The organism is Pseudoalteromonas sp. CNC9-20, assembly GCF_022347875.1.
Classification (GTDB): domain Bacteria; phylum Pseudomonadota; class Gammaproteobacteria; order Enterobacterales; family Alteromonadaceae; genus Pseudoalteromonas; species Pseudoalteromonas ruthenica.
In genome coordinates this window covers 1-115,343 of record NZ_JAKRFS010000006.1, presented here as the reverse complement: position 1 = coordinate 115,343, position 115,343 = coordinate 1, and the positions used below count along the sequence as shown (strand labels likewise).

Here is a 115,343-nt window from a genome sequence, read left to right as displayed (position 1 = left end):
GTTGAGCTTGAATTCCGAGAAGATGCTTTACGTGCGATTGCTCACAAAGCGATGGAACGTAAAACCGGTGCTCGTGGCTTACGCTCGATTGTTGAAGGCGTATTGTTGGAAACCATGTATGAGCTACCTTCGATGGAAGGAGTATGTAAGGTGGTAATAGACGAGACAGTGATTAAGGGTGAGTCAGACCCTATCTTGATTTACGAAAACAGCAGCCAAGACAAGGCCGCGTCAGAGTAAAAAACAAGCAGTTTAATTAAAAAAGGAGCACTAAGCTCCTTTTTTTATAAATTTGTTTGAACTTTCCCCCCTTTATCCCCATATACTTGGGTAATCTTTAAATTTTAAGAAGTCCGAAGAGAGTTAGCATGACGCTTGAAAGAACGGATCGCGTAGACATTCCAGTATTGGCGCTAAGGGATGTGGTGGTGTATCCCCACATGGTGATCCCTTTGTTCGTCGGTCGGGAAAAGTCGATTCGCTGCCTTGAAGCAGCGATGGATAAAGACAAACAAATTTTCTTAGTGGCACAAAAAGACGCTTCTGTCGATGACCCACAAACGGATGAAATATATACCGTAGGGACAGTCGCGAGTGTGCTGCAGCTACTCAAGCTACCCGATGGCACCGTCAAGGTGCTGGTTGAGGGCACGCAACGCGCCGCTATTACCCATTATACGCAAGAAGACGAGTACTTCGCAGCCGAAGTTGAGTATATTCCTTCGACTGATATTGATGAGCGAGAGCAGGATATTTTCATCCGCAGTGCGATAAGCCAATTTGAAGGTTACGTTAAGCTCAACAAAAAAATTCCACCAGAAGTACTTACCTCGGTGTCGGGGATTGATGAGCCCGCACGCTTAGCCGATACCATGGCTGCGCATATGCCTATCAAGGTGCCCGAAAAACAGAAAGTGCTGGAAATCAGTGACGTCACCGAGCGCCTCGAATACCTTATGGCAATGATGGAGGGCGAAATAGATCTCCTGCAAGTAGAGAAAAAAATTCGTGCCCGCGTTAAAAAGCAAATGGAAAAGTCACAGCGCGAGTACTATCTCAACGAGCAAATGAAAGCCATTCAAAAAGAGTTAGGTGAATTGGATGATGTGCCTGACGAGTTTGAAGGTTTACAAAAGAAGATAACAGAGTCGGGGATGCCACCCGAAGCCGAAGAAAAGGCGATGGCGGAGCTGAAAAAACTGAAAATGATGTCGCCGATGTCGGCCGAAGCAACGGTGGTGCGCTCTTATATAGATACCATGGTTAATGTGCCGTGGAAGAAAAAATCAAAAGTGAAAAAAGACCTAGCAGGGGCACAAAAGATTCTTGATGCCGACCACTATGGTCTCGAAAAAGTAAAAGACCGCATCATTGAATATTTGGCGGTGCAGCACCGTACCAATAAGCTTAAAGGCCCCATTTTATGCCTTGTAGGTCCACCAGGCGTGGGCAAAACGTCACTAGGGCAAAGCATTGCTCGAGCGACGGGTCGCAAGTACGTGCGTATGGCACTGGGCGGCGTACGTGATGAAGCCGAAATTCGCGGTCACCGCCGCACTTACATCGGCTCTATGCCAGGTAAGTTAATCCAAAATATGACCAAAGTAGGGGTTCGTAACCCGCTGTTTTTATTAGATGAAATCGACAAGATGTCATCGGATATGCGTGGCGATCCTGCATCTGCTTTACTGGAGGTGCTGGACCCAGAGCAAAACAGCACCTTTGCTGATCACTATCTAGAAGTTGACTATGATCTATCCGATGTGATGTTTGTTGCCACTTCTAACAGCTTCAACATACCAGGCCCATTGTTGGACCGTATGGAAGTGATCCGTTTATCCGGCTACACCGAAGACGAGAAACTCAATATCTCCAAGCAGCACTTAATTCCTAAGCAAATTAAGCGCAATGGCTTGAAAGAAAAAGAAGTGACCATCGAAGACAGCGCCATTATTGGCATTATCCGTTATTACACCCGTGAAGCCGGGGTTCGTAACTTAGAACGCGAGATTTCCAAGTTATGTCGTAAAGCGGTGAAAAATATTTTGCTCGATAAAGGTCTTAAACACATTACCATCAATGATGAAAACCTAGAAGAATACCTAGGTGTGCAACGTTACGATTACGGTAAAGTGGAAGGTGATGACCGCATCGGTCAGGTCACTGGTCTGGCGTGGACCGAAGTGGGCGGAGACCTACTGACTATTGAATCGTCTGCGGTACCAGGTAAAGGTAAGTTAAGCTACACCGGTTCATTGGGCGACGTCATGAAAGAGTCGATTCAAGCTGCGATGACCGTGGTACGCGATCGCACTGAAAAACTGCGTATTAACGATGACTTCCACGAAAAGCGTGATATTCATGTGCACGTGCCTGAAGGCGCCACACCAAAAGACGGCCCCAGCGCGGGCATCGCCATGGTGACTGCTTTAGTCTCAAGCTTAACGGGTAACCCTGTGCGCTCCGATGTGGCGATGACCGGTGAAATCACCTTACGCGGTGAAGTATTGCCTATCGGTGGTCTTAAAGAAAAACTGTTAGCGGCACACCGTGGCGGTATTAAAACAGTGGTCATTCCCAAAAAGAATGAGCGGGACCTAAAAGAGATACCAGAAAACGTTCGTGAAGGCCTCGAAATTCACCCTGTTCAGTGGATTGACGAGGTGTTAGATCACGCATTGGCGCAGCCTGTGGAGCGTTTTTCAACAGATCGTGCAAAAAGTGAGTAAAAATCACAAAAAATTGCCGCAAAGGGCTTTTCAAATCACACCTGTGTGATAAGTTAAGCACTAGATTTTGAGCCTAGGCCTTGTCCGGCCTAGGTTTCAAGCAGATCTAGGTGTTAGAAAAACGACCTTTGTTTTTCTAAATTACATAGCAAAGTGATGAGGCCGTTTTGTGTAAAACCGCACAAGGTTAGTCGCTCTGGATAATAACAATGTAAGGGGATGATATTGTGAATAAGTCTCAATTAATCGATCAAATCGCAGCTGATGCTGACATTTCTAAAGCGGCTGCAGGTCGTGCGTTGGATTCATTCATTGAGTCAGTATCAACTGCACTTAAAGACGGCGATTCCGTTGCCCTAGTTGGTTTCGGTACTTTTTCTGTACGTGAGCGCGCAGCGCGCACTGGCCGTAACCCGCAAACTGGTGAAGAAATTCAAATTGCTGCTGCAAACATTCCTTCGTTTAAAGCAGGTAAAGCGCTTAAAGACGCAGTTAACTAATTTGCGAAACTTGAGCAGCAATTAGCGCAACTGAGCTAGATTGCTTCAAGTGAAAAAGCGTATCTGTTAAGATACGCTTTTTTTATACCCACCGCCTCGAAATTGAGGGACAATAGAGTCTGAGTTCGTTGTTTAGCGGTTAAATAAAATAGAGATAAAATAAATGCTAGAAAAAATCAGAGAAGGCTCGCAAGGCTTAGCGGCCAAAATTATTCTAGGGCTGGTGATTTTATCTTTTGCTTTAGCAGGGATCGGTGGCTATTTAGGCCAATCAACCGAACAATCCGTGGCTGAGGTAAATGGAGTTAAGATCACTCAGCGCGAATTTGCTCGTGCCTATGAAAACGAGCGTGCCCGCTTAGAGCAGCAGTTTGGCGAATACTTCGCACAACTTGCTAACGATCCAAGCTATATGGCGCAAGTGCGTCAATCCGTCACTGACCGCTTAGTACAGCAAGAACTACAAACACAGTTAGCGGCAGAAATGGGGCTTCGCGTTAGCGATGAACAAGTTAAACAAACGATTCTAGAACTCCCAGCTTTCCAGTTTGGTGGTCAGTTCAGTAATGACCGTTACCTGCAAGTGATCCGCCAAATGGGTTATCAAGCAGATGGCTTCCGTGAGTACCTGCGTGAAGAAATGACGCGTTCACAACTTGTTTCGGCACTTGCTGGCACAGATTTCACGCTAAGTAATGAGTTAAGCCAAGCCGTGGGTCTGCAACAGCAACAACGTGCTATTGATTATTTAGTGCTCGATAACAACGCTTACAAAGCCCAAGTAGAAGTGAGCGACGAAGAGGTTCAAGAATACTACGACCTAAATCAAGCGCAGTTCCTTTCGCCAGAGCAGGTGAAAGTGTCTTATGTTGAGCTAAGTGCCGATGATTTAGAATTGGCTGAGCCTATCACAGATGAGCAAATCAACGACTACTATCAGCAAAACAAAGCTTACTATTCAGAGCCTGAAAAGCGCCGTGTTGCCCATATTTTGGTTGAATATGGCGATGATCAGGACAGTGCTGAACAAAAAGCCAATGACCTACTCACACAGCTTAACAACGGCGCTGATTTCGCCGAGCTGGCTAGTAATGAGTCAGACGATATCGTCAGCGCGGAAATGGGCGGTGACCTAGATTGGATTGAGCGTGATATGCTGGATCCTGATTTTGAAAAAGCAGCGTTTGCTTTGCAAAACGTGGGCGAACTTTCACAAGTTGTTGAGTCTGAGTTCGGTTATCACATTATTAAGCTCACCGACCTACAGCCTGGTGAAACCAAGCCTCTTGCTGAGGTGAAAGAAGACATCCGCACTGAGCTGGCTAAAGTTGAAAAAGCTGACCTATTCTATGAGCAGCAAACAGAGTTGGCAGAGCTTTCATTTGAGGTGGCTGATACATTAGAAGACGCTGCTGCTGCGGTAGGAGCGCAAGTACAAACCACACCTTGGTTAGCCCGTGGACAGCTAAGTGCCCCGTTGAATGAGGCTAACGTGCAAGCAGCCATCTTCTCGCCAGAGCTACTGGAAGATAGAGTTAACTCAGAAGTTTTGGATTTAGGTAATGAGCACGTGATTGTGGTACGTATCGCTGATCATAAACCTGCGGCAACTAAGCCTTTGGCTGAGGTGAGCGAACAAATTAAGCAAACGCTGATAGCTGAAAAGGCGACCGCCAAAGCGAAAGAGCAAGGTGAAGAGCTGTTTGCACAGTTACAAAGCGGCACCAGCCTTAACGCCATTGCTCAGCAAGCAGGTGTTGAAATGCAAAGCGAGGACGCCCTTAATCGTCGCAGCTTCAGTGTGGCACCCGCTCTGGTAGAGCAGGTATTTAAGCTGGCACACCCACAGGATGAGCCTGTCATGGATATGGTTGAGCTTAATAATGGCAACATAGCCCTGGTTGCGTTGAAGTCAGTTAACACTCCGAGTGAAACTGAAGTTAATGCCCAAGTGAAGCAAAACCTCACCATGCAAATGGCAAACAAAAACTATCAAAGCTTTATTGAAGCGCTTGAGGCTCAGGCTGAAGTGGTTCGCATGCGGCAGCAGGGGCAATCAGAATAAAGTAACATGAATGCAAAAGGCGCCTATTCGGCGCCTTTTTTGTTTCTGCGCAGCGCCTAATAATAAAACTGACGTTGGAACATGAATTACACTTAGCAATGTAGTACAGTGAAACTAACCCCAATAAGGAGTGTGAGGAAGTATGAAAGGTGTATATCGATTTTTAATTGCTATGGCGCTTATTGTTGCAGCGATAGCGTCATATAGCGCTGGGAATAGCACCGGGCTTTTCGCTTTTGTGGTGCTTGGCTTTATGTTTGAAGCGGCTTTTTGGCTGCGCCTTTTCCCAGTGAGTAAAAAGCGCAAATCACACGCCTGATAGCCATTAACAAGTCAGTAAACGCTGGCAGGTTTTGGATTGGGGATTACCGAAAATTTCACCGGTTTTCCCATACTCCACCACTTCCCCGTGATCCAGCACTAACACCTGATCACTCATGTGTTTTACCAAACTCAAATGATGGGTGATCAACACGTAACTTAGCCCTGTCTCCCGTTGTAACTCTAGCAGTAAGTTTACCGTCTGTGCACGCACTGAGGGGTCAAGGGAGGAAAGCGCCTCATCCAATACTAAGACTTTAGGGTCCAGGATCAGTGCGCGTGCCAGTGCAACGCGCTGCAATTGCCCGCCAGAGAACATATGCGGGTAGTATAAGCGGTGCTCAACAAGCAGCCCTACCTTCGCTAATGTTTGCTTTATTTTTTCCAGTCTTTGTTCGCTGCTAAGCTCGGTATTCAAGCGTAAACAGTCATCTAAAATCTCGCCGATAGTGAGCGCAGGATTAAGTGACGTGGTTGGGTCTTGGAAAATCAACCGGATGTGCCGACAGTCGCCATGGCGACTAGTCCCATCATGCACTAAATCACTTTCTAAAATGATCTGGCCGCTACTGGCCTCATCGGCGCCGGCCAACACCTTTGCGAGTGTACTTTTTCCTGCACCCGTCTCGCCAATAACCGCTAACGTTTCGCCGCGACCTATACAAAATGAGATATCTTTGAGTAAACTGACCTTCTTATGGCTCAGTAAGCCCGCCCTCACAGCCAGTTGCTTGCCCAAACCTTGTACTTTCAATAAGGGTTGCATCAGCTTTGCTCCTGTTTATGTAAAGGGAAGTGACAGGCATAACTATGACCTTGCTCTTTGTCTAACTTAGGAGTAACGACACAGGCTTTCTGTGCGTTCGGACAGCGTGGCCCAAGTCGACACCCTATAGGTAAGTGCTGCAAGGTGGGAATGGTGCCTTTGAGAGCGAACAGCGGCTCCTTATGGCCAAGTGCAACATCATAGTCGGGCAAGCTCTGTAACAGCGCTTTAGTGTAAGGGTGGCGAGGTTGAGCAAACACTTTTTTGGTTGGTCCGGCCTCCACCATTTGCCCGCAATACAGCACGTGCATACCATGCGTCCAGTCAGTCAATTCTTCGAGTTCATGAGAGATCATCAGAATCGACATATTTTTAAGCTGATTTAAACTTTTCAGTAGTCGAAATACTTGCGCTCGTGTGGTGCTCTCCAATGCTGTGGTCGGTTCGTCGGCAATTAGTAGCTTAGGGGAGCGGGCGATGGCCATCGCGATCATCACCTTTTGGCACACGCCTTCTGATAACTCATGTGGGTAACTGGTCAAGACCTTGGAGTGCTCTTTGATGCCCACCTTGTGCAACAGTGCCCTGACACGCTGGCGTTTAGCTCTGCGTCGTTGCCATAAATTACCGGTATAGTTGCGCGCCGGAATACTTTCTTCAATTTGGTCACTGATCTTCGCAGTGGGATCGAGGCAACGACTCGGCTCCTGATAAATCATCGCTAAGTCTTGGCTTACCAACTTACGTCGCTTTTCATCAGAGAGCCGCATCAAGTCAACGCCGCGCCAGTGCATGCGGTCGGCCGTAACCCGCCAGCGTTTATTTAACGCACCCACTAATGCCTTGGCAATAAGACTTTTGCCAGACCCCGACTCGCCAATTAAGGCGTGTACTTCGCCTTCTTTTAGGCTGAAGTTTACTTTATCTACCACACGAATCACCGAATCTGAGGTCGTCAATTCTATGGTCAGATTTCGAATATCGAGCAATTGCATCAGTCCGCCCGCCGCTCTTTGAGTACATTACGCAAACCGTCACCAACAAGATTGGTGGACAGTACCGCTAAAAACAAAAGGATCCCCGGTAAGGCAACGGTCCATGGTGCGAGGTAAATTAGGCCTAGGTTTTCCGCCAATATAGCTCCCCACTCAGCTGTCGGAGGTTGCGCGCCAAGCTTCAAAAAGCCTAAGGCAGCAATGTCCAAAATGGCTAATGACAGCGCCATAGTAAAAATAACCACAATACGTTCGTAAATATTGGGGAAGATGCCCCGCACTAAGATTTGCCAGCGGCTGGCTCCATCAAGGCGAAATGCGCTGATGTAATCTTTATTAAGCTCTTCGACCACCAAGTTACGCACTGAGTGGATAAACTGTGGCAACAGCGCAAAGATAATCGCCCACACGGTGTTCATCAAACCCGGTCCGAGTATAGCGATGATGATAATCGCCAGCAGTAACGAAGGGATAGATAAGGTGATGTCTAACAGGTGATTTAGGAAGCTCGCACGCAGGCCATGGCTCATACCGGCGAAGGTGCCAACCAATACGCCCACCAAGGTGGTCATCAGTGCTGCAATAATTGATAAGCCGAAGGTATAGGTCGCACCATTCATAAGGCGTGAAAGCACATCACGGCCCAAATCGTCGGTACCTAAAATAAAGCGTACATCGCCATCTTCATGCCATGAGGGAGGAATTAATAGCGCATCCGCATGTTGCTCGTTGATGCCATAAGGCGCCAGTAAAGGCGCCGTGGTAGCAAGTACCGCCAGCGCAATAAAGAGCCATAAACCAACCAAAGACACATGGTTAGATTTAAACTTGCGCCATAACCGCGACAGCGGCGACACGTTAGACTGTTCGGTAAATAATTTAAACTTTGCCATGCGCTTGATTCCGTGAAATCGGGTCGAGCAGGGTGTAGAGCAACTCAGTGATAATGGTGGCGAAAATAATGAATACCGAGATTGCCAATAAGCCACCTTGAATTGCTGGGAAGTCACGTTGGTAAATGCTGTCTATTAACCAGCGACCAATGCCAGGCCATGAAAAAATAACTTCAGTGATCATGGCTAACGTGATCAACGCACTAAATTGCAGGCCGATTTGTTTTATCACCGGCAACAACGCATTGCGAAGCGCATGGTGAAAAATAAGTTGGCGGCGGCTCAACCCCTTCGCCCGGGCCGTTTTAATATAGTTTTGGTCAAGCACGTTGAGCATTGAGTCGCGGGTAAAGCGGATTAAAACCGTGGTTGGGTAGGTCGCCAGCACCAGAGTTGGCAATGCCAGGTGATGCAGCGCATCGGCAAAGGCAAGGCCGCCATAGGGAAAGCCCGCAATCATAATATCTAGCAAAATAAAATTACTGTATGCGGGGATCTCGTAAAGCAAACTGATACGCCCAGACATAGGGAACAGCCCCAGTTGTAAGCAAAATACCATAATAAGCAGCAGTGCTAACCAAAAAATAGGCACAGAGTAACCGACTAATGTAAAACCACTAATGAGCTTATCACCCCAACGCCCGTGTGATAGGGCGGCGATGACTCCCGCCGGAACCCCCGCCAACACGGACACAAACAGCGCATAAATAGCGAGCTCAAAGGTCGCAGGAGCTAAATCTAACACATGGCCAAAAACACCATCGCCAGAAGCAAAAGATAATCCCCAGTCGCCCTGCATAATGCGTCCTAAAAACGCAAAATACTGCGTTACATAGCCATCATCCATATGGTATTGCTGCTGTAATTGCGCTGTTTGCGAAAAGCCTGCAGTTTCAATACCACTAAAGTTCGTTAACGGGTCACCGGGGAACAGGTAGCCCAATGAGAAGGTAAACACACTCAGCGTAAAAAGCATAAAAACCAGCAACGAAACCCGGCGTAAGGCGAACTCTAACATCATGGCTTTTTACTCGCGTGGGCTAAGGATATGCCGCCAAAGGGACTAAGGCTGATCCCTTTTACTTGGCTGTCACGAGCTTGCGAGCGCTTCCCATGAGCCAGCGGAAATAGGGGCAGCTGTTTCGCTATCATCTGTTGCGCCTGGTGGTAAAACTGTTGTCGCTGCGCTTGCTCTGTGGTGTCTAACGCCTGCGTCAGGAGCATATCAAATTCGGGATTACACCAATTGGCCGGGTTCTTACCGCTGTAAGTGGCAGCGCAGCTCAGTAGTGGGCTAAAGAAATTGTCTGGGTCGGGGGTGTCAGCGGCCCATCCCAACAACACACTATCATGGCGATGCTCGCCTACGCGCTGTAAAAAGGTATTCCATTCATACTCGACAATACGCACGTTAACACCAATCGCACGCAGATCGCTTTGCATCAGCTCTGCCATTTTGCGTGCATTGGGGTTATAAATACGGCTTACCGGCATGGCCCAGATGGTCATATCAAAGCCATTTTCATAGCCAGCGACACTGAGCATCTCTCGAGCCTTTTCTGGGTCGTATTGGGGCAAATTAGATTGCTGCTCATAAGCCCAACTAATGGGCGGTAACATTGAAGCCGCTTTTACGCCTTGGCCGTAATACACCGCCTGCATAATTTTGTCGACATTAATGGCATGGGCTAATGCCCGGCGTACTTGCGGGTTATTAAAAGGCACACGTTCAGTATTAAAGGCCCAATAGCCGACGTTAAGGTTATCTTGTTGTTCCAATTGAATATCGTCGCGTTGGCGCAGAACGCTTGATTGGGTCGCACTTGGGTGTGGGGTAACATCGCATTCTTTGGTTAAAAGCTTGGCAATGCGTGTTGTGCCATTAGGAGTAATATCAAATACCAACTGATCGAGGTTTACTTGGTGCTCCCAGTACTCGGGGTGTGAATAGTAGCGGATCAGTCGATCGCGTTGGTATTCACGATAAACAAACGGGCCGGTGCCCACAGGTAGCTGGTCAAACAAATCCATCTGCTCGTTGGCCATCAGGGTCATTGCATACTCTTGCGAGGTGATCACCGCGAAGTCTGTAGCCAGATTCGCTAAAAAGCTACTTTCGGGGTTAAACAACTCAAATGTAACTTGGTATGGTGAGTCTTTGCGAATGTTGCGAATAAGCTGATCAAGACCGACACTCTGAAAATATGGGTAGCTGGCTTCACCAACGAAGTGATAGGGGTTGTATACGTCGAATAAGCGACTAAAGGTGAATACCACATCATCGGCGTTAAAATTACGGCTGGGTGTAAAGTAACGGGTGGTATGGAATTTTACATCTTCGCGCAGGTTAAACGTCACTTCCGTGCCATCATCGCTAATTTCCCAACTGGTCGCCAACTCGGGGATAAATTCACCAGTGATGGGATCAATACGTAGTAAGCGGTTGTACAACTGTTTAGCGATCAGATCGATAGTTGAACCGGTGGTCGTTACTTGCGGATTAAAAGAGACAGGGTTGGCCTCAGCACAATAAACCATGCCTTCCATAGGTGCATACTGCGTGTCTTCGTCTTGGCACCCCATTAAGAGCACCATGGCAATGCCTAACAACCGTGTGTACACAGGCTAAGCCTCTTGTTTTTGCTGCGAATCAAGTAAGTTGTATTTTTTCAAATATCCTCTTAGCTGATGATACGTTAAACCAAGCAATTGTGCAGTTTTCTTTTGATTAAATTGGCTAAATTCCAGCGCTTGGCGCAACAGTTCTGTTTCGTAGTCGCTGGAGAGTTGTTTTAAATCGCACGGGAAGTCCATTCGTTGGTTGTTTTTCGCCGGCTCTGCGGGTGCCACTTGAGGCTGCTCTGAGTCACTGAGTAGTGGCTGCTCATTGACGGCCATCGCAGGTTTGCGAGTGCTCAATGCCTTAGGCCGATAGGGGCTGGCAAAGGGGTCCAAATTAATCGTATGCACAGCGAGGCTTTCATTACCATGGCGATACAAGCTGCGCTCTATCACATTTTTCAGCTCACGGACATTCCCCGGCCAGTCATAGTCAAGCAGAGCCGCCTTGGCTCGGGTAGTGAAACCACTGAATAACTCCCACCCTAGGTTACGTGCCATGTTAATAGCGAAATGCTCGGCTAGCAGCAAAATATCTTCTTGGCGCTCACGCAGCGGAGGGAGCGTAATTACGTCAAAGGCGAGACGGTCCAGCAAGTCGTGTCGAAACTCGCCGGCATCGGCAAGGCTGGGTAAGTCTTCATTGGTGGCGCAAATAAGTCGTGTATCAACTTTTATTGGCGCCCGACCCCCAACGCGTTCAAACTCGCCATATTCAATTACCCGAAGCAGTTTTTCTTGGACCGCTGCGGGGGTATTTGCGAGTTCGTCTAAAAATAACGTGCCGCCGTTGGCGCGCTCAAAACGTCCTTCATGACGTTTACTGGCGCCAGTAAAAGCGCCACTTTCATGACCGAATAGCTCACTTTCAAGCAAATTCTCATTGAGTGCAGCGCAGTTAAGACTGACATAGGTTTGATCCCAACGCCCAGATAGATAGTGTAACCGTGCAGCGATAAGCTCTTTACCGGTACCGCGCTCACCAATGACTAGCACCGGCTTATCAAGGGGGGCCAACTGGGAGACCTGATCGAGCACCTCTAAAAAGCTATCGGATTGGCCCAGTAAATCGTCTTTTTTGCGGAACTGGCTCATTTACACTAACTCTTAGTTATTTTTGCTAAAGCTTAGTGTATTTCATTATTTGAAGATAAGAAAGTGATTTGGTGAATATAAAGTAACTTAATGAATAAATTAAGTTTTTTATGTGGTTTTAAAGTTGGCAAGCAACTTGATAATACGTAGAGTAGTCAACAAAGACTTCAACATCCGAGGTAAAGATTATGGGAATTTTTTCACGTTTTGCAGATATCGTAAACTCGAATATCAATGCTATTTTAGATAAAGCAGAAGACCCAGAAAAGATGGTGCGTCTAATCATCCAAGAGATGGAAGACACACTTGTGGAGGTGCGCTCGACATCGGCGAAAACACTCGCAGAGAAAAAAGAGCTCAGCCGCCGGTTAGAAACATTGAACAAGCAAACCGAGCAGTGGCAAGAGAAGGCTGAGCTAGCCTTATCTAAAGACCGCGACGATTTAGCACGCGCTGCACTACTAGAAAAGAGCAAGTGTACCGAAGCGAAAGAGTCACTTGAGCGTGAGCTTGAACATGTAGACGAGCACATCAACAAGTTGCAACAAGAGATCAGCACCTTGCAAGAGAAGCTCAGCGACGCTAAAGCGCGCCAAAAAGCCATTGTTCTTCGTCAGCGTTCAGTGCAATCGCGTCTAGATGTGAAAAAGACACTTGATGGTGACAAGGTGCAAGATGCACTGGATAAGTTCGAGCGTTACGAGACAAAGATTGATGGCCTCGAGGCTCAGGTAGAATCCTATGAGTTAGGCCAGAAGTCGCTGTCTGATGAAATCGAGCAGCTAGAAAAGGACGAGAAAATTGACGATGAACTCTCAGCCTTGAAAGCAAAAATGGGCAAAACCGATAAAGCAGAATAATAATGTATAAGGTGAAGGGTCGTACGCGGCCCTAGCCACACGATGGCGCACCATAACAACAAGGCAGGAGAGGATTATGTTTGATTTTGATATGTTATTACCACCGATTGTCATATTTTTGATTTTTGTGGCGCCGTTGTGGCTGATATTACATTACCGCAGTAAAAAACAGGTAAGCCAAGGGTTAAGTGAACACGAGCACCGTCAACTGGTTGAGCTGGCTAATAAAGCAGAGAAAATGGCAGAGCGCATCAATACCTTAGAGACCTTGCTCGACCAGGAGTCCCCGCAGTGGAGGAGTAAGGTATGAGTGGCAAACGCGAATTATATCGCAACCCCGAACGCGGCAAGCTAGGCGGCGTATGTGCAGGGGTCAGCGACTACTTTAATTTTGAGTTGTGGTTGGTACGCATTATTTTCATCTCCGCCGTGTTGTTGGCCGGGGGACCCTTATTTATCGTTGCCTACATTGCTGCTTGGCTTATATTAGAGAAAAAGCCAGCCGCAGAGCAAACAGCGCCCAGTAGTAAGAGCGCCCATGTCGGTGAGGTGAAAGCCAAAGTGTGGCAAAAGGGTGAGCCTCCGCGTAAGGCCCTTAAAGAATTGAAGGAGTATTTAGGTGAGTTAGACAACCGTATTCAGCATATGGAGACTCATGTAACTTCGCCGACCTTCACGGTAGACAGAGAAATTAATAAGCTATAAAGCCCTCAGGCGCATTGCAACCAGCTAGTCATGATTAGCTGGTTGCCTGCGTTTGTATGCAAGGGTATTTAAACAAGGAGTTAATTTGTCGTACTCACGCCTTGATAAGCTCAAAGACAGAGCCAAAAAGACTTTAAAGCGTACCTTAGATAGCCATATCACCCTGGCGGTTACAGGATTGTCAGGCAGTGGAAAAACAGCCTTTATCACAGCTTTAGTGCACCAGCTATCAGAGCAAGCGAGCGAACAAAACATGCCTTTTTTTCGTGTTGTTCGTGAGGGGCGCCACATAGCCACACAACCGGTGCCACAAAAAGCGCTGAATATCCCGACTTTTGCGTATCGTCAAGCGATGGCGGCGTTGAATCAGCAACCGCCGGCCTGGCCAGAGTCAACGCAACGTATTAATACTTTACGCCTCGCCATGCGCTACCGTCCCAAGCAGGGGTTACGGACACAATTTGGTGATAGCGCCACACTAACCATTGATCTTATTGATTACCCAGGTGAGTGGCTAATGGATTTACCCATGTTGAACATGGATTATCCCACTTGGTGTGAACGTCAGTTAACGATGCTAAACAAGGCCGCGAGATCAGAGCATGCACAGAACTTTATGACTGCACTGCATGAGTTTGACGCCAATGCAGAGGTCGATGAAGTACGCTTAAAAGAGCTCAGTGAGTTGTACAAGCAAGCCTTAGTGAATATTAAGGCTCATGCCCACGCCGCTAACTTGCAACCGGGGCGGATGTTGATCCCCGGGGAGTTAGAGGGTGCGCCGCTTTTGTCTTTTTTCCCTTGCCATGCGCCACAGCAGGGTGGGCAGCATACTCAATATCAGCAGCTTGAGGCACGCTTTGAAGCCTATAAAGCACAAGTCGTTAAGCCTTTTTATAAAGACTACTTTTGCCATTTTGACCGTCAAGTGGTGCTTGTGGACTTATTGCGAGCGCTAAAGCTGGGTCCGGACATATTCGATGAGCAAGCCGAGGCAATCACCGAGTTGCTGTCTTTTTTTGATTACGGCAAGAGCAATGTGCTGCGCCGACTGTTCAGTCCCAACATTGATAAACTGCTGTTTATCGCCAATAAAGCAGACCAAGTTGGAGCTAATTACCATCAAGACTTGGCGCTGCTGTTGCACGATATTGTTAAAGAAAAAGCCAATAGCTTGACCTTTTCTGGAGTTGAAGTGGACACCATGGCGATGGCCGCTGTGTGTGCAACACAGGGCAAGCAAGTGGTGGAAAAAGGGCAAAGTTTGCATTGCGTCTATGGTAAACCGCTGCATGAGTCGCAGTGGCTCACCTATTTGCCACCGCAGCCACCGCGACACCGTTTGACTGCACAGCAATGGCCACAGCAGGGATTTGACTATATCGATTTTGCCCCTTGGCCGCACAGCGACGGACGCTTGCGACATATGCGTATGGATCATGCGCTGGAATTTTTATTGGGGGATAAGCTGACATGAGTGAGCCAGTTAATTTAGCCGGAGCGCGGCGTTTTGAGGGTCAATCGCAGCAGCAATCTGCATCTCAGTTGGAGCCCGCTAAAGTGGTCGCTCGTAATGACGCGCCGCAAGAGGAGGATGATTTCGACTTGGCGCAGGGAAGCGAGCTGGAATCAACACTGGATGAGGAATTGGGGCGCCAGCGTGGTAAACGCTCGCTATTGAAAAGGCTGTTTGCTTGGCTGTTGTTAACCCTCATTATCGTTGAAACCGTGCTGAGTATTGTTGCGAGCTTTCAAGCCTCTGTATGGCTTGGCGCGTTATATAGCAGTGTTATCGGGCTGGCGGTGTTGCTAATTGGCCGATTGCTATGGCGTGAGCTGGTCAATTTGAAGCGCCTCAAAGTTAATCGTCATCATCAACAACAAGCTCAACGGTTGTTGGCGAGTGAACAAATCGGCCAAGCGCTACCTTGGCTGGAGAGCGTTAACCGTATTCAAAACCATGCGGACTTTGCACAATTTAAAGGGCAAATTGCCGAGCACCTAAGTGACCGCGAAGTGATGGAGTTGTATCGCGACACCTTGCTGGTGCGCCAAGATGAACAGGCTAAGCAGATTATTAATCGCTACGCCGTTGAATCAGCGGTGCTAGTCAGTGTCAGCCCATTAGCGGTAGTGGATATGCTTGCGGTGTTATGGCGCGGACTGAAACTGGTCGATACCCTTGCGGATAATTATGGCTTGGCACTGGGCTACATGAGTCGCGTTCGGCTTTACCGCAGTTTGGTTAAGCAAATGCTCTTTGTCGGTTCGACCGAGTTGCTTGCCGATCTCGCCGCCACGGCGTTTGGCACCAAGTTGTTGAGTGTATTATCGACTCGTGCTGCCCAAGGCCTCAGCGCCGGGGTGTTGACTGCACGCATTGGCTATAAGGCGATGGAGCTGTGTCGACCATTACCGAAGCTGGAAGCCAAGCCATCTTTATTGCGAGCGACAGCAAAACGCTTAGCTGCCCGATTGACGCGTTTAGATAAGCGTGAAAACGAGCAGACGACCGAGAACGTCAACAAAGATTGACGAAAACACCGAGATGATACAGCAAGCTAGCCATCCAAGCGGCTAGCTTGCTTGTTTTATAGCCAGAACTGCCACTATGTTAGAAAGAAAAACGGTGGCATTATGAAAAATATTCAACCTTCAGACAAAACGCAATGTATCCATCCCCAGGGTGAGCGTCGCGATCCCCATCGCGCTTTAGCGGCCCCTTTATACCAAACCTCAACCTTTGTGTTTGACGACGCAGCGCAAGGTGCAGCCCGCTTTGCCGGCGAAGAGGGCGGGTATATTTATTCTCGTCTCGGCAACCCCACAGTGCGCGAGCTAGAGCAGAAGCTGGCAGCGCTTGAACAGACCGAAGATGCGGCGGCCTGCGCCACTGGTATGGGTGCGGTTTCAGCAGCAGTCATGAGCTTTCTCAGCGCAGGCGATCACCTGATAGCATCAACAACAGTCTATGGCTGCACTTATGCACTGTTTAGCCACTTACTTACTCGCTTTGGCGTCGAAGTCACTTTTGTTGATTGCAACGATATACAGGCTGTTAAGCAAGCGCTGCGCCCGAATACTAAAATGTTATTTGTAGAGACACCTGCCAATCCAAACATTGATGTTTACGACTTACAGCAGTTGTGCGATGTAGCAAAAAGTCACCAGTTGATCAGCGTTGTTGATAACACCTTTTTGACGCCAATTTTGCAAAAACCCGCGCACTTTGGTGCAGATTTGATCGTGCACAGCGCGACGAAGTACCTCAATGGTCATGGTGATGTCGTCGCAGGTCTGGTGTGTGGCAGTAATGAGCATATTCAGTGTATTAAATCGACGGTACTCAAAGATATTGGTGCCACCATGAGCCCATTTGATGCCTGGTTAATATTACGAGGTATGAAAACCTTAGCGGTGCGTATGCAGGCCCATTGTCAAAGTGCTCATCAGGTGGCGGAATTTCTAAATCAGCATCAAAGTGTTGAACGCGTTTATTTCCCAGGGCTCAAGAACGATCCAGGACATCGGCTTATGGGCTCGCAAATGCAAGATGCCGGCGGCGTGATTGCTTTTGAACTTAAAGCGTCTTTAGCACAAACAGAGCAGTTTATTAATAGCTTGCAGTTGTGCACATTGGCGGTCAGTTTAGGTGATACGGAAACCCTTATTCAGCACCCGGCTTCAATGACTCACTCCACTTATGAACCGGAACAGCGTCGTGCCGCAGGAATTAGCGATGGCTTGGTCCGCATTTCTATAGGTTTAGAAGATGTTAATGAGATTATTGCAGATCTAAGCCAAGGGTTAGCAAAGCTTTAATAAATTTAGTAATAAATATTTTACACCCTTTTGCTTTGTAGCTCACTAAAAGCAAGGGTGTAATCTTTAAGGTTTCCAAGTGTATCTTTAAGTTTACGTTTTAGGCGGTTTGCGCAGAACGTATAACAGCACCAAGTATTACAAACAGATGTACTTTTCCTTAGTATCTGGTTAACACACACAGAGTCATTTGCGTCGTGCGTTTGCAGTGCAAACAAAAGCAAATGGGACAAGGTAAGGTAGTTATGGCTAAATCAAGTAAATACGTTTCTCGAACGCCGGATGAGAATGGCGTTATTCATTGGAGCGATGAAGAAAACCAAACCTGGGCCGAGTTGGTCGAGCGCCAGTTGGCGTGCATTGACGGGCGCGCTTGCGATGAGTATATCGAAGGCCTGAAAAAAATTAACTTGCCCACCGATCGTATTCCGCAGCTTAGCGAGCTCAATGAAGTACTCGAGCGCGAAACGGGTTGGCAGGTAGCGCCTGTCCCTGCGTTGATTGATTTTGATGAGTTTTTTCGTTTATTAGCGAACAAACAATTTCCTGTCGCCACCTTTATCCGCACTCGCGAGGAATTCGATTACTTACAAGAGCCGGATATTTTCCACGAGATCTTTGGCCATTGCGCTATGCTCACTAACCCGGACTTCGCTGAATTTACCCACAAGTACGGTCAGCTAGGCTATGCAGCAGACAAAAAAGACCGTGTCTACTTAGCGCGTTTATACTGGTTTACCGTTGAGTTTGGTTTGATGCAAACTAAAGACGGTCTTCGTATTTATGGCGGTGGTATTTTATCAAGTCCGGGCGAGACCAATTACGTGTACACCGATGAGCCCGAAATCAACCCAATAAATGTGTTGGATGTGCTGCGTACCCCTTATCGCATTGATATCATGCAGCCCGTGTACTACACCATTAACTCTATCCATGATTTATTTGAAATCTCGCAAATGGATTTAATGTCGATGGTAGCCAAGGCCAAAGAGCTTGGTTTGTTTGAACCTAAGTTTCCCCCTAAAGAGAAAAAAGCAAGTTAAGGAATTAGCAATGTCTGAATTAAGCGCACAAAAATGTGAAGCGTGTCGTGCCGATGCGCCCAAAGTATCAGATGAAGAGTTGGCCGAGTTAATTAAAGATATCCCAGACTGGGTGCCTGAAGTTCGTGACGGTATCATGCAATTAGAGCGCGTTTTTAAGTTTAAAAACTTTAAACAAGCGTTAGCCTTCACCAATGCGGTAGGTGATATGGCAGAAGAAGAAGGGCATCACCCAGGTCTTTTAACCGAGTGGGGTAAAGTAACAGTGACTTGGTGGTCTCACTCAATTAAAGGCTTGCATAAGAACGACTTTATCTGCGCGGCTAAAACCGACAAAGTGTTCGCATCGCTTTAAGCAATTGAGCTTTGCTTAAAAGGTCACCACACAAGGTGGCCTTTTTTATTGGCGGCTTCATTGTTGAGCACAACTTGCTATAATGCAGCGCTTGTCAGAACAAAAAATGAAATAACTATGAGTGCTGCTGATCTTCAATACATCAAGCAATCTATTGCCACAGTGCCGGATTACCCTAAGCCAGGCATCCAATTTCGCGATGTGACCACCTTGCTGGCCGATCCAAAGGCCTTAAAACTGACCATTGATAGCATGGTGAGCAAGTATAAAGACCAAGGCTTTACCAAAATCATTGGCACAGAGTCTCGGGGCTTTATCTTTGGCGCCCCTTTGGCTTATGTCCTAGGCATTCCTTTTATTCCTGTGCGTAAGCCGGGCAAGCTGCCGCGCGAGGTCATTGCACAAAGCTACCAGTTAGAATATGGTGAAGATATTCTTGAATTGCACAAAGATGCCATCGAACCCGGCGACAAAGTACTGCTCGTTGACGACTTACTCGCTACGGGCGGCACCATAGAAGCGACCGCCAAGCTGGTGGCCAAATTAGGCGGCCACGCCAGCGACGCAGCATTTGTGGTTTCTCTGCCCGCTCTAGGTGGTGAACAGCGAGTGCGTGAACAAGGTATCGATGTGTTCAAATTAGTTGAATTTGAAGGCGATTAAACATGAGCTATCAGGTTCTTGCCCGTAAGTGGCGACCGCAAACCTTTCATCAACTCGTGGGTCAAGACCATGTCAAACAAGCATTGGTTAATGCCTTAAACGAGCAGCGTTTGCACCACGCTTACTTGTTCACCGGCACTCGCGGTGTGGGCAAGACCACTATAGCCCGTATTTTTGCCAAAAGCCTGAACTGTGAGCAGGGTATCTCGGCACAGCCATGTGGTCAGTGTAGTACTTGTCTAGATATTGAAGCCGGTAAATACATTGACCTTATTGAGATCGATGCGGCATCACGGACCAAGGTTGAAGACACCCGAGAGATTCTAGATAACGTGCAGTATGCGCCGACTCGCGGGCAGTTCAAGGTTTACCTCATTGATGAAGTGCACATGCTTTCCAAGCACAGCTTTAATGCGCTGTTAAAAACATTGGAAGAGCCACCTGAGCACGTTAAGTTTCTGCTAGCGACTACCGATCCGCAAAAATTGCCTGTAACCATTTTATCTCGTTGTTTACAGTTCAATTTAAGTGCGCTGTCGGTGCACCAGATCAGTACTCAGTTAGCGCATGTGCTCAGCCAAGAGCAACTCGATTTTGAACAGCCTGCCTTAGCGGTGTTGGCTAAGGCTGCCGATGGCAGTATGCGAGATGCACTGAGTTTAACCGATCAGGCCATTGCGCAAACCAATGGGCAGTTGCACGAGGGGCCGATTAAAGACATGCTCGGGCTGATGGATGTGCGCTATGCCCAGCAATTGCTCAGTGCGGTATTGCTCGGCGATGGCGATGAGCTGATCCAGCAAATTCGCAATTTAGCACAACACAACCCGAATTATATTGCCGTACTTGATGACCTTTTGAATCTTACACACAGTGTGCAATTGACTCAGCTAGTGCCCAGTGCAGTGCTACTAAACGACCGTGACAGTGATTATATTACTGAGGTAGCAAACACTGCTGATACGCAACATATCCACTTGATTTATCAATTGTTGTTAGCGGGTAAGCGGGACCTACAATGGGCCAGCTCTGCGCAAGTGGGCTTTGAGATGTTAATGCTACGCCTGCTCGCTTTTGAACCACAGTATGGCACTTCGACCACATCGACGGCTCAACAGACGCCGCCTCGTGGTGATAATGAAGAAAAAACGGCGAACCTGCGGGCAATGCTAGCGCGTAACAAGGCTGGGTTAGAAAATACTGCTCAGCCTCAGCCTCAGCCTCAGCCTCAGCCTCAGCCTCAGCCTCAGCCTCAGCCTCAGCCTCAGCCTCAGCCTCAGGAGCCACGCGCGGCGGCGCAGCAAAGTACTTCTGCCTCTGAACCGCAACGCGCAGAACCCGCCACGGGCACCGAACCTGCGCCAGCGCAATCCGTTGCAAATGATGGCGATAACCAGGGGACAAGCGCAGCAAATGCCCAATATGAAGCTGACTCTCAAGATGATCAGCATCATGAAGCGATGGCCGCGCAGCAGTTTGAACAAGTGATGCAGCAGGCGCATGAACAAGGTTATCAACCCCACGCAGAGAATGCACAAACAGCAATGACCAGCGAGCAGGGCTCAGAAGTAGCCGCCAATGCAGGTGCTGAGCAAGGCTCCGCCCCCGCTTCACCAGCGCAGCAGTTAGACCAATTGCAAGATGAGGCGCAGTCTGCCATTGCGCGTATCTTAAAAAACCGCAAATTGGGAACAGCGAGCAGGCCTGTGCAAGAGGATGATAATGCAAAAAAGGCCGAGGCCCGAACTAAACGGGCCACCGCCGTAAGCACTGCGAGCCAAGAAACGGCTAATGCCGTTCCACCCGAAAAAACCAAAGTGCAGCGGCAACAATCGCCAGCCCAGCGGTTAATGGATAAACACCAGCCTGATCCGCAAAAATTGGCCCCTGAGCTGGTGGAGCAACTAGAAGCGCCGGCTTCACCGCGCAAAGAGTCGCAGCAAGAGCAAGTCGCTATCGCCGCACCTGAAGGCTTTGAAAGCAGTGTAAGTGATGTCAAATTTGCGCACCAACAGGATGACTGGGCACATATTATTGAGTCTATGGGTCTCGGTGGGCGTATTAGGCAGTTTGCTTTGCATAGTCGTTATCAAAAACAAGGCACAGAGCTGACGTTGCATGTAGAGCAAAGCCAGCGTCATCTAGACAGCAGTGCGTTACGTGAGCGCTTACAACAAGGGTTAGCTGAGCACTTTAAAGAACCATTGAACGTGCAGATTGAATTTGTCGATGAATTGCAACAAACGCCGTTTTTAATTCAGCAAAGTATTGATGGCCAGCGCTATCAACAGGCGGTTGCTGCAGTGAAAGCAGATGAACACGTGCAGCAGCTGATGACGCAATTTTCAGCAATCTTGGACGAAAACTCGGTTCAAGCATTGTAATTTACGGCTGTTGGCCTTATCTTTGCCAGCAGAGCGATTTTTAACGAGAGAGAGCACTATGTTTAAAGGCGGAATGGGCAATATGATGAAGCAAGCGCAGCAAATGCAAGAGCGCATGCAAAAGGCCCAAGAAGAAATTGCCAATTTAGAAGTGACCGGTGAAGCCGGTGCGGGCTTAGTTAAAGTGACCATGTTAGGTAGCCACAATGTACGCCGCGTGGAAATCGATGAAAGCCTAATGGAAGATGACAAAGACATGATTGAAGACTTGCTTGCAGCCGCGTGCAATGACGCTGTACGTCGCGTAGCAGACGAAAGTCAAAAACGTATGTCTGAGGTAACCGGTGGGATGAACTTACCCCCAGGCATGAAAATGCCGTTCTAAGTCTGTATCTAGATTTATGTGTTTAGCCCCGCTCTAAAGCGGGGTTTTTTATTTCTTTAAGATAGCAAACACAGAGGCTCTTGAGGACTGCTACACTCAACTACAAAGGAAGAGGGAGCCGCTGTCATGAATGATATATTGGTGGTCGAAGATCAGGAATTTGATTTTCGTATTATTAAAGCCATATTGGAAGAAAAGCACCACTCACTGACTCACGCTACATCTGCTGAGCACGCGTTGGTTGAAATTCATCGCCATTTACCGGCACTTATTCTGATGGACATAGAAATGCCTGGTATGAATGGGTTAGAGCTCTGTCGGCAGCTTAAGCAGGATGAGTACAGCGCCCATGTGCCTATCATTTTTATTAGCTCACACTCTGATCGCCAACATATTGATGATGCTTTTGCCGCCGGTGGTGTCGACTACATTGTTAAGCCCTTTAATAAAACTGAAGTACAACAACGGGTCAGTACCTACCTTATGCTGATAGAGGCAACGCATCGACAACAACAGATAAGCACGCTCAAAGATATTCTTTTGATGACCTCAGGGCTGGCACATGAACTCAATACGCCACTCGGAAATTGTCTAACAGCGAGTGGGTCGCTAGAGATGCAGAGTCAAACACTGCATCAAGCACTGAATAAAAAATCCCTAACCGCCAAAGCGTTAAACTCTGGCTTGCAGAAAATCGACCATGCCAACACTTTGCTGATGCGCAATTTGCTGAAAACCAGTGAAATGGTGGGTGAGTTTCAAACTATGTTTAATGACTACAGCACCCCAGACGGTGAAGCGATTAATATTCATGATATGGCATTAATATTATTCGAGCCCTTCACTTACCAAAGTTACCCCTTCCGGCTTTCGTTTGATGTGCAAGGACAGCTGCATATGGATCACGGCAGCAATACCATACAGCGGGTCCTGTTGGAGTTGATGGCCAATAGCTGCAAACATGCTCAGTTAGAGCCGGGTGACAATTTAGAAGTTGTGCTCAAGCTAGAGCAAAGGGGTCAATATGCGCAACTTATCTATGAAGATAACGCAGCGGAATTATCAGCCGAGCAAGCGGCGCAAATATTGTCACCCTTTTACACCACAGCACGAGCTAATGGAGCATTAGGGCTTGGGGGAACCCGTATTGCCCAAGGCATTACCCTGCTGCTTAATGGCTCTATTGAAGTACAGGCGCTGCGCCCGCGTGGTGTGCGTTTTAGTATACAAGTGCCGCTACAGAGCCAATCTGGTTCACCTAATCGCTTGCAAGCAGGAGCGCGCTACTAAAAGCCCTTGAGCCTAAGTGCTGAAGCGCTTTATACTGGGGTTTTGGCGCTAAGGTCAATGTCTGCCTTGTGCTCTTGCCAACGCTTGTGGCTAGGCCACCGGTGTATTCATGACCTCTGTGGTACTTGGGATCCGTTATGCAATTATCTCCAAAATTAACGCAACTTGTTGACGCTTTACGCTGCCTACCAGGCATTGGCCCGAAATCAGCGCAGCGCATCGCTTTTCATTTATTAGAGCGAGACCGAGAAGGGGGGGCACAATTAGGGCAAGCCTTAAACCAGGCGATGCAAGACATTGGTCATTGCCAAAGTTGTCGTACCTTTACTGAGCAAGACATCTGCGAGTTATGTAGCAATATAAAGCGCCAAGATTCGGGCTTGTTATGTATTGTGGAATCACCCAGTGACGTCTTGGCGGTTGAACAAACAGGGCACTATCAAGGCTTATACTTCGTATTAATGGGTCATCTTTCGCCACTCGATGGTATTGGCCCGAATGAAATTGGCCTAGACGTGTTAGAGCAAAAACTTGCCCAAGGCAGCATCAATGAAGTGATATTAGCGACCAACCCGACAGTTGAAGGCGAAACCACGGCTCATTATATTGCCCAGTTGTGTAAACAGTACAATGTCGGTGCGTCGCGCATCGCCCATGGCGTGCCCGTTGGAGGCGAGCTTGACTTAGTCGATGGTATGACATTATCCCATGCCTTCAACGGTCGTAAACAAGTGCAATATGAAAGCTGACTTTTAGAGAAGTCTGTTTACTTACAAAAAAGCGCCGTTAGGCGTTTTTTTTATGCGTACGCTCTTGAATCCGAGATGCAATACCCCATATACAGAGCATATCTGCTTCCCAGACATGCTGGGATTGTTTGCTAACGGAGAGAGAAATGACAGCAACATCAGAAAAAGAAACGCTCGGCTTTCAAACCGAAGTAAAGCAACTGCTTAACTTAATGATCCACTCTTTGTATTCCAACAAAGAGATTTTCCTACGTGAGTTGGTTTCTAATGCGTCAGATGCGGCAGACAAGCTGCGTTTCTTGGCGTTAGAAAATGACAGTTTGTATGAAGGCGATGCCGACTTAAAAGTGCGTATTAGCGCCGATAAAGATAAAAAAACGGTCACCATCAGCGATAACGGCATAGGCATGAACCGCGATGAAGTGGTGAGTGCATTGGGCACGATTGCCAAATCGGGTACTGCTGAGTTTTTCCAAAACCTTACCGGAGATAAAGCTAAAGACTCGCAACTTATTGGTCAATTCGGTGTGGGTTTTTACTCGGCCTTTATTGTTGCCGACGAAGTGACTGTGCGCACGCGTAAGGCCGGCGAAAGCCAGGCTGTTGAATGGCAGTCAAAAGGCGAGGGTGAGTACACACTAGCGAATATTGACAAGCCGAGTCGAGGCACTGAGATTATTTTACATCTGCGCGATGATGAAACAGAGTTCCTTGATGACTTCCGTCTACGCGGTATCGTGACTAAATACTCAGACCATATTTCGATTCCGGTGGAAATGTATCGTGAGCCAGTGCCGGAATCTGAAGGCCCTGACGGTGAGAAAATTGAAGCCAAGCCCGGTGAGTGGGAAGCTATTAACAAAGCTGAAGCCTTATGGACACGTGATAAATCTGAAATCAGTGATGAAGAATATCAAGAATTCTACAAGCATGTAGGCCACGATTGGGAAGAGCCACTGACTTGGGCGCACAATAAAGTAGAAGGTAAAACTGAATACACTAGCCTGCTTTACATTCCTAAGCGTGCACCGTTTGATTTGTATAATCGCGACCGCCAAAACGGCTTAAAACTGTATGTGCAACGCGTCTTTATCATGGATGACGCAGAGCAGTTTATGCCTGGCTACTTACGCTTTGTAAAAGGTTTGCTTGATTCCAATGATTTACCATTGAACGTGTCTCGTGAAATTTTACAAGACAACAAAGTGACCCAGGCGATCCGCAAAGGCTGTACCTCGCGGGTATTAAAAATGCTTGACCGCATGGGCAAAAACAAGCCTGAGCAGTACCAGACTTTCTGGAATGAGTTTGGTGGGGTGATTAAAGAAGGCCCAGCTGAAGATATGGCTAACAAAGAAGCCATTGCCAAGCTGCTGCGCTTTGCTTCAACGCACAGCGATGAAGCAACTCAGAATGTATCACTAGAGCAATACATTGAGCGCATGGATGAAGGCCAAGACAAGATTTACTACGTTGTGGCTGATAGCTTTGAAGCGGCGAAAAACTCACCGCATTTGGAGATTTTCCGTAAAAAAGGCATCGAAGTCTTACTGCTGAGCGATCGTGTTGACGAGTGGATGATGAGCCACCTTACTGAGTTCCAGGAAAAGCAGTTCCAGTCGATTACTCGTGGCGATCTTGACTTAGGTGACTTGGACGACGAAGAAAGTAAAAAAGCGCAAGAAGAGTCTGAGAAGGAAGTAGCAGGACTTTTAGAGCGCATCAAAGAGGTGCTTAGCGATAAAGTTAAAGAAGTACGCTTTACCCATCGCTTAACTGACTCGCCAGCCTGTGTTGTTGCCGATGAGAACGACATGAGCTCGCAAATGATCAAGTTGATGGAATCAGTTGGGCAGCAAGCGCCGGAAACCAAGCCGGTGTTCGAGCTTAACCCTGAGCACCAACTTGTGAAACATTTAAATGATGAGCAAGACGAAGATAAGTTCAAGCAGTGGTCAGAAGTATTGCTTGACCAAGCACTATTGGCTGAGCGCGGCAGCTTAAAAGACCCAGCTGGCTTTGTTAGTCGACTGAATAAACTCATGCTTGATTTAAATAAGTAAACAGTTCCCAACCGAAAGGCCCGAGCAATAGCTCGGGTTTTTTTATTGATAAATTCATAAAAAACGGAAGGTTAGGGGTTTTCAAGCGAGTTAAAAGAACATAGAATAACATCGTGTTTTGGGGCTATAGCTCAGCTGGGAGAGCGCTTGCATGGCATGCAAGAGGTCGGCGGTTCGATCCCGCCTAGCTCCACCAATCACTTCTTTTCCTTACCAGTACATTGATTCCCTTTTTTTAAGTTGCGAATATCTGATCTTACAGTTTAGATGAACAGGTTTAGACTTTATCTGACTGGCAGCTATGAGCGAAAAATAGACGTTCTCTAGCTAGCCTTGGTAGTGCTATCCTAATGCCAGCAAGAATGTAGCTCCAGCTAATACGTTCCTTTCAAAGCTTGCCATCTACAAAGACTTCATAACAATCAGTTTGGTTTGCTTTAAACAACTACATTATGGAAAGAATAAATAAATTACCTACTGAGTATTTTTCTGGTAACGAAGTCACCCACCCTAATTTACTCTGTGCAACAGCTGTGGCAAGGTTCAAATTGTTGTTCCTATGGCCTGTCGAAGTGCTTAGGTGAAAACCTACCTGAACTTGCACTGTATAAGTGTTGATTGTATGGATTTTATGTGTTTATATACCCCCCATTTTTTAATGGAACATATCATGAAGGAACATATCATGAGTCAATTACGCTCATTTTGTTACTTTGCTCTGCTAATGCTATTAACAGCGTGTGGCGGCGGAAGTGATTCTGGCGACAGTAATAGCAGCGAAGGTAACAGCCCAGTACCACAAACCGCTATCTCATTTGCTGAAAATTCAATCCAAATATTGATAGACGAGATCCCACCAGTTAATAAGATATCAGGAGGCTCAGGCACGGGAGCAATAACGTTCTCATCGTCAGACTCATCAATAGTAGAAGTAGTGAACCCTCAAACCGGGCAAATAAAAGGTATTGGAGCAGGAAGTGCAACCATTACTGTATCCAAAAGTGGTGATTCTCAGTACAAGTCAGCATCTGCCAGTTATTCAGTTGAAGTTAAAAAGCGTGAGCAAGAAGCATTAATTTTTGATGCAAGTTATGTCACAAAGTTTGTGGACGATTTAAACTTTACAAACCCGCTCAATGGTGGAAGTGGTACAGGCTCAATAACCTATAGTTCGAGCAACCCAGACGTTGCGACTATTGACCTTACATCTGGAGACGTAACTTTTACAGGTAATGGCACAACAATCATAAAAGCTACCAAATCCGCAGATGAAATATATAATTCAGCAGAAGCGTCTTATTCATTGACAATAAATAGAAGAAATCAAGACGACATTGTTTTTGAGCAAGACTCACTTTACATCTATATAGATGAAACTAAAACTAATCACTATACAGGCGGGAGTGGAGAAGGAGAGGTTACCTATTCGACATCCAATGCTGAAGTTGTGCTCATTAACACCGAAACGGGTTTATTGACACCTGTGGAAGCAGGTTCTGCTACCATTAACCTGACTAAATCGGGTGACACTTTTTATGAACCTCAAACAGCTCAGTTCACAGTTAATGTAACAAAAAGAGAGCAGGAGCCTTTATCATTCCAGTCTAACTCTTTAGATTTGTTAATTGATACCCCGATACAGAGCAATCCTTTATCAGGAGGTACAGGCTCAGGTACTATAACTTATCAATCCAGTGATACGTCAGTGGTCGATGTCAATTCAAATACAGGAGAATTAACATTACTCACAGACGGGGTTGCAACTATAACCGCAACAAAAGCTTCAGATGCTGTGTACAGTGAATCAACAGCTTCCTACGATGTTGATATCAGTTATATATTAGATGAGCTCAATATTGCCATTAGCTTAACAAATGCAGAGCTAACATGGAGTAAACAAAGTCAGCAACTGGAGCTATACAGAAGTACCGACGCCAACTGTGATATAGCCAATTACACTGCATGTGATAATTCGCAGATGAATATTATATCCGCACAAGATGCACTGCCACTTCAAGATAGCTTTATAAATATTCAGCGTTCTGTAGACACGCTAGAACACCAAAGTGCCTATATTAAAATTGCCCACGAAGACTATATTTCTAATACCGTCCATGTAACACCTTCCTTACCTCCTTTTAAACTTGGGTTTGGCGCTCAAATGGTATCCTTTAAAGGTAAGTTGTGGTTGATAGGGGGTGAATACTACGAAGGCGACGATACTATTTGGCAAACTGGCATTTGGTCTTCTACAGACGGAATAAACTGGCAACTTGAGGTTGCAAATGCGCCATTCGGGGGGCGTGCATACTTTGAATTAATTGAATTTAATGAGCAGCTTTATTTAGTAGGTGGTCAAAAAGGAAGGGGAACAGGTGGAGCTGCGGTAGATCAGTCAGATGTGTGGCGCTCTGATGATGGAGTTAATTGGACATTAATCCAACCTAATCCAGGGTTTTATATAGGAAAGGTAGCATCTGCAATCGTCTTTCAAGGTAAGCTATGGCTATATGGAGACGCCTACGGTAGTGAAAATAGCACAATCTACTCGACCGAAGATGGATTCAATTGGACTGTGCAAAATAGCTCGGCAGCATACAAGCCTAGACGTAAGCCTACATTATTTGTCCACGATGACATCATGTGGATGTACGGTGGCCTGGTAATTGAAAATAACCAAGCAAAGGCGGCTAACGAAATTTGGTCATCAGAAGATGGAGTTAATTGGAGTTTGAGGAATGCAGCCCCCAATATTCCAAATGAATATGCTAATACTAGTAAAGTGTTCAATTTTAAGGGCAAACTTTGGATGATTAACGGACAAGCTTATACCGCTAATAATAGCGCCGTCTATTCATCTGATAATGGAATAGACTGGACGGTCGAAGCAAGCCCTATTATATCTAGGTTTAATACCTATTTAACAGGTGCTAAGTTCTCTGATAGGCTGTGGATATACAGTGGTCGACAAGATGAGTATATCTGGCACTCCAAAGACGGAAAAGATTGGAGAACCTATGTCGAGCTACCAGAACTAGAATGGAGCCCAAGACAAAAATAATCCTAGGGTGATGATAGCAATTTAACGTGGACACCCATTCAACTTAACCACCCCAATTTGTATGTTGGGGTGGTTTGTTTTAGTTTGACGTTGAATGGGTGTTTTTATAAATAAAAGTTTAGCTCGCTGGTACAGGCGCAAGTGTTTCGAAAGTAGAGTGTAAACGCATTGCAAGGTGCTAAGTTAGAGCGAAATTAAATAAGCTCGTCGCTTCGCTTGATTTTAGCTTATTCAATTCTGGCTGTTAGCTCAGCGTTGGTATGACCCCACATGTCAAGCAGAGTACACCGATCTCTGTCTAAACCTTTAACCATCAGTTGCCGCTCAATAAATTGAGTTAACACATCGAATGAAGCAAGTAGTGTCGTCAGTTATCATGGCGAAGCGTCGCCTTGGTGGTATCCGTGGGTTACTCTCTTTTCGGTGAGCTGCGCCTACTTTACTGAGCCTGCCGTGATTACTTCACAGCGACACATTGCCTCCAATCTATGTTCGTGGTTCAATAATTATTAATAATTACTGTTATCTCAAACGATAACCAAGTCACTATTGGCGACTCAAAACTCTCTAAGAGTTCGCTTCGCTCAAAACACTAATTTGGTTAAGCAATCTTGTGAATCTGTCATGGTTACAATTCGAGCTGATAAGTCGGCCAAAAATAAAGTTGTTTATGACACAACCCAAAAATTAAAATCATTGAACTATCAAGTGTCGTAGCAACCCTAACTAGCGCATCGATGGATAGACGCTTTTAGCTCGGCGGTCACTCATTCTTCGCTATTTTGGCCAAGCTTAATCCGGCCATTATGCCTGTGTCAGCACTCATATTCATACAACAAGGAGGTTTTATGTTCACTTTAGAAGTGTTTGTTACTTATACATTTGCATGTTTATTGCTCGTCATCTCGCCAGGCCCTGATAACTTGCTCGCGATTGGTCGAGGCTTAAGTCAGGGGAGGTTGGCGGCGGTAGTGTCAGGGCTGTCTTCTGGAGCGGGTATCTTATTTCATGTTGTCGCCGCAACTTTTGGACTAACGCTTCTAATTCAAACCTCGGAAGTAGCATTTTACGTCGTGAAACTTCTTGGTGCTGCATATTTAATTTGGTTGGGTATAAAGGTTCTTCGTTCGAGGAATCTGTTCTCATTAGAGCCCGTGAAAAGGCAGTCTTTGAAAGTTATTTTGTCAACGGGTTTTCTATCAGCAGCGCTCAATCCAAAGCCCGGCATGTTTGTTCTTGCTTTCATACCTCAGTTTGTGAATCCAAACTTTGGGTCAGTGACAATTCAAATGTTAGGCTATGGGGTCTGGTTTGCGGTATTAACAGCAGTAGGCTTCAGCTTAATGGGGGTTTTCTCGTCTCAGTTGTCCGGGTGGTTCAGAAATAAACCTAAACTTGTGTCAGGGCTCAATATTGGCGCAGGCATAACATTTGTCTCGTCAGGGTTAGCGGTGGCTTTTATGAAGCAGCGATAATCCAACTACTCACTTAGTATTTAAGAATAATTCGCAATGCTTGTCGTTTTTACTTCTCTTAGAGTGTAGGTAAGTGTTGCTCACACCCTAATGCGGCATTACCACCACTCTCTAGTGGCACAAATGCGACTGTCAGACTTGATTGAATTCTGTTAATCGAACAATCGAACCTAACTGATGAACCTTTATTCACTTCCCCCTTGGCGTTAGCAAAAGGAGTTTATGAGTACGCATAAGTACCATAAATGGGTATATTTGTTATTCAAATGTAAACTTATGTAAATGTCATAACCCATTGTATAGCATGGGCTTATTTGTAAATCTCAATACTTAATGCTTAATTATCGAACATTTGTTAATTGAAAATTTATATTTGTATGATTATTCTGCGTTCCAAAATAACTAATAACGGAACGTATCATGCGGTGGATATTTTTAGCGCTTATCAGCGTGAGTGCAGGTGCACTTCTTTGGATTTATCTTGGGCAGCAAGGCCCAAGTACTCATCATAACGCAACAATCGAAACAGCCGAGCAGCAACCTCCTGTTGCACAAATATCAATACACAAACAAGCGGTCACTGAACCGAAAAGCAGTCCCCAACCTTTGTTAAAGACACCAGCGAAGCACGATAAGCATCAGCCTACTGACTTTGGTGTTGCCTCGGTCAATAAGGTATCGAAAACCGCGCAAGCAAAGCTGCAAGAGGCGGGCGTGATCCCAACAGACTTACGCAATGAAGCCTATGTGGAATTTGACCTGAGCGCGTTGCGTGCTCTTGAAGCCGGTGACACTTTTGAACTGATGATACCGCAAACTCAAGAGAGCTTTGTTGCTGAAGTAAATAACGTCAGTGTCGCTGAAAATGGCGATAGGAGTGTGTTTGGTGCGGTAACAGGGGCAGGGGGGCGTTTTCATACCACGGTATTAACTGTTGGAAAAGACGCCGTCTATGGTCAGCTGACGGCACCCAGTGGCAATTATGTTTTTGAATCGAAAAACGAGCATGGATGGATAGCGGCAAAACGCGATCTTTATCGCCAGCACCAAGAGCAAGAGGTGCATGCAAGTAGTCACCAAGCTGACGCCAACCCGGAAAATTTCAATCCTCAATTTACAACCACCCCCACTAACTAAAAATAAGGGAACAATAATGAAAAAACTCGTAAAATCAGCGCTTATTGCAAGTGCTATGGGTGCGTCAATGGCGCAAGCAGCGACGATTGATATTGGTATTTTGTATACTGATGAAGCAGCAGCGGCTACAGGTAATATTAATACAAAGATCAATCAGTTGATTGCTTTTGCGAATCAGGTTTACAGTCAAAACGGTATTGATCTACAGCTTCGTGTTGCTGGCCAGCAAAACCTAGGTAATTACAGTATCAGCCCCTCAAGCAGTTGGTTGAACTCAGTGACCAATGCTTCGAGTATTCAAAACCTGCGTAATAGCTGGGGAGCCGATATGATGGCTGTGCTAGGTAAAGGTGCGGGCTCGAATGGTTATATTACCTGCGGTATTGCTTGGGTAGGCCAAGGCAGCAGTGCTTCTGGTAACTTATATGCGTCTACCTCAAACAACATGTATAGCATTACCGCAGTGGACTGTGGAGCAACCACCTTTGTTCATGAACTAGGACATAATCAAGGCTTGGCCCATTCACGCAAACAAGGCGATACCAGTGGCGGTGTGTATGTCGATGGCATGGGTCACGGCGTTGATAATCAATTTGCCAGCATTATGGCCTACCCACATGTATTTGGCAGTGCCACGCAATATGATTACTTTGCCAATCCAAACTGGAGTGTAAACGGTCTGCCTTACGGCATAACTGGGCAAGCGTATGCCTGGAAAACCGTGGAAGCAACGAAAAACAGTATCGCCAACTTTAAATAGTATTCCCCCTGAATGAGGAGCACCACTGTGGTGCTCTTTTTTATCACTGCCGTTAATCGCATCAGGTTGCCAATCGTTATCCAAGCGCCCATAGTATTTGGCGAATAATAACAAAATCCCTAGGCCATAAACGGAGAGCCTCATGAAGTCTATACTTTATACATTCGCAGCACTGAGTGCTTTAGCAGCGCAACCTGCTATGGCTGACGATGAACCCTTTGCCATTGCTATCCATGGTGGTGCTGGCACCATCGAAAAAGCCCGCTTCACTGCGGAGCAAGAAAAAGCCTATCGCGATAAACTCAAGCAGGCGGTTGAAGCCGGCTACCAAGTATTAGCGCAAGGAGGTGAAAGCCTAGATGCAGTCAATGCGGCGATCAACGTACTGGAAGATTCTCCTTATTTCAATGCCGGCAAGGGAGCCGTTTACACCTATGAAGGCACTCATGAGCTCGATGCCTCGATCATGGATGGACGTACGCGCCAAGCTGGTGCCGTAGCTGGAGTAAAGCACATTAAAAACCCTATTAACTTGGCACGCTTAGTAATGACGGACTCTGTTCATGTGCTGCTCAGCGGTGCTGGGGCTGAAGCATTTGCTCAGCAGCAGGGGGTGGAGAAGGTTGATAACAGTTATTTTGATACGGAGCATCGTTATGAAGCCTTGCTCAAAGCAAAACAAAAATTAGATAAAGCCAAGCCTGCTAGTCAAGACTACCAAGCTCGTCATCAAGCGTTACCAACATCCTATAAAATGGGTACAGTTGGCGCCGTAGCTTTGGATAAACACGGTAATATGGCAGCGGGTACATCAACAGGAGGCATGACGGCGAAGCGCTTTGGTCGTATTGGTGATTCACCGATCATCGGCGCGGGTACATTCGCCGACAATGAGTCTTGTGCAGTTTCAGCAACCGGCCACGGTGAGTTTTTCATCCGTTATCAAGTAGCGAGCGACATTTGCGCACGTGTGCAATATCAGCAAAAAAGCATAGCGCAGGCGGGTAAAGAAGTTATTTTTGGACCCATGTTTGACGCTGGTGGAACTGGGGGAGTCATCATTGTTGATGGCAAAGGGAACATCAGCATGCCGTTTAATACCAAAGGTATGTATCGCGCTAGCAAGTCATCAACCAGTGACACCTATGTAGCGATTTTTAAAGACGAATAAATCCTTCAAAGATATAAGCAATTTTGTAAACGCCAACTATAGTTAGCTATGTTGGCGTTTACTTATTTGGGGGTGCCTATGCAATCAATCAAAGTCGCTGATTATTACAACCATAGACCAGTAAAATTCAAAGCCACTATGCCGATTGAAACGGCTGTGGAGAGGCTATTACAAAGCGGCCAAACCGGAGGACCTGTTGTCGACGACCTCGGAACCATCATCGGTTTCGTGTCGGAGCAGGATTGCTTACAACATATGTTGACATCCACTTACCAAAATGAAGCACATACAGTTGTTGGTGATGTTATGACCAAAGAGCCACTGTGCGTGACGCCAGAGGAGAGTGTGATGACACTCGCCGAAAATATGAAAGTTGATAAGCCGAAAATGTATCCGGTATGTGATGAACAAGGTAAGTTACTCGGGATTATCACCCGCGCGCACATCCTACTGGCGTTGGATAAGCATCTGCATTGTAATTATACGTCCGGACATCGATTTGTTTAGTGTTGCTGTAGGCTCTGACTAATAGCCAAAAAGGCCCAGCCATCGGCATTCAGAGCTTAATACCCGGTACACTTGGCGCTCATAGTTTGCTAAGCTTAGCGACCATTTTTAAGTCGTTAATTAGGGGCCTGAGTGTCAGCAAGCAAGCCGTTGTATGGTAAACTCTCCGAGTGTTTGAAAAAGGATCAGTTTGTATTAAAAAGGCGCCTGCAAGGCGCTGATAAGATTTCCGACTCCGAGAAGCAACAAAGCGTACTGGCCAAAATTGAGCAGGCGATAGAGCACAGCATCAGCCAGCGCGCACAACGCCTTGAACAACTGCCAAAGCCGCAATTCCCAGCGGCCCTGCCGGTTAGCGATAAACGTGAAGACATAAAAGCGGCAATAGCGAAGCACCAAGTGGTGATAGTCGCCGGTGAGACCGGTTCGGGTAAGACGACTCAGCTGCCGAAGATTTGCTTAGAGTTAGGCCGTGGCGTTGAGGGCTTGATTGGCCACACTCAACCACGTCGATTAGCCGCTCGCAGTGTAGCAGCGCGTATTGCCGAAGAACTCTATAGCGAAATCGGCGAAACCGTCGGTTTTAAAATACGCTTTAGCGACCAGGTCAGTGAACGCAGCTACATTAAGCTGATGACCGACGGTATCTTACTTGCAGAGATACAAAACGACCGCTACTTGAATCAATACGACACTATTATTATCGATGAGGCGCACGAGCGCAGTTTAAACATCGACTTTATCCTTGGTTATTTAAAGAACCTGCTACCCAAGCGCCCGGATCTTAAAGTAATTATCACCTCAGCGACCATCGACCCAGAGCGTTTCTCTCGCCACTTCAATGACGCCCCAATCATTGAAGTCTCCGGGCGTACATATCCCGTTGAAGTACGTTATCGGCCCTTAACCGAGATACAAGGCAGTGACGACAACCAAGATGAGAATGATCAACTGCAGGGTATTTTTGATGCTGTAGATGAGCTCTACAGCGAAGGCCCTGGCGATATTTTGATTTTCATGAATGGTGAGCGCGAAATTCGGGATACCGCCGATGCCTTGAGCAAGCGCAACTTAAAGCATACCGAAGTGCTGCCTTTGTATGCGCGATTATCCAATGCCGAACAAAATCGCATATTCCACCCCGGTAATAAACGCCGTATTGTGCTCGCCACGAATGTGGCCGAAACCTCACTTACGGTGCCTGGGATCCGCTATGTCATAGACCCAGGTACGGCGCGTATTAGCCGCTATAGTTACCGCACTAAAGTCCAGCGCCTACCTATTGAGGCGGTGTCGCAAGCCAGTGCCAATCAACGTAAGGGGCGGTGTGGCCGGGTTGAAGCAGGGGTGTGTATACGTTTATACAGCGAAGAAGACTTTCTTGGTCGTCCAGAATTTACTGACCCAGAGATTCTACGTACTAACTTGGCGTCGGTCATTTTGCAAATGCTGGGTTTGGGGCTTGGTGATATTAGCCAATTCCCTTTTGTACAGCCGCCGGATAGCCGCAACATCAACGATGGTGTGCGCCTGCTTGAAGAGCTCGAAGCAGTGCAAGCGAGCAAATATAAAGGGCAGACCAAGCTCACTAAGTTGGGGCGCGACCTAGCGCGCTTACCACTGGACCCTCGGTTAGCGAAGATGGTGCTCAGCAGTGTCTCCATGGGGGCAATGCGTGAAGTAATAGTGATTGCGGCGGCGTTAGCTATCCAAGATCCCAGAGAGCGCCCGCAAGAGAAAAAAGCCAAGGCCGATGAGCTGCATGCGCGCTTCGATGATGAGCATTCTGATTTCATCGCGTTCTTGAATTTGTGGCATTATTTGGAGCAGCAACAGCAAGCGCTCACCAACAATCAATTCCGCAGGTTATGCCAAAAAGAGTTTCTGGCATATATGCGTATTCGTGAGTGGCAAGATATTGTTTATCAAGTCACGACGATTTGTAACGAAATGGGCCTAAAGGACAGTAACAACGAGCCTGAACATGAGGCGATACATCAGGCGCTGTTGAGCGGGTTACTCAGCCATATAGGCCAAAAAGACGAAAAGAATGCGTTTTATCAGGGCGCACGCAATAGTCAGTTTCATATTTTTCCAGGCTCCAACCTGTTTAAAAAGCGCCCCAAGTGGGTGATGTCTGCCGAGCTGGTGGAAACCTCCAAGTTATATGCTCGCATCAATGCCAAAATTGACGTCAGTTGGCTGGCGCCCCTAGCACAGCACTTGGTGAAACGCAGTTACAGTGAACCGCACTGGCAGAAAAAAGCCGGCGCAGTGATCGCCTTTGAACAACAAACTCTGTATGGCCTCACTATCGTGGCGCGTAAGCGCAGTCAGTACGATAAAATTGACCCGGCCCTTAGCCGAGAAATATTTATTCGCACAGCCTTGGTCGAGCAAGAGCTCGGCGCCAGTGAAGCGTTTTTGCAAGTTAACCGTGAGCTTATCGAAGAAGTTCAAGATTTAGAGAACAAGGCACGCCGACGCGATATTTTAGTGGACGAGCAAGCGCTGTTTGATTTCTATGACCAGCACATCCCTAGTGATATATGTAATCGTGTTAGCTTCTTGAAGTGGTACAAAGAACAAAAGCGTCACAAAAAACGCTTTTTGTTCATGCGCAAAGAAGACCTGATGCAGCACGGGGCCACTGAGATCACGGCGGATAACTACCCGGATGTGTGGATGCAAGGCAACCTAGTGCTGCCGTTGCAATATAACTTTGAACCCGGGCAAGACGTCGATGGGGTGGCGGTGCAAATTCCCTTGGCGCTGCTCAACCAAGTCAGCGGCGAAGGTTTTGATTGGCATATTCCGGCGCTGCGCCATGAGTTGGTGTGCGCTCTTATCAAATCATTACCGAAAACCCAACGTCGCAACTTTGTGCCGGCACCGAATTACGCGGACGCGGTGCTCAGCTCTGTAGAGCCACTGCAAGGGTCGTTGCGTGAGGCGCTGGCGCTGCGCCTATTTCGCATGACCGGGGCCAAAGTGGACGCTGAGGACTTTGATACTAGCGCCTTGGATGAGCACCTGCGCATGGCGTTTGAAGTGCGTGATGATAAGGGTAAGTTAGTGGCCCGTGGTTATGACTTAGAGGCCTTAAAAACACAACTTGCGGATAAAGTGAGTAATACCCTATCGCAGGTCGCGGATAAGGGCATTGAGCGCGAAGGCTTAGTGGAATGGCAATTTGACTCTTTACCTCAGTCCTATGTGAAAAAACAAGGCCAATACGAGGTCAAAGCCTTTGTTGCCTTGGTCGACAAAAAAGACAGCACGGCGATTGAGCTATTCGATTCACCAAGCAAAGCATCTGCAGCGCACCAGATGGGTCTGCGACGCATGGTGCTTTTGAATATTCCTTCGCCAATTAAGTATTTGCAGCAGAATTTACCGAATAAAGCCAAACTAGGTTTGTATTTTAACCCCTTTGGTAAAGTGCAATTGCTGATTGATGATTGTATCGCCGCTGGGGTTGATAAGCTTCTGGAGCAATGCGGGGAAATCCGAGACGCCGAAGCGTTTAATAAAGCCAAAGAGTTTATTCGCGGCGAACTGGGCGACACTGTGGTGGCGATCGCTTTGCAAGTGGAGCAGGTGTTGAGTTTGGCCCACGGTATCCATAAGCGTATGCGTGGCAAAGTGGACTTAACCATGATCACCGCTCACGGTGATATTAAAAGCCAATTGGAAAGCCTCGTCTTTAAAGGTTTCGTTAGCCATCATGGGGCGCATAAAATGGCCGATTTATGCCGTTATATGAAAGCCATAGATAAACGTTTGGAAAAACTACCGGTGGACCCTAACCGCGACCGCTTGTGTACCCTTGAGCTGGATAAAGTAGCGCAGGCGTACCATAAGTGTTTGGCCAAACACCCTAAAGGCGAGCCCCAGCCGCCGGCCTTGCAAGCGCTGTTTTGGATGCAGCAAGAGCTACGTGTATCGTTATTCGCGCAAACGCTGGGAACCCCTTATCCGGTTTCTGCAAAACGGGTGTTGAACGCAATTAATGACTATCTCGCCGAGAGTTAACTTGCATTCGCGCTAAGCTGAGGTAACTTTATATTATTAGAGTGGTTCAGGTGCTCGCCGACAAGGATAGGGAATAAGTTGAATAATCACGGCAAAGCTAAGCTATTAGTAGTCGATGACGAATATTTTAATTTTACACTGTATGCTCAAGCACTTGGTCAACAGTACCAATTGCAGTATGTTGATTCGGGCAAGCAGTGCCTGAACGAGGCCATCAATCAGCATCCGGACGCCATCATGCTCGATGTGTGTATGCCGGGGCTTGATGGCTTCGACACCTGTCGTATGTTAAAAAACACCCCAGAAACGCAAGATATTCCGGTGTTGATGATCTCCGGACTCGAATCCCCCCATGCCAAGCAACAAGGGTACGCCGCTGGCTGTGATGCCTACTTCGTAAAACCATTATCTTTCAATGAGTTATTGGATAGCTTGCAAACCCTTATTTAATCCGAGTATGCTGCCTATAGCAACACATGTTTCGCCCGTTTAAATGGGCTTTGTGGTGCGACCCCAACTGCGGCATGCGTAGGTAGGTATTGATAGGCCTGCGATCGGCTGCTGTAAAGCACAAAAGGAGAACAACAATGCTTTATGACGACGATAAGCGCGGCTTTATGCGTATGATGGTGAATGCTCAAGCAAAGCTTGAGGTATCACACAATGATAAATATTTGCAGTTAACGGCAACCTGCCGCGACTTGAGCGCCACTGGCATGCAGTTATTGGTTGATGAACCCATCGACCCGGGTGCCACAGTAAAAGTGGATATCAACTCACCCGATGGGTCGGTGCCGCCACTTAAAGCGCTGACCCAGGTCGTGCGTTGTACGCAAGACGACCAGGGACAGTACTGCATTGGTGTGGAAATGCTCGATATTAATTAAGATAAAGCGTTAATACACTTTGCAGATCAGCCCCTTGAGGTAAAAGCCTTCAGGGTAAGCGCCTCCGATAGGGTGATCGGCGGCCTGATTTAAGCGCTCGACAATGAGTAACTCTCTATTGGCGTCTAGGGCAGCATCGGCGACCACTTTTTGAAATAAGTTTTGCTCCATGAGTCCTGAACACGAAAACGTCAGTAAAGTGCCGCCTGGCTTAAGCAGCTGCATCGCCAACATATTGATATCCTTATAGCCTCGGCATGCGCCGTTGAGCTGCGCCTTTGAGTCGGCAAACTTGGGTGGATCCATGACGATGGTATCAAAGGTGCGTCCTTCGCTGCGGTATTCACGAAGTAACTTAAATACGTCTTGTTTGACAAACTCAGCGCGTCCCAAGTCTAAGTCATTGTGCTGCACATTGCGCTTGGCAATATCAAGGGCTTGCTGTGATACATCGACATTGATCACCTTAGAGCAGCCACCGCGCAAGGCATATAAACCAAACGTGCCGGTGTAACAAAAGCAATTTAATACTTCCTTATCTTTGGAGAAGCGCTCTAGGGCGGCGCGGCTGTCTCGTTGGTCGAGATAAAAGCCGGTTTTATGGCCTTGCAGAATATCTACCTCGCAGGTGAGGCCATTTTCTTTTATCAACACCGGGTGCTCTGGCGCCGTGCCAGACAGCACGCCGGTTGTTGGCGCTAATCCTTCTTTTTTACGCACCTCGACATCTGAGCGTTCGTAAACATGACAAGAAGGGAACAGTTCCACTAACGCGGCGACTATCTCACCTTTGTGACGCTCTGCACCGGCACTTAACAACTGACAGACTAAGTAGTTATCAAATTTATCTATTGTTACTCCAGGAAGGCCGTCAGATTCACCGGCACACAGGCGGAAACCGGTTAACTGGCCTTCGTCAATAGTTAGCTGGCGGGCATCAAGAGCCCGAGCTAAACGGCGATAGAAGAACGCCTGGTCGATAGATTCTTTCTCGTCAAAGCTCCATACCCGAGCGCGAATTTGTGACTGTGGGCTATAAGCGGCCGTAGCCAAGTATGTTCCCTGACTGTCGTAAACGGTGACCGTGTCACCTAGGCCGAGGTTGCCTTTGGTTTTCTTAATTGCTTTTGAAAAGATCCACGGGTGTTTACGTTTCAGTGATTTTTCGCGTCCTGCTTGAAGATAAATCGCACCGGCCATTAAGCCTCCTAATAATTCCTAGAGTGAGTATGTTGAAGCTGCTGTGCTCTGAGGCAGTTGAATACCCACCGCAAGGCATGTTGACACGCTAGGTCGTTGGTTTGAGAGGCGCTATTCTAGGCATCTTAAGGCGCTTTCTCAAATTAATTTTGCCAATAGCCGATGAGTGATTTATTGTCATCACATAAACTCTTAATAATGAATACTATGCAAGAAATCGAACAACAATGTCGCGATTTTATTCTCAGTTGCGGTAGCGCCGACTCAGCTCATGACATTACGCATATTGAACGCGTTGTGCAGGTGGCGAAAACTTTGTGTGAACAGGAGCATGCCAAGATTGAAGTGGTGCTGCCTGCGGCGTGGCTGCACGATTGTGTTGCGGTGGCGAAAAACCATCCGGACAGAGCGAAGGCATCGACCATGGCAGCCGACAAGGCGTTAAGCTTTTTGCACAGTATCCATTATGACAGTCGCTATTTCGATGCTATTCACCATGCTATTGTCGCCCATAGCTTTAGTGCCAATGTCACACCCACCACTTTAGAAGCGCAAATAGTACAAGATGCCGACCGTATGGATGCCCTTGGCGCAGTGGGAGTGAGTCGCTGCATGAAGGTAGGCGGGGCGATTTGTCGTGGCTTATATCACCCCCAGGATCCGTTTTGTAAGAACCGCCAAGCTGATGACAGTAAATACACCCTTGATCACTTTTTTGTGAAGTTATTGCACATAGGTCAGAGCATGAACACGGCCAGTGCTCGATATGAAGCACATAAGCGCACGCAGTACATGCACGATTTCTTACGCCAACTCGGCGAAGAGATAGGTATTGCCTATGAGTAACCCACCGTTATTGCGTGGCGTACACCATTGCCATATACAAGTGCATGATATTGAGGTTGCATTGGCGTTTTATCGTCAAGTAATGGGTTTTGATATCGTCCCCGAGCTGGCTTTTTGGTTTGAACAGCAACACGATGGACCGCTTATGCTGCAAGATCAGGCAAAGTCGATTTGCTTGGCTTTATTTGTTGGTGATAAAAAAAGCAACGGCATCGCGTTTCGTTGCGATGCGTTAGCCTTTGTGCACTGGCAACAGCACCTGCACGATTGCGATATCAAGGTCACGCGAGCCGATCATCAGGTATCTTGGTCATTGTACTTTCGTGATCCCAGCGGCAATGTCCATGAAATTACCTGTTATGAATATGAGGCCGTTGCTGAGCTGCTCTAGCTTGGATATTGTGCTTTAACAGCAAGAATATCGTCCAAACAAGCCATAAAAATATCCACCAGTTCGGGGTCAAAGTGCTTGCCTTTCTCTTCTTGAAGTAACTGCACGGCTTTGTCGATTGGCCAAGGTTCTTTGTATGGCCGCTTCGAAGTTAGTGCGTCGAATACATCGGCAATGGCACATATACGGCCCTCTATGGAGATCTCTTCGCCTTGTAAGCCATTTGGGTAGCCGTTGCCATCAAAGCGCTCATGGTGCTCAAGAGCAAGTCGATGGGCAAGTTGGATTAATGCAGAGCTTGAACCTGCCAAGATATCCGCACCAATGCTGGCATGAGTTTGCATTTGCCGGTATTCGTCTTGATCCAAGCGCCCAGGTTTAAGAAGAATATTATCGGGGATACCGATTTTGCCAATATCATGCATTGGCGCCGCGAGTAGCAACGACTCGGCATGGGCCTCATTAAAGCCATAAGCGCGCGCGATGATGTGGCAATAACGACTCATGCGAATTATGTGTTGTCCGGTTTCATTGTCTTTGTACTCGGCTGCATGACTCAGGCGTTGGATCAATTCAAGTTGCGCGGCTTTGAGTAAGTCAGCTTGCACTAAAGACAAATGATTTTTAACCCGCGCTTTGACGATTGCTGGGCTGATTGGCTTAGTAATGTAATCAACCGCGCCTTTGGCAAAGCCTTGCGTTTCATCTACTTCGTCTTGCATGGCGGTCACAAAAATAACCGGAATAGCCTGCGTACTTGGCCGTTGCTTTAACTGTTCACATACTTCAAAGCCAGACATATCCGGCATCATAACATCAAGTAAAATGAGCGCGGGTTGCTTGCTATGAGCTAATTCCAAAGCTTGAGGCCCTGATTTTGCAAATATAAGGCGATAGTCGTTTCCTAATACTTGATTTAAAACCTTAAGGTTCGTCGGCTCATCATCTACAGCTAGGAGAGTCGGCTTTTGTGTCTCAATCATGTTGCACACTCTGCAGTTGCTCAAGTAATTGCTCAATAGCGGCTTTTGCCGCCGCAAATTCGAATTCGTTAATGAGATTCGCGATATCCATTACTTGTTTATGCCATTGTTGTGGCGTTGCCGCAATAAGTTGTTCACTGTGTTCACTATCATATTCAAAGTTATCGCATAACTGCGCAACCTCCCGCAATAATTGCTTAAAGTCCTCGTCGCTATGGTGATTACTCACGACTTTGCTAGGCGCGTCAGTATGGTTTTGCAGATATTGATAGAGCTCATCAATACAGCTGAATAGGGCAAACCGATGAGGGTCTTGAACCTGCTTTTGTCGTTCAATCGACTTTAATGTATCGGCTAATTTGGGCAGGGCTAGATTACCGGCTAACCCTTTTAATGTATGCACGTCAACAAGCTGATCGGCGCTGAGCTGATCATATTTACTCAGTGTTCGCAGCTGCTCATTGCGCTGCGCATAAAAGTGCTTTAGTTCCTTAAGATAGTGCGCTTTTGAACCCCACAGCTCAGCTCCTTGGGCTTCATTGACCAGCTGTTGGCTGTCGTGGGCGGTGGCGTTAGTTTGTGCGAACACATGTGCAACCAAGTCGATATCGAGAACGCGGGCTATTTCCGTTAGTAAATCGCTCAGCACCACAGGTTTACTGGCAAAACCGTTCATTCCAGCGGCTTTAGCCGCTTCACGGTCACTGCCCATGACACTGGCCGTTAAAGCAATAACAGGCGTTGTAGCAACCTTGTTGTGCTGCTCATATTGACGCAATTGTCGGGTTGCTTGGAGACCATCACATTTGGGCATATGAATATCCATCAACACAATGTCATAGCTATTACTTGTGGCCAGTTGCACTGCTTGCTCGCCGTCATCAGCGGCCTCTACTTGATGACCGAGTTTAGTTAGGCGTAGTTGCAGTAGCTCGCGGTTTTGCGGTACATCATCAGCCACCAGTATTCGCAATTTAGGCATTTCGCTAAGTGGGGTCAATGAGCTCTGCTCATTAACGTGCTCGCCCGCCACCTGTTTTAGGGGCAGGGTAAAGTAAAATGTACTGCCTTGGCCCAAGGTGCTGGTGACGCCTATATCCCCGCCCATAAGTTGAACGAGCTGGCGGCTAATGGTAGTGCCTAGACCGGTGCCGCCAAAACGCCGCGTGGTACTGTCGTCTGCTTGCTCGAAAGGATTGAAAATAGCACTCACCCGCTCGGGGGCGATACCAATGCCAGTATCAACCACCTCAAAATAGACACCTTGATTATCGCCGCGAACATTGATAGTGACACTGCCTTGCTCGGTAAATTTTACTGCGTTGCCGATTAAGTTGACTAATACTTGGCGTAAGCGCTGCGGATCGCCGCGATAGTGCTCACCGAGGTTACTATCCATATTCAGGGCAACCGAGAGCTGCTTATGTTCAGCACTGTGATAAAAGCTGGAGACCACAGAGTCGACGAGAGCCAGCAAATTAAAGGGCACTGATTCAATACTCACTTTACCTTGCTCAAGCTTGGCCGAGTCTAAAATATCATTGAGTAAATGCAATAAAGAGCGTGCAGATTGCAATACGTTGGTGAGTTGCTGACGCTGCTGTTTATTCAATGGACTATCTAGCAGCACTTCAGAGAAGCCAATGATGGAGTTCATGGGCGTGCGTATTTCATGACTCATGTTGGCTAAAAAGGCTTGCTTTGTCTCCGCTGCAGCTTCGGCTTTCTCTTTCGCTTTTACAAGCTCTTGCTCCATTTGTTGGCGTTCACTGATATCGACCAATACGCCTGCAATGAAAAGCTCTTCTCCTTCGGTATGCTCAAATGTTCCCTTATCAATCACCCATTTACGGCTGCCATCGCGACACTGTATTTGGTATTCAAAAGAGTAGTGTTTTTTTCCTTGTGCAAGTGCGCTGTATATTTGCTCGCGCACATAGTCGCTATGCTGCGCAGAGATAAGCATGTCAAAATTAACACTGCCGTCGATAAACTGCTGGTCATCATAGCCGGTTAATTGTTTTACGATGGGGCTAATGTAGAGCATGCTCCAATGCTTATCTAAACGGCAGCGAAAAGCCACGCCGGGCATATTAGTTAACAAAGTGCGATAATGACGCTCTTGTTGGGCAAGCTGGTTTTGCATCGCCTTTTGCGCGCTCAAGTCAGTAATAAAACCTACAAACATGCGCTTTTGTCCGGGAATAGCGACTTCACCAACCCCCAGACGAATGGGGATCAGCGCGCCATTTTTATGTTCGGCGTTGACCTCACGTCCAGAACCAATAATGTTTTTAATGCCGGTACTTTGGTAGGCACTTAAGTAATTATCGTGTTGATTGGCGATCTCTTGTGGCATCAGCATTTTTACGTTTTCGCCAATCACTTCATCGCGATGATACCCGAGTATACGTTCGGCTCCGGCGTTGAAGCTCAGTACTTGGCCTTTCGCGCTAATGGTAATAATGCCATCGACGGCGGTATTGAGGACCGCTTCAAGGCGTGATTGAGTGATAAGTTGTTGCTGAAGGGCCAAGCGATAGCGCATCACACTGTGTAATAAAGCGATGAGACCACTGAGCAAGAGGCTTACAATAGCAATACTTAGAGCGAGATCGGTTACATGGCTATTATCGGTGAGCTGACTGTACACCGGGGATTGGGCCACAAATCGTGCCGCTTGCATCCCGGTATAATGCATGCCAGAGACTGCGCAGCCCATAACAATGGCGCTGAGAATACGATAACCGGTTTGCCCTAGAGTGCTGCGTCCTGTGGGTTGTAAATATAAATGAGCGGCTAGGCCGAGCCATGCGAGAATAACCGCCACTAATACAGAGACAACAAACCAAAGTGGGTCATAGCCTAGCATTGGCCCTAGGCGCATGGCGGCCATACCCGTGTAATGCATAATCCCTATGCCGGCGCCCAACAGCAGGGCACTGAGCGCAAGCTTGGCTCGAGATGGATTGTTCGTACTGAGTAAATGGAACCCTAAGGCAGTGGCTAAAAAGACAGGGATGAATGACACCACCGTCACTGTGAAATCATAGTCGACGCTGACGCATAGGCTGAATGCCAGCATTCCGATAAAGTGCATGCTCCACACGCCAGCGGCAAAAGCGGCGGCACTTGCTGGCAGTGCCATGCGATAAAATGGGGTGTGGCGTTGTTGTTGAGCAAATTCCCTTAATTGCAGCGCAAAGAAAGATGCAAAAATAGCAACAGTGACCGACAGTAACACTAAGGCCCAATCATAGCTGCCATTAACCAGCAATTCGGGAGCAGGGTCGGTGATAAAAAATTGAGAAAGCATAAAGTACTTCGATACTCCAACAACGGATGCCAAGTGGCAATCACAGCCTAGCACAGTGAAAAACCACGTGTCGCGCACAAAATTGAAAGCGCCCTGTATCTTACAATGACACTGATTGTTCTATCAGCGCAGCGTCGGCTGAGTTTAGTTATTTATGAGTGCGCTGCAAGCTTACCCAAGGGCGTAATTACGGTATCATATTAGTAGCGGTGCAAAGGATGTACTTAATGTTAGCACATTGTTTGGCAAACCCTTTTAGTTCAAGTAATTACAACAAAGGTTTAATATGAGTAGGCAATATGATGTGCACTACAGCCGTCGACGAACGCTCGCTTTGGTGGTCAAAAATCAGCAAGTGAGTGTGAAAGCGCCTTATGGGGCATGTCGTGATTTCATTGCAGACTTCGTTGAGAGCAAACAGGCGTGGATAAACAAACAATTACATAAGCAATCTGATATTGAAGCGGCAAGGTATAACCCTTGGCTACATCGTCGCATTATGTTTTTCGGTGAATTACGTGCAATAGAGGTAAGCGAGAGCTCACTTAAGCAGACAGATAACCAATCGATAAACATCGTAATCAGTAAGCGAGTGAAGCATCGCCAGCGCTATTTTAATCAACAGCTATTGGCACTGATGCACGATGAATTATCTGATCACTTATCGGCCCGCATAATGCGGTGGCAAAAGGTGATGAATATCGCCGCTAACGGCATTAGTGTTAAAGTGTACAAGCGTCGTTGGGGCAGTTGCGATTCGCGCGGTGAGTTATGTTTTAATACCTTGTTGGCAGGAGCTCCGCATTGGGTTATTGACTATGTCATTGTTCACGAGCTGGCGCACCGTGTACATATGGATCACAGCCATCAATTTTGGGCACTGGTTAATGGCTACTACGAGCATACCGACCAAGCGCGATTATGGCTTAAAGAGAATGCACATCTGTTGGATTTTGTACGATAGAAAAGTGGTGGAGGGAGCTGGATTCGAACCAGCGAAGGCAATGCCGTCAGATTTACAGTCTGATCCCTTTGGCCGCTCGGGAACCCCTCCGATAGAATGATGTGTGTTGTTAAGTGGTGGAGGGAGCTGGATTCGAACCAGCGAAGGCAATGCCGTCAGATTTACAGTCTGATCCCTTTGGCCGCTCGGGAACCCCTCCTAAACAACGGCGGCGATAATAGCAAACTCAGAGTCCAAGTAAAGAAAAAAACTAAAGAAAGCTGAAAAAAGGCCGATAACTGCTTAGAAGTAATTCAGGTTGAATAAAGTTTATGCAAGTTAAGCCCGTCATTCGTAACGAACTACAAATGGACTCGCAATTATGTCGCAGTGTCCATGAGGCCCGTCGTGGAGACTTTGCTTGGCTGTTAGCATCATTATCAGCAGATGCACTCGATTTTGCCCAGTTTCACCTTCCCAAATCGGAACTAGAATCTCACCAAGTGGATGAGCAGCAGTTGCGATTACAGTTGGGCGCTGCGCCTGCAAAACCAACGGCATTACCGGATTACCACATAGATAGAGCTCAGCATGACAGGGCATTATTGGCGCAAAGCTCAATGACAACTCTGCGCTTAAAAGAGTGTCTAACCCCCGAGCCTTTGGCAGTGCGAGACGACAAAACCTATGTTCCACTACTTATAATTGATAATTGCGATCCGAGCGTACAGGCAAAACATCATCGCCAATATGAGCCACTGAACGAGCCGCAAATGGATAGTGCAGCCTTTTACGATCAACTTGTGGATATAAATAAGTCCTCGTCTTTAGCACACGCGTAATGGCCTGCGCATAATGGCGCTTGGCCAGTCAGAGCGCGCTAATCAGGGGGCAATAGCAGGGGAGAGCCAAGGGGTTCTTGTACTAATTAAGCGAATACCTAAAGCTGCCACCGGGCGGCGGCATCACATCAAGGCATACAGCATTTTTTGAATTTATTGCCACTTAAGCATGGGCAGAGATCGTTGCGTTTAAGCTTTATATCAGCGGCTTCAAACAACCGCCCGCTGTCGTATTTCCACTGGTGGTGGCGTTGAATGAACTGTGAGCGTTCATGAATACAGTGAAGGGTGTCAGCAATGATGTAAAAAGCCTTAAATTCAACATAGGCCAAAGCATCGCCAGGCTCATAATCCATTATGTGTAAGCGCACAAAACGCGCAGCTTGGGCAAATTCAGCCACTTCCTCTCTGGGGTTTTGTTCTAGGGCTTTCTCTGAGCAGGTAAAACATAAGTAATCAATAGCTTGTTCACAAAATGCACTATAACGAGAGCGCATCAGGCTCTGGGCGTCGGGGGCATCAATAGCTCTACTTACAAACCGGCCGCAGCAATCAGCAAAAGGCTGCGGCAATCCACAATGGCACATCGCATTTTCTAATTACAAGGAATCACGCCACTATATTAGCAGACTTGTAACTGCGAGGGCACAGTTGTTTGTTCGCTGGCGTTATGCTCGGTAGTGAAACAGTAAAGCTGTGCTTTAGCTTGGTGGGTATTAAGTTGTAAGGCTTCGAGTTGTTGCTGTTTTAAAATGTCCGTCCAGGTGATCACCGCCGCAAAACGGCCATTTTGCAGCGCACAATTAAGCATGTACTCCATATCAACAACATGTTTAGCCCGAATTACCAGCAATTTATTCGTGTCGATAGAGCAAGCGTCCAATAGGTGGCGGCTAGGCACATTGTCAGGGGCGACTAATAGCGTCCAGCCATTATTTTGATTGTAGCGATGAACGATTTTAAGCATCTCAAATGTTGCAGAGATCTCATCCTCAGTTTTTACGATATTGATCACATTAGGGTTATCTTGCTGATAGCTTTTAACATGACGAACACTTGCTGTATGTAACATAATTGCCTCGCTGTGGATTTTGTGAACCATATACAGTGTTTTATACAGTATATGTATACAGTAGTTTATACAGTTATTCAGTGCAAGTTTTTTTTGTTTCTTTTTTAAACGTCTTGTTCGTTGCTTTAAACGCTTAGCGATACCGAAGAAACTAAAGCTGTATTTCAGTGCCAACATTGCTGTGTAAACATGCGGTCATTTGTCCGCATTTATGCTAGTATCCGCCGCTTCTATTTTACGTATCACTGTTTACTCCTATGTTCGAAAGACTGTTCAAAATAAAATCGCATGGAAGCTCCGTTAAGCGCGAGGTTATCGCAGGACTCACGACCTTTATCACCATGGTGTACATCGTGTTTGTCAACCCGGCAATGCTAGCAGAGGCGGGAATGGACCAAGGGGCAGCATTTGTAGCAACCTGTATTGCTGCTGCTATCGGTTGCTTCATTATGGGTTTTTGGGCGAATTATCCGTTGGCATTAGCGCCAGGCATGGGCTTAAATGCATTTTTTACCTACGGCGTAGTATTAGGCATGGGTTACACCTGGCAGGCGGCTTTAGCGGCGGTATTTATGTCGGGGTGTATCTTTTTAGCGTTGAGCCTATTTAAGGTCAGAGAGTGGATAATCAATGCCATTCCACTGGTACTTAAGCGCGCTATCGCCACAGGGATTGGCGCTTTTCTGGCGCTCATCGCACTGAAAAACGCGGGTATTGTTGTTGCCAGTCCAGCCACGCTCGTTCAGATGGGTGATATTACCAGCAGTGGGCCTTTGCTCGCTATCCTGAGCTTTTTCGTAATAGCGGCGTTGTTGTATCGTGATATCAAAAGCGGCGTATTGATCAGTATCATGTTGGTAACAGGCATTGCGTTATCTCTGGGGCTGGTTGAATATCAAGGGGTGATCTCAGCGCCACCGTCCATCGCTCCTACCTTTATGCAATTAGATTTTGCCTCGGCGTTAGAGTTATCCATGCTCAGTGTCATTTTCGCATTCTTGTTTGTGGATTTGTTCGACACCTCAGGCACCTTAGTGGCGGTAACGCAAAAAGCGGGATTGGCCGATGAGCAAGGGCGTATGCCACGTTTGGGTCGAGCACTGAGTGCCGATAGTACGGCGACAATTGCAGGCTCTATGCTTGGCACCTCTACGACCACTTCCTACATCGAGTCAGTATCCGGTGTGTCAGTGGGTGGGCGTACAGGCTTAACAGCTGTGGTGGTGGGCTGTTGCTTCCTACTGATGATGTTTTTTGCTCCTTTGGCAGCCATGGTTCCAGCTTATGCAACAGCGGGTGCGATTTTGTATGTCTCGGTGCTCATGCTGCAAAACCTTAAGCTGGTTGATTGGGATGATATGACAGATGCGATTCCAGTTGCCGTGGTGCTGTTGATGACGCCGTTAACTTTTTCCATTGCCCACGGTATTGCCCTTGGCTTTATCGCCTATACGGCGGTGAAATTAGTGTGTAATAAGGCGGCGGAGATTAGCTTGAGTGTGTGGATTCTAACAGTACTATTTTTGCTTAAGTTCATGTTTTTATCTTAGTAAGCAAGGTCATATATAACAACTAAAAAGGCACAGCTATGACGCTGTGCCTTTATTTTTTGTATGAGTCAACGAGCTTCAAAAAACCAGCCTCTATTGTCAATTGTCGCTCCTTGACGTCGCACTTCGTAGTTGTATTTCAGCACACTCAGATCATGGCTAGCCCTGCGTACCGGCGCAGCATTATGGAGAGTTTGGTTTTGGGTGTTCGCACACAGCTGGATGGTATGTATGGCTCAATGATTGAAGGTAGTGGGCAGATTTTGCGTAAGGTATTTACCCTGCATGGCCCGGTACAGGCAGCAGATAGGCGATGTTTGATATCGGCCTATCTGTTATAGCTTGATTTACGCTGTTACCACTTTTTCTTTGGCGCGAATAACACATCCAAATCGTCTTTTTCTTCCTCTTCACGTTTTTTACGGGCGGAGGCGTTAGAGGCTTTCAACTCAGAGCTGATCTCGTTGAGATAATCCTCAAGCTGATTTTTCTTATTCGTGACATAGTCGTCGCTGTAATTCAGGGCGGTAATCGTGGCATACGCCTTTTCGAAATACTGCCGTGCCGAGCCAACCATATTGGCGTTTCTTGCAGCCACGCCGCGCTTAATTTGGCTTTCAATATTTATCTTTAATTGCAGGCGCTCAAAGGTTTTGTCCTCTTGCATAAACACAGGGGTATCGATTTTGCCCTTGCTGTGTTCAGAGCGCATGATGGTACGCAGCTTCTTTATTCCCTGTATCAATGAAATAAGCTGTTTGTCATGATCGGGAAGAACAAAGTTCTCGCCCATATTGGCGCTCTCATCAACGCCACTGGTTAAGCGAGTTTTTGCATCATTAAGCCGAGATTTAAGCTCTTTCGAGGAGGGTGACAACTCAACCATGGCGGCAAGCGCATCGTGAATTCGACGATAAAGAATCATCATCACATTATTAGATAACGGGATATTGACACTGTTGACCAGCACTTCTTCCGTCTCTTCTATTATTTTTTTCTGCTTTGCGAGCTCTTGGCGGCGCTGAGCTTCTTGCTTTTCTTTATGCTGTTGCACTGCACTTACCCAAACCGCAATAACGATAAGCGCGACAATTAACATAATAATGATAGAGACTATCATACCCCGATTCTCTTACTCATTGAGTTGCCCAATTACCACCCATCTTAACCGAAAGAACCTAGGTTGGGGTAGTAATACACGTTAAATTCATGAAATAACATTAAATAAAATAAGAGTATAGGAGAACATCGCAGCCTTGAACATAAATCAACAGTACCGAGACATAATTAAATGTGCTAGCCTAGCTAATCGCAATAGCTAAAATGTATAAGAAGATGGGCTCAAGGTGTTGATTTGCCTTCCCATTCACCAGGAAGATTAGGGTTTAGGCCACTGCGTATAACGCCTGGTGCAATCGCAAGTAAAATAATAATAGAAAGTAACAACGACCATGAAACTACAGCAGCTAAAGTATATTGTTGAGGTGCTTAATCATAACCTCAATGTATCCGCCACAGCGGAGAGTCTTTATACTTCGCAGCCCGGTATCTCCAAACAAGTACGTATGTTGGAAGACGAATTAGGGGTGCAAATTTTTGGACGCAGTGGCAAGCACCTGACGCACGTAACCAGTGCCGGTAAAGACATTATCAATATTGCTCGTGAGATTCTCTCCAAAGTCGAGGGAATTAAGGCTGTAGCCAATGAGCATACCTTGCCAGACCAAGGTAAACTTAATATTGCCACCACCCACACTCAAGCGCGTTATGCTTTGCCTGAAGTCATTCAAGGCTTTATGAAAAAGTACCCGGCGGTTTCATTGCATATGCATCAAGGTACGCCGCAGCAAATCTCTGATGCAGCGGCACGTGGAGATGCTGATTTTGCTATTGCAACAGAAGCCTTACACTTATATTCCGACTTAGTGATGTTGCCTTGCTATCACTGGAATCGCAGTATTGTGGTGGCGAAAACTCACCCGCTGGCGCAAAAAGCCGATAACCTTAGTATTGCTGATGTTGCTGAGTTTCCGCTGATCACTTATGTGTTTGGCTTTACGGGTCGCTCAGAGCTAGACAAAGCGTTCAATGCTCAGGGATTAGAACCCCATATAGTCTTCACCGCCACCGATGCGGACGTTATAAAAACCTATGTACGTTTAGGTTTGGGCGTTGGGGTGGTCGCCTCGATGGCTGTTGATGAAATCACCGATAAAGATTTAGTGTGCATTGATGCTAGCCACTTATTTGAGGCAAGCACGACCAAAATCGGCTTCCGTAAAGGAACGTTTTTGCGTGGCTACATGTATGACTTCATTGAGCGTTTTGCGCCGCACTTGACCAAAGATCGGGTTGAAAAAGCCTGCTTATTACGTAATCAAGATGACGTCGATGCGATGTTTGAAAGCATTGAGTTGCCAGTGCGCTAAGTGATCAGTGTCATGATATGAAAAAGGCGCCTGTTGGCGCCTTTCTTTTGTGCGATTAACACTCAATGATGTTTACCGCCAGACCGCCTCGAGCGGTTTCTTTGTATTTGGTTTTCATATCATTGCCAGTGTCCCACATGGTTTTAATGACTTTATCCAAGGAGACCTTTTGCTCACCGCTGCCGCGCATGGCTAGGCGTGAGGCATTAATGGCTTTAATCGCACCCATGGCGTTGCGCTCTATGCAAGGCACTTGCACAAGGCCGCCCACAGGATCGCAGGTGAGACCGAGGTTATGCTCCATGCCGATTTCAGCGGCATTTTCTACATGCACTACGTTACCGCCCATGATTTCCGTTAAGGCGCCCGCAGCCATTGAACAGGCAACGCCCACTTCGCCCTGACAACCCACTTCGGCCCCGGAGATAGAAGCATTCTTTTTATACAAGATACCAATTGCTGCTGCGGTCAGCAGGTAGCGCGTGGCGATATCGCGATCCACCTCTTTGATAAAGGTATGGTAATACATGAGTACTGCCGGCAGGATACCTGCGGCGCCGTTGGTGGGGGCAGTGACTACTCGACCCCCAGCGGCGTTTTCTTCGTTCACGGCAAGAGCGAATAGGTCAACCCAATCCATGGCTCTCAGTGGGTCGTTATTGTTCTCAACGTTTAGCTTTAAGTATAAGCTGGGTGCGCGACGGCGAACTTTTAGGCCACCTGGAAGAATGCCTTCGGTGCGCATACCGCGTTCAGTACAGGCTTTCATCACCTGCCAAATATGAAATAACTCATCTTTGATATCAGCTTCGTCGCGCAAGGTCTTCTCATTGGCCATCATTAGGCTTGAGACGCTCAGGCCGGATTCCTTACACAGCTCTAGCAGTTGCTGTGCGTTATCGAACGGGTAGGGGGCAGGATTTTGCTCACGGATATCCAGCGCAGCCTGCTTTTCCTTATCAAAGTCCTCGTCGCTGACGATAAAGCCACCACCAATAGAGTAATACACTTGCGAGGCAATGCGTTCATCACCCTTAAAGGCAATAATCTCCATGGCATTAGAGTGCTTGGGCAAGGTCTTGCGGCGATGAAATACAATCGCCCCTTGCTTTGGAAACTTAGCCTGGTGGGTTTTATTGAGATAAATAACCTGCTCTTGCTCGATTTTGGCCAAAATATCGGGCACGGCGTCGGCATCGACCGTCTCTGGGTCGTATCCGGCGAGCCCTAAAATAACAGCTTTACCTGAGCCATGGCCAACACCGGTTTGACCCAAGGAACCAAACAGCTCTACTTTTACCTCGGTAACATCCTCAAGTGTGCCTTGCTCTTGCAGGGTTTGCACAAACAACCGAGATGCGCGCATTGGGCCTACGGTATGGGACGACGACGGCCCAATGCCAATGCTAAACATATCGAATGCACTGATCATAAAATCTATACTCACATTGCCTTTGAACGGGCGCCCATCATAACGTTAAACACCAGGGATGTAATCCTCTGTACACTAATTTTAGCTGATCGGACCAAGGCGCTTCGTAAAGCGTTCAATAATTCGCTCGGTTGCTCCCCACAGCAGACCATAAGGGGTTTTAAAAACGCGAAAGTGGAGGTTTTTTTGTTGCCGCTCGACCCGCAGAGACTGCCAGTTTTGGGTTGCCAATAGTTCAGCCAGAGGCACAAAAAATGCGGCTTCGACCTCATTTTGATCAATTTGCCAACGGGCACCGGCGCGTAGCTGTGCTAGATACGGCGTAATACTCATATCATTGAGGGTGCTCACCTCATCGAGACGGCCGATGATGGTGACATCTTTGCTGTCTATATTCAGCTCCTCGTGTAGCTCTCGTAGGGCGGTGTGGGCAAGCGTCTTATCTTCGCGCTCTTGCTTTCCTCCTGGAAAGCACAGTTGGCTGGGATGATGGCGCAGATGGGCGCCGCGTTTACACAGCAACACTTGTGCTCCGTGCTCAGACTCTGAGAGCAGCATAACCACGGCGCTACGGCGCTTTGGGTGGGTTGGAGCAAAGCTGGAGGGCGCGGCACTGAGATTAAACCGCGCAATAACCTGAGCGCATGAGAGCGCCGCATGGGGTGATTTTATCACGTCAATACCGGTAAGATTTTATTTACCTTATCGTAAGTCTCTTGGTACTCAGAGGCAACATCTGAGTCGGCAACAATGCCACCACCGGCCCAGCAATGTAGGGTATTGTCTTTGGCCACTAAGGTCCGAATGGTGATACTGGTGTCCATATCACCGCAGGCGCTAATGTAGCCAATTGAACCACAATAGGCACTGCGCCGATGTGGTTCGAGCTCTTCAATGATTTCCATCGCCCGGATTTTTGGGGCACCGGTAATAGAGCCACCCGGGAATGCGGCCTTCAGTTGGTCGAGCGCCGTTTTGCCCTCAGCCAATTGCGACTGCACGGTACTGACTAAATGATGGACAGCGGGGAAGCTCTCTATGGCAAAAAGTGAGGGCACATGCACCGAGCCCGGTTTCGCAACCTTGCCGAGGTCATTACGCAGTAAATCGACAATCATGACGTTCTCGGCGCGGTCTTTGGGGGAGCTTGCCAACTGTGCTGCCAAGGCTTGATCTTTTTTAGGGTCACTGCTGCGCGGCAGTGTGCCTTTAATCGGTTTGCTTTCGACCTGATTGTGGTGCACTTCGATAAAGCGCTCTGGCGAAATGGATAAAATGCAGCCTTGCGGTAAACGCATAAAAGCAGAAAAGGGGGCGCTGTTGTGGCTGCGTAAACGGCGATAGGCTTGCCATTCGCAGCCCTGATATGTGGCACTGAAGCGCTGTGCCAGGTTGATCTGATAGCAGTCGCCGCTGCGCAAATAGTCCTGTATCTTTGTAAATTTATCGGCATATTGCGCTTGGCTCATATTGGAGGCCCAGTCACTGGTTAAGGCAAATTTACCTGCGTTTGCGGCGGCGGGTGGCTGCAGGTAACGCTGTAAACGGGCTTCGACATCCACCGTTGGCTGGGCAATATAATACCATTGGCTGGCCGCTTTATCGTAAATTAAGGCATCAAGATAAAGGCCCAGTTGCATCTGCGCCAGGGCAATATCGTCCGCCGCTAAGCTGGGTAGGCGCTCTAGGGTGCGTCCTAAATCATAGCCAAAGTAGCCAAGCCAGCCGCCACTAAAAGGCAGGTCATGCGCCGGGGATTGCGTGCACAGGCTAGCTAGGCGTTGCTGCATATAGGCGAACACCTCCTGATGCAGCTCAACGCCGTCTAGGTATACCTTGTTGTGCTCGACGCTGAGCGTCGCTTCAGGCTCAATCACTAAGATATCGAAGCGGCTATTGACGTGCGCTGCACTAGCAGAATCAAGAAAAACCGCCCCTTTGAGATGGTGTAATTGGGCAAACACCTCACATGGCGAGGATGAGAGCGCCAATTTACGGCAATGTAATTGCGAATTTGTCATTATCTTCAACTCGAAGAACTAGCCCGAAACGGGCAGGGAGGTTATCATAAGTTACACTTTATCAGAAGACGCGGTCTAACCGTGCACACGTCACCGAGTCGTCGCACCGACTTATGTATTAACTGAAGGTGTGACCCAGTAGGAAGGATTAATCATGAGCACTATTCGCCAGCAAGATTTTATCGACAGCATTGCCGATGCGCTGCAGTATATTTCTTTTTATCACCCGCTAGACTTTGTTCAAGCTTTAGAAAAAGCCTATAACAAAGAGCAAAGCAAGGCGGCCAAAGACGCCATTGCGCAGATCCTTATTAATTCTCGTATGTCTGCCGAGGGCAAACGCCCACTGTGCCAAGATACCGGCATTGTTACTTGTTTTGTTAAAGTTGGTATGGATGTGCGGTGGGATCAAACCGACATGACGGTGCAGCAAATGGTGGATGAGGGAACGCGTCGTGCCTACACCAATCCAGATAACCCGTTGCGTGCATCGATTGTTGCCGACCCTGCTGGCAGTCGAAAAAATACCAAAGATAACACCCCGTCCGTGGTGCACATTGATATGGTGCCAGGCAATGAAGTAGAAGTGATGATTGCGGCCAAAGGCGGCGGCTCTGAGAACAAAACCAAGATGGTGATGTTGAACCCTTCCGATGATGTTGCCGAGTGGGTAGAAAAAACCTTACCAACAATGGGCGCTGGTTGGTGTCCACCGGGTATGTTAGGTATCGGTATTGGCGGCACTGCGGAAAAAGCAGCGGTATTGGCCAAAGAGTCGTTGATGGACCCTGTGGATATTCATGAGCTGATCGAACGAGGTGCTGAAACGACCGAAGAGAAAATGCGCTTGGAGATTTTTGAGCGTGCTAACAAACTGGGTATTGGTGCCCAGGGGCTCGGTGGTTTAACCACCGTCGTAGACGTAAAGGTGAAGACCGCGCCCACTCATGCGGCGTCAAAGCCTGTGGTGATGATCCCCAACTGCGCGGCAACTCGTCATGTGCACTTCACTCTTGATGGCTCGGGTCCCGCCGATTTGCAGCCGCCGAAATTAGAAGATTGGCCAGAAGTGACCTGGGAAGTGGGCGAAGACACCCGTCGCGTTAATCTTGATACCCTTAACAAGGATGATATCCAAGACTGGAAGATGGGTGAAACCGTGCTGCTTAGCGGTAAAATTCTGACCGGTCGTGATGCGGCCCACAAGCGTTTGCAAGGAATGATTGAAAGCGGTGAAGGCTTGCCTGAGGGTGTTGACTTTACCAATAAATTTATTTACTACGTGGGCCCTGTGGATGCGGTGGGCGATGAAGTCGTCGGCCCCGCAGGACCCACTACCTCGACCCGTATGGATAAATTCACCGACGTGATGCTAGAGAAAACCGGCCTTATTGGCATGATTGGTAAGGCTGAACGCGGTCCAGCTACAGTTGCCTCAATAAAAGACAACAAGGCGGTATACTTAATGGCTGTTGGCGGCGCCGCTTACCTGGTCGCCAAAGCGATTAAAAAGGCCCGCGTGGTGGCATTTGAGGACTTAGGTATGGAAGCTATCTACGAATTTGAAGTGGAAGATATGCCGGTCACTGTGGCCGTGGATAGCGAAGGAGCAAATGCTCACACCCAAGGTCCAGCAATTTGGAAAGCAAAAATTGAAGAATTGGATGGTGCGTTGAAGTAATGCATCGGTTCGGTTAAGAAGGGCGCCTTGGCGCTCTTTTTTATGGAGTGAAACAATGACAACAATAAATTCTATCCTCAGTGTGATGTTGCTTGGCGGCTCAGCGCTGAGCGCCCAGGCTGAGGTACTCAGCGTTGAAAAACTAACTCAGCTCAATAAAGTGCACAGTGTGGCGGTATCCAGTGATGGAAGGCAGCTCGTTTACGGTGTAAAAACGCCCGAGGGCAGCGATTTATATCTGCAGCCCTTATCAGCAATGAGCAGCAGTTATACTGGCTCGGCCAATTTAGCGAAAGCGACACGGTTAACTTATGACAGCAGCAGTGAAACAGCGGTACGCTTTTCTAGCGATGGCCAAGCTATCTACTTTTTATCATCCCGCTCGGGCTCCAATCAGCTGTGGCGGCTGCCCCTTAGCGGCGGAGAAGCGCGCCCCGTTACCGACTTACCCGTGGATATCGAGGGTTACACCTTAAGTTCTGACAACCAATCCGTGGTATTGAGCTTAGATGTCTATCCCGAGTGTGATACCTTGGCGTGCACTATCGAGCGCGATGCCAATCCACCGGCCCATAACGGCCAAGTCTATGACAGTTTAATGGTGCGGCATTGGGATCACTGGAATGACAATAAAGTGCGTCACCTGTTCAGCGCCAAACTTACCGATAAAGTGATCACCGACGTTAAAGACATCACCCCACAGTGGCAAACTGATGTTCCTGCTAAGCCTTTTTCCGGCATGGAAGAAGTAGCAATTAGCCCTGATGGCACCAAGGTGGTTTTCAGCGCTAAGGTTAAAGCCCCGGATAATGCTTGGAGCACAAACTTCGATTTATTTGAAGTGGCTATCGAAGGCGGCTCTATTCGCAACCTCACCGAAGCAAACAAAGCTTGGGATGCAGCGCCGCAGTTCTCCGCTGACGGCCGTTACCTTGCCTATAAAGCGACGACAAAACCTGGCTTTGAATCAGACAAGTTCACTTTGCAGTTGCTAGATTTGCGCACTGGTGAGAACAAAGCACTGGCACCACAGTGGGATCGCAGTGTGAGCAGCTTCCAATTCGGTGCCAATGGCCGCGCCATTTATGCCACCGCCAAAGATTTAGGTCAGACCAGCTTATTTGAAATCAGCACCGGGTTTGGCGATATCCGTAGCGTGTTCAGCGATGGCTATGTCGGTGACGTGCAGGTTGTAGGCGAGCAAATCGTGTTTTCTCGCCATGCTCTGAATTCACCGAAAGAGCTCTATCGTATTAATCGCGATGGCAGCGGCTTAATGCAGTTAAGTGATGTTAATAAAGAAAAAATGGCTGATGTGACTTTAGGTGACGTAGAGCAGTTTAGCTTCAGTGGTGCCAACGATGAACAGGTATATGGTTATCTTGTTAAGCCGGCCCAGTTCGATGCTAACAAGCGCTATCCACTGGCATTTTTAGTCCATGGGGGTCCGCAAGGCTCGTTCGGCAATATGTTCCACAGTCGTTGGAATGCTCAGCTTTGGGCGGCGCAAGGCTATGGCGTAGTGATGATCGATTTTCACGGCTCGGTGGGCTATGGCCAAGCGTTTACCAACTCTATTTCCCGCGATTGGGGAGGTAAGCCGCTGCAAGACCTACAAAAAGGTCTCGATTACGTGGGCGATAATTATGCCTGGTTAGACATTAACAACGGCTGTGCCCTCGGTGCCTCCTACGGTGGTTACATGATGAACTGGATTGCCGGAAATTGGCCTAAAGGCTTTAACTGTTTGGTTAATCATGCGGGCTTGTTTGATATGCCAAGCTTCCACCAAAGCACCGAAGAGTTGTGGTTCGCTGAGCATGAAATGGGCGGCCCGTTTTGGGCGAAAGACGGGGATTACAGTAAGTATAACCCGGCTAACTTCGTCGCCAATTGGCAAACACCGATGTTAGTGACTCAAGGCCTTAAAGACTACCGCGTGCCATATGCGCAAAGTTTAGGGGCGTTTACCACCTTGCAACGCAAGGGTATCGACTCGCGGCTGGTGGTCTACCCTGAGGAAAATCATTGGATCCATAACCCTGATAATTTAATTCATTGGTATCAGCAAGTATTTGCGTGGATGGCAAGGTACACCCAGCCACAGAGCGAACAATAATAAGTTCTGCTCTGACCAGTTAGGGGCGTCGCCGGTGATTAGACTGGCAGCGCCCGTCCTCCTTGAAACTCGACATTCCCGCCCAGCGTATTAAAATATTTACATAGGTGTTGCCGTTAACGTAAACGTCAGATGGGCGTGGATAAAGGTGGTACATAGGGTGATTGGTTATGGTCTAAAGTTCTTTAATTTAACCATATTTTGAATTAAATATTCACTTACTGTTCTATGTGTGAATAGAAATTCAACCACAAAGGAAATGCGTGGTTTTATCATCTTATATAGTGGTAAGGCACAGCACTTAGTGATAGAGTCTGCGGCAATTTCAGCGCACCCAAGTAGGGTAACAAGTTCGGAGAATAACAGTGGCTGTTTTTAATCAAGTTGATTTCGATAACCACGAGCAAGTGGTTTTTTGTAGTGATAAAGAATCAGGCCTAAAGGCAATTATTGCCGTACACAACACTAACCTAGGCCCGGCTGTGGGCGGTTGCCGGTTGTGGAACTATGCCAGTGATGAAGAAGCCGTTACCGACGTACTACGTCTTTCCAAAGGCATGACTTACAAGAACGCTGTGGCGCGTTTGCCTTTCGGTGGCGGTAAATCTGTGATCATCGGCGATGCAAAAAGCATTAAATCAGAAGCACTATTTCGTGCTTTTGGTAAGCAACTAGAGCGTTTAGGTGGAAGTTACTATTCTGCTGAAGATGTCAACATCACCACCGGTGATGTAATGATGATGCACCAAGAAACAAACTATGTAATGGGTTTGGAAGGCAAAAGTGGTAATCCGTCACCATTTACTGCTTTAGGTACTTTCCTAGGTATTAAAGCGGCTTTTCAACACAAGCACGGTCATCAAAACCTTGAAGGTGTGAAAGTGGCGGTACAGGGCCTAGGCGCAGTGGCCTACGACCTATGTAAACATTTGCATAACGCTGGTGCAGAGCTATTCGTGACCGATATTAACGAGCAGTCGGTAGCGCGTGTAGTCAATGACTTCAATGCCACAGCTGTGGGCATTGACGACATTTATGACCTGGATGTGGATGTATACGCACCTTGTGCGCTAGGAGCGACCATTAATGACAACACCATTCCGCGTATTAAGGCTACGATTATTGCCGGTTGTGCTAACAACCAGTTAGCGGAGCCTCGTCATGGTGAGATCATTCGTGAAAAAGGCATGCTCTATGCGCCAGACTACGTTATTAACGCCGGCGGCATCATCAACGTCTATTACGAAACCAAGCCACAAGGCTATAATGCTGACGATGCGACTAAGCACGTTGAAGGCATCTTTGATACTTTGTTGGAGATTTTCCAACGCTCGGAAAAAGAGCAGGTATCAACGCATGTTATCGCCGATAAACTGGCAGAAGAGATCATCGCTCAGGGTCTTTAGTACTCAGCGTTTAGGCGCATTTTATTGCTCCTAATACCAGATTAAGGCATGCTCTCGGGCATGCCTTTTTTGTTGTCGAGTAGATAATGCCTTATCCCTCCACGCAAGTAGACCTCCAGCAGTGGCCGCGTGCACAGCACTTCGCCTTTTTCAAAGATTTCCACCAACCTTACTTCAATGTGTGTGTGCGCCTAGACGCACGGCTGTTATTTGCATACTGCCAAGCGCAGGCTTTGTCCTTTTTTAGTGCTTACATTTATTTGGTGCACAAAAGCGCGCAGCAATATTGGCCAATGGGGCTACGTATTGTCGATGATCAGCCTGTTCATTATCAGCAAGTGACGATGAGTGTGGTGCAACTGGCCGAGGATGATAGCTTTCGTTTTAGTTATCTCGATGACACGCCTTGTTATACAACTTACGCCCAGCGTATGTGCGAAGAAAAAGCCCGTGCTGCAAATGAGCCTTTGTTTAGTGAGGCCTTCGCGCGCACCGAAGGGCGCGCCGATGTGCTGCATGTATCGGTATTGCCGTGGTTACAATTTAGTAGTTTTTCTCACGCTACTTGTTTGGGTGCTACTCACGGTATTCCTAAAGTGGTGTTGGGGCAATATGATAAAGTTTCAGGTTGCATGCCTTTAGCCCTGGATGTGCATCATGCACTGATGGATGGTCTGCATAGTGCAAAATATATTCAAGTATTGCAGGAAATGATGCATAATCCTTCGGATTATTTGTGATTTAAATGTAAATATTTAAACATTAAATTTACATTTGTTCCCTTTATAGATCTATAGTGAGTATTCCCACATACGGGACATGATAACGATAGAGGGAACAAAGATGAAATTGAACACCATACTCACCGGCATAGCCTGCGCCGGTGCAACAACACTATTGAGCTTTTCGGTGCATGCAGAGCATGCTCAGTTACCCGAGCGTATTGTAGCCAAGCAAGATATGGCGCTGATTGATTTACACAGCGAAGCGCTTATTGCCGATGAACAGTTTGTTTTTAATAACGCCCTGGCAGCGCGGGATTGGACTAATTTCTTCGCTGGGCTCAATAGCGAATTACAAGCAAAGCAAGAAGCGATACTGCATTTCGCTGGCTACGCCAGTATCAACCCAGAGCTGTTATTAGCATTAATGGAGCAGCAAAGCCAACTAGTCACTAACCCCACTGCTGAAGCAATGCAGAGGCCTTTCGCTGATTTGAGTGATGAAGTCGGATTTGAAGCACAGCTTCGCGATGTCACCAACCGGCTCAGCCATACCTTTTATGCCTATAAACGCTTCGCACAAAGCAGCCAGCAATTTAATCAAGATGTCGCCAGCTTTGCGCTGGTCGATATGTTTATTATGCGGCAAAAGCCAGTGGGTCCGCGCCGCCCACGTAAGGGTAAGAAGATCACCGCATTGATGAGTGCCTATGAGGTTGTGACCGGGAAACCATCAATACAACTGACGCAAAAGCAGGTATCAGCCCCACAGCGCCAAGCGCTCAGTGCGCAGCCTCAAGCTCAGGTAGCTTTTAGTATGAATCTTCCGTGGCCAAGTGGCTATGCTTGGTTCAGTGGGGGGGCACACTCTAACACCGGCTCTGGGTATCCGTATTCCTCGTTAGACTTTAATAATGGCTCTGGAGGATGGGGCAGCAATACACCTTGGGTGCAAGCGGCCCATGAGGGCACTGTTACACGTTATTCGCAATGTAATATTCGCATCACTCATCCAAGTGGCTATGCGACCAACTACTACCATATGGATGCGTTGCAATTTAACTCCGGTGATTATATTTCCGCAGGGAGTTGGATAGGGCGCTATGCTAACAATCAAAGTACTGCGCTGTGTCAGGGTGGTCAGTCAACGGGACCACATGTGCATTTTTCACTGCTGTATAATGGCCAATATGTGAGCCTACAGAATCGCTATATTAGTGGTTATCGTATTGATGTGGGTAATTACAACTATGACGATAATTGCTACAACTTTTACTTTGAGCGTAACGGTTATAAGACCTGTGCGTGGCAGCGCTTGTATCGCTAGTGCGAGCGGATAGCGCCGGTCTACGGCGCTATCTGCAGTATCTATACTAGAATTTTATATTTAAATTCAAAAGGTTAAGTTTTTATTGATGGGCGTTATAGTGCCTATTGTTATTAGTTGTAAGCGATTTGGCTCAAGCTAATTGTTATTTTATGTGTTTGAAGTAGAATAAAACTTAATAATAAAAAAGACGTAGGCGCGCTGCTGTGAAAATCATCCTTTATTTAGCTATTTCACTGTTAAGCCTAAGCAGTTTCGCCAATCAAGTCCCCAAAAACATTCCTAGTAATGTTCCCCTAAGTCACTACTTTGCCGAAACCTGGGATACCCGTGATGGTTTGCCTCACAACAGTGTCAATGCCCTAGCTCAAACTCCCGATGGTTATGTCTGGGTAGGTACATGGGAAGGTGTTGCCCGTTTTAATGGCCGTACTTTTAAGCTTTTTACTCGCGGCGTTCTCACCGGGTTGCCCGATTCAGGGATCCGCAGCCTCAATGTCGATAAAGCGACTCAGCAGCTCTATGTAGCTGGCTCTCGGGGTGGGATCAGCGTGGTCGAGCGCGAGCGTTGGCAAGCACTTAAACCGGCACAAACGATGGTGAATTTTGCCGTGCGCAGTGGGGATGGCGCCTTATGGCTGGCGCTAGAAGATGGCGGTTTGGTGCGCAGAACACAACAGGGCGACGAGCAAAATTTGCTGCCTAATGTCAGTGCCTATCAAGTCTTCGAGCAACAAGAAGGGCGAATTTGGGCAGCAACAAATAACGGCCTTTATTACTATGAAGACGGAGCCATGCATAGTGCTGACAGTGATAACAGCGCTATTACCGGCGCCATTTATTCGTTGGCTGAAGACCGTGATGGGGCGTTATTGGTTGGCACCGAGCAGGGTGTATGGCGTTATGTGAATAATGAATTTACGTTGCTACATAACGCTCTTGCAGACGATTCTGTGTCGAGTATTTTGGTTGATTTTCGTGGTGACATTTGGCTTGGCACCATCAATCAAGGGGTATTTCGCTTCAGCGAGTATGGGCTGGAAAAGTTGGATGCCAATGTTGGCCTACCAAGCAATCGCATTTTATCGCTGCTTGAAGATAATGAACACAGTATTTGGATTGGCACCAATGGGGGGCTTTTTCGCTTGCGGCAAGCACCCTTTACCACCGTCAATACCGCACGCGGGCTCTCAGGAGATTATGTGCGTAGTGTGCTTTCGCACACTGATGGAGCGCTCTACATTGGTACCAGTAACGGCTTAAACCGCTACATCCAAGGACAGGTGGAACAAATTTCATCTCCCCTGGATGCGCCCATTTCTGTACTTTCACTCACGAGTAGCCAACGTGGTGGTGTGTATGTCGGTACCTATACCAGCGGGTTGATGTATTTTGACGGCCAACGTCTGACAACAGTGATCAACCGGGATACGGGTCTGCCGAGCAACGAAGTAAGGGCCCTTCACGAGCAAGCTGACGGCACGTTATGGGTTGGCACTGCGGGTGGCCTTGTGCGTATGAAAAGCGCCGAAGAAGTAACAATCTTGACCGATAAACAAGGTCTGCCCGGTAACTTTATTATGGCGCTAGCGCAAGATAAACAACAGCGACTGTGGATAGGCACCGGGGTCGGTGTTGCTTTTTATCACCAAGGGCAGTTTACCACCTTGCCGTTGCGCGAGCATTTCGATGCCGACTACGCATTTGGGTTTTTAGTTCAGGATGACGCACTGTGGATGGCCACCGATCGCGGGCTGCTCCATTATGATTATCAAAGTCATCGTCTGCGCAAGCTCGGTCGAGAGCAAGGGTTACCGGTTGATAAGCTGTTTGCCGTTGTAAACGATAAATATGATCACTTGTGGCTTTCCAGTAACCGAGGTGTGATCCGTATAAGTCAAGCTCATGTGATGGCTTCCCTTGATAGTGAGGATGCACAATTAGAATTCACCTTATTTGATGAAGGTGATGGCATGCTTAGCTCACAAGCCAACGGCGGCTCGCAATACCCAGCAGTGCGCCATCATGATGACAGCGTTTGGATTGCGACAGCGCGTGGTGCAGCGGTGGTCGACCCAGCGAAGTTGGTTCGTATGGCCAGTGTCTCACTGCCGGTGAGCATCGAGAGTATTGGCTTTGACGATGAGCAAGGCTTCCTACCTAACCTTGATAAAACGTCGTTAACGGTGCCTTCAGAAGCAGACCGTTTATCTATTGCCTATGCTGGTTTAGGCTTTATTATGCCGGAGCGCATTGAGTATCAAACTAAGCTCAAAGGCTTTGATGACAACTGGATAAATCGCGGTAACCTCACACTGACCGAATACACTAATTTACCGCCCGGTAATTACGAGTTTCATGTGCGGGCGCGCTATCCCTATAGCGAATGGCCCGCATCTGCGGCAAGCTTTCATTTCACCATTACCCCTAAGTTTTGGCAGACACTCAGCTTTAAAGCCGCAATGATTGTGGTGTTAGCACTGGCATTATTTACCCTATATCGTTTGCGCTTTTTACACCTTAAGCGCAGCGAAGCCCAGTTAAAGCTAAGGGTGCAGGCGCAAACTCGCAGCCTAGCGGAGCAAGCTAAAGCCTTTGAACATCAAGCGACGCATGATCAACTCACCGGGGTGGCGAATCGTCGTGCCTTTGACAAATGGTTGATAGCGCATTTTGAGCAAGCTAAACAGCAACAACAACCTCTAAGCTTAGCGATCATTGATATTGATCACTTCAAAAACATCAATGATAAATACTCGCACATGGTCGGTGATAAAGTGATCACCGAAGTGGCTAACCTCATTCATCATTGTGCGCCGCAAGAGGCGATGTTTGCTCGCTGGGGTGGGGAGGAGTTCACATTGCTACTGCCTGGGTTCAGTGTACATGAGGCGCAAGTCTGCGCCGAGCGTATCCGGGTATTGATATCCGGCCATGATTACTCGGCGCTTGCCGATGGTGTGCATATTACCGTGAGTATCGGCGTTGCCGACAGTCAAGGCGCACAGGACTATGACCGAATGCTCGCCCAAGCGGATAACGCCCTATATCAAGCGAAGCAGAGCGGCAGAAACCAAGTTTTGGTGTACCAAAAGCCAATGCCCTAGCGGATATCCACAAGCTTACTGGCTTTTTTATATTGAATTTTAAGGCCACTCCACGCCGGTAACTCCCAGCGCTTGGGCGGGTCTTTGCGCTCGCCGCTGTGGTAATGGGCGATTAACCGCTTAGCGCGAAAGTGATATTCGATGTTGAGTACCATACTCGGGAGTGTGACTTGCAAGGGAAAGCGCTCATTAAAGTCTTTCGCATGCCAAGGGTCAATGCCCTGATAGTGCAGATCCTCGGCCTCTATTAACTGTAGATCTTCTTGGCTTTGTACACCCAGAGAATATAAACGCTCAGCGATAAAGGTGTCGGCATCCATATCAATGGCTGGTTGTAGATGGTAAGCCTGATACAAATTATGCTGAGCAATAGCCTGCGATATCTGCTCATAGCTGCCGGCGAATAACTGGTTGTCACGCATAAGCGCAACCACGCTGGCGCTTAGATGTTGGCCATCGACGCGCTGATGGCTTGACCCTAACTCGACTCCCGCATAGCTGTGGATAATATCAGCACGAATTTCTCCCTCCGGGCACTGCTCGTCAACATACCAATAACACTGGCCTAAGGTGGTGTCGTAAGGGACAGCTTGGCGCACCTGGGATAATTGCATTGGCGCACACATAGTCGCTAAGGTGTCGGCGTGCTTTTTACCGCGCCCGGCTAAGGAAAATGTTGCCAGTACCAGCGCCGCATTGCTGTTGTGTTGAAGCAGGGAGCTTTTTGCAGGACGCACTTCATCTTCGCCATTGGCGAAGCTGCCACGGCGATTATCGCGTTTTACATAGACATAGTGTGGGTTTAGCTCGGCGATGGCCTCGACTAGGGTGGCATGTTGGTATCGCGCTGCTTTATCGAGCTCTGGTAATTGATAGGCATGGCGTAAATAGTTGGCATAGGTGCGCGCTTCGCTAAGCGCCTCGCTATTGATAGTGAGTATGTGCTGTGCAGCACCGCCACGGACCACGGCGATATGCAGCGCGAGGTCGCACAGGGCATACTGCTCACCGAGTTGCGCTTGCAGTTGTTCACGCTCACTGCTGCTTGGCGGCGAAAATAGCGCCGCTGGGGTGGCGATGGCGGCGGCCAAGTCAATCATTGCTTGGCGCAATACATTGCTGGGCATATTGTGGATCAGCATACCTAAATCAGCATCCACAGGAAGTGGGTAAATGGTTTTACCCAACGCCGTGGCTAAGCCGTCTGCGGTTACGGCCCCTAAGCGTTGTAATTTTGTCATCGCTCGTTGCAAAGACGAGTCCGGCGGCGCGGTTAGCAGCGGTAAATCATCCACGGCAATACCGGCGCAAGCACTGGCTAGCACGAGTTCGTCTAATGCTTCACGTTCCACCTCTACCGGCGTGGTGCTGAGCAAGGGCGCATGCTCACCAAATAAGCGAATATACAGCCCAGGCGCTATGCGTCCACAGCGGCCCATACGTTGGCGCATGGAGTCTTGAGCTATGGCGTCAAGGCCGAGTACGGTTTTCCCCTTGCGAAGATGCGTGCGGCGCTCAAGCCCGGAATCGATAACGCATTCGACCCCAGGCACGGTGAGCGAGGTTTCGGCCACGTTAGTGGCAAAAATAATGCGTCGCTGCGGCCCTTGGCGCAGCGCGCGCTGTTGCTCTTGTAGCGGGCTGGAACCGTGTAGTGAAATACATTCAGCGGGTAAGTCCTGGCAGGCGCTGACGCACGCAGCTATCTCAGCGCGACCGGGTAAAAACACCAAAATATCAGCGCCACTGTTATCCAGTGCATAGACACCGGCTTGGCGTACACGCGCCGCTAAATCTTGGGAGCTGGGCATTGCTCTGGCGTCGCTGGCGAAGGTGTGGCTGCTGATAGGGTAGGTACGGCCATGGCTGGTGAGCGATTTGGTGGTGAGATAAGCGCTTAAAGCACGGTCATCTAAGGTCGCGGAGGTGAGTATCAGGCGGTGCTCGCCATGGTGTTTCAACAGCGCCAAGAGTAAATCGGTATCCCAGCGGCGCTCGTGAAACTCATCCAGCATGACCACGTCAAAATCAGCGAGCTGTTGCTCGAAAAACCACCTGAGTGCGACCCCAGGGGTGGCAAACACAACCTGGGTTTGGGCCGCCATTTTAGCCTCAAAGCGAATCGCGTAGCCGATGCTTTGTCCTGGTTTTTGCTGGCATTGCTCAGCCAAATAGTTCGCTAACGAGGTGGCAGCGATACGCCGTGGTTGCACAACCAAAACACGCCCTTGTGTGCTTGCCCATAGCGGTAAGTTGGTGGACTTACCGCTGCCGGTTGGCGCATGAACAATTACATTTTGCTGCCTAAGTGTTGATAAAAACTGATCTTTTATTGCCTCGATTGGTAATGTCATAGGATACAAATAATGTTGTTTAAGCTTGTAGAGGAATTGAAAATTAGCGCCAGCGGTCATATTAACATGTAATAGCGCCAAGGAATTACCCGATGTTAAACCTGATACTGTTGATTTTGCTAATTGTGTTTGTGGTAGCGTATTGGCAATGGGACCATGTCCGCCTCAAGCGCTGGCAGCGACAATACCATGATGCCGGACTCAGCCAGGAGCAGCAGATTTTTTTGCAGCGGGCTATGCCCATTTATAACGCCATGACCGATGCCGATAGAGCCAAGCTTGAGCGTCATATCTGTTGGTTTTTGGGCGAAAAGCGTTTTCTCGGTCGCGATGGTTTAGAGGTTAATGAGGCGATGAAACTGGTGGTGGCCGCCGATGCCTGCCTGTTGGTGCTCAATAAACCTTGGCCTTTGTACCCTAATGTTAAAGAAATCTTGCTCTATCCCAGTGCTTATTACGCCAATGTCACCCAGCGTGATGTCGCCGGTTTGGTGAGCTATCATCAAGTGGTGCGTGAGGGCGAGTCGTGGCCCGGTGGCACCTTGGTGCTCAGCTGGCACGATGTGCTCGAGGGCAATCGCCTCCCGGAAGATGGCCATAACTTGGTGTTTCACGAATTTGCACACCAGTTAGATCAGGTAACAGGCAGCACCAATGGTACGCCGCAGCTAGCAAATAAGGCCGCGTATCAACGCTGGGGCGAGGTGTTCTCGCGCGCTTTTACCAAGTTAAAAAGCCATGTTGCTTACAATATGCCCCATGTAATGCACAGCTACGGGGCCACCAATGAGGCTGAGTTTTTTGCTGTGGCCACCGAAACTTTTATCGAAAAACCCATGGCGATGCGGCAGTTTGATGCTGAGCTATTTCATATCCTCAAAGATTATTACCAATTCGACCCCAGTGACTGGCAAAGGCACTAAAAGTGTAAGCGTTCCAAGGCAACTTATTACTTAAATGGTCAGAAAAAAATATCAAGCTTAACTCTAGGTAGCTAATGTTGTTTTTTGTTAACATCCGCATCGAAGTGACAAAGGTGTTAGTTAACTAGCTATCACTACAGGGTTACTTCTAGGGATGGAATTTGTCGTTGGGATGCGATTAGCCTTTCTATGGCAGTGACTCTGCGCTCTCCCGACAGCTGTTATGCCAGCAGTTAAAAGATGCGGGTATACGCTGAAGATTTGTTCTCTCCCGGCAATGCTAATAATTAAATAAAGGGAAATAACATGATGAAAAAAACACTGCTAGCACTGGTTTTAGCCGGTACTTCATTCGCTTCTCAGGCTACTTGGCAAGCGGGTGTAGGCTATGTAAATCTTTCTGACAGTGAAGGTGGTGACAGCATCAGCCTTAACGCTTTGGTTGGTTCTTTAGGCTACAAATTTAAAACAGGTGACAACTTTTACCTTGTACCTGAGTTACGTTTGGGTACAGGTGTTGGTGATGACGAGTTATACGGAGCTAAAATTGAAGTAGAGAGCTTTACGGCTCTATCACTTCGTGGTCAATATGACCTTGAGAGCGGCCTGTATATCTACGGCGCTCCTTCATACGCTAACCTAGAGGTTAAAGCATCGGCTTACGGCGAGTCTGCCTCTGAAGACGAATGGGAATTTGGCTTAGGTGGCGGAGTTGGTTATAACTTCAGCAACGCTATGCTAGCTGAGCTGTCATACGAACAGTTTGATGGTGTGGATGTGGTTAGCCTTGCTGTGAAGTTTGACTTCTAAGTCACGCTAATCATGCTAACAGCGGCAGGCCAGAGGGCCTGCGCTGTTGGCTTGCTATCTTTTACTTTAGCCTCAAGTTGGTCAACGACATTGCCATAGCTTGCAATCTTGCTCACATAACAACGATACTCGCAGACTTGCTATTCCATCCCCCATTTTTGCTTATTAAACCCATGTTACTTCCACTTTTATACGGTTTTTGTTTTAGTAGGTAATGATAATAAATAAATAGAATAAGAGACCCACAAATGAAGACTCCACTATACAGTGCTTTAGCACTGGCGGTTTCGCTGGCTTTACCGGTCAGCGCCGAGCAAGAAGAAAAACAACACTGGCAAGTAGATAAGCCTCAGGGTGAATTTGTTGATGCCAATATCAACGTCACTCAAGGTACCTGGATGAATGTCGATGTCAGCCCCGACGGCCAGACCTTAGTATTTGATTTGCTTGGTGATATTTACACCATGCCGATAAGCGGTGGAGAGGCGACACAGTTGACCTCAGATATTGGCTGGCAAATGCAGCCTCGCTTTAGCCCAGATGGCAAGCATATTGCGTTCACCTCAGATCAAGGCGGCGGTGACAATATCTGGATTATGAACATCGATGGCTCGGAACAAACGCAGGTGACCAAGGAGTCATTTCGCTTGCTTAATAGCCCAGCATGGAGCCCCGATGGCGACTTTATTGTTGCCCGTAAGCACTTTACTGCAAGCCGTTCATTGGGTGCCGGGGAAGTATGGATGTATCACAAAGCCGGTGGCTCGGGCGTGCAGCTAACAGAGCGACCCAATGATCAGAAAGACTTAGGCGAACCGGCATTCTCACCGGATGGCCGCTATGTGTACTTCTCACAGGACGCCACCCCAGGTAAAACCTTCCACTACTCCAAAGACTCGGTACAGGGCATCTACAAAATTAAGCGCTATGACCGGGAAACAGGTGATATAGAAACCATTTTAAGTGGCCCCGGTGGTGCAATCCGGCCCACGCCTTCTCCCGATGGCAAAACGTTGGCCTACATTAAGCGTGATGATTTTCAAAGCACCCTGTATTTATACGATTTAGAGTCGGGCAAAGAAACCAAGCTGTACGATAAGCTTGAGCGTGATATGCAAGAGACTTGGGCAATTCACGGGGTGTATCCTAGCATGGCTTGGACGCCTGACAACGAGTCATTGGTGTTTTGGGCCGGGGGTAAAATTCACAAGCTTGATGTGCAAAGTGGCGAGAGTTCAGAAATCGCTTTTGCAGTAAACACCAGTAAATCTATCCAAAGAGCGGTGCGTGTAACCCAACAGTTAGACTCCTCAGAATTTGACGTAAAAATGCTGCGCAATGTGCAGGTATCACCCGATGGTGAAACCGCCATTTTTGAAGCCATGGGTCATATTTACAAGCGCGACCTTGAATCAGGTAAAGTGCAGCGCCTAACACGCCAAGACGATCATTTTGAATTCTTCCCGACCTTCTCTCGCGATGGTAAAAAGATTGCCTACGTCACCTGGGATGACAAAAAACAGGGCAGTGTTCGCGTGGTCTCGGCGCGCTCAGGTCGCGGTGATACGCTGACCACTCAGCCGGGTAAATATGTCGAGCCGGCGTTCAGCCCCGACGGAGAAACCGTGGTATTTAGAAAATCTTCGGGAAGCAGTTTACTTGCCCCGCAGTGGTCGTTGAAAGCAGGCATCTACGCAGTGGATAGCGATGGTGATGAGCAGCCAGAGCTTATTACTGAGCATGGCTATCAGCCACAGTTTGGCAAAGCCAATGACCGTATCTATGTGATGAGCCCGTGGCCAAAACCGACCTTGAGTGTGGTTGAGCTGGAAAGTAAAAAAATCCGCAAACTGTATGAATCTGAGCATGCCACTGAGTTTCGTATTTCACCAAACGGGGAATACTTGGCGTTTGCTGAGCGTTTTAAAGTGTTCGTGACGCCTTTTGTTGAACGTGGCAAAACCATTAATATCGGCCCTAAAGACAGCCAGTTCCCAATAGAGCAGTTATCTGTGCGTGCTGGTGAAAATATCAGTTGGAGTAGTGCAAGTGATAGGCTTTACTGGAGTTTAGGGCCCGAGCTTTATCATGCCTCACTGGCGGGTATTTTTAATATTCAAAGCGATGAGAACGCCGACTTTAAAGTAGACAGTGGCGATAATATTGGTTTTAAACAAACCATGGCAGAGCCACAGGGCATGATAGCGCTGGTGGGAGCAAAAGTGATCACTATGCAGGGCGATAAAGTCATTGATAATGGCGTGGTGCTGACCGATGGTAAGCACATCAAAGCGGTTGGCAGTCAAGACCAGGTAGAGATTCCACAAAATGCTGAAGTGATTGATGTCAGCGGTAAAACCATTATGCCGGGGATCATCGATGCGCACGCGCATGGCGCTCAAGGCAGTGACGAAATTATTCCTGAGCAAAACTGGAAAAACCTAGCCGGTTTATCCCTGGGAGTCACCACGATTCACGACCCCAGCAACGATACCACGGAAATTTTCGCTGCCAGTGAGATGCAAAAGGCCGGTAAAATCGTTGCACCACGTATTTTCTCCACAGGGACCATTCTATACGGAGCAAACATGCCGGGGTATACCTCCCATGTTGACTCCCTTGATGATGCGAAATTCCATCTTCAGCGCCTGCAGAAAGTCGGTGCGTTTAGTGTGAAGTCGTACAACCAACCGCGTCGCGATCAGCGCCAACAAGTGATTGCCGCCGGTCGAGAGCTTGGTATGATGGTTGTCCCTGAAGGGGGTTCTCTGTTGCAGCATAATCTGACCATGGTGGTTGATGGCCACACCACGATTGAGCACTCCATTCCGGTTGCTAATATTTATGATGATATTCGCCAGTTATGGTCGCAAAGTGATGTTGCCTACACCCCTACGTTGGGCGTGGCTTATGGCGGTATCTGGGGGGAGAACTACTGGTACGATAAAACCGATGTGTGGAATCATCCACGATTAAGTAAATTTGTGCCCAAGAATCAGTTGCTCCCGAGAGCGATGCGCCGTACCAAGGCGCCCGATCATCACTACAATCACTTTAACAATGCGCGGGTTGCAGCACAGTTGCAAGACCAAGGGGTGCTGGTGAATGTTGGCGCGCATGGTCAACGTGAAGGCTTGGCGGCACACTGGGAAATGTGGATGTTTGCGCAAGGCGGTATGAGTCCGTTAGAGGTGATCCGCACAGCCACCATAGATCCGGCGAAAACCTTAGGTCTAGAAAATAACCTGGGCTCGCTAGAGGCAGGCAAGTTAGCGGATCTCATCGTCATTGATGGCGACATTCTAAGTGATATTCGTCAGAGCGATAAGGTACGTTACACCATGATCAATGGACGTTTGTTTGATGCTGCAACCATGAACGAAGTCGGCGAGCCGGCACGCGCTCCGCTGCACTTCGAATAAGCCCTGTCGCAGCAATGCTACTTGAGCCCGTCATCGACGGGCTTTTTTGTGGGTATCGCGTCGCTGCAGATAAGCAAACAGTGCTGTGGGCTACAAAGTGACTGGAGAGTTGTCTCTGTATTAACTACACTGCAAACAGAACCCACAGGGAAGGACAAGCCAAGATGAAACGCTTCACTATCACAGCTATCTTGCTGCTCATTGGTGGCTGCGCGCAACAGCCCCGCTCAGATGATGTTAATGTACTCACCAAGGCGTGTGTTGGTAGCACTGCACTGCCAGCGCAGTGGCAAGGCCAGTTTCGCGCGGTCGACAACCCCGAACTGCTGCAATCGGCGCTGGGTGAGCCACAACAAGGAAAGCTCTGTCAAGGTCAGGTGTATGAAAGCACACAGCCTGCGACAGTGATTTTGTATCGCGCGTATAACAGCACTAACCCAAATAGCCGCTTCGGGAGCTGGTGGGCTTGGGCAAAACCCAGTGGCACGGTCAGCGAATACCGCGCCAACTATGAAATTTGCTACCAATGGTCGCCGCTAGATAAGTTAGTACGCTGTGAGCTTAAACCCGGCGTACAAGTGGTGGTGGGCAATGGCCAAAGTGCACAATGCTCTGAGTATTTACGCTATGACGTATCGGCGGTGCAGCAAGTTTTCATAGCCGATGCCGATGACGCTGTGCACAATTGCAGTGATTTCAATGCTGTAATGCAGTGGCAGCCGATACAAAGGTAAGCGGTCATAATAAAGGAAAAAGGATAACATCAGCCTAGAGTATAGGTCTTGGGTGTTATCCTTTTGCTAACAAAAGACATGTATTATTTATTTAAAATGAGAGTTTATTTTTAAATTAACAATACTGGATCCTTTAATTATTTAACCCACAATACAACCCAAGTAATAGCTATTATAAATGGGTCGAAGTTGAGATTTTTTGGTGCTGTTATGATGCAAAGCCTCTTTCAATATCACGGAATGTCCACTGTCCTTTAGCGTCGGCAATATCAATAAGCTCACAGGCTTTTTTGTTCCATGCGGCGAGACAAGCAATGTAGTTGGTTAGTTGATAGTAGGCGCGATCTGGGGCATCAGGGCGAATTCGTGATACCGAGTAAGCAGAGTAAGTCGCACCGCTGCCAAGCCAAGTGACGATGGATGAAGCAACGCCTCCACCTGGCACAACCAAGCCTGCGGTGGTGGTCACTAGACCCAAAATAGTCGCCGCTTTTTCAACACCGTGTCCTGCTTTGGTAATGTCGTCACTGAGAATAGGGTGTAATAACGCGAGCAGGTTAGTGGCTTGCGGTTGGTGGCTCGCTACGGCAACATCGTCGGAGGTTTTTGGAGCATTGCCAGGTGCTGAGCTGCCGCCGCGCATAGCTGGCAATAAGGTGTTAAAAGCTTTCTGACTGTTATTACTGGCGGAGAAGGTCACTGATTGCGTACTTAAGCCTCCGGCTTTTACGCGCTTTTGATCTTTAGGTGTAATAGTGGATTTGTAGGTGCGTTGCAAACGACGATAAACAGCAGCGCTGCACTGTGTCATCTGTATCGCTAATGCGGCTTGGTCTTTAAATTCACGGCCTATGGCACGTTCGGCCAGCTTAGTTAACTGGGTTTTTTTCTTTTGCACCAGTTGTCCCACGATAATATCCATAAAATATATCCTTATAAAAATATAAACCGCGATGAATATTATCATGAGTTTATGAGGGTGGATATTTAAATTGTTAGCTATTTTATTCTCGTTTTATTAAGTTGGTCTTGTCTCTATATTTGACCGTTGCGTTGCGACAGCCTAAGTAAGTCGGGGTCATTGCGTATCGAGTTTCATACAACAGTACCTGAGGAGTATCACCAGTGCGCTCAGTTTGCTGGCGATACATGCTTAGTTCACGTTTTGACTATTACACTGAGCGTTTAGTAGCAAGGAGAGAGCAGTATGTTCAGAAGTGTCATTGCCGTGGTGTTATTAGTTGTTTTATCAGGCTGCGCCAATCACTTGCCTGCTGAAAAAGGAGCTGTGCAGCAGGGTCTCGCGTCTTATTATCATGATAAGTACCATGGGCGCACTACCGCTAGCGGCGAGCGTTTTGAGCAAACAGCTCTGAGTGCAGCCCACCGGAACCTTCCTTTCGGTAGCAAAGTAAAAGTCACCAATATCAATAATGGGCGCTCAGTTGTAGTACGGATAAATGACAGAGGCCCGTTTGTTTCAGGGCGCATCATAGACTTGAGCCGTCGCGCATTTAAGCACATCAGCAATTTGTCTGCCGGCGTGATTGCCGTAGAGGTAGAAGTGCTCAGTGAGCCCTAAGCGGTTGTAAACTCACTATAACCCTGTACATCAACCTCCTTGTGGTTGAGCTGCTCAACGTGAGCCGTTTGCGGGCCCTGCTCTAACCAAGTAAGTAGGGAAGTTAATGCTGCCTTATCCCCCTCTGCGTGGACTTCAACGCGACCATCATCAAGATTTTTGGCGTAACCAGCAATATTGAGAGCCTGTGCTTGGCGGGCAGTGTTAGCACGGAAATACACGCCCTGAACTTTGCCACTTACCCAAGCTCGAAATGCGTATGTCATCATCTCTCCTCAAAAAAGGCGGCTACGCCGCCTAACGAATCATTAATGAACTTTCTTAAGGTAGTCTAGAATTTGTCCCTCATTAGCGCCAATCACATCTTTAGCGAGGGTTTTATCTATCAGTTCGGTGGTGTGTTTATTGAGCTCACCGCGTAGCTTGCCTAAAAAGCCCGACTCAGCAATCAGTTCGATACGATACACTTTGTCGTTTTTACGTTTGTCGTCAAGCCACTTGGCAATATCTGCGGCAAAGCGTTGCGCTTCTATATCAACCGCATCTTTTCGACTCATGGCATCGACACCTTGCACTTGCTTTGCCGGGGCGCTTTGACGGCCCGCACGGTCAGTATAAATATCTTGCTCGTCTGAGCGTGCGAAGGGGTTTGACCAATGGGCTTGCAGCTCCAGCTCGGTGGAATGATTACGTAAGGCAAAAATTTGTGCTTCACTGTGGTTGGCAACCACCACATAAGAACGACCAATCATATCAATCTCCTTTTTTGCGAGCCAAAAACTTGGCCCTTACTATAGAGCTTGGAATGGATGGGGAGTTTTTCAACCCTAAGAAGTAAAGATTGTTGTTTTTCTCCGGCTGTGTTCAACTTAAACTGATTTATGAATAACTTAGCCCTTTAATGAGATGTGGGTGCCGATACATGGCATACACTTAGGAGAGAGAATGACAGGGAAACGAGGTACAGGGAGTTGGCTTTTTGGGGCCGCGCTCATCATAGCCATGCCGGTTGCGGCAGAGCCAAGCTTCAGTGAGCAGTTAGTCAGTGCCGCTAACGAGCGGACTCAAGCGGACGTGACCTATGATGGTCGCTATATTGCTATTGATTACCCTGGGGGGGATGTTCCTGCTGGGATTGGTGTATGTACGGATGTAGTGATACGCAGTTATCGAGCCTTAGGCATCGATCTGCAGCAGTTGGTGCATGAGGATATGGAGCATAACTTTGATGCCTATCCATCCCAGAGAATTTGGGGGTTAACTCGCCCGGACAGCAATATTGACCATCGTCGCGTGCCAAATTTACGTGCTTTTTTTACTCGTCACGGACAGAGTCTGAGAGTGAGTGATGACGGTAACAATTATAAACCCGGTGATATTGTTTCATGGATGCTACCAGGAAACTTGCCGCATATTGGTATTGTCAGCGAGCAACGCAATGAGCTGGGACAGCCTTTAATTATTCATAATATTGGCGCTGGCCCGCAAGTGACAGATATTCTTTTTCAGTATCCTATTACCGGTCATTATCGCTATGGCGGTGGCGGCCTTGCTGAATAACGAGCACAAAAAAAGCCGCTTTTAAGCGGCTTTTCTTTATTATTGAAAGCTTACACTACGCCGCGAGGTAGGCGACAGTCGTGATCTTTCTCTGCCAGTTGCTTAATCCAAAGCTCTTCTGCGGTGTAACCTTCTTCATTAGGTTTAGCCACAGTGAATGCTGCTTTCTTCTCAGCTGGTTTTGCCTTAGGAGCGGCTTTCTTAGTCGTTGTTTTCTTGCTCGCTTTGGCCGGTGCTTTGGTCTCTGCTTTGGCGACTTCTTCTGTTTTACCAGAAGTGAGTTCTTCAGTTAGCGCAGCTACATCGGCAAGGCGCATGTTCTTTCCGCCGTCAATGCTATACCAGCCAGGCTTAGTGGTGATTTCTGGCTTTTTGCCATGGGCTGCTTCATAGGCAGCTTCAAAAGCAGCTAACACTTCTGTTTTGTCTAGTTTACTCATCAAAAGGTCCTAGTCGTTAACGCAGGTTAATTTTATTACAAGTTTATAGTTATACCCATTTGCGCTGAGTTTTTCAATTTTTTGTGCCTAAACACCGAATTTTCTTTATTTTTACCGGTGTTCACGGGACAATTTGGGAATATTTGTGGTTAACAGGGGGTAATATGCACCGTAAAGAGCTCGCACAGATCCTTGAACAAACATTAATGGCACAGCCAATCAAAGATTTTTGCCCCAATGGGCTGCAGGTTGAAGGGCGTGCGCACATCAATAAGGTGGTCACGGGTGTGACTGCGAGTCAGGCACTGGTTGATAAAGCCGTGGCCCTCGAAGCTGATGCATTAATTGTTCATCATGGCTATTTTTGGAAGGGTGAATCACAAGCCATTATCGGCATGAAAAAGCGCCGCATTGAGGCGCTGCTCAGCGCCGGTATCAATCTGTTTGCGTATCATTTGCCTTTGGATATCCACCCCCAACTAGGCAACAATGCGCAGCTAGCACAGTTGTTGGATATTGAAATTCAAGGGCCCATGGAAAGTGGTCCAAGTAGTGTGCCGGTGTGGGGGCGTTTGCGCACGCCGCTGTCTGGGCAGGCTTTTGCTGATAAAATTGCCAATGTCTTATCCCGAACGCCGCTGGCTTCAGTGGTACGCGATGAGGTAATTGAAACTGTTGGTTTGTGCACCGGCGGCGGGCAAGGCTATATAGATTTGGCTGCGAGTTTGGGGCTGGATGCGTATTTAACCGGAGAAGCTTCGGAGCAAACTATTCACAGCTCCCGAGAGCAAGGAGTGGATTTCTTCGCAGCCGGGCACCATGCCACTGAGCGCTATGGCGCCAAAGCCCTAGGTGAATTTTTAGCGCGTGAGCATCATCTGGATGTCACCTTTATCGATATTGATAATCCAGTATAGCCACGGTTATTGCTGCGCCAGCATGTTGTGCAACAATTGCTGCAAGAGATAGCGGCGGTCGGTGGCGCTGTAGCGTGCCTGCAGATATAAAAACATGGTTTGGGTGTCTGTGTGCTCTCCTAATGTTTGCCAGATACTATCAAGATAGTGAGTTGTTAAGGTCTCGGGAATGGGCAGCGGCTGCTTAGCAAACCCCAAGGCAAGCAGCTGCGCGAGTTTATCGTTGGCCTCACTAAAGTGTTGCTCAATGCGTTGCAGCTCCTCATTGAGTTGCTGCTCTGCTTTACTCAAGGTGGCGGCAACGAAAGCCCGTTTGCCTTTACGTTTACTGCGGCTATGGCTTTGTACGGATGGATCTTGATAGCCATCGTCGCAGGCTTCAATCAGCCCGCGCAATGAACTCAGTGTACTGACCAAAGGGCTGCGCAAAGGTGCTAGCTTGACTTCCGTGTTTTTCAGCCATTGCGCAGCATCAATAACATAGCTGGACTCCTGCGCCAGGTATTTGTCACTGAGTGCGGGTAACAACATTAATTGTGTGATAATGGTTTCTTTGAGAACGGATTGCATGGCCGTTACTCCGGCATCAGTTTGTTCTTGGTCTGGCCGTTCTCAAGGCCTGTGGCCCATTCTAAGCCTTCTTCACGAATGGTAATGTTAAGACGAATGCTGTTTTGAGGTGTGGCGGTTTCTTTTACTTCGGAGCTGACCACGCTGGTTTTTATCGCAGGCGGAGTGGAACGCGATTTTAAGGCGATAGCGGAGACATTGTGACGCACCTGCTTATTCACCGCACTGAGACGCTCAAATGGTACTTCTTTATCGGAGCCGCTTTTTTTCAGGGCTTTTTGAAAGGCTTCGTCAACGGCTCTGACCATACTCTCTTTGCTGATCCGCACATCTCCGTTACGTTGGCGCTCTGTTACTTTATCCAATGCGGCACGGGCTTCTCTGTCGAAATTGTGTTGAAAGCTTTTCGTACGACTGAGAATATCTTCGTCATCGAGTGCTTGGTTAAAGTGGCTCATCAAGGCTTTGTGAACATTGGCGGGGCTGTCTAATTCGGCATTTTTAGCCGGTATGTGCTGATTAATGGTCAGTGGCATATCTATGGTCAGCTCAGGGACGCGCACCCGAGGTAGACTCATGCCCTCAAGTAAGGGGTGGTCTTTATAATATTCGGCTACGGCAGCTGTTTCTTCGTCTGCAAGGCGGCGTGCGTGCACTAAGCTTATCATCAGCGATCCTAGCACCTCACTTAATTCACTCATGACGTTTCCCTCTTGGTGAGTTGGATAAGGGGGCGCAGCCTAAGGCTTTGCCCCCTATGTTAGTTAATGTGGCGTTATGCCGCCGATTCCACTTCAGTAATAGAGTTCTCTAAAATGCCTAACAGTTTCTCCGTTCCCGCTGGAAGCTCGTCTTGAACGGCACGAACATTAACAGACAGGCTGTAGGTACGCTCAATTTTCGATGAGCTTGAGCTCGACTTCTTGTACGAGTAGCTGGCGCTGAGTTTAGCTGATACTGGCCCCCAGCCTGCTTTCACCGAGAGCTTACTATTGAGCTCATGAGAGGAGGAAGTACTGGACTCCTGCACTGAGTTTATCTTTGCGTTAAAAGCAATAGTGGTCTCTTCAACGCGAATAAATGGAATAGGTAACATGGTTAAGATGGGTACGGTAAGGTCGAATTTCTTCGGCTCTGTGCCGGTCACATTACCATCTCCATCTCGGGTTTCTACGGCCTTCATATAACTGAAGGTGATCATGGTGGGTTCATTGCTGTCAGCGTCAAAGCCGACAGATTTTATAAAATCTACCGAGGTCTGAGCCGATTGCGCTTGAGCGCGTACCACAGCATCAAGGGGGCCGCCAATCATAGATTTAAAATCAATACTCGATAGTTCGTCGCCAATAGCCATACAAATTCTCCTTTTTTTACGGCGCGGTTGAGGCTCGAGTTACACTGCCTACTCGAGATAGGTGTGTATAAAAAACACACAAGATTTATAGTGTATAAAAGGCAAGAGTGACAGTTGGTTTGTTAACTTTATTTTTACCTTTGTCCCTGTTAATTTCTAAGTTGTTCTTTTTAAGGGACTAAAGTGAAGGAGCAGTTGAAATGGTCAGAGCAGTGCGTCTGTGTGCAATGGGGCCAATTGATCAATCAGCCCCAGCTTTTGCTATTTACGCGTGTTATTTTGTTTACAGGTATTCAAGAAGTGGCGATAGACAGGGTTATCTTTCATTTCTTTTTTCATGGCCAAGTACATGGGGCGATTAAGACCTAGTGCACCAAGGGGAATAGATTTTATTAACCCTTGCGCTTCATAGGGGGTAACAAGCCAATCAGGTAGCGCAGCAACACCCATGCCGGCGCTCACTAATTGGAAAATAAGCAAGCCTTGATCCACGCTTTTCAAGGTGCCATCAAAACGCGCATTTTGGATAAAGTGTTTGAAAATATCTTGGCGCTCGCGAGGAATAGGGTAGGAGATAATGGTTTCGTCTTTTAAATCCAGCGCCGTGACATAGGCTTTATTAGCCAGCTCATGGTCGGGGGCAACGATCAGCTTGAGCTTAAAATCGAATAAATGCACGTACTCTAGGCGCTCTGGGTCACGTATATCCGAGGTTAATACCAGATCTAAATCGCCCTCAAGCAGCTCAGGGATAGCGTCGTAACTAAAACCACGTTCGTAGTCCACATGAATGTCGGGCCAAAAGTTATTAAATTCTTTAATTGTCGGTAATAACCAGTGAAAACAGGCGTGGCACTCGACGCTCAAGCGTAATTGCGAAATTGGCTGATTTAAGCTCTCTTTCAAACGGCATTTCGCCGCTTCAACTTTTGGTAGTACATCATGTGCAAGTTCTAATAGCAGCATGCCTTGTGGAGTAAATCGCACCGGATGGGTTTTCCGCTCAAACAATTGGCAGTCGAGTTTGTTTTCTAAGTCTTTGATTTGATGAGAAAGTGCAGATTGAGTTAAAAACAGCTCACGTGCGGTATTCACTAAAGAGCCGGTCTCTTTCAAGGTGGAAATAGTCTTGAGGTGTTTTATATCTATCATCTTTAGTAAATCTCATAAAAATTGTGAGCGGTGCTCAACGTGAATACAGTTTACTGCATCGTAATAGACATTTCAAAGTCTAGACGTCCATAATTGATGTATAAAATGTAAACGTAAAGCTAACCATAGATAAATTCCACTATAGCAATAAAAATGACAGCGGTGTCATCTAATTTGGCATTTACTTATAATTTTTAGCTATGAATAAAATTCACATTAATGCTGAGAAAGCTGCGGTTGCACAGTGAGGGAGAGGAATCTAATGTTTAGCCATCTATATAGCTAAAAGGAGTTTTGTTATGGCATTAATACATAATCTTGGTTTCCCTCGAATCGGCAAGCAGCGGGCGCTTAAATTTGCCCTTGAGGCATACTGGGCAGGCACCATCGATCAGTCCACATTGCGAGCAAAAGGGGCTGAGATACGCAAGCAAAATTGGGCTTTGCAAGCACAGGCCGGTGTTGAGTTGCTCCCCGTTGGTGATTTTGCATGGTATGACCATGTGCTCGCTACCACAGTGATGGTCGGAGCCGTGCCAGCGCGTCATCACAGCGCAGATAGTAACCCCCTCGATACCTTATTTCGTATTGCTCGTGGGCGAGCGCCCTCAGGGTGTGCCTGTGCCGCCAGTGAAATGACCAAATGGTTCGATACCAACTATCATTATATTGTGCCCGAGCTCAGCGCCGAGCAGCGCTTTTCGCTGACTGATTCAGAGTTATTTACCCATGTCAGTGAAGCACAGCAACTAGGGCATACACCAAAGCCCGTGCTTATCGGCCCGGTGACCTATTTATACTTAGCCAAATGCGCCGATGAACCTTTTGACAAACTTGCGCTATTACCTCAGTTACTTGAGGTGTATCAGCAGATATTGGACAAACTTGCAGCGCAACAGGTTCAGTGGGTGCAAATTGATGAGCCCATTCTCGCCCTAGAATTGGATAGTGCATATCGCCAAGCCTTGAAAGACAGTTTTACGAGTTTATCTGGCCACGGGGTGAAGCTGCTATTGGCCACTTACTTTGATGATGTCAGCCATCATCTTGATGATATTCAAGATTACGCCATCGACGGAGTACATTTTGATTGGCTGGCGAGCACGGTGGATATACAGGCTTTAGATAAGGCCGTAGGCAATGAGCGATTGTTGTCCTTAGGGGTTGTTAATGGACGTAACGTTTGGCGTGCGGATTTATCCTCGTTGCATGCACAATTACATCCTATTGCTGAGCAGCGGGGCGAGATGTTGTGGATAGCCCCTTCATGTTCATTGCTTCACACTCCGGTAGATTTAGAGCAGGAGCAGCAGCTCGACAGTGAACTAAAAAGCTGGTTGGCTTTTGCAACACAAAAGTGTCAAGAGCTGCAACTGTTACGTCATGCACTGCATAGCAGCGACACCACTGCTATTGATGGCTACAGTGCTGCGGTTAAGGCTCGGCAGAGCTCAACGCGAGTGAATAACAAGAGGGTGCAACAAAGCGTTGCGGCGCTCAGTGCGCAAGACGCACAGCGACAAAGTGCGTTTTCTAAGCGGGCGAAAACCCAGCGTCAAGCCTTGCAACTGCCACTATTACCGACCACCACTATCGGCTCTTTTCCGCAGACCCAAGCTATTCGCAAAGCGCGGCGGGATTTTAAAAATGGTACTTTAGACTCCCAGGCGTATCACACGCAAATGGAAGCTGAAATTCGCTACGTCATTGAAGAGCAACAAGCGCTTGGGTTGGACGTGCTGGTGCATGGCGAAGCTGAGCGTAACGATATGGTCGAGTATTTTGGTGAACAGCTCGAGGGCGTATCCTTTACTCACTTTGGCTGGGTGCAAAGCTACGGCTCGCGCTGTGTGAAGCCACCGATCATTTGGGGTGATGTGGCCCGTTCGCAACCAATGACTGTGCATTGGAGCCGCTATGCGCAGTCACTTACACAAAAACCGGTGAAGGGCATGTTAACTGGGCCAGTGACGATTCTATCTTGGTCTTTTGTCCGTGATGACTTAGACAACCCGACTATCGCCAAACAAATCGCGGTAGCGCTGCGTGACGAGGTTGTGGATTTGCAAAATGCGGGCATTGGCATTATTCAAATAGATGAGCCTGCTTTTCGTGAGCGCATGCCGTTAAAAACAAGTCATTGGCAAGATTACTTGGATTGGGCGACTTATGCATTTCGCGTTGCTGCCAGCGGTGCCGAGGATAAAACTCAGATTCATACCCACATGTGTTACAGCGAATTCAATGATATTATTGGCGCTATTGCTGATATGGATGCCGATGTCATCACCATTGAAACGTCCCGTTCTCATATGGAGTTACTGAACGCCTTTGAACACTTTTATTACCCCAATGAAATAGGGCCGGGTGTGTATGATATTCACACTCCTAATGTGCCCGATGTTACGTCGATAAAGACCTTAATTCACAAAGCTGCACAGAAAATACCTGTTGAGCGATTATGGGTTAACCCTGACTGCGGTTTGAAAACGCGGCAATGGCAAGAAACCCGAGCCGCGCTTTATAACATGGTAGAGGCCGCAAAGGAGTTACGACAAGAGCTGAACTAAATTAAGGTCACTGTGGCGGGGTAGGCCCAGGCCCCCCCGCTCAGCCTAGGTATTACCCCGCAGATTGCTTTACTTTCCCTTGTATCCCCCCTAAGATCACACAAATTTTTCAGTGGATAAGAGCAATGACAAGTACCCCGCAACGTATTACCCTCACTCGTCCTGACGATTGGCACATTCACCTACGCGATGGTGAACAGCTAAAAGATACCGTGCGTGATGCGAGCCGCTATATTGGCCGCGCGATTATTATGCCTAACTTAGTGCCACCTGCGACCTGTACCGAGACGGCATTAGCCTATCGTGAACGGATCATGGCGGCAGGTCCTAGCGCGCAATTTGAACCATTAATGGTACTTTATCTCACTGATAACACCACGCCTGAAGAAATTCGCAAAGCCAAAGCCAGCGGTAAAATTGTCGCGGCTAAGTTGTATCCTGCTGGCGCGACCACCAACTCGGCTTCAGGGGTGACGGATGTTGAAAACATCTATCCTGTGCTTGAGGCAATGCAAGAAGTCGGCATGCTGCTTTTGGTTCATGGTGAGGTGACCGACTCCAGCATCGATATTTTTGACCGTGAAAAAGTGTTTATCGAAACCAAACTGAAAAAAGTGGTCTCTGATTTCCCTGAGTTGAAAGTGGTGCTCGAGCACATTACTACCCGCGATGCCGTGGAGTTTGTGCGCTCAGCATCAACCAATGTGGCAGCTACGATCACGGCTCATCACCTACTATATAACCGTAATCATATGTTGGCTGGTGGAATTCGTCCGCATTACTACTGTTTACCGATTCTTAAGCGTAATACCCATCAACAAGCCTTGATTGAAGCGGCTACCAGTGGCAGCGCGAAATTCTTTATGGGCACCGATTCGGCACCGCATTTAAAAGATAAAAAAGAAGCATCCTGTGGCTGCGCCGGCGCCTATACCGCTCATGCTTCATTAGAGCTATATGCAGAAGCGTTTGAGCAAGCCGATGCGATGGAAAAACTAGAAGGCTTTGCCAGTCATTTTGGTCCTGACTTTTACGGCCTTGCGCGTAACAGCGATACTATTACGTTGGTACGTGAACCCTGGCAAGTGCCCGAAAGTTACCCACTTGCCGATGACAAAGTGATCCCTATCTGCGCCGGTGAAACACTTAACTGGCAGGTTAAGGACTAAGAGTTTAGAGCCCGGTTTGATACCGGGCTTTTTATTGGCTACCCGGTCATGCAATGTCAGCTGCGCTGTTACTTTGATCTGCGTCAATAGCCGCTTCGCTGAGACGGCTCTGCGGACAATTGTCCTTATGAATTATGGTGGCTTTGACTAAGCTCTGGCGCTAAAATTAAGCATGTTTTTCGTGCTTAGCGCTACAACGAACAGGTGAAATTTACCATGCACTTACCTACAGTGGACTATCAGTCGCCCAACGCTCCAGCTGAATTTGTCGAGTCTCTTCGCAATACCGGCTTTGGGGTATTGACGAACCATCCGATCCCGCAGTCTTTAGTGGAATCAATTTATGAAAATTGGCAGGCTTTTTTCAACTCTGAGCAAAAGCACGAGTTTTTATATGATAAGACTACACAAGACGGATACTTTCCACCGGAAGTAAGTGAAGTAGCCAAAGGCTTCAATGTTAAAGACATTAAAGAGTATTACCACGTTTACCCTAAAGGTCGCGTCCCGGCACAACTAGAAGAGCAAATTCGTGAGTATTACCGACTTGCTAATGAGTTTGCTAGCGAGCTATTGAGCTGGGTGCAGGCGCACGCACCAGAAGAAGTACAAAAACGTTTCTCCATTGATCTTAAAGACATGATCAAGGACTCTGAGCAAACTTTACTGCGTATACTTCATTATCCGCCAATGACCGGTGACGAAGAGCCGGGTGCTATTCGCGCGGCGGCGCATGGCGATATTAACCTATTAACGGTTTTACCTGCAGCGAACGAGCCTGGCTTACAGGTGCAAACTAAAGAGGGTGGTTGGTTAGATGTGCCAAGTGACTTCGGTAATCTGATCATCAACATTGGTGATATGCTGCAAGAAGCATCAGGTGATTACTTCCCGTCGACCATTCACCGCGTTATTAACCCGACGGGGAAAGCGTCAACGAAATCACGTATTTCACTGCCACTGTTTTTGCATCCGCGCCCGGATGTGGTGCTCTCCGAGCGCTATACAGCAGATAGCTACTTACAAGAGCGCTTACGAGAGCTTGGTGTAAAGTAATTAGAAAAAGCCCGCATTAGCGGGCTTTTTCATTATAGGGTGTTTAACAAAGCGCGGGTCGCGAGGCCGATGGCCAATGTTAAGGTGACACTTAATAAGGTGCCCAGCATCACGTATTCGGTCAGGTGCTTTTCTTTGCTATTGGTCAAATCGCCAAAGCGAAACACCGATTTAGCCGCTAACACAAAACCGACACCAGCGAGTTCATCAATCAGTACAAAGGTGAGCATCAGCACGCGCTCAAGCACGCCAATACTATGACCCGCCTGTGGCAGCTGTTGCTCATTATGGCTACAAGGTAGCTGCCAGCGTTCCAATAACATGCGAATAGCCACGGAGCAGGGGTTTAAAACCAAGGCATAGGCAAGCAGCGTAACCCATAATGATTGTGTACTCAGCCCCTGACTCGCCCATTGAGTGAGGGTATCTGCATCACTGAGCCACAGGCACAGCGAAATGATCACCATTATGTGTGCGAACTGATCAACCACAAAGGGTATAATACCGCCTCGAGTATAGGACTTTCCTACATCAATGAGCCAATGGCTGAGCATAATACTCAACGTAGCCAGCAACACGCCCGGCCACTCACCCAAGCCGTAAATGTGCTCCCACGCAATAAGCACGGTGGCCGATAGCACGCCGTGAACTAACACATGCAGTGCTAATTTGCTTGATTTATAGTGGTAAGTGTTGCGATTGTGCACCCAGTGCATTGGTTGCAAATAAAAATCGGCAATAAAGTGCGCTAATAATAGCGCCAATAGAAGTGCTATTTGCTCATCCATAAGCATGTTCCTTTGCGGCTACGGCTATAAATTCATCAACGAGGTGGTAGTTGCCAGCGTTAAGTAGCTTGGTGGCGTTTTCTCTTGAAGTTTCAAGCTCTTTGGCTATGGTTGCATGGTCATTATTACGTAACCAATGGTACAAATACAAGGCTTGTGCTTGTTTGGCACTGGTGTGACTGATCAGGTTATCTATAAAGCGAATATTCAATACAAAACTTGGGCTCATGTCTATTTGGTATAGACTAAGGCGAAGACGCATATTTTTTATATTATCTAAGCCCGTCCCCGAGAGGAGTAGCGCTGGACCGGTGGCGGTTTTTATGTCTTTGCGGTAGTTATCTATCGGGCCCCATGCCTCACTAATGCGTGCGTCCAGAGCTCGGGCACGTAAAAACAACCGCAGCATAATGCTGGCTAGCAAAGGGGTGGGGCTTTGGCTAAGAATACACTGGAAGGCATCACCGCGATAAATGCTAAAGTCGCCATCGAAGCGTTCACAGATAGCGCGTAGCCCTTGCTCTAGGCTATATAATGCATTGTCATAGTCGTCACTGCTTAGCTTACGAGAGTCGACGAGATCACCGCTTAACACAGTGTAATAAGAAGGTGTTTGGGGCATAAAGGAACTCTCAATGGTTACATTCGGTTAAGTAACTAATTAAAGTTACATGTACTTAGGTAACTCAATATAGTTACATAAACCCGTTGATGCAAGGAAACACACGCAAGTTGAGCGGTAAGGCAGATGACAGGAATTATTTATTCTATTACTCCCGATTGATGGAACTAATGAATTCATATATGCTGATGTCTTAGCTATCCTGCTAGAATTAAGAAAAGACCAATAAAAACAAAGTAGTAACCTAGTGAATAGAATTAATTAGGGAAAATTTAAAAAAATTAATGACAACGCTGTCATTAATTGTGTAACATAATTTCAACATGGGTTGAGGAAGAGCATACGCGCTACAAAAACGATAAAGCGTATTTGCGAATACATTAACAAGGTTAGAGGTCGTACAATGATGGCGAAGAGTGCGAGTCAAGAGCAATTATTTATAGGCATAGATGGTGGGGGAACCAAATGCCGGGCGACCATTTACTCCGCCCAACGGGGAGTACTGGGTACCGGTTTGGGCGGCCCTGCAAATCCATTACATGGTCTTGAACGCACTTTAGAGTCGATTATGGTGTCTACTCAGCAAGCGATGCGTGATGCAGGCCTACGCCTAGAGAGCGTGCATCAGTTAGTGGCTGGTTTAGGCTTGGCAGGGGTTAACTTACCCAGTCTATTTGAGAAAATCAGTGAATGGGAACACCCATTTCAAAAAATGTATTTGACCACCGACCTACATACTGCCTGTATCGGCGCACATGAAGGCGGTGACGGGGCAGTGATTATTACCGGTACTGGCTCTTGTGGCTTTGCCTGTGTTAAAGGTCATAGTGTGAATTATGGCGGCCATGGATTTGCTCAAGGCGACAAAGGCAGCGGTGCATGGCTGGGTCTTGAAGCACTCAAGGCGGTGTTATTAGATTTGGACGGATTAGGTCCGCAAACTCGCCTGAGTGAAATGTTTAAATTGCATTTTAATGCCAGCTCAGCAATGGGAGTTGCAGAGCAAATGGCGGGTCAACCCTCAAGCAGCTACGCCAAACTCGCGCGTATGGTCATAGAGGCGGCTCATGATGGTGATATGGTCGCGCTCACCATAGTCAAAGACGGTGCGCGCTACATCAGTAATTTGGCTAAACGATTATTAGAAATTAACCCTCCACGTTTATCTATGATTGGCGGCTTGTCTGAACCCATGCAAAAATGGTTAGATCCTGATATAGCTAAACGTGTTGAAGTGCCTCGTCAGCCACCCGAGATGGGCGCTGTTTATTTTGCCCAAAATGCGCTGTTAGAAGAAGAACAAAAGGTCGCAATTAAATGAGTCAAAGTTTCCATGCTGAACGCCTATTTGACGGGCAGCGTTTTCATAACGATGTTTATTTTCAAAGTGTTAACGGTAAAGTGCAATTTATTGATGCACCCACCAGCGACCCTGTCACCGAACTTTCTGGGCTCGTAGTCCCCGGCTTTATTGATGTACAAGTAAACGGTGGTGGCGGCGCATTTTTTAATGCTGAACAAAGTGTTGACTGCTTAGCGCAAATAGCGAGAGCACATGGTCAATTTGGCTCAACGGCCAATATGCCGACCTTAATCACAGACGACATCGCGATTATGCGTCGTGCCGCTGACGCAGTGGCTGAAGCGGTGGCAAAAAATACACCAGGTATTTTAGGTGTTCATTTTGAAGGTCCACATCTCAGTTTGCCAAAAAAAGGCACGCACAGCGAGCAGTTTATTCGTCCCATTAGCGATGAAGAGTTTGCGATTTACGAGCGCGATGACCTTGGTATTAAAATGGTTACCTTGGCGCCAGAAAATGTTAGCGCAGCGGATATTAAGCGTTTAGTCGCCATGGATGTAAAGGTCTCATTGGGCCACACCAATGCCGACTATGAAACCACGATGTCAGCGCTAGACGCTGGCGCTGATGGCTTCACCCACCTATTTAATGCTATGTCTGCCTTTACCTCACGTGAACCTGGGGTTGTCGGTGCAGCGTTGTGGCATGACAGTAGTTGGTGCGGGTTAATTGTCGACGGTCATCACTTGCACCCGGATTCGGCGAAGTTGGCAATTCGTACCAAGCAGCGCGGCAAGATAATGCTTGTAACAGATGCAATGCCTCCAGTGGGCACCGATGCCGAAGAGTTTGATTTTTTCGATGGCCGCAAAGTCTATCGCACCGGCGACCGGTTGAATTCCAGTACGGGCGAATTAGCTGGCAGTGTGTTGGATATGGCCAGTGCTGTGCGCAACACCGTAAATACATTGGATATCAGCTTAGCCGAGAGCCTGCGTATGGCATCGCTCTATCCGGCGCAATACTTGGGCTTAGCACAGTGCAAAGGTCGCCTCCTAAATGGTTTCGATGCTGATTTTGTGGCGCTGGATGAGCACCAACATGTGCAGGCCACCTACATAGGCGGCATACGCCTTAGCCGCTAAGCACAGTGAACCCCTTATAAAACAGGCCGTCATGGAAGAGGTACGCATGGATACAGTGATGTAACAGTGCGCAGAAACTAACAGCGAGAAACTATGACAACACCTGATACCGGCAAAAAAAAACAACGCTTAGCCTCGTTAGATGCGCTGCGCGGTATGGACATGTTTTGGATTTTAGGCGGGCAATCTATTTTTGCCGCATTGTTCGTATTAACAGGTTGGCAAGGGTGGAAGGCATTTGAAGCGCATACAGTGCATTCGCAATGGCACGGTTTCACCTTTTACGACCTTATTTTCCCGCTATTTATCTTTCTCTCTGGTGTGGCCATGGGACTTTCCCCGAAGCGGATTGATCATCTGCCGCTGGCCGAACGCAAACCTTTTTATCACAAAGCAGTAAAACGCCTGTTACTACTTAGTGCCTTAGGAGTTCTCTATAATCACGGCTGGGGCACAGGAATGCCAATGGCATTTGACGAAATTCGCTATGCCAGTGTACTTGGGCGTATAGCTATTGCCTGGTTTATCGCGGCGATGCTGGTATGGCATACCTCGTTGCGCACTCAAGCAATTGTTGCTGTCGTAATTTTGTTAGGCTACTGGCTCTGGTTGACGGTGTTGCCGGTACCCGGCGGCCACGGCTCGCCGCTGAGTCCTGAGGGCAGTTGGAATGCCTGGGTTGATCAACACCTATTACCTGGTATTACCTACCAAAACCGGCCTCTTGACCCAGAAGGTTTACTGTCAAATATTCCTGCAGCCGCCAACGCTATTTTAGGTGTCTTTGCCGGGCAATTAATTGCTCGCGGTGCCACTCAAGGCCAATGGCGAGTAGCGGCGCAGCTGCTTGCTGCGGGGTTAGTCAGCTTAGCGCTAGGTTGGGGATGGGACAGTGTCTTTCCAGTGAATAAAGAATTGTGGACCAGCTCGTTTGTACTCGTTACTGTCGGCTGGAGTGCAATTTTATTGGCGGTGTTCTATGGCGTGGTTGATATTCTTGGCCAACGTAAAGCCGCTTATCCGTTTGTAATTATCGGCGCTAATTCAATTATTATTTACCTCGCTTCAAGCTTAGTGAACTGGGGCTACATCGCCAATAGTGTGTTTGGTGGGGTCGTGCGCTCTGTCAGTGAGCCATGGCAACCTCTATTTGCTGTCGTCGCCTTGTTAACAGTACAGCTGCTTGTCTTACACTGGATGTATAAACGTAAAATCTTTGTCAGTGTTTAACCCTGTTGATGTTTAATAAATAACTAAAAAAGTGACATTTTTTGCTCACTTTTACTTTACAAATTAGGTTTTATAACCAATAATGACAGCGTTGTCATAATGGTGTAAACCTAATTACAGTATCCCGATTAGGTTCTGACCTATGACCAAGTTCAGATTGCACGGAACGCTTGGTCATAGGTCCCATTTTTATCAACTATAACAACGAGCTAAACATGCAAATCGTGATTCTTAAAGATGCTACAGAGGTAGCCCGTTACGGCGCTGACCTATTTGTAGCCCAGCTAAAAAAGCAACCCGCTTCCACGCTCGGCCTGGCGACAGGCTCAACGCCAGTGGCGCTATATCAAAATTTGATCAAAAAAAATCAACAGGGTGATATCAGCTTTTCACAAGTTACTAGCTTTAATCTAGATGAATACTTAGGCTTAGACGGCTCTCATCCGCAGAGCTACCGCTTCTTTATGAATGAGCAGTTGTTCGACCACATTGATATTGCCAAAGAGCGTACCCATGTACCGCCGGGCGATGCCCAAGATCCTATTGCTGCATGTCAAGAATATGAAGCGCGCATTCTCGCAGCCGGTGGCATCGATATTCAGTTACTTGGAATAGGGCGCAATGGCCATATAGGCTTTAATGAGCCCTCGTCAGGCCTAACATCGCGAACCCGTGTTAAGACCCTAACGAAGGCAACGATCGATGATAATGCTCGCTTTTTCAGCGAGGATGAATATCAGCCGCACTTATCCATTACCATGGGTATTGGTACCATACTTGATGCCAAAAAAGTGGTGTTATTGGCAACCGGTGAAAATAAAGCGGCAGCCATCAAAGCCACGGTAGAAGGGCCGCTAACTGCCTCTTGCCCAGCTTCGGCACTGCAGATGCATCGTGATGCCGTTATCGTTATTGATGAAGCCGCAGCCAGTGAGCTTGCCGATGTTGATTTCTACAAGCATATAGAGGCCGAAAATCAGAAGTTATTGGCGCGCCTAGCGGCTAAGTAACATCATGCTAAATACCATTAAAGCCCAGCTCGGGCTTTTTTTGTATCTGTGTTAGAGGCGTTTATTAATGAGAACAGGCACAACCCCTTGATGATTAATGTAACGATAAAAGAAGCGATGTCACTATCACCCGCATTACTGTGATTTTACTGAACTGTGATAATGTAGAACCATGTTGTCCTGAATTACCGCAAAACCATGCTGCAATACACCCAGTTGCCATTGGATAGGCACTCAAGCGAGCGTAAAGACCCTAACTGGCTGTTAAATAAACGCCCGCTGGGGCGATATGTATTAATAAATACAGATCGAAATCTGTTCAGTTTTAATAATCAAACCCCACTGTTTTTGAGCTATGAGCAAGTAAAAGACTTCGCCCCCGATAACGCGATTTATTTAGGTGAGCATCAATGCCAGCATTACTTTGCTCTTGATGTGAGTGAAACATTGGCTAACGACTGTGCTTATGCCGAAGGTGAATTTGTCGATATCCGCCGTTATGGCTCGATAGTTGAGCCTGGCGCTGCTGCAATACTGGTACTTGCGCGAGGGCTGTGCCATTGGCATAAGACCCACCGCTTTTGTGGCCGTTGCGGCAATGAAAATATTCAAGCGGAGGCCGGTCATGCCCGAAAATGCATCAACCGCGACTGTCGTCACCTTACTTTTCCACGTACCGATCCGGCCGTTATTATGTTGGTGCATCATATGTTCAATGATGGTATCGAACGCTGTTTATTAGGTCGTCAAGCAAGCTGGCCTGAGGGCGTCTATTCCACCTTAGCTGGATTTGTCGACCCAGGGGAAACACTCGAAGCCGCTGTTGCCAGAGAAGTGATGGAAGAGGCGGGAATAGCCGTGCAATCGCCACGCTATATTGCCTCACAGCCATGGCCTTTTCCGAGCTCGCTGATGTTAGGCTATATGGCACAGGCTAGCTCAACAGATATCTTTATTGACCAAGACGAGCTCAGCGACGCACGTTGGTTCTCTAGAGACGAGCTAAAGCATTTTGGCACTTGGGGAGATGCGGGCACTGACTACAAACTTCCCCGCTGCGATTCTATTTCACGGTATCTTATTGATACTTGGGTTGCACAGAATGAGGAAAACAAATGAAAAAACAAACACAGTTGATAAGCTCTGGGCGAGATAAAAAGTTCACTCAAGGGGTTGTTAACCCTGTGGTACAGCGCGCCTCTACGGTGGTTTTTGATTCCGTTGCTGAGTTTAAAGACGCAGCTAAAAATCGCGGAAACCATGCATTATTTTACGGCCGTCGCGGCACCACAACACACTTTGCGCTACAACAAGCAATTGCTCAGCTAGAAGGTGGAGCTGGCTGTGCCCTTTATCCGTCGGGCGCCGCTGCCATCAGTAATAGCCTGCTATCTTTTGTCAAAGCCGGCGATCATATTCTGATGATGGATAATGCCTATGAACCTACCCGGGATTTTTGCGACAAAGTGCTGGCAGGGTTAGGGGTGACAACCACCTATTATGACCCGCAAATTGGCGCCGATATTAGTACGCTTTTCCAAGAAAATACCAAGGTGCTATTTATGGAATCCCCCGGCTCAATCACCATGGAAATCCAAGATGTGCCCGCCATGGTGGCTGAGGCTAAGGCTCACAATATTATGACCATGCTGGATAACACTTACGGCAATGGTATGCATTTTCGACCCTTAGAGCATGGTGTTGATATTAGTATTCAGGCGGCCACCAAATACATAGTTGGTCACAGTGACGTGATGATGGGAGTCAGTGTTGCCAATGAGCAGCATTGGCCGGTGCTGCGCGAGCAGTCATACCTTTTGGGGCAATGTTGCAGTGCCGACGATGCATATTTGGCTTTGCGAGGGCTACGCACCATGGCTGTGAGGTTACAGCAACATGAGCGCAGTGCATTGCAAGTAGCAAAGTGGCTACAGTCGCACCCATTAGTGGATCATGTTCGTCACCCTGCGCTGGAAAGTTGTCCTGGCCATGCGTTTTTCAAACGCGATTTTGAAGGCAGTAATGGGTTATTCTCCATTGTAATGAAAGAGGGCACACAACAGGCCCTTGATGCCTTAGTTGAATCATTACACCATTTTAAAATGGGTTTCTCTTGGGGTGGCTTTGAGAGTCTAATTACCACCAACCTGAGCATGAAGGCTTTGCGCAGTGAAACGTCATGGCAGTATGGCCCGGTAGTGCGTTTGCATATCGGTTTAGAGGACGTCGATGACTTAATTGCCGACCTCAGCCAAGGGCTTGATGTGTACGCCAATGCTTTAGCCAATAAATAGCGTCAGACACATCTTTTTACAAGCGCTCATACTTTTGAGCGCTTTTTTCATTTATAGTAGCTACAAATAACTACAAATCAGGATATCAGGATGGATCCAAGGCGTATCTTCGAGCTGGTTAAATTTGAACTGGCGCGACACTTTCTTACCAAAAAGGCGTGGTTGGCGCTGCTTGCTTTTGCCTTAGTGTGGTTGATGATTTATCGCTACGGTATTTCTCAAGCTGTATCGGTGCTTTCAGACCCTAACTTTGAACAGTTTATGCTTGCCGCTTTTGGCAACCTAGGGTTACAGAGTTTATTGCACTGGCCTGATGCGGAAATGGCCGTATATTGGCTGATTGCCTTAGTCACCTTTCCTCTTTTCATTATTTATTTAACCAGTGATCAATTTGTTAGCGACAAAGAACGCGGCACGCTGCGGTTCATCGCTTTACGCGCCACTCGCGCTGAAATTCTATTAGGGCGCTATTTCGGTCATTGCTTAAGCGCCGCTGCGTTGCTGGCAATTAGCATTATCGGCACGCTGATCCTCATTGCCTTTCGCGATACCAGTGCACTGGTCCCAGCTTTGGCACGCGCGCTGCAGTTTGAACTCCTCCTGTTGGTTAATCTAATGCCGTTTATTGCCTTGATGACGTTATTGAATACCATAGCGCGCTCATCACGAATGGCGCTTATTTACGTTATTTTATTGTACACCATAGGGTTAATGGTACTGGCTATTCTACAAGGCCATTTAGGGCTGCCGATGTGGTTGGATTACCTTATTCCCGGTGAGCCGCTAGATAATATCGCCACCGTTCGGCCCAGCCCTGTCACCGACATAGCTTGGCCATTGTTGCAAAGTGGCCTGTTGTTAGCGCTAAGTTTTTATAAGTTGCAGCGGAGTAGTCTATGAGCCAGTTAATTTTAGCACGCGGCGTTAGCCACTATTTCGGCAGCAAAAAAGCGCTCGATAATGTTGATATTGAATTACAACCCGGAAAGCCCATTGCGTTAGTCGGCCCCAATGGTGCAGGTAAAACCACGCTGTTTAGCCTTATCTGCGGCTATTTGCAACCCAGTGAAGGCGAGATTAAGGTATTGGGACATCGTCCCGGCAGCGCCGCGTTGTTTGGTCAGTTAAGTGCTTTACCACAAGACGCGCTACTGGACCCCAACTTTAGTGTTGCCCAGCAATTGGCTTTATATGCACGCCTGCAAGGTTTTAGCCAGCGCCAAGCAAAAATAGAAACACAGCGGGTGTTGGAACTGGTCAATCTCAAAGACACCGCAGACAGTCGTGCTAAAGAGCTTTCTCATGGCATGAAAAAGCGCATTTGTATCGCCCAAGCGCTGCTTGGTTCGCCGAAGTTGGTGATGCTTGATGAAGCAACGGCTGGTTTAGACCCCGCCAATGCCAGGGCTATTCGAGAGTTGGTCAGTGCGCTCAGTACCGAGACGACCTTTGTATTGAGCTCGCACGACTTATCGGAGCTGGAGCGGCTCTGCGACCGCGTTTTATACTTGCAGCAAGGGCGCTTGGCGACCCATCAATTGGACTCGCAAACCGAGCAGTTGGCGTATCTAACTCTGCAACTACGTGAGCAAAACGATCACGTTGCAGCGGCGTTACAGGCGCTTCCTCACGTAGTGAGCGTTGATAATAGTCAGCGTAATGAATTTGTTATTGGTTACAGCAGCGAGGGTCTCAGTGAGGCAATGGATATCGCGTTGCTAACGCTGTGCCATAAACAACAGTGGCGTTATCGCGCCCTGATAAACGGTCACACCCTAGAAAATCAATTATTCGCAACAGGAGCGTAGCAATGGGATTACTTAGTGGATTAATTGGCAATGCCAGTGAAGTAGATGAAGGGGAGTTAGACTCTTTACTTGAAGAGATACTTGCTCCAGGTGAGAACCTAGAAAAAGCGTATAAAGTGATCCGCGACTTATTCTTGTTCACTAACAAACGTCTGATCTTAGTAGACAAACAAGGTGTAACAGGGTCGAAGATGGAGGTGCTCAGTATTCCATTTAGTAAAATCACTAAGTTCAGTAAGGAAAGTGCTGGCCACTTTGATATGGATGCTGAACTGAAAATTTGGATAGGCTCTGATCCGAGTCCGTTGTGTAAGAACTTTAAAGCGGGTGATAACATTAACGAAGTGTATCGGATCCTATCTCGCTACGTTTTGTAAAAAACTGTACCTATATCTAACAAAAACTAACATTTATTTAAAACAATCAAGTGCTTAGTTAAGTTATAATTCATTTCAACAGCGCTAGAGTGGCGCTGTTTTAAAAAACTAGATATAGGGAAATCTATTTATGAAAAAACTATCCGTCGCCATCGCGTCTGTACTTTTCTCCGGTGCTGCCTTCGCACAGTCTTATCAATCAATCAGCAACCTTGAATACCTCAATGTAGAAAGTGAGGACAATGTTGCCGTAGATTCGATTTACTACTTCGCACCAAAGCAGGTGTTGGGCCCGCTTGATCAGTTTGAGTATATTAACAAAGAGTCAAACATCTTTGGTCGTATCTCAGACAATGATTATGCGACTGGCTACAACGTAGGCGGTGAATACTTCGCGGATCAATTCCTAGTAGGCGCGTCTTACAGCGTTGTTGACCCAGATGACTTCGACAGTGCTGATCAATACACACTAAGCCTTGGTTACCTAGTTAGCGACAACTTCTTGTTGAAAGCTGAGCGCGTAGACCCAGAGCACGGTGATGAAACTTACTTCTTCTCTGGCCGTTACGATCACGCTTTAAACAGCACTGATTACATCGGTTTTGAAGTGCGTATTGATGACGAGTTCGACCACCGTGAGCTTAACGGTAAGTACTTCAAAGACCTTAAGCAAGGTAACTACTTAACTGTTGAAGCACAGTACATTAACCGTGACGATGCGGACAACTACTGGCAGCTAGGTTCTAACTACTACTTCAACAAAATGACGTCAGTATTCGTTAACTTCGACGATGAAGACTTCTATAATTTTGGTGCGAAATACTTCATCGACACCAACTTCGCAGTATCTGCTGGTTACGGCAGCAACTGGGATGAGTCAAGCTATGATCAGTGGTTCCTAAAAGCAACTGCACAGTTCTAAGCGTTGAACTAATTAATAAAAAAAGCCCAGCATATGCTGGGCTTTTTTGTCGCTAATGGTTAATAACGCTTACCAACCACATTGACGACCCTTGTTTTGCTCATCTAGGTAAGCTTGTAATGGTGCAAAATAATCAAGAATAGCGGTTGCATCCATTTGCTCTTTACCTGTTACTTTTGCGAGCGCTTGTTGCCATGGCTGCGACGAGCCCATTTCTAACATCTCGTTGAGTCGCTGCCCAGCTTCTTTTGAGTTATAGATGGAGCAACGGTGAATGGCGGCGTCATTGCCGGCAATCTCACACAGGCTACGATGGAAGTCGAACTGTAAAATATGGGCTAGGAAATAGCGAGTATAAGGCGTGTTTCCAGGCACGTGGTATTTGGCCCCCGGATCAAAGTCTGACTCAGAACGAGCGATGGGAGCGCTGATCCCTTGATACTTCTTGCGCAACTGCCACCAAGCTTGGTTGTACTGCTCTGGGGTAATTTCTCCAGAAAACACCTGCCAACGCCACTGATCAACTAACAAACCAAATGGGATAAAGGCCACTTTATCTAGTGCCATGCGCATGAGTAAGCCAATGTCTTTAGATTCATCAGGGACTTCATCTAATAGGCCAATCTCTTTTAAATACTCAGGAGTGACCGACAGCGCAATCGTATCGCCAATGGCTTCGTGGAATCCATCGTTGGCACTTTCTTGATAGTACAGAGGTTGCTGGTTGTAAGCGCGTTGGTAGAAGTTGTGTCCTAATTCATGGTGAATGGTAGCAAATTCTTCGCCGGTGCGCTGAATACACATCTTAATGCGTAAATCATCTTTACTATCGAGGTTCCACGCTGATGCATGACATTGCACATCGCGATCCTGAGGTTTGGTAAATAAAGAGCGCTCATAGAAAGTATCAGGTAGCGGTGCAAAGCCCATGGAGGTGAAAAACTTTTCCGCACCGCGCACCATCTCTAGCTCATCATAGTCATGTTGCGCTAGTAGCTCGGTCACATCATAGCCAGGATCGGCATTTTCAGGCGCAACCAAGTCGTAGATATTACCCCATTGTTGTGCCCACATATTACCGAGTAAGTGCGCTGGAATGGTGCCATCTTCAGGTAATTTATCTTCGCCATACTGCTCACCCAGCTTGGCGCGCACATGACAGTGCAGGGAGTCATATAAAGGCTTAACTTGGCCCCATAGGCGGTCAAGTTCAGTGGCAAATTCATCGGCGGGCATATCGTACTTACTGCGCCACATTGCCCCTGTATCGGCATAGCCAAGCTCTTGCGCGCCTTCATTCGTTAACGTGACTTGCTGTTCGTATAAAGGGCGCATAGGCTTAGAAATTTGTCGCCACCCCTGCCATAGATCTAACAACTCATTGTAGTCGCGACTCGATGCCATGGTTGCGGTCATCTCACCGAGACTTAAACATTGGCCATCATCTTTACAATACTCGCCTTTGCCATACAGACCATCAAGCTCAGCGACAATGTTGGCCAGCTTTTCGGTTTTTGCTGCATCTTGTGGTGCCGGTAGCGTCAGTGCCAGTTTCAGTTTATCGAGCTTGCGACGGCTATCAGCGTCTAACTCCAGATCATCAAAACGGGCAGCCTCATTGGCTAAACGTACGATGGTTTCGGTCACTTCTTGGTTCGCAGCCGCTGCGAGCTGTGCCGTATCATGAGTAATAAAATTGGCGTAAATCCACGCGGCACGGCTACTTTTCTCATACAGCTTGGCTAACTGCTGTTCAGTGTTTGCTAAAAACGCTTTGGCATCAGTTGCTGTGAGTTTGTTGCTGCTCATTTTTGTTTCTGCAGCGCTCTCAGTGGGCTGAGTTGTGGTTGTGTCATTGCAGCCACTTAACCCTAAGGTTACCGAGACCAAAACCGCACTCAGGCTCAGTTTAAATGGAAGACGTGTCATTATTTTTCCTCTAATTGTTATCGGCGATGGTGGGCATCGCTAACGCCGGCTAAATATAGCAGCGTACGCAGAGGGGGTAAATTATTATAGATAGTCAGAGCACTCGGCTAGTACATTGAAGGGATTGTAAATATTTGCCGTTCGTCCATACTGAAAAACACCCTTTACGGTATCAAGGAACACAAGATGATGTGGTTAGTTTTATTAATCATCGTAGCTGTGATCGTTATTTTCGCAGTACGAGATATTCGCATGAGCATTGTTACTCGACCAGTTTTCAAGTGGTTTAAACAAGCATTACCGCCGCTGTCTGCGACAGAGCGAGATGCCATGGAAGCGGGCGATATCTGGTGGGATGGGGAGCTCTTTCGCGGCAACCCCGATTGGCACCAATTGCACCAGTATGCAACCTCACAGTTAAGTGCTGAAGAACGTGAGTTTATTGATAACCAAGTCGTTGAGCTGTGCGCCATGCTTGATGATGAAACCATTACCGCACAACAGGACATGCCAGAGTCAGTGTGGCAGTACCTAAAGGATGAGGGTTTTTTCGCCCTAATTATTCCCAAAGAGCACGGTGGTCATGACTTCTCGGCATTGGCCAACTCAACCATTGTTGCCAAAATTGCCAGTAAAAGCCTAAGTGCTGCGGTGACTGTCATGGTGCCCAATAGCTTAGGCCCCGCTGAGCTTCTGCTTCATTATGGCACCTTGTCACAACAACAACAGTGGTTACCTAAGCTTGCCAAAGGCGAAGCGCTGCCATGTTTTGCCTTAACCGGCCCAGAAGCAGGTTCGGATGCCGGTGCCATTCCAGATACTGGGGTTGTATGCAAAGAAGAATTTGCCGGTAAGGAAGTGCTGGGTTTGCGTCTAAACTGGTCAAAACGCTATATCACCTTGGCACCGCGCGCGACAGTATTGGGCTTGGCCTTTAAAATGTTCGACCCCGACGGATTATTAGGGACAACAAAAAATATCGGTATTACCTGTGCATTGATCCCCACCGACCACCCCGGAGTACGCACTGGCGACAGGCATAAACCCATGAATATGGGCTTTTTAAATGGCACCACAGAAGGGAAAGATGTCTTCATTCCACTTGAGTGGATTATCGGTGGTGAAGTGCAAGCAGGCAACGGTTGGCGCATGCTAGTGGAATGTTTAAGTGCGGGGCGTGGTATTTCATTGCCAGCGCTGAGCACGGCAACCGGGCACTTGAGTGCGCGCACCAGTGGCGCTTACGCAGCGCTAAGGCAACAATTTGGTGTCGCGATTGGCGAATTTGAGGGAATACAAGAAGCCCTCGCTCGCATCGGCGGATTAACCTATCAATTAGAAGCTACGCGGGTCTTGACCGCAACGGCGATAGACCAAAAATTAAGCCCCTCGGTGATCACCGCCATCGCTAAGTATCATATGACCGAGATGGGCCGCCAAGTGATCAACGATGCCTTGGATATACACGCCGGCAAGGGCATTCAAATGGGCCCCAATAATTATCTCGCCCATTGTTATATGGGCACACCGGTATCGATCACCGTAGAGGGAGCCAATATTCTTACCCGGAACCTGATGATTTTTGGGCAAGGCGCGATCCGCTGCCACCCCTATGTGATTGATGAAATGGTTGCTGCAGGGCTTGATGATGAAGAAAAAGGGGTGCGTGAGTTTGATCCGCTGCTTTGCCAGCATATGTTATACAGTGCTGGTAATGGCGTTATGTCGTTTGTGTATGCGCTCAGTGGTAGCTATTTTGCCAAGGCGCCCGTCGGTGGAGCGACAGCCAAATACTACCGCTACCTAGGGCGCTTCTCTAGAGCGCTGGCATTTTGTGCCGATATTGCCATGCTCCGTTTCGGGGGCGATTTAAAGCGCCGGGAAATGCTGTCGGCTCGTTTGGGTGATGTGCTCAGCCACTTGTACCTCGCCTCTGCAGTACTTAAGCGCTACCAAGATGAGGGCCATCAACACGCCGATTTGCCATTTGTACAATACAGTGTTGAGCGTAGCCTTTATCTGTGCGCCAAAGCCTTTGATGAATTTATCTACAACCTAGGAAGCTGGCCCCTGTCGTTGGCTGTTCGTGCCGTGGTACTACCACTGGGCAATCATTTTAAAATGCCTAAGGATGAGGTCGCTAAGCAAGTTGCGCAGCATATGACTCGCAGTGGCGTGGTACGTGAGCGCCTCACGCATTTATGTGTGGTTGATGACAGCAATGGTACAGCGGTGCTTGATAAAGCTTTAGAAGCGCAACAACATGCAGCTCAAGGATATCGTGAGGTTCATAAGTTGCGTAAAAAAGGAGAGATTCAAGGGCTGACGATGATGCAGCTAATTGAAGATGCACGGGCTAAGAATAAGCTTAGTGCTGAGCAGAGCGAGCAACTGATTGCGGCTGAGTCACTAAGGCAAGAGGTCATCGCTGTGGATGTCTTTGCCGCGCAAGAGTTTGAGTGATTAGAGACAATAAAAGGCCGCAAAAGCGGCCTTTTTTACTAACGACCGTAAGGGTCGGGGACAATCTCACTCACCAGCCAATCACCGCGTTCACGGATCATCTTCACACTGCGCATATCATCGACTTGGTTGCCATGAAAGTGCCCGGTGAATACTAAATTGATAGTAGCGCGGTCACCGTATTGTTGGCGAACACTCATCTCGGTACGGTCTAACTCAATGGTGACCTGATCATATTGTAAATTAACTAGGTTACGAGTGAATTGTGATGCCGTGCCGTAGGAGCGCATAATACGCGCTAATTTTGGGGTCGCATATTGTGTGGCGCGCTCAAGGTTATCGTGGTTGTACAACGCATAGAAGTACTGAGTTGCCACGTAACCCGGAGAGTTAGGATCGCCTGTAATATCATCGTCGTTTTGGCCGCAGGCAGTCAATAAAAGTATCAGAGCAAGAAGTAAAGTACGTTTCATTCCACTGTATTTAATAAAGGCTATACACTGGAATAAAGTGTGAGGGGCAATTGAAAATATGTAAAGAAAAAGGCGCTAAAGCGCCTTTTTTTCAGAATAAAGAATGGCTCTTGGCTTTACTGCTCAAGTTCCTGATCACTGAACTCACCAGCAAACAACGGACTTGAAAGGTAGCGCTCGGCAGAGCTTGGCAGAATAACCACGAAGTTTTTATCAGCATTCTCTGGCTTTTCAGCAAGACGCTTAGCAGCGACCACAGCAGCACCTGATGAAATACCGGCTAAGATCCCTTCGTTTTTCATCAGTTCATGTGCCATAGCGATGGCGTCATCATTACTGACTTGTTCAACCCCATCTAACAACTCTAAATCTAGGTTACCAGGAATAAAACCAGCACCAATACCTTGAATTTTATGGGGGCCCGGCTTGACCTCTTGACCTACCATTGTTTGGCTGATCACTGGAGAATCCGTTGGCTCAACAGCAATAGATTGCACATTTAAGCCTTTCTCTTGCTTAAGATAGCGGCTTACGCCGGTGATAGTACCGCCAGTGCCGACACCAGCAATGAAGAAGTCGACTTTACCATCGAGTGCATCAAAGATCTCTGGACCCGTTGTCTCGAAGTGAATTTTCGGGTTAGCTGGGTTTTCAAACTGCTGTAACAGAATGTATTTATCAGGATCGCTGTCATGAATTTCTTTGGCTTTCTCAATCGCACCTTTCATGCCTTTAGGACCTTCGGTGAGCACTAAATTAGCACCTAGCGCTTTGAGTAGCTTACGGCGCTCCAAACTCATGCTGTTGGGCATGGTCAACGTCAACTTATAACCTCGAGAGGCCGCAACGAAAGCGAGGGCAATTCCGGTATTTCCTGATGTTGGCTCGATAAGCTCTTTATCTTTGGTCAGTTGTCCTGATTTTTCCGCTTCCCATATCATTGAAGCACCAATGCGGCACTTGACGCTGAAGCTCGGGTTGCGAGCTTCTACTTTGGCATAAACATTACCACCGGTAACACGGTTAAGTTTTACTAACGGGGTGTTACCAATGGATAGGGAGTTATCTTCGTAAATCTTTGACATATTCAATACCTAACGGGTTTGTCGCTGTATACCCTCACTTTACTCACTGTTTATGAAAACTAAAGGAAAGATTGGCTATATGATATAGCCAATCAGTTATAACGAAGAGGTATATAAATGTAGTTTCTTATATCACAAAATCCAAGCGTAACTGAATTTTGCAAACAGTGTACGATTATCTTTTTCCAGCCGTGATAAGTCATCGTCCTGGTAGCCACTGTCTGAGTAACCTACAAACACCACAGACTGTGGATTGAGTTTATAAGAGTAGAGTAGCTGGGTGCTCAATGCTCGATAGCGCGCATCCACTTCTTTAACGTAGCTACTAGGCTCGCGCTCGATGTCGGTATAAATCATGGTTAAACGCAAAAAGCTACGTAAATTAAATTGATAAGTTAAACGCAAGTCACTTAAATTAGCGCTGAAGATGTCCTCACCTGAGCGACGTTGCAAATCCTCGTAGGTGTGGCGCAAGCGCAGCGCTAGATGCGAATTGATATTGTAATTCACAGTGGGGCGAATACGCACAAACTCACCCAAACGGTTATTGGCCAAATCAACCTTATTACCTTGCGTTACATCGATATCAGCAACAACACCGGCGCTGGGTTTGATGGACGCAAATAGGTTTATTTCGTTTTCGTTGAAGCGCGCACTATTACCGTCGATTGCTAAGGATGATGGATCGGCTCGTAACCCACGCCGCTCTCGACTGATGGTGCCAAGCTCTAGATAACTTTGCCAGGGGCCATCAAGTGAAACAAAGCTTTGCGCCTCTTTTTCTATTAACTCGCCAGCTTGGTTGTGGGTAATATCCCAATCTGCATACCATCGGGCGCGATTCCACCATGCGTCTTGCTCGGCGTACCAACGGTATTCACCACCGGTGGTAAACTTGTTGAAGTCAGTTTCACTAAGAAAGCCTAAATCCGCACGCAGTCCACGGCTGCGCATATGATAATTACCAAACAGGCTGTAGTATTTGGTGTCTCTATCCAAGCTTAAATAATACCCATAGCCATCATAGCGCTGCTCGTTCACACGTAGCAAAGCTTCCGAATAACTGCAGTCATAGCGGCTATCACAAGGTTGTGCGGGTGACGCTTGGCAAGGTTCTTCGGCATCACATAATTGCTCAATGAAGTCCTCACTATAGTCACTTTGCGATGCTAGAGCTTGCACCACCAAGGTGGTGAAGTCGTCAAACCGATATTTACTATCGATGCTCAGCACTTCGTTGTGGTAATCGTCACTGCGTCTGAACGTCGAACTGGCACCCAGGGAAAACGCACTGCTGATATCGTAACGATAGCGCAGCGCGCCGGCTTGTGAGTGCTGCTCTAAACTCACAACTCGCGAACCCAAATTACCCGGTATAAGCACATTGGTTTGCTCATCGTTACTAATAAATGCGGCCACGGTGTGGCCATTCTTGCTTCCGGTTAGTTTCGCTCCTGCGCCAGGCGCGGCGATATTTCGGGTATAAATTAAGTTTAAATTCGAAGCAAAATAATCGGCATTATCTAAAAAGAAGCTGCGCTTTTCTGGGAAGAATAAGCTAAAGCTTTCATTGACGTTGAGTTGTGCAACATCGGCCTCTACTTGTGAGAAGTCGGGATTAACAGTGGCATTGAGCGTTAAATCTGGGGTGATCCCCCATTTCAGGTCTAAGCTTGGCTCAATGTTATTGTCTTTTTGCCAAGGCTTTAGGACCGCGCCATTGATGTCGCGTTGTTGCTGTTGGTTAAGCACCAAGGAGGGAACAACGGTGAGGTTACTGCTTTGTTCGGCATTAGCAAAACCGTTCACTTGCGGCATTTGGCATATCCAGCAGTGATTACCATGGTCCAATTGCATACTTGAGAGGCGAAGGCGCTCATTTCGTGGATAAAAGCGCACTAACTCCATGGTCATGGCTTGGCTGCGTGGTGCGTCATCGAAGTTGAACATACGCATAGGTAAGGCTATTTCCACCTGGTATCCTTGAGCGGTGATATGGCCTGCGCTATCCCAAATGCCATCCCAGGCACTGTTTTCAGTTTTACTCAACTCATTTTCGATAGAGTCTTGCTGAACTCCAAGCGGATTGACAAAAAACTGATAGGCCAGCTTGGCACTGCCATAGGTGTCCAGTTTTATCCCTACTAAGTCATCATCCCAAGCGCTATCACGATCGCGATAAAAGGCACGAATTTCCTCGGGGTGAGGGTCCTCGGCGATAAACCCTAAATAGAGAGTATCGTCATTTTCATAAATCAGCGCGGTGGTACTCACCGGTGATGGTTTATTTTCATAGGGCCAAGTGATGTTATTTACACTGATGCGCTTAGCCTGTTGCCATTGCGGCTCATCCAAGCGACCATCAATAGTCGCTGCATCAGCGAGGTAGGGGATATTGAGTGCCGGCTGTGCCGTTTCAGCCAATACAATAAAGGGAGTAACGGCCATGGCTAAAACAGCAAGGCGACCTGCGAGAAAACGAGACAAAAGCACAACATGTCCAAGTGATGATTATTGATGGCGCTGTTGTAACAAGTTAGCAGGGTGTAAACAAAATATATTCGTTCAGTTGCGATTCAGCGCGATAAACCGCGCAGGTGCTCAATGATTAGACACTTAGCTTTGTGCTCAGCGGTTTTTCCATACATTGATGGCAAAAAATGTTAAAACAGGTGGCATTATTCATTACTCCTAAACCATCATGAAATTGATACTTAAATTGGTTGCTGGCATTGTCCTTGGAATGCTAATCGGCGCCTTTGCACCGGAGGCTGTAGCACGGGCTTTGTATACTGCCAAAGTGCTTATCGGCGAGCTGATAGGCTTTACCATTCCACTTATTATTTTATTTTTTATTTGTTCAGGCATCGCTGGGCTACCCAAAGGGGCGAATCATTTACTTGGCCGCACAGTGGGGTTTGCTTATGGTTCGACGGTGGTAGCAGGGACCTTGGCAATCATTGTTATGACTTGGGCCGCCCCTTATATAAGTGGTTCAATCAATTTTCATGGCGGTGAAGAATCGGCTCTGAGCAGCTTTATTGATATAGAGATACCGCCGTTGATGGGGGTGATGAGTGCATTAGTGGCGGCATTCGCCTTTGGCATCGGTATCAGTCAGCGCCAGCTGACACAGTTACAACAAGTGGTTGATCAAGGGAAAGAAGTGATTGACGGGTTACTCTCTAAAGTCATCATCCCAGCGTTACCATTTTATATTGCCGGGGTGTTCGCTGACATGACCGTTGCCGGCACCGTAGCCTCAACATTGCAAACTTTTGCCGTTGTCCTTGCCATCGCTCTGGTTATGCATTGGGTATGGCTAAGTGTGCTGTACATTGGCACCGGATTATTATTGGGGCGCTCACCTTGGATGTTATTAAAGAATATGTTGCCTGCTTATTTAACCGCACTTGGCACAATGTCCAGTGCCGCGACCATCCCGGTATCGCTTAAAGCCAGTAAAGATAATGGCGTAAAAGAACACATTGCTAATTTCAGTGTACCGCTGTGCGCGACCATCCACCTCTCTGGCTCGACCATTACCATCGTTACCTGTGCCATGGCGGTGATGGCACTATCACCGACAATGGCGATAGGAAGCTTGACGGAAATGCTGCCATTTGTACTAATGTTAGGTATAGTGATGATCGCAGCCCCTGGGGCACCAGGCGGTGCGGTTATGTCTGCACTGGGGCTATTAACCAGTATGCTTGGGTTCACTGATGCAGAAATTGCATTAATGATCGCATTGTATTTGGCTCAAGACAGCTTTGGCACGGCCTGTAATGTGACCGGTGATGGTATCATAGCATTGTGGGTTGACCGTTTTTCTGATAAAACAAGTGCTTGATTTAGGGTGTAAGAATAATACGTGTAGTTATTGTACAAAACAGCTGTAACTACACGTGTATAAAGAGGGTTTTCCTGTTGATTAATGTACTGCTAGTAGATGACCATGAACTGGTGCGTACCGGGATAAAGCGCATCCTTGATGATGTTCGCGGTTTTAAGGTTATCGGTGAAGCAAAAACTGGTGAAGAGGCGGTGCAGTTCTGCCGTCAAAATGAGCCAGACATCGTACTAATGGACATGAACATGCCGGGCATTGGCGGTCTTGAGGCCACGAAGAAGATCTGCCGTTACTGTCCTGATGTTAAAGTGATTGTGCTCACTGTTCATTGCGAAGACCCTTTCCCTAGCAAAGTCATGCAAATTGGCGCTCACGGTTACCTCACCAAAGGGGCGGGCCCTGAAGAGGTTGTTAATGCGATTCGCGCAGTGAACTCCGGTCAACGCTACATTGCGCCACAAATTGCTCAGCAAATTGCGTTGGCGCAGTTCAGTGGTCGTACCGACGAAAACCCATTTCAAACTCTCTCAGATCGCGAACTGCAAATTATGCTGATGATTACGCGAGGCGAAAAGGTGCAAAGCATCGCCGACCGATTAAATCTAAGCTCAAAAACGGTCAACAGCTATCGCTATCGTATATTCGAAAAACTGGCTGTGAACGGCGACGTAGAACTTACGCACTTAGCCATTCGCCATAAAATGATAGATATTGATAGCGACCACTGATCCTGGCTATGAGTTTTGCTGCCGACCAGTTTTTAAAAACGGTCTCTGAAGAACCCGGCGTATATCGCATGCTAGATAGTGAGCAGCAAGTGATATACGTAGGTAAAGCGAAAAACCTTAAAAAGCGCCTTTCAAGCTATTTTCGTAAAACGGGCCTCGATGCTAAAACGCAAGTATTGGTGCGTAATATTGATGATATCAATGTAACGCTGACCAATACTGAAACCGAGGCCTTGCTATTAGAAAATAATCTGATCAAGAAGTATCAGCCACGCTACAATATTTTACTTCGCGATGATAAGTCCTACCCGTACATTTTATTGACTAAGCATCAACACCCTAGATTAGCTTTCCATCGCGGTGCGCGCAAAATCAAGGGTGAATACTTTGGCCCCTTTCCAAGTGCTGGCGCCGTTTCTGAAAGTCTGCGTTTGATGCAAAAGTTGTTTCCCGTACGTCAATGTGAAGACAGCTACTACAAAGCACGCAGCCGTCCTTGTTTGCAGTACCAACTTAAACGCTGCAGTGCGCCCTGTGTTGGCAAAGTCAGTGATGAAGAGTACAGCGCCCAAGTAGACTACGTACGTAAGTTTCTCGGTGGCAAATCCCATGAGGTAATAAGCTCATTAGTGGCTAAAATGGAACACGCCAGTGAGCAACTCGCCTTTGAAAAAGCTGCCAAGTACCGTGACCAAATCCAGCTGTTACGTAAAGTACAAGAGCAGCAGTCAGTGTCCGGAAAGCACGCTGAGCTAGATGCCCTTGGTTATTGTCGCCGTAATGGCATGGTTGCGGTGCATATTCTCATGGTGCGCGATCACAAAGTGATGGGCAGCAAAACGTTGTACCCTAAAGTGCCAAAAGACTCCAGCGATGACGAAATTTTAACGTCTTTTATTGCCCAGTATTATTGTGCGCCAGGAGCGACTGGACGTATCGCGAAAGAGTTGGTGCTGCCCTTTGCAATTGATGAGCAGCAACCGTTGAGCAATGCTATGAGTGAGCTTAAAAGCACACAAGTAAAGCTCAATACAGTGCATCGTGGCGAACGCGCTCAGTATCTGCAGTTAGCGAACAAAAATGCCGACTCTAGCTTAGAAGTGCAGCAAAGCACGCAAGATGCTATCAATAAACGCTACGCACTACTTAAAGAGGCGCTACACCTTGATGATATCGCTCGTATGGAGTGTTTCGATATCAGCCACACCATGGGTGAGAACACGGTGGCATCATGCGTGGTGTTTGACCGTCAAGGACCCAATAAGAGTGAATATAGACGTTTTAATGTCACCGGCATTACCCCAGGTGATGATTATGCCGCGATGGCCTTTGCGCTCAATAAACGGTATGGCAAGCTGACTGACGAGAGCAAGATCCCGGATGTCATTTTTATTGACGGTGGTAAGGGACAATTGAACCAAGCCGTGGCGTTTTTTAGCGATTGGCCGTTTGCAAAAATGCCCTTGCTTGTCGGCGTTGCTAAAGGCACTAGCCGAAAGCCAGGTTTAGAAACGTTATTGATTGATGCCGGGCGAAAAACCGTATCTCTTGGCAGTGATTCACCGGCGTTGCATCTTATTCAACATATTCGTGATGAGTCACACCGTTTTGCCATTGCTGGACACCGTAACAAGCGCCAGAAGCAGCGTAATCAATCAGTGCTTGAGGAAATCGGTGGCGTAGGGCAAAAGCGTCGCCAAGCGCTGCTAAAATACCTCGGTGGTATGCAAGGCGTGAAAAGCGCGACAATTGAGCAGCTCAGCCAAGCGCCGGGGATCAGTCCCGCGATGGCGGAAAAGATATTTAACCATTTGCATGACAAGGCATAGCCCTTCGTGCGAATATTACTGAAAAGAAAACGCTAAGAACGCCTAGTAGTTATGTGGAACATTCCCAATACCCTAACAGCCTTTAGGTTGTGTTTAATCCCAATTTTTTTATTTATCTTCTATCTACCGAGTCAATGGGCGTTTTTCGCAGCAGCATTTGTATTTTGGCTAGCGTCGATCACCGATATCCTTGATGGCTATCTAGCTCGGCGTTTAAATCAGTCGACGCCGTTCGGTGCCTTTTTAGACCCTGTTGCCGATAAAGTAATGGTCAGTGCAGCCCTGGTGGTGTTAGTTGGCCACTATCAAAGTGCGTGGATGACCGTACCAGCGTTGATTATTATCGGCCGCGAAATAGTGATCTCGGCTTTAAGAGAGTGGATGGCGGAGCAGGGTAAGCGTGGTGAGGTAGCGGTATCCCAACTTGGTAAGGTGAAAACAGCAGCGCAAATGCTCGCCCTTATTGGCCTGATTTGGCAATTTCAGCCTTGGATGGTGACCCTGAGTTATATTCTATTATACATAGCGACTATTCTGACCTTTGGCTCTATGGTGCAGTATCTCATGGCTGCGCGCCATAGCTTCTTCGCTAAAGAAGGCTAAATGTATAATAACACGCCGTTTTAGATAAAAATTAAGCAAACGATTCAAAACCCATATTTTTTGTATTGACGCGTTTAATAATCTCTGTAGAATGCGTCGGTGTTGAGAGGGCGCTAGCCCACCACTGCTTTAACTAAAGGTTATAAACAGTGTTCAATGATGCGAGTATAGCTCAGCTGGTAGAGCGCAACCTTGCCAAGGTTGAGGTCACGAGTTCGAACCTCGTTACTCGCTCCAATCATTGATGGCGGAATGGCAGAGTGGCCATGCAGCGGATTGCAAATCCGTCTACCTCGGTTCGACTCCGGGTTCCGCCTCCATATCTCAACGTTTCCACACGCGTATAGCAACCCGAGCCCGGGTGGTGGAATTGGTAGACACAAGGGATTTAAAATCCCTCGCTGGTAACAGCGTGCCGGTTCAAGTCCGGCCCCGGGCACCATTTGCTAACATTGCTTCGGCAATGAGTATAAGTTAGCTCTTATACAGTTAGGATTGCGAGTATAGCTCAGCTGGTAGAGCGCAACCTTGCCAAGGTTGAGGTCACGAGTTCGAACCTCGTTACTCGCTCCAATCTACTTAACGTGTGTATGACAGCATGTCAGCCATCCGCCCGGGTGGTGGAATTGGTAGACACAAGGGATTTAAAATCCCTCGCTGGTAACAGCGTGCCGGTTCAAGTCCGGCCCCGGGCACCATTTTCTAGCATTGCTTCGGCAATGAGTATAAGATGGCACTTATATATTTAGAATTGCGAGTATAGCTCAGCTGGTAGAGCGCAACCTTGCCAAGGTTGAGGTCACGAGTTCGAACCTCGTTACTCGCTCCAATTCTTAATAACATGCTAAAATCATATCTCTACGGCGGAATGGCAGAGTGGCTATGCAGCGGATTGCAAATCCGTCTACCTCGGTTCGACTCCGGGTTCCGCCTCCATAATAAATCCCTTTTTACTTACAGTTATTTTGTATATTGGCAGTCAGTTTAATGTCATGGCCGTTATACAAGTGAAACGGATATTCCTACTTTTTCCTAGTATTGTCTTGTTGTGCTCGTGCACCGCAGTTAAATTTAACCCACGTTATGAGCAGCAGCAGTGGCATACTGTGATCGTTGCGCCATTTAGCGGAGACAGTAGCGAGCGCACAGTAAGCAAGCGTGTAGATTACCAATTGAGCACGCTCGCTGGGATCACTGTTATCCCTAGTTACAACGTCGATATGCTGCTTAAACAGCATGATTTGCAAGAGCAATATGAGCAACACCCGCGAGAAGCGCTTTTTAAACTGGCTAAAAAGGTGAATGCGGACGGTGTGATAGAGGGGGAAGTGATTAGCAATCATGCCAATCGCTCTCAAGCTTTCCATCAAGTTGAGATCACTTCGCGCATCGTTGATACAAATAACTTAGCAATAGTAGCAACCAGCTATGAGCAAAACAGTGCACTGATCGGCTCGCTGAATGAGCTTTCTGTGCAAAGCACTGACGAAATAGTTGCTGAGCTAAAAATAGCACTAGCAAAACTAGGGGCACAGCTGCCTTAAATACAAAAAAAGGAGCGTGAAGCTCCTTTTTTGTTACCAAGCGTTTTTACCAAGAGTCGGGGTCGACTTCTTGTGCTAACTTGGGGTGTTTATTTTTATCAAAGGTGGGTACGGCACCTTGTTTTCGTTGTTGTTGGTAATCCTTACTCAGCCAAATCACGACGCCCGAAAGCATAAACAATGCAATGACATTAATAATGGCCATCATCCCCATTGAGATATCGGCGAGGGTCCATACGAGCTTTATCTCACCTAAAGAACCAAACATCACCATAGCCAATACCAAGGCGCGGAAAATCAGCATACCTTTCTCGTGATTATGTTCCAAAAATAACAGGTTAGTTTCTGCGTAAGAGTAATTTGCAACAATGGAGGTAAAGGCAAAAAATAAGATGGCAACGGCTACAAAAATAGCGCCCCATTCACCAACGTGTGTAACTAAAGCATTTTGTGTAAGAGCGATCCCAGTCAAGCCAGAGCCTGGGGCCAGCTGCCCTGAGAGCAATATAAGCGCGGCGGTGGCGGAGCAGATCACTATAGTATCGATAAACACCCCTAGCATTTGCACGTAACCTTGGGATGCAGGATGCGGTGGGTTGGGGGTAGCTGTTGCCGCTGCATTAGCCGCACTACCCATACCAGCTTCGTTAGAGAATAAGCCGCGTTTTATGCCTTGGATCATCGCCTGCATGACTCCATAGCCAATGGCACCCGCTCCGGCTTGCTCAATACCAAATGCATGGTTGATGACAACCATAAAGACCTGAGGAAGCTGCTCAAGATTAACCGCACACACATATAGTGCTAGCATTAAGTAAGCCAGTGCCATAAAGGGCACAACCAATTCTGCAAAGCGAGCAATGGTTTTTAAGCCACCGAATATCACAAAGCCAGAACCGATAACTAAGGCGATGCCGACAACGTAATTGGGGATAGCAAAGGCCTCATTAAAAGCCGCCGCAATAGAGTTTGCTTGTACGGCATTGAATACCAGACCAAACGCAAGAATTAAGCATAATGAAAAAGCAACGCCCATCCAGCGTTTACCCAAGCCTTTTTCCATGTAGTAGGCCGGACCACCACGAAAATTGCCGTGTTCATCCTTCACTTTATACGCTTGGGCTAATGTGCTTTCGGCAAAACTTGTGGCCATACCAATTAAAGCAATAAGCCACATCCAAAATATCGCACCGGGACCACCTAAATACAGAGCAACACCCACCCCGGCCATATTGCCGGTGCCAACGCGTGCAGCAAGTGACGTACAAAATGCTTGGAATGAGGATATCCCACCTTGCGCGCCTTGACGGCTGTTAAACATAACCTTAAAAGTATGGCCAAAGTCTCTAAATTGAATAAAGCCCAATCGCACAGTAAAGAATAGGCCAGCAGCGATTAGCAAATATACCAGCACATGCCCCCAAATAAGGCCGCTAATAGTATTAGCGATTTCGGTCATAACACGTGTACCTTTAGTTAGTATGAGAATAGCGCGGCAATCTAGCACATAGGTCGCGAGATTTTTAGTGAATTGGGGTATATAGATAAAAGAGACACATAATCGGTTAGTTTATGTTCGAAAAGCAGGGTTATCCACAGAGTTTTGTGGGTAAGTGGTGGTTAAGTTGTGGGGAGTGTCTTGAGGTCATGTTTTTTGCTGTTTTATTTAAAAAAGGGGTTGCGTCAATTTCGTTTCTCCCTATAATGCGCTCCCACTGACACGGCAGACAGCAACGGATAACGAGCTAGGCGCGGTGTGAGGGAGTCAAATAAAACTTAGTTTAAAGTGAATTAAAAAACTTAAAATTAAGTGTTGACACAAAATCAGGAAAGCGTAGAATGCGCAGCCCTGAACGGGAGCAAAGCTTCCGAGGTGAAAGCCTAAAACGTTCTTTAAAAATATGAAGCAATCATCTGTGTGGGCACTCGTACAGATTGAGTTCTAACAGCCGATTCTAGTTCGCTAGATGACGCAAACAAATTTAGAGTCTCAATTGAGCTG

Annotated in this window: 97 protein-coding genes and 10 tRNA genes (1 of these 107 running past the window's edge); 74 read left to right on the top strand and 33 right to left on the bottom strand. The window is 47.5% G+C overall.

What is annotated here, in order from left to right; genetic code table 11:
* The 5 genes from clpX to MHM89_RS15080 all read left to right on the top strand — a co-directional run.
* Positions 1-240 carry the end of an ATP-dependent protease ATP-binding subunit ClpX gene (gene clpX, locus MHM89_RS15100; protein WP_022944381.1) on the top strand. Its footprint begins 1,044 nt before the window's first position, so 240 of the gene's 1,284 nt are visible here — the last part of the coding sequence; the start codon falls outside the window, past its left edge; its stop codon occupies positions 238-240.
* Positions 241-368: 128 nt separating this feature from the next.
* On the top strand, positions 369-2,729 hold the full coding sequence (gene lon, locus MHM89_RS15095) for an endopeptidase La (protein ID WP_239409141.1): 2,361 nt from the start codon (positions 369-371) through the stop codon (positions 2,727-2,729).
* Positions 2,730-2,956: 227 nt separating this feature from the next.
* Positions 2,957-3,229: a nucleoid-associated protein HU-beta gene (gene hupB / locus MHM89_RS15090; RefSeq protein WP_022944383.1), complete on the top strand. Its 273-nt coding sequence runs from the start codon at positions 2,957-2,959 to the stop codon at positions 3,227-3,229.
* 163 nt (positions 3,230-3,392) lie between these two features.
* Entirely contained in the window at positions 3,393-5,294 is a 1,902-nt protein-coding gene (gene ppiD / locus MHM89_RS15085; protein WP_239409140.1) for a peptidylprolyl isomerase, read from the top strand.
* Positions 5,295-5,436: 142 nt separating this feature from the next.
* Entirely contained in the window at positions 5,437-5,613 is a 177-nt protein-coding gene (locus tag MHM89_RS15080; protein ID WP_235419673.1) for a hypothetical protein, read from the top strand.
* A 6-nt stretch (positions 5,614-5,619) separates the two neighbouring features.
* On the opposite strand, the gene MHM89_RS15075 is transcribed toward MHM89_RS15080, so the two are convergent.
* From MHM89_RS15075 to pspF, 6 genes are read right to left on the bottom strand one after another with little or no spacing between them, the layout of a single operon-like run.
* Complete coding sequence (locus MHM89_RS15075; RefSeq protein WP_022944386.1) at positions 5,620-6,381, bottom strand: ATP-binding cassette domain-containing protein; 762 nt, start codon at positions 6,379-6,381, stop codon at positions 5,620-5,622.
* Positions 6,381-7,376 carry an oligopeptide/dipeptide ABC transporter ATP-binding protein gene (locus MHM89_RS15070; protein WP_022944387.1) on the bottom strand — a complete coding sequence of 332 codons (996 nt, stop codon included), beginning with the start codon at positions 7,374-7,376 and terminating at the stop codon, positions 6,381-6,383. The genes MHM89_RS15075 and MHM89_RS15070 overlap by 1 nt, the downstream gene beginning before the upstream one ends.
* Complete coding sequence (locus MHM89_RS15065; protein WP_022944388.1) at positions 7,376-8,269, bottom strand: ABC transporter permease subunit; 894 nt, start codon at positions 8,267-8,269, stop codon at positions 7,376-7,378. The genes MHM89_RS15070 and MHM89_RS15065 overlap by 1 nt, the downstream gene beginning before the upstream one ends.
* Complete coding sequence (locus tag MHM89_RS15060) at positions 8,256-9,290, bottom strand: ABC transporter permease (protein WP_239409139.1); 1,035 nt, start codon at positions 9,288-9,290, stop codon at positions 8,256-8,258. The genes MHM89_RS15065 and MHM89_RS15060 overlap by 14 nt, the downstream gene beginning before the upstream one ends.
* Positions 9,287-10,864 carry an ABC transporter substrate-binding protein gene (locus MHM89_RS15055; RefSeq protein WP_239409253.1) on the bottom strand — a complete coding sequence of 526 codons (1,578 nt, stop codon included), beginning with the start codon at positions 10,862-10,864 and terminating at the stop codon, positions 9,287-9,289. Before MHM89_RS15055 ends, MHM89_RS15060 begins: the two co-directional genes overlap by 4 nt.
* A gap of 30 nt (positions 10,865-10,894) precedes the next feature.
* Positions 10,895-11,983 carry a phage shock protein operon transcriptional activator gene (pspF, locus tag MHM89_RS15050; protein WP_022944391.1) on the bottom strand — a complete coding sequence of 363 codons (1,089 nt, stop codon included), beginning with the start codon at positions 11,981-11,983 and terminating at the stop codon, positions 10,895-10,897.
* Between the two features lie 188 nt (positions 11,984-12,171).
* On the opposite strand from pspF, the gene pspA reads away from it, so the two are divergent.
* From pspA to MHM89_RS14930, 24 genes are all read left to right on the top strand, one after another.
* The gene (gene pspA / locus MHM89_RS15045; protein WP_022944392.1) at positions 12,172-12,843 is read left to right on the top strand and encodes a phage shock protein PspA; all 672 of its coding nucleotides are present in this window, start codon (positions 12,172-12,174) and stop codon (positions 12,841-12,843) included.
* A 76-nt stretch (positions 12,844-12,919) separates the two neighbouring features.
* The gene (pspB, locus tag MHM89_RS15040) at positions 12,920-13,153 is read left to right on the top strand and encodes an envelope stress response membrane protein PspB (protein WP_022944393.1); all 234 of its coding nucleotides are present in this window, start codon (positions 12,920-12,922) and stop codon (positions 13,151-13,153) included.
* A complete protein-coding gene (pspC, locus tag MHM89_RS15035) occupies positions 13,150-13,548 on the top strand; it encodes an envelope stress response membrane protein PspC (RefSeq protein WP_022944394.1) in 399 nt (132 codons plus the stop codon). The genes pspB and pspC overlap by 4 nt, the downstream gene beginning before the upstream one ends.
* Before the next feature lie 85 nt (positions 13,549-13,633).
* Complete coding sequence (locus MHM89_RS15030) at positions 13,634-15,025, top strand: YcjX family protein (RefSeq protein ID WP_239409138.1); 1,392 nt, start codon at positions 13,634-13,636, stop codon at positions 15,023-15,025.
* Positions 15,022-16,083: a TIGR01620 family protein gene (locus MHM89_RS15025; protein WP_239385273.1), complete on the top strand. Its 1,062-nt coding sequence runs from the start codon at positions 15,022-15,024 to the stop codon at positions 16,081-16,083. The genes MHM89_RS15030 and MHM89_RS15025 overlap by 4 nt, the downstream gene beginning before the upstream one ends.
* A gap of 102 nt (positions 16,084-16,185) precedes the next feature.
* On the top strand, positions 16,186-17,370 hold the full coding sequence (megL, locus tag MHM89_RS15020) for a methionine gamma-lyase (RefSeq protein WP_239409137.1): 1,185 nt from the start codon (positions 16,186-16,188) through the stop codon (positions 17,368-17,370).
* A 245-nt stretch (positions 17,371-17,615) separates the two neighbouring features.
* Positions 17,616-18,413: a phenylalanine 4-monooxygenase gene (gene phhA / locus MHM89_RS15015; RefSeq protein WP_239409136.1), complete on the top strand. Its 798-nt coding sequence runs from the start codon at positions 17,616-17,618 to the stop codon at positions 18,411-18,413.
* 10 nt (positions 18,414-18,423) lie between these two features.
* Positions 18,424-18,768, top strand: coding sequence for a 4a-hydroxytetrahydrobiopterin dehydratase (locus MHM89_RS15010; protein WP_022944020.1), 345 nt, complete (start codon positions 18,424-18,426; stop codon positions 18,766-18,768).
* Between the two features lie 117 nt (positions 18,769-18,885).
* Positions 18,886-19,431: an adenine phosphoribosyltransferase gene (gene apt, locus MHM89_RS15005; RefSeq protein ID WP_045978110.1), complete on the top strand. Its 546-nt coding sequence runs from the start codon at positions 18,886-18,888 to the stop codon at positions 19,429-19,431.
* A 2-nt stretch (positions 19,432-19,433) separates the two neighbouring features.
* Positions 19,434-21,815: a DNA polymerase III subunit gamma/tau gene (dnaX, locus tag MHM89_RS15000; protein ID WP_239409135.1), complete on the top strand. Its 2,382-nt coding sequence runs from the start codon at positions 19,434-19,436 to the stop codon at positions 21,813-21,815.
* A 58-nt stretch (positions 21,816-21,873) separates the two neighbouring features.
* Positions 21,874-22,200 carry a YbaB/EbfC family nucleoid-associated protein gene (locus MHM89_RS14995; protein WP_022944023.1) on the top strand — a complete coding sequence of 109 codons (327 nt, stop codon included), beginning with the start codon at positions 21,874-21,876 and terminating at the stop codon, positions 22,198-22,200.
* Between the two features lie 126 nt (positions 22,201-22,326).
* Positions 22,327-23,490 carry a hybrid sensor histidine kinase/response regulator gene (locus MHM89_RS14990; protein WP_239409134.1) on the top strand — a complete coding sequence of 388 codons (1,164 nt, stop codon included), beginning with the start codon at positions 22,327-22,329 and terminating at the stop codon, positions 23,488-23,490.
* 137 nt (positions 23,491-23,627) lie between these two features.
* On the top strand, positions 23,628-24,239 hold the full coding sequence (recR, locus tag MHM89_RS14985) for a recombination mediator RecR (protein ID WP_022944025.1): 612 nt from the start codon (positions 23,628-23,630) through the stop codon (positions 24,237-24,239).
* Positions 24,240-24,385: 146 nt separating this feature from the next.
* On the top strand, positions 24,386-26,302 hold the full coding sequence (gene htpG / locus MHM89_RS14980) for a molecular chaperone HtpG (RefSeq protein ID WP_138509132.1): 1,917 nt from the start codon (positions 24,386-24,388) through the stop codon (positions 26,300-26,302).
* 120 nt (positions 26,303-26,422) lie between these two features.
* Positions 26,423-26,498: transfer RNA gene (locus tag MHM89_RS14975), tRNA-Ala, on the top strand.
* Positions 26,499-26,987: 489 nt separating this feature from the next.
* Positions 26,988-29,363, top strand: a complete 2,376-nt coding sequence (locus tag MHM89_RS14970; protein WP_239409133.1) for an Ig-like domain-containing protein — start codon at positions 26,988-26,990, stop codon at positions 29,361-29,363.
* An 848-nt stretch (positions 29,364-30,211) separates the two neighbouring features.
* Positions 30,212-30,838, top strand: coding sequence for a LysE family translocator (locus MHM89_RS14965; RefSeq protein WP_239409132.1), 627 nt, complete (start codon positions 30,212-30,214; stop codon positions 30,836-30,838).
* A gap of 420 nt (positions 30,839-31,258) precedes the next feature.
* Positions 31,259-31,975, top strand: a complete 717-nt coding sequence (locus tag MHM89_RS14960; protein WP_239409131.1) for a hypothetical protein — start codon at positions 31,259-31,261, stop codon at positions 31,973-31,975.
* A 16-nt stretch (positions 31,976-31,991) separates the two neighbouring features.
* The gene (locus tag MHM89_RS14955; protein ID WP_239409130.1) at positions 31,992-32,735 is read left to right on the top strand and encodes a reprolysin-like metallopeptidase; all 744 of its coding nucleotides are present in this window, start codon (positions 31,992-31,994) and stop codon (positions 32,733-32,735) included.
* 142 nt (positions 32,736-32,877) lie between these two features.
* Complete coding sequence (locus tag MHM89_RS14950) at positions 32,878-33,906, top strand: isoaspartyl peptidase/L-asparaginase (protein WP_138548910.1); 1,029 nt, start codon at positions 32,878-32,880, stop codon at positions 33,904-33,906.
* Positions 33,907-33,984: 78 nt separating this feature from the next.
* Positions 33,985-34,413, top strand: coding sequence for a CBS domain-containing protein (locus tag MHM89_RS14945; protein WP_026110983.1), 429 nt, complete (start codon positions 33,985-33,987; stop codon positions 34,411-34,413).
* A 132-nt stretch (positions 34,414-34,545) separates the two neighbouring features.
* Positions 34,546-38,448 carry an ATP-dependent RNA helicase HrpA gene (gene hrpA, locus MHM89_RS14940; protein ID WP_239409129.1) on the top strand — a complete coding sequence of 1,301 codons (3,903 nt, stop codon included), beginning with the start codon at positions 34,546-34,548 and terminating at the stop codon, positions 38,446-38,448.
* A gap of 78 nt (positions 38,449-38,526) precedes the next feature.
* Positions 38,527-38,898: a response regulator gene (locus MHM89_RS14935; RefSeq protein ID WP_022944034.1), complete on the top strand. Its 372-nt coding sequence runs from the start codon at positions 38,527-38,529 to the stop codon at positions 38,896-38,898.
* A gap of 137 nt (positions 38,899-39,035) precedes the next feature.
* On the top strand, positions 39,036-39,335 hold the full coding sequence (locus tag MHM89_RS14930) for a PilZ domain-containing protein (RefSeq protein ID WP_022944035.1): 300 nt from the start codon (positions 39,036-39,038) through the stop codon (positions 39,333-39,335).
* Between the two features lie 9 nt (positions 39,336-39,344).
* On the opposite strand, the gene MHM89_RS14925 is transcribed toward MHM89_RS14930, so the two are convergent.
* Positions 39,345-40,535, bottom strand: a complete 1,191-nt coding sequence (locus MHM89_RS14925; RefSeq protein WP_239409128.1) for a class I SAM-dependent methyltransferase — start codon at positions 40,533-40,535, stop codon at positions 39,345-39,347.
* A 162-nt stretch (positions 40,536-40,697) separates the two neighbouring features.
* Here MHM89_RS14925 and MHM89_RS14920 point away from each other — a divergent pair, with 162 nt between their 5' ends.
* Entirely contained in the window at positions 40,698-41,381 is a 684-nt protein-coding gene (locus MHM89_RS14920; RefSeq protein WP_053911592.1) for an HD domain-containing protein, read from the top strand.
* Complete coding sequence (locus MHM89_RS14915) at positions 41,374-41,772, top strand: VOC family protein (protein ID WP_022944038.1); 399 nt, start codon at positions 41,374-41,376, stop codon at positions 41,770-41,772. Before MHM89_RS14920 ends, MHM89_RS14915 begins: the two co-directional genes overlap by 8 nt.
* Here the strand turns inward: MHM89_RS14915 and MHM89_RS14910 are convergent.
* Together MHM89_RS14910 and MHM89_RS14905 are read right to left on the bottom strand one after the other, a co-directional pair.
* A complete protein-coding gene (locus MHM89_RS14910) occupies positions 41,769-42,755 on the bottom strand; it encodes a two-component system response regulator (protein ID WP_045978097.1) in 987 nt (328 codons plus the stop codon). The genes MHM89_RS14915 and MHM89_RS14910 overlap by 4 nt on opposite strands.
* Positions 42,748-46,071 (bottom strand): MHYT domain-containing protein, encoded by a 3,324-nt coding sequence (locus tag MHM89_RS14905; protein WP_239409127.1) that lies wholly within the window; start codon positions 46,069-46,071, stop codon positions 42,748-42,750. Before MHM89_RS14905 ends, MHM89_RS14910 begins: the two co-directional genes overlap by 8 nt.
* A 286-nt stretch (positions 46,072-46,357) precedes the next feature.
* Between MHM89_RS14905 and MHM89_RS14900 the strand changes: the two genes are divergently transcribed.
* Positions 46,358-47,035: a YgjP-like metallopeptidase domain-containing protein gene (locus MHM89_RS14900; protein ID WP_239409126.1), complete on the top strand. Its 678-nt coding sequence runs from the start codon at positions 46,358-46,360 to the stop codon at positions 47,033-47,035.
* Between the two features lie 5 nt (positions 47,036-47,040).
* Here MHM89_RS14900 and MHM89_RS14895 read toward each other — a convergent pair.
* Both MHM89_RS14895 and MHM89_RS14890 read right to left on the bottom strand, forming a co-directional pair.
* Positions 47,041-47,125 (bottom strand) — tRNA-Tyr (locus tag MHM89_RS14895).
* Between the two features lie 24 nt (positions 47,126-47,149).
* Positions 47,150-47,234, bottom strand: a tRNA-Tyr gene (locus MHM89_RS14890).
* A 112-nt stretch (positions 47,235-47,346) separates the two neighbouring features.
* On the opposite strand from MHM89_RS14890, the gene MHM89_RS14885 reads away from it, so the two are divergent.
* A complete protein-coding gene (locus tag MHM89_RS14885) occupies positions 47,347-47,856 on the top strand; it encodes a VC2046/SO_2500 family protein (protein WP_239409125.1) in 510 nt (169 codons plus the stop codon).
* A 128-nt stretch (positions 47,857-47,984) separates the two neighbouring features.
* On the opposite strand, the gene MHM89_RS14880 is transcribed toward MHM89_RS14885, so the two are convergent.
* Positions 47,985-48,353: a YchJ family metal-binding protein gene (locus MHM89_RS14880; RefSeq protein WP_239409124.1), complete on the bottom strand. Its 369-nt coding sequence runs from the start codon at positions 48,351-48,353 to the stop codon at positions 47,985-47,987.
* Positions 48,354-48,478: 125 nt separating this feature from the next.
* Positions 48,479-48,928, bottom strand: a complete 450-nt coding sequence (locus MHM89_RS14875; RefSeq protein ID WP_026110985.1) for a SulA-like leucine-rich domain-containing protein — start codon at positions 48,926-48,928, stop codon at positions 48,479-48,481.
* 257 nt (positions 48,929-49,185) lie between these two features.
* Between MHM89_RS14875 and MHM89_RS14870 the strand changes: the two genes are divergently transcribed.
* Positions 49,186-50,478, top strand: a complete 1,293-nt coding sequence (locus tag MHM89_RS14870) for an NCS2 family permease (RefSeq protein WP_239409123.1) — start codon at positions 49,186-49,188, stop codon at positions 50,476-50,478.
* A gap of 355 nt (positions 50,479-50,833) precedes the next feature.
* Here the strand turns inward: MHM89_RS14870 and MHM89_RS14865 are convergent, their stop codons facing one another.
* On the bottom strand, positions 50,834-51,598 hold the full coding sequence (locus MHM89_RS14865; protein WP_022944047.1) for a hypothetical protein: 765 nt from the start codon (positions 51,596-51,598) through the stop codon (positions 50,834-50,836).
* Between the two features lie 331 nt (positions 51,599-51,929).
* Here MHM89_RS14865 and cysB point away from each other — a divergent pair, with 331 nt between their 5' ends.
* A complete protein-coding gene (cysB, locus tag MHM89_RS14860; RefSeq protein ID WP_022944048.1) occupies positions 51,930-52,907 on the top strand; it encodes an HTH-type transcriptional regulator CysB in 978 nt (325 codons plus the stop codon).
* A gap of 55 nt (positions 52,908-52,962) precedes the next feature.
* On the opposite strand, the gene MHM89_RS14855 is transcribed toward cysB, so the two are convergent.
* The 3 genes from MHM89_RS14855 to pabB form a co-directional block, all read right to left on the bottom strand.
* Complete coding sequence (locus MHM89_RS14855) at positions 52,963-54,339, bottom strand: L-serine ammonia-lyase (protein ID WP_022944049.1); 1,377 nt, start codon at positions 54,337-54,339, stop codon at positions 52,963-52,965.
* Between the two features lie 81 nt (positions 54,340-54,420).
* On the bottom strand, positions 54,421-55,014 hold the full coding sequence (locus MHM89_RS14850; protein ID WP_239409122.1) for a CoA pyrophosphatase: 594 nt from the start codon (positions 55,012-55,014) through the stop codon (positions 54,421-54,423).
* Positions 55,011-56,360: an aminodeoxychorismate synthase component I gene (pabB, locus tag MHM89_RS14845; RefSeq protein ID WP_239409121.1), complete on the bottom strand. Its 1,350-nt coding sequence runs from the start codon at positions 56,358-56,360 to the stop codon at positions 55,011-55,013. Before pabB ends, MHM89_RS14850 begins: the two co-directional genes overlap by 4 nt.
* 154 nt (positions 56,361-56,514) lie before the next feature.
* Between pabB and MHM89_RS14840 the strand changes: the two genes are divergently transcribed.
* The 6 genes from MHM89_RS14840 (at position 56,515) to MHM89_RS14815 (ending at position 66,722) form a co-directional block, all read left to right on the top strand.
* Positions 56,515-58,041, top strand: coding sequence for a fumarate hydratase (locus tag MHM89_RS14840; protein ID WP_022945861.1), 1,527 nt, complete (start codon positions 56,515-56,517; stop codon positions 58,039-58,041).
* 55 nt (positions 58,042-58,096) lie between these two features.
* Positions 58,097-60,160, top strand: a complete 2,064-nt coding sequence (locus MHM89_RS14835; RefSeq protein WP_239409120.1) for a S9 family peptidase — start codon at positions 58,097-58,099, stop codon at positions 60,158-60,160.
* A 365-nt stretch (positions 60,161-60,525) separates the two neighbouring features.
* A complete protein-coding gene (locus tag MHM89_RS14830; RefSeq protein WP_045978088.1) occupies positions 60,526-61,566 on the top strand; it encodes a Glu/Leu/Phe/Val dehydrogenase in 1,041 nt (346 codons plus the stop codon).
* Between the two features lie 86 nt (positions 61,567-61,652).
* Positions 61,653-62,306, top strand: coding sequence for a CatA-like O-acetyltransferase (locus tag MHM89_RS14825; RefSeq protein WP_239409119.1), 654 nt, complete (start codon positions 61,653-61,655; stop codon positions 62,304-62,306).
* A gap of 103 nt (positions 62,307-62,409) precedes the next feature.
* A complete protein-coding gene (locus MHM89_RS14820) occupies positions 62,410-63,615 on the top strand; it encodes a M23 family metallopeptidase (RefSeq protein ID WP_052698092.1) in 1,206 nt (401 codons plus the stop codon).
* A gap of 206 nt (positions 63,616-63,821) precedes the next feature.
* On the top strand, positions 63,822-66,722 hold the full coding sequence (locus tag MHM89_RS14815) for a ligand-binding sensor domain-containing diguanylate cyclase (protein WP_239409118.1): 2,901 nt from the start codon (positions 63,822-63,824) through the stop codon (positions 66,720-66,722).
* Here MHM89_RS14815 and MHM89_RS14810 read toward each other — a convergent pair.
* On the bottom strand, positions 66,719-69,076 hold the full coding sequence (locus tag MHM89_RS14810) for a helicase-related protein (RefSeq protein ID WP_239409117.1): 2,358 nt from the start codon (positions 69,074-69,076) through the stop codon (positions 66,719-66,721). The two genes, MHM89_RS14815 and MHM89_RS14810, sit on opposite strands and share 4 nt — an antisense overlap.
* A gap of 92 nt (positions 69,077-69,168) precedes the next feature.
* On the opposite strand from MHM89_RS14810, the gene MHM89_RS14805 reads away from it, so the two are divergent.
* The 4 genes from MHM89_RS14805 to MHM89_RS14790 all read left to right on the top strand — a co-directional run bounded on the left by MHM89_RS14805 (position 69,169) and on the right by MHM89_RS14790 (position 74,965).
* Positions 69,169-69,999, top strand: a complete 831-nt coding sequence (locus MHM89_RS14805) for a M90 family metallopeptidase (RefSeq protein ID WP_239409116.1) — start codon at positions 69,169-69,171, stop codon at positions 69,997-69,999.
* 306 nt (positions 70,000-70,305) lie between these two features.
* A complete protein-coding gene (locus MHM89_RS14800; RefSeq protein WP_239409115.1) occupies positions 70,306-70,809 on the top strand; it encodes an outer membrane beta-barrel protein in 504 nt (167 codons plus the stop codon).
* A 248-nt stretch (positions 70,810-71,057) separates the two neighbouring features.
* Complete coding sequence (locus tag MHM89_RS14795; protein ID WP_239409114.1) at positions 71,058-74,231, top strand: amidohydrolase family protein; 3,174 nt, start codon at positions 71,058-71,060, stop codon at positions 74,229-74,231.
* Between the two features lie 164 nt (positions 74,232-74,395).
* Positions 74,396-74,965 carry a hypothetical protein gene (locus MHM89_RS14790; RefSeq protein WP_152440548.1) on the top strand — a complete coding sequence of 190 codons (570 nt, stop codon included), beginning with the start codon at positions 74,396-74,398 and terminating at the stop codon, positions 74,963-74,965.
* 208 nt (positions 74,966-75,173) lie between these two features.
* Here MHM89_RS14790 and MHM89_RS14785 read toward each other — a convergent pair whose 3' ends face one another.
* On the bottom strand, positions 75,174-75,887 hold the full coding sequence (locus MHM89_RS14785) for a hypothetical protein (protein WP_239409113.1): 714 nt from the start codon (positions 75,885-75,887) through the stop codon (positions 75,174-75,176).
* A 285-nt stretch (positions 75,888-76,172) separates the two neighbouring features.
* Here MHM89_RS14785 and MHM89_RS14780 point away from each other — a divergent pair, with 285 nt between their 5' ends.
* On the top strand, positions 76,173-76,547 hold the full coding sequence (locus tag MHM89_RS14780; protein ID WP_053911573.1) for a septal ring lytic transglycosylase RlpA family protein: 375 nt from the start codon (positions 76,173-76,175) through the stop codon (positions 76,545-76,547).
* Here the strand turns inward: MHM89_RS14780 and MHM89_RS14775 are convergent.
* Entirely contained in the window at positions 76,544-76,813 is a 270-nt protein-coding gene (locus tag MHM89_RS14775) for an acylphosphatase (RefSeq protein WP_022945873.1), read from the bottom strand. The two genes, MHM89_RS14780 and MHM89_RS14775, sit on opposite strands and share 4 nt — an antisense overlap.
* A 42-nt stretch (positions 76,814-76,855) precedes the next feature.
* On the bottom strand, positions 76,856-77,299 hold the full coding sequence (locus MHM89_RS14770; protein WP_152440550.1) for a host attachment family protein: 444 nt from the start codon (positions 77,297-77,299) through the stop codon (positions 76,856-76,858).
* Between the two features lie 250 nt (positions 77,300-77,549).
* Here MHM89_RS14770 and MHM89_RS14765 point away from each other — a divergent pair, with 250 nt between their 5' ends.
* On the top strand, positions 77,550-78,107 hold the full coding sequence (locus MHM89_RS14765; RefSeq protein ID WP_239409252.1) for a DUF1287 domain-containing protein: 558 nt from the start codon (positions 77,550-77,552) through the stop codon (positions 78,105-78,107).
* A gap of 50 nt (positions 78,108-78,157) precedes the next feature.
* Here MHM89_RS14765 and MHM89_RS14760 read toward each other — a convergent pair whose 3' ends face one another.
* Entirely contained in the window at positions 78,158-78,547 is a 390-nt protein-coding gene (locus MHM89_RS14760) for a hypothetical protein (protein ID WP_022945876.1), read from the bottom strand.
* 164 nt (positions 78,548-78,711) lie between these two features.
* Here MHM89_RS14760 and MHM89_RS14755 point away from each other — a divergent pair, with 164 nt between their 5' ends.
* Positions 78,712-79,464: a Nif3-like dinuclear metal center hexameric protein gene (locus tag MHM89_RS14755; protein ID WP_239409112.1), complete on the top strand. Its 753-nt coding sequence runs from the start codon at positions 78,712-78,714 to the stop codon at positions 79,462-79,464.
* A gap of 6 nt (positions 79,465-79,470) precedes the next feature.
* Here the strand turns inward: MHM89_RS14755 and MHM89_RS14750 are convergent, their stop codons facing one another.
* The 4 genes from MHM89_RS14750 to MHM89_RS14735 all read right to left on the bottom strand — a co-directional run bounded on the left by MHM89_RS14750 (position 79,471) and on the right by MHM89_RS14735 (position 82,540).
* On the bottom strand, positions 79,471-80,034 hold the full coding sequence (locus tag MHM89_RS14750) for a hypothetical protein (RefSeq protein ID WP_239409111.1): 564 nt from the start codon (positions 80,032-80,034) through the stop codon (positions 79,471-79,473).
* Between the two features lie 5 nt (positions 80,035-80,039).
* Positions 80,040-80,735 carry a hypothetical protein gene (locus MHM89_RS14745; protein WP_022945879.1) on the bottom strand — a complete coding sequence of 232 codons (696 nt, stop codon included), beginning with the start codon at positions 80,733-80,735 and terminating at the stop codon, positions 80,040-80,042.
* Between the two features lie 74 nt (positions 80,736-80,809).
* Positions 80,810-81,388, bottom strand: a complete 579-nt coding sequence (locus MHM89_RS14740; RefSeq protein WP_022945880.1) for a DUF2589 domain-containing protein — start codon at positions 81,386-81,388, stop codon at positions 80,810-80,812.
* A gap of 261 nt (positions 81,389-81,649) precedes the next feature.
* A complete protein-coding gene (locus tag MHM89_RS14735; protein ID WP_045978077.1) occupies positions 81,650-82,540 on the bottom strand; it encodes a LysR family transcriptional regulator in 891 nt (296 codons plus the stop codon).
* Positions 82,541-82,839: 299 nt separating this feature from the next.
* Here MHM89_RS14735 and metE point away from each other — a divergent pair, with 299 nt between their 5' ends.
* The 3 genes from metE to MHM89_RS14720 all read left to right on the top strand — a co-directional run bounded on the left by metE (position 82,840) and on the right by MHM89_RS14720 (position 87,335).
* On the top strand, positions 82,840-85,110 hold the full coding sequence (gene metE / locus MHM89_RS14730) for a 5-methyltetrahydropteroyltriglutamate--homocysteine S-methyltransferase (RefSeq protein ID WP_239409110.1): 2,271 nt from the start codon (positions 82,840-82,842) through the stop codon (positions 85,108-85,110).
* Positions 85,111-85,235: 125 nt separating this feature from the next.
* Complete coding sequence (gene pyrC, locus MHM89_RS14725) at positions 85,236-86,279, top strand: dihydroorotase (RefSeq protein WP_235419641.1); 1,044 nt, start codon at positions 85,236-85,238, stop codon at positions 86,277-86,279.
* Between the two features lie 216 nt (positions 86,280-86,495).
* Entirely contained in the window at positions 86,496-87,335 is an 840-nt protein-coding gene (locus MHM89_RS14720; RefSeq protein ID WP_045978074.1) for a 2OG-Fe(II) oxygenase family protein, read from the top strand.
* Between the two features lie 32 nt (positions 87,336-87,367).
* Here MHM89_RS14720 and MHM89_RS14715 read toward each other — a convergent pair whose 3' ends face one another.
* Both MHM89_RS14715 and MHM89_RS14710 read right to left on the bottom strand, forming a co-directional pair.
* A complete protein-coding gene (locus tag MHM89_RS14715) occupies positions 87,368-88,123 on the bottom strand; it encodes a DUF3307 domain-containing protein (RefSeq protein ID WP_239409109.1) in 756 nt (251 codons plus the stop codon).
* A complete protein-coding gene (locus MHM89_RS14710; RefSeq protein ID WP_239409108.1) occupies positions 88,116-88,745 on the bottom strand; it encodes a hypothetical protein in 630 nt (209 codons plus the stop codon). The genes MHM89_RS14715 and MHM89_RS14710 overlap by 8 nt, the downstream gene beginning before the upstream one ends.
* A gap of 403 nt (positions 88,746-89,148) precedes the next feature.
* Here MHM89_RS14710 and MHM89_RS14705 point away from each other — a divergent pair, with 403 nt between their 5' ends.
* The 10 genes from MHM89_RS14705 (at position 89,149) to MHM89_RS14660 (ending at position 98,834) form a co-directional block, all read left to right on the top strand.
* Positions 89,149-90,066, top strand: a complete 918-nt coding sequence (locus tag MHM89_RS14705) for a BadF/BadG/BcrA/BcrD ATPase family protein (protein WP_045978071.1) — start codon at positions 89,149-89,151, stop codon at positions 90,064-90,066.
* Entirely contained in the window at positions 90,063-91,193 is a 1,131-nt protein-coding gene (nagA, locus tag MHM89_RS14700; protein WP_239409107.1) for an N-acetylglucosamine-6-phosphate deacetylase, read from the top strand. Before MHM89_RS14705 ends, nagA begins: the two co-directional genes overlap by 4 nt.
* A 93-nt stretch (positions 91,194-91,286) precedes the next feature.
* Positions 91,287-92,423, top strand: coding sequence for a DUF5009 domain-containing protein (locus tag MHM89_RS14695; RefSeq protein WP_239409106.1), 1,137 nt, complete (start codon positions 91,287-91,289; stop codon positions 92,421-92,423).
* A 215-nt stretch (positions 92,424-92,638) separates the two neighbouring features.
* On the top strand, positions 92,639-93,433 hold the full coding sequence (gene nagB, locus MHM89_RS14690) for a glucosamine-6-phosphate deaminase (RefSeq protein WP_152440556.1): 795 nt from the start codon (positions 92,639-92,641) through the stop codon (positions 93,431-93,433).
* A 198-nt stretch (positions 93,434-93,631) separates the two neighbouring features.
* On the top strand, positions 93,632-94,552 hold the full coding sequence (nudC, locus tag MHM89_RS14685; RefSeq protein WP_239409105.1) for an NAD(+) diphosphatase: 921 nt from the start codon (positions 93,632-93,634) through the stop codon (positions 94,550-94,552).
* A complete protein-coding gene (locus tag MHM89_RS14680) occupies positions 94,549-95,727 on the top strand; it encodes a cystathionine beta-lyase (RefSeq protein ID WP_239409104.1) in 1,179 nt (392 codons plus the stop codon). The genes nudC and MHM89_RS14680 overlap by 4 nt, the downstream gene beginning before the upstream one ends.
* 90 nt (positions 95,728-95,817) lie before the next feature.
* Positions 95,818-96,627, top strand: a complete 810-nt coding sequence (locus MHM89_RS14675) for an ABC transporter permease (protein WP_239409103.1) — start codon at positions 95,818-95,820, stop codon at positions 96,625-96,627.
* Positions 96,624-97,535 carry an ABC transporter ATP-binding protein gene (locus MHM89_RS14670; protein ID WP_239409102.1) on the top strand — a complete coding sequence of 304 codons (912 nt, stop codon included), beginning with the start codon at positions 96,624-96,626 and terminating at the stop codon, positions 97,533-97,535. The genes MHM89_RS14675 and MHM89_RS14670 overlap by 4 nt, the downstream gene beginning before the upstream one ends.
* Positions 97,536-97,537: 2 nt before the next feature.
* Positions 97,538-97,912 (top strand): PH domain-containing protein, encoded by a 375-nt coding sequence (locus MHM89_RS14665; protein WP_022945089.1) that lies wholly within the window; start codon positions 97,538-97,540, stop codon positions 97,910-97,912.
* A 130-nt stretch (positions 97,913-98,042) separates the two neighbouring features.
* On the top strand, positions 98,043-98,834 hold the full coding sequence (locus tag MHM89_RS14660) for a putative porin (RefSeq protein WP_022945090.1): 792 nt from the start codon (positions 98,043-98,045) through the stop codon (positions 98,832-98,834).
* A gap of 69 nt (positions 98,835-98,903) precedes the next feature.
* Here the strand turns inward: MHM89_RS14660 and MHM89_RS14655 are convergent, their stop codons facing one another.
* On the bottom strand, positions 98,904-100,763 hold the full coding sequence (locus MHM89_RS14655; RefSeq protein ID WP_053911560.1) for a M2 family metallopeptidase: 1,860 nt from the start codon (positions 100,761-100,763) through the stop codon (positions 98,904-98,906).
* A 189-nt stretch (positions 100,764-100,952) separates the two neighbouring features.
* Between MHM89_RS14655 and MHM89_RS14650 the strand changes: the two genes are divergently transcribed.
* Complete coding sequence (locus tag MHM89_RS14650) at positions 100,953-103,226, top strand: acyl-CoA dehydrogenase (RefSeq protein ID WP_239409251.1); 2,274 nt, start codon at positions 100,953-100,955, stop codon at positions 103,224-103,226.
* 38 nt (positions 103,227-103,264) lie between these two features.
* Here MHM89_RS14650 and MHM89_RS14645 read toward each other — a convergent pair whose 3' ends face one another.
* The 3 genes from MHM89_RS14645 to MHM89_RS14635 all read right to left on the bottom strand — a co-directional run bounded on the left by MHM89_RS14645 (position 103,265) and on the right by MHM89_RS14635 (position 107,277).
* A complete protein-coding gene (locus MHM89_RS14645) occupies positions 103,265-103,699 on the bottom strand; it encodes a hypothetical protein (RefSeq protein WP_022944544.1) in 435 nt (144 codons plus the stop codon).
* A gap of 116 nt (positions 103,700-103,815) precedes the next feature.
* Positions 103,816-104,784 (bottom strand): cysteine synthase A, encoded by a 969-nt coding sequence (cysK, locus tag MHM89_RS14640; protein ID WP_239409101.1) that lies wholly within the window; start codon positions 104,782-104,784, stop codon positions 103,816-103,818.
* Between the two features lie 132 nt (positions 104,785-104,916).
* Complete coding sequence (locus MHM89_RS14635) at positions 104,917-107,277, bottom strand: DUF5916 domain-containing protein (RefSeq protein ID WP_239409100.1); 2,361 nt, start codon at positions 107,275-107,277, stop codon at positions 104,917-104,919.
* A 208-nt stretch (positions 107,278-107,485) separates the two neighbouring features.
* Here MHM89_RS14635 and MHM89_RS14630 point away from each other — a divergent pair, with 208 nt between their 5' ends.
* From MHM89_RS14630 to MHM89_RS14575, 12 genes are all read left to right on the top strand, one after another.
* Positions 107,486-108,637: a dicarboxylate/amino acid:cation symporter gene (locus MHM89_RS14630; protein WP_138588923.1), complete on the top strand. Its 1,152-nt coding sequence runs from the start codon at positions 107,486-107,488 to the stop codon at positions 108,635-108,637.
* A gap of 77 nt (positions 108,638-108,714) precedes the next feature.
* A complete protein-coding gene (gene uvrY / locus MHM89_RS14625; RefSeq protein ID WP_022944540.1) occupies positions 108,715-109,365 on the top strand; it encodes a UvrY/SirA/GacA family response regulator transcription factor in 651 nt (216 codons plus the stop codon).
* 8 nt (positions 109,366-109,373) lie between these two features.
* Positions 109,374-111,194 (top strand): excinuclease ABC subunit UvrC, encoded by a 1,821-nt coding sequence (gene uvrC, locus MHM89_RS14620; RefSeq protein ID WP_022944539.1) that lies wholly within the window; start codon positions 109,374-109,376, stop codon positions 111,192-111,194.
* A gap of 51 nt (positions 111,195-111,245) precedes the next feature.
* Entirely contained in the window at positions 111,246-111,797 is a 552-nt protein-coding gene (pgsA, locus tag MHM89_RS14615; RefSeq protein WP_239409099.1) for a CDP-diacylglycerol--glycerol-3-phosphate 3-phosphatidyltransferase, read from the top strand.
* Positions 111,798-111,958: 161 nt separating this feature from the next.
* Positions 111,959-112,034 (top strand) — tRNA-Gly (locus MHM89_RS14610).
* A gap of 9 nt (positions 112,035-112,043) precedes the next feature.
* Positions 112,044-112,117, top strand: a tRNA-Cys gene (locus MHM89_RS14605).
* A 35-nt stretch (positions 112,118-112,152) separates the two neighbouring features.
* A tRNA-Leu gene (locus tag MHM89_RS14600) sits at positions 112,153-112,239 on the top strand.
* A 55-nt stretch (positions 112,240-112,294) separates the two neighbouring features.
* Positions 112,295-112,370, top strand: a tRNA-Gly gene (locus tag MHM89_RS14595).
* Positions 112,371-112,408: 38 nt separating this feature from the next.
* Positions 112,409-112,495, top strand: a tRNA-Leu gene (locus MHM89_RS14590).
* 55 nt (positions 112,496-112,550) lie between these two features.
* Positions 112,551-112,626: transfer RNA gene (locus tag MHM89_RS14585), tRNA-Gly, on the top strand.
* A 33-nt stretch (positions 112,627-112,659) separates the two neighbouring features.
* Positions 112,660-112,733: transfer RNA gene (locus tag MHM89_RS14580), tRNA-Cys, on the top strand.
* A 71-nt stretch (positions 112,734-112,804) separates the two neighbouring features.
* Entirely contained in the window at positions 112,805-113,341 is a 537-nt protein-coding gene (locus MHM89_RS14575) for a hypothetical protein (protein WP_239409098.1), read from the top strand.
* 46 nt (positions 113,342-113,387) lie between these two features.
* Here the strand turns inward: MHM89_RS14575 and MHM89_RS14570 are convergent, their stop codons facing one another.
* The gene (locus MHM89_RS14570) at positions 113,388-114,800 is read right to left on the bottom strand and encodes a sodium:alanine symporter family protein (RefSeq protein WP_239409097.1); all 1,413 of its coding nucleotides are present in this window, start codon (positions 114,798-114,800) and stop codon (positions 113,388-113,390) included.
* Between the last annotated feature and the right edge of the window lie 543 nt (positions 114,801-115,343).

Bases quoted from the DNA above. Each gene is read 5' to 3' on its own strand.
- lon (WP_239409141.1), top strand. From the start codon at position 369: ATGACGCTTGAAAGAACGGATCGCGTAGACATTCCAGTATTGGCGCTA.
- ppiD (WP_239409140.1), top strand. From the start codon at position 3,393: ATGCTAGAAAAAATCAGAGAAGGCTCGCAAGGCTTAGCGGCCAAAATT.
- MHM89_RS15080 (WP_235419673.1), top strand. From the start codon at position 5,437: ATGAAAGGTGTATATCGATTTTTAATTGCTATGGCGCTTATTGTTGCA.
- MHM89_RS15075 (WP_022944386.1), bottom strand. From the start codon at position 6,381: ATGCAACCCTTATTGAAAGTACAAGGTTTGGGCAAGCAACTGGCTGTG.
- MHM89_RS15070 (WP_022944387.1), bottom strand. From the start codon at position 7,376: ATGCAATTGCTCGATATTCGAAATCTGACCATAGAATTGACGACCTCA.
- MHM89_RS15065 (WP_022944388.1), bottom strand. From the start codon at position 8,269: ATGGCAAAGTTTAAATTATTTACCGAACAGTCTAACGTGTCGCCGCTG.
- MHM89_RS15060 (WP_239409139.1), bottom strand. From the start codon at position 9,290: ATGATGTTAGAGTTCGCCTTACGCCGGGTTTCGTTGCTGGTTTTTATG.
- MHM89_RS15055 (WP_239409253.1), bottom strand. From the start codon at position 10,864: ATGGTGCTCTTAATGGGGTGCCAAGACGAAGACACGCAGTATGCACCT.
- pspF (WP_022944391.1), bottom strand. From the start codon at position 11,983: ATGAGCCAGTTCCGCAAAAAAGACGATTTACTGGGCCAATCCGATAGC.
- pspA (WP_022944392.1), top strand. From the start codon at position 12,172: ATGGGAATTTTTTCACGTTTTGCAGATATCGTAAACTCGAATATCAAT.
- pspB (WP_022944393.1), top strand. From the start codon at position 12,920: ATGTTTGATTTTGATATGTTATTACCACCGATTGTCATATTTTTGATT.
- pspC (WP_022944394.1), top strand. From the start codon at position 13,150: ATGAGTGGCAAACGCGAATTATATCGCAACCCCGAACGCGGCAAGCTA.
- MHM89_RS15025 (WP_239385273.1), top strand. From the start codon at position 15,022: ATGAGTGAGCCAGTTAATTTAGCCGGAGCGCGGCGTTTTGAGGGTCAA.
- megL (WP_239409137.1), top strand. From the start codon at position 16,186: ATGAAAAATATTCAACCTTCAGACAAAACGCAATGTATCCATCCCCAG.
- phhA (WP_239409136.1), top strand. From the start codon at position 17,616: ATGGCTAAATCAAGTAAATACGTTTCTCGAACGCCGGATGAGAATGGC.
- MHM89_RS15010 (WP_022944020.1), top strand. From the start codon at position 18,424: ATGTCTGAATTAAGCGCACAAAAATGTGAAGCGTGTCGTGCCGATGCG.
- apt (WP_045978110.1), top strand. From the start codon at position 18,886: ATGAGTGCTGCTGATCTTCAATACATCAAGCAATCTATTGCCACAGTG.
- dnaX (WP_239409135.1), top strand. From the start codon at position 19,434: ATGAGCTATCAGGTTCTTGCCCGTAAGTGGCGACCGCAAACCTTTCAT.
- MHM89_RS14995 (WP_022944023.1), top strand. From the start codon at position 21,874: ATGTTTAAAGGCGGAATGGGCAATATGATGAAGCAAGCGCAGCAAATG.
- MHM89_RS14990 (WP_239409134.1), top strand. From the start codon at position 22,327: ATGAATGATATATTGGTGGTCGAAGATCAGGAATTTGATTTTCGTATT.
- recR (WP_022944025.1), top strand. From the start codon at position 23,628: ATGCAATTATCTCCAAAATTAACGCAACTTGTTGACGCTTTACGCTGC.
- htpG (WP_138509132.1), top strand. From the start codon at position 24,386: ATGACAGCAACATCAGAAAAAGAAACGCTCGGCTTTCAAACCGAAGTA.
- MHM89_RS14970 (WP_239409133.1), top strand. From the start codon at position 26,988: ATGAGTCAATTACGCTCATTTTGTTACTTTGCTCTGCTAATGCTATTA.
- MHM89_RS14965 (WP_239409132.1), top strand. From the start codon at position 30,212: ATGTTCACTTTAGAAGTGTTTGTTACTTATACATTTGCATGTTTATTG.
- MHM89_RS14960 (WP_239409131.1), top strand. From the start codon at position 31,259: ATGCGGTGGATATTTTTAGCGCTTATCAGCGTGAGTGCAGGTGCACTT.
- MHM89_RS14955 (WP_239409130.1), top strand. From the start codon at position 31,992: ATGAAAAAACTCGTAAAATCAGCGCTTATTGCAAGTGCTATGGGTGCG.
- MHM89_RS14950 (WP_138548910.1), top strand. From the start codon at position 32,878: ATGAAGTCTATACTTTATACATTCGCAGCACTGAGTGCTTTAGCAGCG.
- MHM89_RS14945 (WP_026110983.1), top strand. From the start codon at position 33,985: ATGCAATCAATCAAAGTCGCTGATTATTACAACCATAGACCAGTAAAA.
- MHM89_RS14930 (WP_022944035.1), top strand. From the start codon at position 39,036: ATGCTTTATGACGACGATAAGCGCGGCTTTATGCGTATGATGGTGAAT.
- MHM89_RS14925 (WP_239409128.1), bottom strand. From the start codon at position 40,535: ATGGCCGGTGCGATTTATCTTCAAGCAGGACGCGAAAAATCACTGAAA.
- MHM89_RS14920 (WP_053911592.1), top strand. From the start codon at position 40,698: ATGAGTGATTTATTGTCATCACATAAACTCTTAATAATGAATACTATG.
- MHM89_RS14915 (WP_022944038.1), top strand. From the start codon at position 41,374: ATGAGTAACCCACCGTTATTGCGTGGCGTACACCATTGCCATATACAA.
- MHM89_RS14910 (WP_045978097.1), bottom strand. From the start codon at position 42,755: ATGATTGAGACACAAAAGCCGACTCTCCTAGCTGTAGATGATGAGCCG.
- MHM89_RS14905 (WP_239409127.1), bottom strand. From the start codon at position 46,071: ATGCTTTCTCAATTTTTTATCACCGACCCTGCTCCCGAATTGCTGGTT.
- MHM89_RS14900 (WP_239409126.1), top strand. From the start codon at position 46,358: ATGAGTAGGCAATATGATGTGCACTACAGCCGTCGACGAACGCTCGCT.
- MHM89_RS14885 (WP_239409125.1), top strand. From the start codon at position 47,347: ATGCAAGTTAAGCCCGTCATTCGTAACGAACTACAAATGGACTCGCAA.
- MHM89_RS14880 (WP_239409124.1), bottom strand. From the start codon at position 48,353: ATGCGCTCTCGTTATAGTGCATTTTGTGAACAAGCTATTGATTACTTA.
- MHM89_RS14875 (WP_026110985.1), bottom strand. From the start codon at position 48,928: ATGTTACATACAGCAAGTGTTCGTCATGTTAAAAGCTATCAGCAAGAT.
- MHM89_RS14870 (WP_239409123.1), top strand. From the start codon at position 49,186: ATGTTCGAAAGACTGTTCAAAATAAAATCGCATGGAAGCTCCGTTAAG.
- MHM89_RS14865 (WP_022944047.1), bottom strand. From the start codon at position 51,598: ATGATAGTCTCTATCATTATTATGTTAATTGTCGCGCTTATCGTTATT.
- cysB (WP_022944048.1), top strand. From the start codon at position 51,930: ATGAAACTACAGCAGCTAAAGTATATTGTTGAGGTGCTTAATCATAAC.
- MHM89_RS14855 (WP_022944049.1), bottom strand. From the start codon at position 54,339: ATGATCAGTGCATTCGATATGTTTAGCATTGGCATTGGGCCGTCGTCG.
- pabB (WP_239409121.1), bottom strand. From the start codon at position 56,360: ATGACAAATTCGCAATTACATTGCCGTAAATTGGCGCTCTCATCCTCG.
- MHM89_RS14840 (WP_022945861.1), top strand. From the start codon at position 56,515: ATGAGCACTATTCGCCAGCAAGATTTTATCGACAGCATTGCCGATGCG.
- MHM89_RS14835 (WP_239409120.1), top strand. From the start codon at position 58,097: ATGACAACAATAAATTCTATCCTCAGTGTGATGTTGCTTGGCGGCTCA.
- MHM89_RS14825 (WP_239409119.1), top strand. From the start codon at position 61,653: ATGCCTTATCCCTCCACGCAAGTAGACCTCCAGCAGTGGCCGCGTGCA.
- MHM89_RS14820 (WP_052698092.1), top strand. From the start codon at position 62,410: ATGAAATTGAACACCATACTCACCGGCATAGCCTGCGCCGGTGCAACA.
- MHM89_RS14810 (WP_239409117.1), bottom strand. From the start codon at position 69,076: ATGACATTACCAATCGAGGCAATAAAAGATCAGTTTTTATCAACACTT.
- MHM89_RS14805 (WP_239409116.1), top strand. From the start codon at position 69,169: ATGTTAAACCTGATACTGTTGATTTTGCTAATTGTGTTTGTGGTAGCG.
- MHM89_RS14800 (WP_239409115.1), top strand. From the start codon at position 70,306: ATGATGAAAAAAACACTGCTAGCACTGGTTTTAGCCGGTACTTCATTC.
- MHM89_RS14795 (WP_239409114.1), top strand. From the start codon at position 71,058: ATGAAGACTCCACTATACAGTGCTTTAGCACTGGCGGTTTCGCTGGCT.
- MHM89_RS14790 (WP_152440548.1), top strand. From the start codon at position 74,396: ATGAAACGCTTCACTATCACAGCTATCTTGCTGCTCATTGGTGGCTGC.
- MHM89_RS14785 (WP_239409113.1), bottom strand. From the start codon at position 75,887: ATGGATATTATCGTGGGACAACTGGTGCAAAAGAAAAAAACCCAGTTA.
- MHM89_RS14780 (WP_053911573.1), top strand. From the start codon at position 76,173: ATGTTCAGAAGTGTCATTGCCGTGGTGTTATTAGTTGTTTTATCAGGC.
- MHM89_RS14775 (WP_022945873.1), bottom strand. From the start codon at position 76,813: ATGACATACGCATTTCGAGCTTGGGTAAGTGGCAAAGTTCAGGGCGTG.
- MHM89_RS14770 (WP_152440550.1), bottom strand. From the start codon at position 77,299: ATGATTGGTCGTTCTTATGTGGTGGTTGCCAACCACAGTGAAGCACAA.
- MHM89_RS14765 (WP_239409252.1), top strand. From the start codon at position 77,550: ATGCCGGTTGCGGCAGAGCCAAGCTTCAGTGAGCAGTTAGTCAGTGCC.
- MHM89_RS14760 (WP_022945876.1), bottom strand. From the start codon at position 78,547: ATGAGTAAACTAGACAAAACAGAAGTGTTAGCTGCTTTTGAAGCTGCC.
- MHM89_RS14755 (WP_239409112.1), top strand. From the start codon at position 78,712: ATGCACCGTAAAGAGCTCGCACAGATCCTTGAACAAACATTAATGGCA.
- MHM89_RS14750 (WP_239409111.1), bottom strand. From the start codon at position 80,034: ATGCAATCCGTTCTCAAAGAAACCATTATCACACAATTAATGTTGTTA.
- MHM89_RS14745 (WP_022945879.1), bottom strand. From the start codon at position 80,735: ATGAGTGAATTAAGTGAGGTGCTAGGATCGCTGATGATAAGCTTAGTG.
- MHM89_RS14740 (WP_022945880.1), bottom strand. From the start codon at position 81,388: ATGGCTATTGGCGACGAACTATCGAGTATTGATTTTAAATCTATGATT.
- MHM89_RS14735 (WP_045978077.1), bottom strand. From the start codon at position 82,540: ATGATAGATATAAAACACCTCAAGACTATTTCCACCTTGAAAGAGACC.
- metE (WP_239409110.1), top strand. From the start codon at position 82,840: ATGGCATTAATACATAATCTTGGTTTCCCTCGAATCGGCAAGCAGCGG.
- pyrC (WP_235419641.1), top strand. From the start codon at position 85,236: ATGACAAGTACCCCGCAACGTATTACCCTCACTCGTCCTGACGATTGG.
- MHM89_RS14720 (WP_045978074.1), top strand. From the start codon at position 86,496: ATGCACTTACCTACAGTGGACTATCAGTCGCCCAACGCTCCAGCTGAA.
- MHM89_RS14715 (WP_239409109.1), bottom strand. From the start codon at position 88,123: ATGGATGAGCAAATAGCACTTCTATTGGCGCTATTATTAGCGCACTTT.
- MHM89_RS14710 (WP_239409108.1), bottom strand. From the start codon at position 88,745: ATGCCCCAAACACCTTCTTATTACACTGTGTTAAGCGGTGATCTCGTC.
- MHM89_RS14705 (WP_045978071.1), top strand. From the start codon at position 89,149: ATGATGGCGAAGAGTGCGAGTCAAGAGCAATTATTTATAGGCATAGAT.
- nagA (WP_239409107.1), top strand. From the start codon at position 90,063: ATGAGTCAAAGTTTCCATGCTGAACGCCTATTTGACGGGCAGCGTTTT.
- MHM89_RS14695 (WP_239409106.1), top strand. From the start codon at position 91,287: ATGACAACACCTGATACCGGCAAAAAAAAACAACGCTTAGCCTCGTTA.
- nagB (WP_152440556.1), top strand. From the start codon at position 92,639: ATGCAAATCGTGATTCTTAAAGATGCTACAGAGGTAGCCCGTTACGGC.
- nudC (WP_239409105.1), top strand. From the start codon at position 93,632: ATGCTGCAATACACCCAGTTGCCATTGGATAGGCACTCAAGCGAGCGT.
- MHM89_RS14680 (WP_239409104.1), top strand. From the start codon at position 94,549: ATGAAAAAACAAACACAGTTGATAAGCTCTGGGCGAGATAAAAAGTTC.
- MHM89_RS14675 (WP_239409103.1), top strand. From the start codon at position 95,818: ATGGATCCAAGGCGTATCTTCGAGCTGGTTAAATTTGAACTGGCGCGA.
- MHM89_RS14670 (WP_239409102.1), top strand. From the start codon at position 96,624: ATGAGCCAGTTAATTTTAGCACGCGGCGTTAGCCACTATTTCGGCAGC.
- MHM89_RS14665 (WP_022945089.1), top strand. From the start codon at position 97,538: ATGGGATTACTTAGTGGATTAATTGGCAATGCCAGTGAAGTAGATGAA.
- MHM89_RS14660 (WP_022945090.1), top strand. From the start codon at position 98,043: ATGAAAAAACTATCCGTCGCCATCGCGTCTGTACTTTTCTCCGGTGCT.
- MHM89_RS14655 (WP_053911560.1), bottom strand. From the start codon at position 100,763: ATGACACGTCTTCCATTTAAACTGAGCCTGAGTGCGGTTTTGGTCTCG.
- MHM89_RS14650 (WP_239409251.1), top strand. From the start codon at position 100,953: ATGTGGTTAGTTTTATTAATCATCGTAGCTGTGATCGTTATTTTCGCA.
- MHM89_RS14645 (WP_022944544.1), bottom strand. From the start codon at position 103,699: ATGAAACGTACTTTACTTCTTGCTCTGATACTTTTATTGACTGCCTGC.
- cysK (WP_239409101.1), bottom strand. From the start codon at position 104,784: ATGTCAAAGATTTACGAAGATAACTCCCTATCCATTGGTAACACCCCG.
- MHM89_RS14630 (WP_138588923.1), top strand. From the start codon at position 107,486: ATGAAATTGATACTTAAATTGGTTGCTGGCATTGTCCTTGGAATGCTA.
- uvrC (WP_022944539.1), top strand. From the start codon at position 109,374: ATGAGTTTTGCTGCCGACCAGTTTTTAAAAACGGTCTCTGAAGAACCC.
- pgsA (WP_239409099.1), top strand. From the start codon at position 111,246: ATGTGGAACATTCCCAATACCCTAACAGCCTTTAGGTTGTGTTTAATC.
- MHM89_RS14570 (WP_239409097.1), bottom strand. From the start codon at position 114,800: ATGACCGAAATCGCTAATACTATTAGCGGCCTTATTTGGGGGCATGTG.